Genomic DNA, 114,299 nt, shown 5'->3' with positions numbered 1-114,299 from the left:
CCGAGCGTGATGTTGTCACGCGCGGACATCGGCCAGTGCGCGAAGTCCTGCGGCACGACGGCGGTCTGGCGCCACAGCGCCAGCGGATCGCACCGCTCCACCGCGACCCCGTCCCAGGTCACCGTCCCTTCGTCGGCCAGATAGAGCCCGGTGAGCAGCTTGCTGAGGGTGGTCTTGCCCGACCCGTTCTCGCCGACGAGCGCCAGCACCTCGCCCCTGCGTACCTCAAGGGTCACCTTCTCCAGGGCGGGCCGTTCGCTTCCCGGGTAGCGGTACGTCAGCGCCTCGGCGCGTACGACGCCGGGCGCCGGCGGGACCACCTGCCCGCGCGCCATCCGGTGCCCGCCCGCCTCGTCGATGAACTCCGCCCAGTCGTCCAGGTAGAGCCCCGTCCGAAACAGCCGTGTGCCGTAGCCGACCACGCCGTGCAGCGAGGAGCCGACCGTGCGCAGCGCGAACACCGCGGTGCCCGCCGACGCCACCGACATCCGCCCCGACCCGAGCAGCCAGGCGAGCGCCGCCCACACCGCCCCGGCCGCGAGGCCGCCGGCGAGCGCGCCGAACACCGAGTAACGGGCGCCCTGGTGCATGGCCTTGTCGGTCGCGGCGTCGACCCGCTGCCCGATCGCCCGGTACCGGTCGAGCAGGAAGCGCGCCATCGTGCAGGACCTCAGCTGGTCGGCGGTGTCCTTGTCGATCACGAACCAGCGCAGCAGGTTCAGGGTGCGGCGCTCGGCGCTCATGGCCCGCGACGCCTCGTAGTGCACCCGCGCGGCCTTCACCCCGGCGATGCCCTGCGGCAGCGCGGCCAGCAGGAGCAGGGGGAGCAGCGCGGGATGCAGCACGGTCACGACGCCGGCCGCCGCGACGAGCGAGGCCACGCACGCCATCAGGTCCTGCGAATCGGTCAGCAGCTGCTGCGCGACCTCGGCGCCCCGGTCGGCCGCCTCCCGCTTGTCGTTGAACCCGGGCTGGTCGTACGCCGACAACTCGGCCCGCACGGCGGCCGCGAGCATCTGCATCTCGGCCTCGCGAGAGATCCGGGGCGAGAGCCGGCCGGAGATGTTCACCACCACGATCCCGAGCAGCGCCCGCAGCCCGGCCGCCGCGGCGAGCACCGCGATCGAGGGCACCGCATCGCGCAGCCGGTGCGCGATGTCCCCGCTTGCGATCAGCGCGGTGATCGTACGGGTGGTGGCGAGCAGCCCGAATGCCTCGAAGAACCCCGAAAGGGCCTGGCAGCAGAGCAGGACGAGCACGGCTCGCCGGTCCACCCGCCAGGCCAGCGCCAACGCCTTCCGCACCAGCTCGGGCAGCCGCCGCGCCATCGTCCGCGTCGTCACGGGACGCCGCTGCGCCGCCTCCAACGAGCTTGACCGGTACCGAAGTTGCTCATCGGCCCGCTGATCTTCGACAGCCTCCGCCATGCCGCCCCCTGGGTAGGAATTTGCCTACCCTCCCGCACAGCGACCGTGCGGGGGACCTTCCGCAGGGGGCGCCACCCGATAGGAGGGAGCACAACGGGGGAGCGGGCGGAGCGCTCCGAGCCCCGCCGCTCGGACAGGACGGCGGCGTGCTGTCGCAGCTGACTGCGAGCCGACAGGATCGGAGCCGGTGGCTCTCCTACCGCTGACCTGGCCGACCGGGCGGCGCACCGTGCTCAGGGGTGCGCGCCGCTGCGCAGCGACGAGGCCAGGATTCGCCAGACTTCTACGCGCTGCGTCTCGTGGGTCAAAAAAACTGCGGACCCCTCGCGGACGTGCGAGGGGTCCGCAGCGCGAACCTGGAGGTCAACCAGCTGGTGATCCTTAGAGGTCGAAGTACAGCTCGAACTCGTGGGGGTGCGGGCGCAGCTGGATCGGGGCGATCTCGTGGGTGCGCTTGTAGTCGATCCACGTCTCGATCAGGTCGGAGGTGAAGACACCGCCGGCCTGGAGGTACTCGTTGTCCGCCTCCAGGGCGTCGAGCACGGCCGGGAGCGAGGTCGGGACCTGCTGGACGTTCGCGTGCTCCTCGGGAGCCAGCTCGTACAGGTCCTTGTCGATCGGCTCGGCCGGCTCGATCTTGTTCTTGATGCCGTCGAGGCCCGCGAGCAGCAACGCCGAGAAGGCGAGGTACGGGTTCGAGGACGGGTCCGGGGCGCGGAACTCGACGCGCTTGGCCTTCGGGTTGGAGCCCGTGATCGGGATGCGCATCGCGGCGGAGCGGTTGCGCTGCGAGTAGACCATGTTGACCGGGGCCTCGAAGCCGGGGACCAGGCGGTGGTAGGAGTTCACCGTCGGGTTGGTGAACGCGAGCAGCGACGGGGCGTGCTTGAGGATGCCGCCGATGTAGTAGCGCGCCATGTCCGAGAGGCCCGCGTAGCCCTGCTCGTCGTAGAACAGCGGGTCGCCGCCAGCCCACAGGGACTGGTGGACGTGCATGCCCGAGCCGTTGTCACCGAAGATCGGCTTCGGCATGAAGGTCGCGGTCTTGCCGTTGCGCCAGGCGACGTTCTTCACGATGTACTTGAAGAGCATCAGGTCGTCGGCCGCGGCGAGCAGCGTGTTGAACTTGTAGTTGATCTCCGCCTGGCCGGCCGTGCCGACCTCGTGGTGCTGGCGCTCGACCTGGAGGCCGGAGTTCTCCAGCTCAAGGGAGATCTCGGCACGCAGGTCGGCGAAGTGGTCGACCGGCGGGGCCGGGAAGTAGCCGCCCTTGTAGCGGACCTTGTAGCCGCGGTTGTTCTCCTCCGAGCCGGTGTTCCAGGCGCCGGCCTCGGAGTCGATGTGGTAGAACGCCTGGTTCGCGGAGGTCTCGAACCGTACCGAGTCGAAGACGTAGAACTCGGCCTCGGGGCCGAAGTACGCGGTGTCCGCGATGCCGGTCGAGGCGAGGTAGGCCTCGGCCTTCTTGGCGATGTTGCGCGGGTCGCGGCTGTACTGCTCGCCCGTGATCGGGTCGTGGATGAAGAAGTTGATGTTGACCGTCTTGTCCCGGCGGAACGGGTCGACGCGCGCCGTCGACAGGTCCGCGCGGAGCGCCATGTCGGACTCGTGGATGGCCTGGAAGCCGCGGATCGACGAACCGTCGAAGGCCAGCTCCTCGGCGGGGTCGAACGCCTTCGCGGGGATCGTGAAGTGCTGCATCACGCCCGGCAGGTCGCAGAACCGGACGTCGACGAACTTCACGTCGTTGTCCGCGATGAACTTCTTCGCGTCGTCGGCGTTCTGGAACATCCAACTCCTCCTACTCCCACCCGGGGAGGGGCGGGGTTGCAGCTCGTTCGTGCGGCCAGTGCGGGGGCACACGCTGGACCCGACCATAGGCAGCCGGGATTTCTCAAGCGTGACCCGTTTGTTTCACCCAAGTTAACCGGCCTGGTGACGACCGCGCCAAGACTGACCCGGACCGAAGTGATCGAAAACGGGCGCAGTACCGTGGGAGCCGTGGACAACAGGCAAGCAATGGGATCGTGGCTGTCGGGGCCCCGCGCGGCCGCCGAAGACATGGGCGTCGACTTCGGCTACCGGGGCGAACGGCTCGGTCTGCCCAAGGACGGGCCCGGCTCGGTGGCCCCGCTCGGCCGCCGCTTCGGCGCCATCTTCATCGACTGGGCCCTGTGCGCCCTGATCGCCTACCAGCTGATCGCCCACGGCAACACGCAGGCCGCGAACAACTGGACGCTGCTCGTGTTCCTGGTGCTCGGTGTGCTGACGGTCGGCACCGTCGGGTTCACGCCCGGCAAGCGGCTGCTCGGCCTGCGCGTGGTCGCCGAGGAGGGCGGCCGGCTCGGCATCGTGCGGGTCGTCGTGCGCACCGTACTGCTGTGTCTGGCGATCCCCGCCCTGATCTGGGACCGCGACGGCCGCGGCCTGCACGACCGCCTCGCCCGCGCGGTCCAGGTCAGGATCTGACCCTCCTCGCGCCGCGCACGACGTCAGAAAGCGGCCCGGACCATGTCGGTCCGGGCCGCTTCCGTATGCGTACGAGGTGAGGGTCAGCGCATCTTTCCGCCGCGCGGCATCCGCATGCCCTTGGGCATCGGACCCTTCGGCAGCGGCATGTTGCTCATCAGGTCGCCCATGGCGCGCAGCCGGTCGTTGGCCGCGGTGACCTGGGGGCCCGACAGCACGCGGGGCAGCTTCAGGAGCGTGGTGCGCACCTTCTTCAGCGGCACCTGGCCCTCGCCGTCGCCGACGATCACATCGTGGACCGGAACGTCCACCACGATGCGGGCCATCTTCTTCTTCTCGGCGGCCAGCAGGGACTTCACCCGGTTCGGGTTGCCCTCGGCCACCAGAACGACGCCGGCCCGGCCGACCGCCCGGTGGACGACGTCCTGGCTGCGGTTCATCGCCACGGCCGGGGTGGTGGTCCAGCCCCGCCCGATGTTCTGGAGCACGGCCGCGGCCGCACCCGGCTGGCCCTCCATCTGACCGAAGGCCGCCCGCTCGGCGCGCCGCCCGAAGACGATCGCCATCGCGAGCACGGCCACGAGCAGACCGAGAATGCCCAGGTAGATCGGGTGCCCGAGCAGGAAACCGATCGCGAGGAAGACGCCGAGAACGACGATTCCCACGCCGGCGATGACAAGCCCGATCTTTGAATCGGCCTTCCGGGTCATCTTGTAGGTCAGGGCGATCTGCTTCAGTCGCCCCGCATTCGCATCGTTCGCAGCGCTCTCTGCGGTTGCCTTCCTCGCCATACAGGGAAGTTTACGTGGCCTAGGAGCGGTGGGTGGCCACGGCCTCCAGTACGTGCTGCGCCTCGACCCGGTCCTTGGCCCGACGACGGTCCTCCAGGACCGCGGTCCAGGCGTTGCGGCGGGCGGTCCGCTGGCCGGAGCCCATGATCAGCGACTCCATGGCGCGCAGGGCGCCGGTGACGGACTCAAGCGTGGTGGCTCGCACGGTCTGCGGAGCGGTAGCGGCCTGCATCGTCGAGGTCCCCCCTCGGGACGGGAAGTCGGAACGGGCGGGTGGCTGTGGGGGCATGCGCGGTGCGTGAAGCCATCGTCACTGATTGGTGTTACCAGGGCGTGTCCGAGCGGTCAAACCCCAATGAAACATTGACGCGGGCCCGGAAAACGCCGACGCGGCCCGTACGCGCGCCCCGACCTGCGGGGACGGTACGAGCCGCGTCGTCGAGGCCGTTACCGATCAGTAGCTGCTGGTGAGCGGATTCACGTGCCGACCGCCCGGGGTCAGGCGGTGGCGGCGGCGCTCCGCGCTTCCATCGCCTGCTGGTACAGGCGTCCGGCCCGGTAGGAGGAACGGACCAGCGGGCCCGACATCACACCGGAGAAGCCGATCTCGTCGGCCTCCTCCTTGAGCTCCACGAACTCCTGCGGCTTCACCCAGCGCTCCACAGGGTGATGGCGCACGGAGGGCCGCAGGTACTGGGTGATCGTGATGAGTTCGCAACCCGCGTCGTGCAGGTGCTGCAACGCCTCGCTGACCTCTTCGCGGGTCTCGCCCATGCCGAGGATCAGGTTCGACTTGGTGATCAGGCCGTAGTCGCGGGCCTTGGTGATCACGTCGAGGGAGCGCTCGTAGCGGAAGCCGGGGCGGATCCGCTTGAAGATCCGCGGCACCGTCTCGACGTTGTGCGCGAAGACCTCGGGGCGGGAGGAGAAGACCTCCTCCAGCTGCGCGGGGACCGCGTTGAAGTCGGGGGCCAGGAGCTCGACCTTGGTGCGGCCCTCGGCGCGCTCCGCGGTCTGCGCGTGGATCTGGCGCACGGTCTCCGCGTACAGCCAGGCACCGCCGTCGGCCAGGTCGTCGCGGGCGACGCCGGTGATGGTGGCGTAGTTCAGATCCATCGTGACGACGGACTCGCCGACGCGGCGGGGCTCGTCACGGTCCAGCGCCTCGGGCTTGCCCGTGTCGATCTGGCAGAAGTCGCAGCGCCGGGTGCACTGGTCGCCGCCGATGAGGAAGGTCGCCTCGCGGTCCTCCCAGCACTCGAAGATGTTGGGACAGCCCGCCTCCTGGCAGACCGTGTGCAGCCCCTCGCTCTTCACCAGCTTCTGGAGCTGGTTGTACTCGGGGCCCATCTTCGCCCGAGTCTTGATCCACTCGGGCTTGCGCTCGATGGGGGTCTGGCTGTTCCGGACCTCCAGGCGCAGCATCTTGCGTCCGTCGGGTGCGACTGCGGACACGTCCGGCTCCCTGTGACTTCGATTCTTCGGCGGACCCTAGGGTACGCCCGTTGATTGAACGGGTGGGGTGCGGGCCCACTGCCCTGAGGGCAACCTCATGGGGCGGGCCGGCATTCCCGGGGCCGGAGGTGACCCGCACGGCGGGCGCGGGGGCCTCGGCCGGGCCTGGCGGGCCGGGCCTCAGGCGGAGGCCCGCTCGATCTCCCTGGGGGCCAGTTCCGCGTGCTCCAGGATGTCCTTGAGGTGGCGCTCCACCACGGGAAGCACCTCGTCGATCGTCACCTCGCGGCCCAGCTCGTACGAGAGCGACGTCACACCCGCGTCGCGGATGCCGCACGGCACGATCCGGTCGAACCAGGTGTTGTCCGGGTTTACGTTGAACGAGAAGCCGTGCATCGTGACGCCCTTGGCGACGCGGATGCCGATCGCCGCCAGCTTGCGGTCCTCGCGGCGCTGGCCCGCGTTGGACGGCGCGTACTCCGGGCCGTTGAGGCGGGCGTCGAACTCGTCGTCGCTCAGGCGCGGATCGAAGTCGAGGGAGAGGCCGCCGAGCCTGGGGCGCTGCTCGACCGGGTCGCCGAGCACCCAGACGCCGCTGCGGCCCTCGATCCGGGTGGTCGCCAGAGCGAAGTCGGCGGCGGTGCGGATCAGGGCCTCTTCGAGCCGGCGCACATGCGCGACGACGTCGACCGGGCGCGGCAGCTTCTGGATCGGGTAGCCGACGAGCTGGCCCGGGCCGTGCCAGGTGATCTTGCCGCCGCGGTCCACGTCGATCACCGGGGTGCCGTCCAGGGGGCGCTCGCTGTCCTCGGTGCGCCGGCCGGCCGTGTAGACCGGCTGGTGCTCCAGGAGCAGACAGGTGTCGGTGATCTCGTCGGCGAACCGGGCCGCGTGCACCCGGCGCTGCTCGTCCCAGGCCTCCTGGTACTCGACCGCGTCCTCGCCGAATCCCAGCCGGACAAATCGCAGCTCGTTCACGCCAGTTCCCCTGTCGAACGTCTCGGATGCTCTCGGATGTTCCCGGATGCGATGGATGCGCGTCCTCATTCACTGTACGACCGTGTTCGAGGCCCTTCGTACGCCCCCTGGAGCCGGCAGAAACGGCACGTCACCACACGATCGGATGAATGCGGGGCGAAGGCGACGGCACCGGCCGTATTGACCGCTAAATTCTCGCCGTTCCATGAGGGCTGCACACTCGGCCCGGAAGGCAGGAGAACGCAGAGCTGATGACGGAACGACCCTCGCAGCGCACCCCCAACCGCCAGCTCGCCGCACTCATCGCAGAAGCCGGGTTCTCCAATGCCGGCCTCGCCCGACGCGTTGACCAGCTCGGACTTGAGCACGGCCTGGACCTGCGCTACGACAAGACCTCGGTCACGCGGTGGCTGCGCGGCCAGCAACCGCGTGGCACCACACCCGCACTGATCGCCGAGGTGTTCACCCGGCGGCTCGGCCGCCGGCTCTCCGCACAGGACCTCGGGCTCGACGCCTGTGCGCCGGTGTACGCCGGCCTCGAATTCGCGGCGACACCCGAGGAGGCCGTCGACATCGTCAGCGGCCTCTGGCGCAAGGACTCGGGCAGCCACGCCGAACTCCGCAAGATCGCGTTCACCCCGGCGGGCCTGGTGGTCCCGAGCCGGGACTGGCTGATCGGGCGCGCGGACGACCGGGTGGGACGGGGCGAACCGAACCCCTCGGCCAACGTCACCCGCATCCCCGTCCAGGGCCGCGCATCGGTGCCCCGCCAGCGCACCACCGACCGGGGCCCGGGACAGCGGGTCACCAGCGGCGACATCGCGGCGCTCCGCTCGGTCGGCGAACTGTTCCGCACCCTCGACCACGCCTACGGCGGGGGCCACGCACGCCAGGCCCTGGTGCGCTATCTGGAACACGAGGCCGAGCCGATGCTGCGCGGCACCTACGGCGAGAACGTGGGGCGCCGCCTGTTCGCGGCCGCGGCGGACCTGACGAGACTGGCCGGCTGGACCTCGTACGACATCGCCGCTCACGGGCTCGCCCAGCGGTACTTCGTGCAGGCACTGCGGCTGTCCCAGGCCGCGGGAGACCGGGCGTACGGCTCGTACGTGCTGGTCACGATGAGCCGCCAGGCCGTCTACCTCGGGCACGGCCGCGAGGCGGTGCAGCTGGCCCGGGTCGCCCAGCAGGGCGTGGGAGCCGCGGCGCCGCCCGTCGTGCAGTCGCTGCTCAACGCGGTGGAGGCGCGCGGGCACGGCGTGCTCGGGGAGGTCAGGGCGTGCACCGCCTCACTCGTGCGGGCCGAACGGGCCCTGGAGAGCGCGCGGCCAGGCGACGACGTGCCGCACTGGGCGCGGTTCTTCGACGAGGCGCAGCTCGCCGACGAGTTCGGCCACTGCCACCGCGACCTCCAGCAGTACCGCGCCTGCGCCCAGCACGCGGAGCGCTCCCTGCAACTGCGCGCCCCCGGCTACGCCCGCTCGCGCCTGTTCTGCCGGGTCGTGCTCGCCACGGCCCGGCTCGGCCTCGGCGAACTCGACCAGGCGTGCGCGCTGGGCGCGGAGGCGGCCCAGCAGGCGAGCGAGATGCGCTCGGCCCGCGCGGTCGAGTACGTACGCGACTTCGAGCGGCGCCTTGAGCCGTACCGGGACGCGGCCGCGGTACGCACCTACCGGGACCGGGTGGCCGCGCTGGGGTGAGGAGGGGGCCATGCGGCACTGGTCGAGGCGGCCGCCCCGGAATCAGGCCGCCTTGCGGATCACCTCCGGGGCCGCCTGCCAGGACCGGACGCCCAGGTCGGTGAGGATCGCCCGGGCGGCGCGGCGGCCCGAGTACAGGGCGCCCTGGACGGTGCTGGTGTCGCGGTGGTCGCCGCACACGTACAGCCCGGCGAGGAGCCGGACCGGGCGGCGCAGGTCGTGCGGGGCGGGCATCGAGGGCACGGCCTGCGGGGTGTGGTGCAGGGCGAGCAGGTCCCAGTCGGACGTGGACGTGGCGTACAGGGACGCCAGTTGGCGGCGTACGGCGCGCTCCACGTCCCGGGGCGGAGTGCCGAGCACGGTCGAGGTGATGAGCGCCCGGCCGTGCGGCGCCCGGCTCGGGTCGACCTCGCTCATGACCGACGTGTACGCCACCGGGCCGCTGCGGTCCGCGTCCAGGAGCAGGGCCGGGTCGGCGAGCGGGGAGCGCGGAGCGGCGTGGTGCAGCACGGTCAGCGGATGGAAGGCGGGCACCCGCAGGCCCGGCAGCAGCTCGGCGGCGGCGAGGGCGTCGGTGGCCAGGAGCAGGGAGCGGCAGCCCAGGACGCCGTGGTCCGCGGTGGTGACGGAGGTCGTCGCGACGGAGGTCACCTTCACGTCCGTACGCACCGTGCCGGGCGGCAGGGCGGCCGCCAGCAGCTCCGGCAGGGTGGCCGCGCCGCCCGCCGGCACGCACAGCCGGCCGCGCGCGAAGCCCCGCAGCGCGACGTCGGCGCAGCGGCTCGACGTGGTCAGGTCCGGGTCGCAGAGCAGGGCGGAGAGCAGCGGGCGTACGAAGCCGTCCAGGGTGCGGGCGGGCAGACCCCGGCCGGACAGCGCCTGGCCGATGGGCAGTTCGGGCCGGGCCGCGATCCGCTCCAGGGAGGTCGCGGCCAGCTTGGCGAGTGCCTTGCCCAGGCGGGCCTGGTCCAGTGCGCCGCCGAGCGGGGTGGCGGTGCCGCGCGGGGCGCTCGCGCGGGCGCGTGCCGCAGCCAGTGCGCCCCTCGCGCTTCCTGTCGCGCCCGCGCGGTAGTGCCGGCCCTCGCTGTGCACGAGGACGCCGGGCGAGAAGGGGCGCAGTGGCAGCTCCTCAAGGCCCGGGGTGCGGGCGAGTTCCGGGTACGAGGTCGACAGCAGCTGCCCGATCCGGTCCAGCCGGAACCCGTCGACCGAGGCGGTCGACATGCGGCCGCCCACGCAGGGGGCCGCCTCCAGGACGCTGACCGTGACTCCCGCGCCGGTCAGCTGATGAGCGGCCGACAGGCCCGCGAGCCCGGCCCCCACGATGAGTACGTCCGCATGGTGTGCGGTGCTGAGCACGTGGCCCTCCCCGAGGTAGGCGCGGTAGGTGGAGGCCTCATGCCCCCAACTGGCCCACGGAATGCCGGAGTTCGAGGAGAGAGTAGGGAGGTTCTGGGGGGTGGCGCTGCGCGCGTGCGGGTGGGTGTGGGTGCACGGTGGGGCGCACGGCCGTTCGGGGGTGGGGTGCGTGTGCGCAGTTCCTCGCGCCCCTTGATCCGCTTTCGGGTGCGGGCCGTGGTCGCTTTTCGCGCAGTTCCTCGCGCCCCTGACCCCCTTTCGGCTGCGGGCCGTGGTCGCTTTTTGCGCCGTTCCCCGCGCCCCTTAACCCCGTTTTCGGGTGCGGGTCGTGCGCGGTTGCTCGCGCAGTTCCTCGCGCCCCTAACCCCCTTTCGGCTGCGGGTCGTGGTCGCTTCTCGCGCTGTTCCCCGCGCCCCTTAGCCCACCTTCGGGTGCGGGTCGTGCGTGGTTCCTCGCGCAGTTCCTCGCGCCCCTTGAGGGCGTCTTCAGGCTCCTGCTCCTCGCGAGGGAGTGCTCTGGCCTCCTAGTGCGTCGCCGACCCAACCGCGTCCTCGATGCTCGGGAAGGCGAAACTGAAGCCTGCCGACAGCAGGCGCCGCGGCAGGACGCGTTGTCCGGCCAGTACGTCCCCCGCTGCCTCGCCCAGAGCCGCGCGTAGCGCCACGGCGGGCACCGGGAGCAGGGCCGGGCGCCGCAGGACCCGGGACATCGCCGCCGTCACCTCCCGGTTCGTGACCGGCTCAGGCGCCGTCAGGTTCACCGCCCCGGACAGCGAATCCGTATCCACCAGGAACCGCAGCGCCGCGACCTCGTCGTGCAGGGAGATGAAGGACCAGTACTGGCGCCCGCTGCCGAGCCGGCCCCCCAGGCCCGCCCGGAACAGCGGGATGAGCTTCGCCCAGGCGCCGCCGTGGCGGGCCACCACCAGGCCCGTCCGCGCGAACACCGTGCGGATGCCCGCCTCCTGGGCCGGGGCCGCCGCCTCCTCCCACGCCACGCACACCGAGGGCAGAAAACCGTCGCCCGGCGGCGCGGACTCGTCGACCGGACGGCCGCCCGTGTCCCCGTAGTAGCCGATCGCCGACCCGCTCACCAGCACCTTCGGCGGAGTGTCGAGGGAGGCCAGCGCCTCGGCGAGCGCCGCCGTGCCCAGCACCCTGCTGTCGCGGATCTCCTTCTTGTACGCGGCCGTCCAGCGACGGCCGGCCACCGCCGCCCCGGCCAGATGCACCACCGCCTCACAGCCGGCAAGCCCCGCCGCGTCCACGTACTGGCGCTGGGGATCCCATTCCACCTCGTCGGGCGCGTCCGGGAGGCGCCGTACCAGACGCAGCACCTCGTGCCCGTCCGCCCGCAGCGAGCGCACCAGCTCCGCACCGATCAGTCCCGTCGAACCCGTCACCGCGATCTTCATGAAAATCATCCTCGCGCTTCTGAGCCCGCATGGCACAGTGACGGTATGCCCGAGCCGTACACCGAGCCCAGTGCGTCCAGTACGCCCCGTGTCTCTGCGCCGCCGCCGTTCATACGCCCCGCCCGTCGCTCCGACGAGGACCGGCTCGGCGTGCTCACCCGGGACGCCTGGTCGCCGCTGCACGCCGTGGCGCCGCGCCCGGCCGCTCCGTACGAGCCCTTCTTCGACGACCGGCACGAACCCTCCCACTACCTCGTCGCCGAGGTGGACGGTGACGTCATGGGGTTCATCCGGGTGGTCCCGCCCACCCCGCTCGCCAGCAACCGGCACGTCCGGCAGATCCAGGGGCTCGAAATCGACGAGGCCGCGCGCCGTCGCGGTGTCGGCCGTGCGCTGCTGCGCGCCGCGTACGAGACCTCCCGCCGGCAGGGCGCCACCCGGCTCACCCTGCGCGTCCTCGGCCACAACGCCCCGGCCCGCGCGCTGTACGAGGCGGAGGGCTTCGTCGTCGAGGGCATACAGCCGGGCGAATTCCTCATCGAAGGCGAGTACGTGGACGACGTCCTCATGGGGCGCTCCCTGCTCGACAGCTGACCCACGACACCGGACTTCGAGAGCAGGGCAGGCACCGTGTCCCCTTCCACCCACTCCGCCGCGGCCGCGGCCGACACCGCCCGCACCGCCCTGCGAGGGCTCGACGCGATCCGCGCCGAGCTCGCCGCGATCTACCGCGACCTGCACGCGCACCCCGAGCTGTCCTTCGCCGAACACCGCACCGCGGCCGAAGTCGCGCGCCGGGCGCGGGAGTACGGGTGTGAGGTGACCGCGGGGGTCGGCGGCACCGGCGTCGTGGCCGTCCTGGCGAACGGGCCCGGGCCCGTCGTGCTGGTCCGCGCCGACATCGACGCGCTGCCGGTGACCGAGCAAACCGGCCTGGACCACGCCTCCACCACCGAGGGCGTCATGCACGCCTGCGGGCACGACATGCATGTCAGCTGTCTTCTCGGCGCGCTCAAACTGCTCGCGGACGCCCGCGCGTTGTGGAGCGGCACCGTCCTCGGGGTCTTCCAGCCGGCCGAGGAGGTGGGGCGCGGCGCGCGGGCCATGCTCGACGACGGGCTCTACGAGCGGTTCGGGACGCCCGATGTCGTGCTCGGCCAGCACGTGGGGCCGTTCCCGGCCGGGATGGTCGGCGCGCACGCGGGCCCCGCCTTCGCCGGCGCCGACGCGCTCAAGGTCGTCCTGTACGGCAAGGGGGCGCACGGCTCGCGGCCCGAGGCGTCCGTCGACCCGGTGGTGATGGCCGCATCGACCGTGCTGCGGCTCCAGACGATCGTCTCGCGCGAGATCCCGGCCGGTGAGACGGCCGTCGTCACGGTCGGCGCCCTCAACGCGGGGACCAAGGACAACATCATCCCGGAGGAGGCCGAGCTGAAGCTCAACATCCGTACGTACACCAAGGATGTGCGCACGAAGGTGCTCGCCGCCGTCGAGCGGATCGTGCGCGGCGAGGCGGCCGTCGCCGGGGCCGAGCGCGAACCCGACATCACGGAGATCGCCTCGTTCCCCGTGCTCGTCAACGACGGCGCCGCGACGGCCCGCACGATGGCCGCCATCGGCGCGGTCATCGGCGCGCACCAGATGCTCGACCCGGGGCCGGTGACGGGCAGCGAGGACGTCGGCCTGTTCGGTACGCACGCCGAAGTCCCGGTCTGCTACTGGCTGTTCGGGGGCGCCGACCCTGCGGTGTACGGCGCCGCGGCGGCCGCGGGCACCCTCGACGAGGACATTCCGTCCAACCACTCGCCGTTCTTCGCCCCGCTGGTCGAACCCACGCTGACCACCGGTGTCACGGCCCTCACCACGGCCGCGCTCGCCTGGCTCGACGCCCGGTAGCCGCCGCGTCAGCGGCCCAACAGGCGCATCCCGCCCGTGAGTTCGCGCAGGCAGCGCACCGCCAAATCGGCGGGCGAGCCGGGGCCGGACGCCGGGGCGTCGGTGGCGGCCCATGCCTCAAGGGCCACCCGGATCGCGTCGGTGGCCGCGGCCGCCGCCAGGCGTACCTCCAGGGCGTCCGCACCCGGCCCCGCGAGGCGGGCGAGCACGGGCAGCAGGCGTTCCTCGGAGTCCTGGTTCACCCGGTACCAGACCGCGCGCAGCGCCGCGTCCTGCTCGGCCGCGCGCAACAGCCCCCTGGTCCACCGCAGCTGCTCGGCGGCGTGCGGGTCGGGCGCCGCGAGGGCCTGCCGCACCGCGGCCTCCAGGGTCTTCGCCAGCGGCCCCGGCTCGGCGGCTTCGAGCAGGGCGCGCCAGCGTTCGGCGCCGCCCGAGAGCAGCGGGCCGACCGCGTCCTGTTTGGAGCGGAAGTAGCGGTAGAAGGTGCGCAGCGCGACCCCGGCGTGCCGGGCGATGGCCTCGGCGGTGGTGCCGTCGGGCCCGTGCTCGGCGAAGAGCGCGGCCGCGGCGCGGGCGATGTCGAGCTGGGTGGCGGCCTTGCGGCGCTCGGTCAGCGAGGTCTGGGGCGGGGCGGGCTGCGGCACGGGCTGGGTCACCTCGTCAGCGTACGCCCGCCACCACCGCGTATGCATGAAGTGACACGATGGCAAAACGTGCCACCCAGGCGTACGGTGGTGTCGCCCGTCCGGAATGCCGGGCGCCACCTCCAAGAAAGCTGGACCGCGATGAGCACGTCTCCCGTCACCGACCGCTACGAAGGTCGCCGCGCCCTGGTCACCGGCGGCGGCTCCGGCATCGGGCAGGCCACCGTGCTGCGCCTGCTGGCCGAGGGCGCCCACGTGGTCGCGGCGGACATCAGCGAGGCCGGCCTGAAGGACACCGCCGAGAACGCGGGCACCGGCATCGGGCGGCTGACCACGCTCGTCGTCGACATAGCCGACGAGGCCTCGGTGCGCGAGGGCGTCGCCGCCGCCGTGTCGGCGCTCGGCGGGCTCGACGTACTGGTCAACGCGGCCGGCATCCTGCGCTCCTCGCACACCCACGAGACGAGCCTCGCCGACTTCACCCAGGTCGTCACGGTCAACCTGACCGGCACCTTCCTGATGATCCGCGAGGCGATCCCGGCACTGCTCGAAGGCAATGGCGCGGCCGTCGTCAACTTCAGCTCGACCTCGGCGATGTTCGCCCACCCCTACATGGCGGCGTACGCGGCCAGCAAGGGCGGCATCCAGTCGATGACGCACGCGCTGGCCGCCGAGTACGCCAAGCAGGGCATCCGCTTCACCGCCGTGCAGCCCGGCTCGATCTCCTCCGGCATGACCGACGGCAGCGGCGCCTCCCGGTCAAGCGTGGGTCCCGGCCTGCCCGCCGACGCCGACATGTCGCTCTTCGTGAAGCTCGCCCCGGCCATCGGGCAGGGCTTCGCGGGCCCGGAGACGGTGGCGTCCGTGGTCGCGATGCTGGCCAGCGACGACGGTCGTTTCATCACCGGCACCGAGGTCCGTGTCGACGGCGGCACGCACTTCTGAGCCGCCGGGCCGAAGAGCCGCCGGTACCCGAGCGAGGCGAGGGGGCCGGGGCTCATCCCGTCCCGAAGCGTTCCCACAGCCGGGGGAAGCGGGCCGCGAGCGCGGACTCGTCCTCGAAGTCCAGCGGGGTGCCCTCGGGCTCTTCGGGCTGCGGCGTGATGCCGAGGTCGGGCGCCACGACGCCGGTCAGCTGCTCGTACGCCTCGTCCGCCGCATAGCCCAGCTCCTCGCCGTCGCCGTCGACCTCCTCGTCGAACTCGCCGAGCAGGTCGGCCAGCACATCGGGATCGTGCACCGCGCCCTCGAAGATCTCGCGGCCCTGGCCGATGAGCCAGCAGCGGAAGTAGTCGAACGCGTCGTCACTGGCCCCGTCGAGCAGCACGGCCGCGGCGCCCCACACGTCCCAGCGGTAGGCCCGGTTGTAGCGCGCCTCGAAGTGGCGGGCGAAGTCGAGCACGGAGTCGGGGTCCAGCTGCACCAGCCGCTCCACGAGCAGGTCGGCCTGTTCCTCGGGGTCGCCGTCGGCGGCCTCGCGGGTACGGTCGACGATCTCCCAGAACTCCGTCTCGTCCATCACGGAACCAGCATCGTGGGTTGGGGCAGACGGCGCACGCGGAGCGGCACTTTTCGTCCGGTTGGCGCTGCCTGCCACCCCTGGCACATCTGTCGCCATGGGGTCCGCGAGGCGTGCACCCGCAACCCGCCCTGCGGGACCCGTCATTCCTCAAGGGGACGCAGCGGCGTGGCGACCATGTCCCAGCGCGAATCGAACCAGGCCTGCACCTGCTGGAACTCCGCACGTTCGAAGGACCGCGCCCCGTTGCCCTCCGCGGTGGCCGGAAAGAGGGTGTCGCTGTGCAGTTCCAGTACTTCTATGGACGCGGCGTCGACCAGGATGCGGGTCGTGCGCAGGAAGTAGTAGCCGGTCAGCATCTGGGTGCCGTTGATGAGGTAGCGCTTCTCGCCCGGCACCGTCGGCAGGCCCCGGATCTCCACGGACACCGAGCCGACCGTCCCTTCCTCGGCCAGCTGGGTGAGCGAGTGGTGCAGCGCCTCCGCGTACATCCGGATGACCCGGCGCAGCCGGCGCAGGGGGCGAAGATCCAGCGGGTCGTCGAGGTGGCGCGGGTAGGGGTGATGGGTGTCCAGGTCCGGCACCAGGACCCGCACCCGGACCGACCGCGGGGCGGCGCGGTCGCCGAGCCGGATGAGCTCGGCCTGCTGCTGGACGGCGCGGGACAGCTCCTCGGTGTGCAGCGACCAGACGTCGAGCGAGACGTGGGGCGCCTCGAACGCGCGGGAGATGTAGTAGACCAATGGCCGCCCGATGGCAGCCTGGCGGGCCACCCGCGCGCCCCGGCCCGACACCCCGGCCTCCAGGAGCTGGTCCTCGCGCAGCAGCTGCAAGGCCTTCTGCACGGTGCCGCGTCCGCAGCGGAAACGCCGCATGAGCTGCTCCTGTTTGGGCAGCGCGTCGCCGGGCGCCGGGACACCGTTCTGGATGTCCTGGCGCAGCGCGTCGGCCACCAGTCGGTAGCGGGGGATCTCCCCGATGCCGTCCCGGTCGGCCCCTGTGGTCTGGGTCGTCACCCCGAGAGGCTACAACTCGCGGTCAGGACACGACAGATGAGCGCATGAAGCGACCAACTTCCGTACTTGCCCGCCCGGTTGCCCGGTCTGATCGGTCAACTCGCCAATGGCATAGTCGTGTTGCCCAATATGCAGTCGGTTGGCCATAGATGGCAGCCATTCACGCCGGGTAGGAGGAGGGAACACAATCGCCGGCCAGTGAGGGCACCGAATCGTCAGCGTGCGCGGTCCGTGGCGGCGACAACCGGAGGAGGTGTTCCATGGGACTGGAGACGCGCGTGCAGATCGTCCTCGAACTGCTGTCGAACGCGGGTGTGGTGTCCCTGCTCGGCCCGTCGGGGCTGCTGGTGCTGGCCCTGGGCGTACTGCTCACGAAGAGCGGCGGTCGCACGGAGCGCCGGGAGCCGCGGGCCGTTCCGGCCGGGCCACGCACGAACCTGGTGTGCGTGGCGGCCGTCATTCTGGTGCTTCTGCTGATCGCCGCGGTGTGAACCACCGGGCGGGCCGCCGATCCGGCTCGTTCGCCCGGGGCGCCCGCTCCGGATCCGGGTCAGTTCACGTTCGGATCCATGGGGCGGGCGATGGTGTTCCACAGCGAGTCGAACCATTGCTGGGTCTGTTCGACATAGCTGCGGGTCACCTGGTCGTCGTCCACCACGGTGTGCCGGAAGAGCATGCCTTCCACTCCGAGCATGTCGTAGATCTCGATCGGATTCCGGTCGAGATCCACCGTGCGTTCCGTCACCTGGTAGTGGCCGGCCAGGACCTCCCGGCCATTGAGGATGTACACCTTCTGGGTCGGGGTGATCGACACCTTGCGGGCCTCGACGCTCACGTCCGGGACCAGGTCGCGGACCTTGAGCATGCGCAGCGAATGGCGCAGCGAGCCGTAGATGTGGTTGCTGGTGATCCGCAGCCGCTCGCGCGGCCTGATGTTCCGCAGGTCGCCGATCACCTGGGGGAGGGCCAGCGGGGCCTCCGCGTCGGGCAGCAGGATGCGCACGGCCACCCGGCGCGGGCCGGAGCCCTCGGCCTGCACGGCGACCAGCGGGCCGGCGAGCGCGGAGGCCAGCGTCTCGCCATTGAGGCAGTACGCGTCGATGGTCACCTCTTCCTCGCGGAAGCACTGCGCCACCCGCTCGCCGAGGAAGACCCCCGCGGGGCGGGGTGAGTGACGGCGCGGCCCCGGCACCTCGCGCCGGCCGGCGGGCGCGGACGGGGCGGCGGGGCGTGCGACCGTCGGGGGTGTGCCCTGCTGGGCCCGCCTGATCAGGCCCTCGCGCTCAAGGAGCTCGACGGCGCCGCGGACCGCGCCGCGCGGCACGGCGAACCGCGCGCCGAGTTCCGCCTGGGTCGGCAGCCGCTCACCGACCCGCAGTTCCCCACCGGAGATGAGGGCGCGCAGACCATCGGCGACCACATCCCGCGGACGACGCTGTCCTTCGGCGGAAGCACTGTCTCCAGGCACGCCTCAATCCTACAACGCCCTGCCAATGAGGGCGAGTTGCCTGCGGCGGCCTGCCAATGGGTATGCGGGGGTGGGCAGTTGCACCCCGCGGGGCTTTGGGTGCGGGCCGTCCTGGGCTGGTCGCGCAGTTCCCCGCGCCCCTTGGCGGCGTGGGGTGGGCCTGGGTCGGAGGGTGGCCCCGGCCCCTTGGCAGCATGGCGTGAGCCCGGGTTGGAGGGTGGCCCCGGCCCTCTTGGCGGCATGGGGTGGGCCCGGGTCGGAGTTGTGGGCCTTGGCGGTGTGGGGTGGGGCCCGGGTTGGGGGCCGGGTTACTGTGCGAGCGAGATGATGGAGAACACCCCGCCCTGCGGATCCCGCAGCAGCGCGAACCGCCCGGGCGGAATCGTGGTCGGCGGCACATGGACGTCCCCGCCCAGTTCACGCGCCTTCGCCGCCGCCGCGTCGCAGTCCTCGACCTGGACGTACACCATCCAGTGCGGCGGCACCTCCGGCGGGAAATCGCCGTTCATCCGCATCATGCCGCCGAAGCTCTCACCGTTGAGCTTCCACTCGGTGTACTCGGGGGTGCCGTACGGCTCGGCCGCGACGTCGTCCCAGCCGAACACCGCCCGGTAGAACGTCGTCGCCCGGTCCGTGTTCCGGGTCAGGAGCTCGAACCAGACCATGCTGTTCGGCCGCGCCACCACCCCGAAGCCCTTGTGCTCCTTGGGCTGCCAGACGCCGAACACCGCGCCCTCGGGGTCGGCGAACACCGCGAGCCGGCCCGAGTCGAAGACGTCCATGGGGCCGGCCACGACGGAACCCCCGTTCGCGGTCACCGCCTGGGCCGTCGCGTCGGCCGACTCGACCTGGTAGTACGCGAGCCAGGCCACCGGCTGCCCGGGCGCCATGCAGGGCCCGTACCCGCCGACGTAGTCGTCGCCGAGCAGGAACATCCCGTAGCCGCCCGCCTCCTCCATCGGCACGTCCGCGCCCTGCCAGCCGAAGAGCCCGCCGTAGAAGGCCTTGGCTGCGGGCACGTCGGTCGTCGAGAGGTCGGCCCAGGCGGGCGCCGACGGGCGGTTGTAGATCTTCATGCGGTGCTCCCGGAGTGGTGACGCCCCCGGTCGACCATTCACGCACGCGTGCCCCGCCCCGGCAATCGGGACGGGGCACGCGTGCGTACCGGATGCGGCCTACAGGCCGTAGCGCTCGCGCGCTTCCTTCACGGCCGTGACCGGGACCTCGCCGCGCCTGGCGAGCTGAGCGAGCGCCGCGACCACGATCGACTGCGCGTCGACGCCGAAGTGACGACGGGCCGCCTCACGCGTGTCGGAGAGGCCGAAGCCGTCCGCACCGAGCGAGGACCAGTCCTGCTCGACCCACTGCGCGATCTGGTCCGGGACCTGGCGCATGTAGTCGGAGACCGCGAGGACGGGGGAGTCCACGCCGTCGAGCGCCTTGCGGATGTAGGGGATCCGCTCCTCGCCGCGCAGCAGGGCCGCATCGGCTTCGAGGGCGTCGCGCCGCAGCTCGGTCCAGGAGGTGGCGGACCACACGTCGGCGGCCACACCCCACTCCTCGGCGAGCAGTTGCTGGGCCTGAAGGGCCCAGTGGATCGCCGTGCCGGAGCCGAGCAGCTGGATGCGCGAGGCGTTCACTGGGACGGTGACGCCCGCCGACTCCGCCGTGTTGAAGCGGTACAGGCCCTTGACGATGCCCTCGTCGATGCCCGCGGGCTTCGCCGGCTGCGGCATCGGCTCGTTGTAGACGGTGAGGTAGTAGAAGACGTCCCGGTCCTCGCCCGGGGCCGCCTCGCCGTACATCCGGCGCAGACCGTCCTTGACGATGGCCGCGACCTCGTAGGCGAAGGCCGGGTCGTACGACATCGCCGCCGGGTTGGTCGCCGCGATCACCGGGGAGTGGCCGTCGGCGTGCTGAAGGCCCTCACCGGTCAGCGTCGTACGGCCGGCGGTGGCACCCACCAGGAAGCCGCGGCCCAGCTGGTCGCCGAGCTGCCACATCTGGTCGGCCGTGCGCTGCCAGCCGAACATCGAGTAGAAGATGTAGAACGGGATCATCGGCTCGCCGTGCGTGGCGTACGCGGACGACGCGGCGATGAAGTCGGCCATCGAGCCGGCCTCGGTGATGCCCTCGTTGAGGATCTGGCCGTCCTTGGCCTCGCGGTAGTACATCAGCTGGTCGCGGTCGACCGGCTCGTACGTCTGGCCCTTGGGCGAGTAGATGCCGAGCGAGGGGAACAGCGACTCCATGCCGAAGGTGCGGGCCTCGTCCGGGACGATCGGGACCCAGCGCTTGCCGGTCGTCTTGTCGCGGATCAGGTCCTTCATCAGCCGGACGAACGCCATGGTGGTGGCCATGGACTGGTTGCCGGAGCCCTTGTCGAACGCCGCGAACGACTTGTCGGCCGGGGCCGGCAGTGCCTCGATCGCGTGGCTGCGGCGGGCCGGGGCCGGGCCGCCGAGCGCCGCGCGGCGCTCCTGGAGGTAGCGGACCTCGGGGGAGTCGGCGCCGGGGTGGCCGTAGGGGACCTGGCCGTCGACGAACTGGGCGTCGGAGATGGGCAGTTCAAGAAGGTCACGCATGTTCTTGAACTCGTCGTTGGTGAGCTTCTTCATCTGGTGGTTCGCGTTCTTGGACGCGAAGCCCTCACCGAGGGTGAAGCCCTTGACGGTCTGCGCCAGGATGACGGTCGGCGCGCCCTTGTGGGACAGGGCGGCCTTGTAGGCGGCGTACACCTTGCGCGGCTCGTGGCCACCGCGCGAGAGGTGGAAGCACTCCAGGATCTTGTCGTCGGAGAGCAGCTTCGCCATCTCGACGAGCGCCGGGTCCTTGCCGAAGAAGTCCTCGCGGATGTAGGCCGCGTCGCGCGTCTGGTACGTCTGCACCTGGGCGTCGGGCACCTCGCGCAGACGGCGGACGAGGGCGCCGGTGGTGTCGAGCTGGAAGAGCTCGTCCCAGGCGCCGCCCCACAGCGACTTCACGACGTTCCAGCCGGCGCCGCGGAACTGGGCCTCCAGCTCCTGCACGATCTTGAAGTTGGCGCGGACCGGGCCGTCGAGGCGCTGAAGGTTGCAGTTGATGACGAAGGTCAGGTTGTCCAGACCCTCGCGGGCGGCGAGCGCGAGGGCCGCCGTCGACTCGGGCTCGTCCATCTCGCCGTCACCGAGGAACGCCCACACGTGGGAGTTCGAGACGTCCTTGATGTTCCGGTTGGTGAGGTACCGGTTGAAGCGCGCCTGGTAGATGGCGGAGAGCGGGCCCAGACCCATCGAGACGGTCGGGAACTCCCACAGCCAGGGCAGGCGGCGCGGGTGCGGGTAGGAGGGCAGGCCGTCGCCGGCGGACTCCTGGCGGAACTTGTCGAGGTGCGCCTCGGTGAGGCGGCCGTCGAGGAAGGCGCGGGCGTAGATGCCGGGCGATGCGTGGCCCTGGATGTAGAGCTGGTCGCCGGATCCGTCGCCCTCCTTCCCGCGGAAGAAGTGGTTGAAGCCGGTCTCGTACAGCCAGGCCGCGGACGCGAAGGTCGCGATGTGGCCGCCGACGCCGTACTTCGAGCCACGGGTCACCATGGCGGCCGCGTTCCAGCGGTTCCATGCGGTGATCCGGCGCTCCATCTCCTCGTCGCCGTCGATGACGGGCTCCGAGGAGGAGGGAATGGTGTTGACGTAGTCCGTCTCCAGCAGCTTCGGCAGGGCGAGGCCCGCGCCTTCGGCATGCTGGAGCGTGCGGCGCATCAGATACGCGGCCCTATGCGGGCCGGCGGCCTTGGCGACGGCATCGAGGGAGGCCGCCCATTCGGCGGTCTCCTCGGTGTCACGGTCCGGGAGCTGGTCGAGCTCACTCGGAAACTTGGCTACGGGGTCGATCACGATCGCCGCCTTCCGGACAGGAGGGGGGTGGAGAAATAGGGGCCTTTGTCTGGCAGGACGGGGCCTTGGACCGGTGAGTCCGCCGTTGACTGTATGCCGACGATCGATGATCGATCAAAGTATGAGCCCAAAAACTTGCTCGAATCGCGAAAGTCGGCACAGGGTGCCGCTGATCCGGGCACCCGGTGCCTTGTTTTGGAAGGGGCAGACGCCCGGCCCCGAGTCCGTCAGGCGCTGCGCGGCGCGCACCCGAGGACATGCGCCTTCACCAGCGGGCCGATGGCCGGATCCCGCCGCCGAAAGGCCGCGACCAGGTCCTCGTGCTCCTCCGCGTACGACTTCTGCACGGTGCCGAGCCAGCGGATCGAGAGCGCCGTGAACACCTCGATGCCCAGGCCCTCCCACGTGTGCAGCAGCACGCTGTTGTCGGCGGCCCGCACCAGCTCCCGGTGGAAGCCGACGGTGTGCCGCACCTGCGCGGTGCCGTCGGCCGCCCGGTCCGCCTCGTACAGGGCCGCCACGTGCGGCTCAAGGGCCGAGCAGTCCTCAGCAAGACGCTCGGCCGCGAGCTCGGCCGCGATCTGTTCGAGACCGGCCCGCACCGGATAGCTCTCCTCCAGGTCGGCGGCGCTCAGACTCCGTACCCGTACGCCCTTGTTGGGGGCCGACTCGATCAGGCGCAGGCTCTCCAGCTCCCGCAGGGCCTCGCGCACGGGCGTCTGGCTGACCTGGAGCTCCACCGCGATGCGCCGCTCCACGATCCGCTCACCCGGCTTCCAGCGCCCGCTCACGATCCCCTCCACGATGTGCTCGCGGATCTGCTCGCGCAGCGAGTGGACGACGGGCACGGTCATGGGGGGCTCCTTAGGGTCTGCCCGGCGGATCGTGTCTGGACGCGGGGCCCTGGCAGGCGAGCGGTGACCTGCCAAACAATACGGCCGCGTCCCCGTCCGGAAGTGCCCGGACGGGGACGCGGCCGCTGGTGAGACGAGTCTTACAGCCGTCCCACGGTGCCTTGGAGAGCCTTACAGGCCGAGCTCGACCTCGAACTCGCCGGCCTCCAGGATCGCCTTGACGGTCGTCAGGTAGCGGGCGGCGTCGGCGCCGTCCACCAGACGGTGGTCGTAGGAGAGGGCCAGGTACGTCATGTCACGGACACCGATGACGGTGCCCTCGGCGGTCTCGATGACCGCCGGACGCTTGACCGTGGCACCGATGCCCAGGATGGCGACCTGGTTCGGCGGCACGATGACGGTGTCGAACAGCGCGCCGCGCGAACCGGTGTTGCTGATGGTGAAGGTCGCGCCGGACAGCTCGTCCGGAGTGATCTTGTTGCCGCGGACCTTGCCGGCCAGCTCGGCCGTGGCCTTGGAGATGCCGGCCAGGTTGAGGTCGCCCGCACCCTTGATGACCGGGGTCATCAGGCCCTTCTCGGAGTCCACGGCGATGCCGATGTTCTCCGAGTCGAAGTACGTGATGGTGCCCTCGTCCTCGTTGATCCGGGCGTTGACGACCGGGTGGGCCTTCAGCGCCTGGGCCGCCGCCTTCACGAAGAACGGCATCGGGGACAGCTTGACGCCCTCACGGGCGGCGAAGGCGTCCTTCGCCGCGTTGCGCAGCTTCATCAGCTTCGTGATGTCGACCTCGACGACCGTGGTCAGCTGGGCCTGCGAGTGCAGCGCCTTCATCATGTTGTCGCCGATGACCTTGCGCATGCGGGTCATCTTGACCGTCTGACCGCGCAGCGGGGACGCCTCGACGGACGGGGCGGCCTTCTTCGCGGCAGGGGCGGCGGCCGGAGCGGGAGCCTTGGCGGCCTCCGCGGCGGCGATGACGTCCTGCTTGCGGATGCGGCCGCCGACGCCGGTGCCCTTGACCGCGCCCAGGTCCACACCGGACTCGGAGGCGAGCTTGCGGACCAGCGGCGTGACGTACGCGCCGTCGTCACCGGAGGTGGCGGCGGGGGCGGGCGCGGCCGGAGCCTGAGCGGCCGGAGCCGGAGCGGGCGCCGGAGCAGCGGCCGGAGCCTGGGCCTGGGGCGCCGGAGCCTGAGTGGCCGGAGCGGCGGCGGGGGCCGGAGCGGCGGCGGGCGCCTGAGCGGCCGGAGCCGCAGCCGGGGCCGGGGGCTGAGCGGGCGCCGGGGCAGCGGCCGGAGCCGGAGCCGGGGCGGCCGCAGGGGCCGGGGCGGCCGGAGCCTGGGCGGCGGCGGGAGCCGCGCCCGGGGCGCCGATGACGGCGAGCTTGGCGCCGACCTCGGCGGTCTCGTCCTCGCCGACCACGATCTCCAGCAGGACACCGGCGACGGGCGCCGGGATCTCGGTGTCGACCTTGTCGGTGGAGACCTCGAGCAGCGGCTCGTCCTCGGCCACCTCCTCGCCGACCTCCTTGAGCCAGCGGGTGACGGTGCCCTCGGTCACGCTCTCGCCGAGCGCGGGAAGGACGACGTCGGTGCCCTCGGCGGAGCCGCCGCCGGTGGCGGCCTCGGCCGTCGGGGCCGGGGCGGGGGTCTCGGTCTCGGTGGACGGCGCGGCCTGCGGAGCGGGAGCCTCCTGAGCGGGGGCCTCCTGCGCCGGAGCCTGCTGCGCCGGGGCGGCCTCGGCCGCCGGGGCGCCCGAGCCGTCGTCGATGATGGCGAGCTCGGCGCCGACCTCGACGGTCTCGTCCTCGGCCACCTTGATGGAGGCCAGGATGCCGGAGGCGGGGGCGGGGATCTCGGTGTCGACCTTGTCGGTCGAGACTTCGAGCAGCGGCTCGTCGGCCTCGACGCGCTCGCCCTCGGCCTTCAGCCAACGGGTGACGGTGCCCTCGGTGACGCTCTCGCCGAGCGCCGGAAGGGTTACGGAAACCGACATGGTTTCGGTTGCTCCTTACGAATTGCGGGAAGTGGTCGTCGCGCCCGGGGGCTGTCAGTCGTGGGAGTGCAGCGGCTTGCCGGCCAGGGCCAGGTGGGCCTCGCCCAGCGCCTCGTTCTGCGTCGGGTGCGCGTGGATGAGCTGCGCGACCTCGGCCGGCAGCGCCTCCCAGTTGTAGATCAGCTGGGCTTCGCCGACCTGCTCGCCCATACGGTCACCGACCATGTGGACGCCGACCACGGCGCCGTCCTTGACCTGGACGAGCTTGATCTCGCCCGCGGTCTTGAGGATCTTGCTCTTGCCGTTGCCCGCGAGGTTGTACTTCAGAGCGACGACCTTGTCCGCACCGTAGATCTCCTTGGCCTTGGCCTCGGTGATGCCCACGGAGGCGACCTCGGGGTGGCAGTACGTCACCCGGGGCACGCCGTCGTAGTCGATCGGGACGGTCTTGAGACCGGCCAGACGCTCCGCCACCAGGATGCCCTCGGCGAAGCCGACGTGCGCGAGCTGGAGCGTCGGGACCAGGTCGCCGACGGCGGAAATGGTGGGCACGTTGGTGCGCATGTACTCGTCGACCAGGACGTAGCCGCGGTCCATCGCGACGCCCTGCTCCTCGTAGCCGAGGCCCTGGGAGACCGGGCCGCGGCCGATGGCGACGAGCAGGACCTCGGCCTCGAACTCCTTGCCGTCCGCCAGCGTGACCTTCACACCGTTGGCGGTGTACTCGGCCTTCTGGAAGAAGGTGCCCAGGTTGAACTTGATGCCGCGCTTGCGGAACGCGCGCTCCAGGATCTTGGAGCTGTTCTCGTCCTCGACCGGCACGAGGTGCTTCAGGCCCTCGATGACGGTGACGTCGGTGCCGAAGGACTTCCACGCCGAGGCGAACTCGACGCCGATGACGCCGCCGCCCAGGATGATCGCGGACTGCGGGACGCGGTCCAGGGTCAGCGCGTGGTCCGAGGAGATGATCCGGTTGCCGTCGATCTCAAGACCCGGCAGCGACTTCGGCACGGAGCCGGTCGCCAGCAGGATGTGACGGCCCTGGACACGCCGGCCGCCCACGTCCACCGAGGTCGGGGAGGACAGGCGCCCCTCGCCCTCGATGTAGGTCACCTTGCGGGAGGCGACCAGGCCCTGAAGGCCCTTGTACAGGCCCGAGATGACCTCGTCCTTGTACGCGTGGACCGCGTTGATGTCGATGCCCTCGAAGGTGGCCTTGACGCCGAACTGGCCGGCCTCGCGCGCCTGGTCGGCGATCTCGCCGGCGTGCAGCAGGGCCTTCGTGGGGATGCAGCCGTTGTGCAGGCAGGTGCCGCCGAGCTTGTTCTTCTCGATCAGTGCGACGTCCAGGCCCAGCTGCGCTCCGCGCAGGGCCGCGGCGTAGCCGCCACTGCCACCGCCGAGGATCACTAGGTCGAAAACGGTGCTGGCGTCGTTCGCCACGTCACGTCCTCCATGCATGTGCGCCGTGCGCGGTCGTCGACGACCGGCGGCGGCTGGTATTCGGCCGCTTGTCTTCGGCCCTGTGGTGGGGGCCCTGTCCTGCCGAGAACCCATCTTCGCACTTGTTGACGGAAGGCGGGACGCGGGGCCGGGGTCTGAGACCGCCGATCGTCGGACGCGGCGGTCTCAGGAGGTGGCTCCACCGCCCCGCCGCGGCCACGGATTTCATCAACAGCGAAATCCGGCCGAAGCGAGACGGTACGGAGCGTGAACACGGGCGGCCCCGGCGCATATGCCCGGAGCCGCCCTGTGTGTCGGCTGTGCGCGGCCTGTCAGCCGAGCTCGCCCGCGGCGGTGCGCTCCGCCAGACGCACCAGGGTGCGCACCGAGGAGCCGGTGCCGCCCTTGGGGGTGTAGCCGTGCGGGGCGCCTTCGTTGTAGGCGGGGCCCGCGATGTCGAGGTGGGCCCAGGTGATGCCCTCGCCGACGAACTCCTTCAGGAAGAGACCGGCCACCAGGCCGCCGCCCATCCGCACGCCCATGTTGGCGAGGTCGGCGGTGGGGGAGTCCATGGTCTTGCGCAGGTTCGCCGGGAGCGGCATCGGCCAGGACTGCTCGCCGGCCTCCTCCGCGGTCTCGTGGATCGCGGTGCGGAAGGCGTCATCGTTGGCCATGACGCCGAAGGTGTGGTCGCCGAGCGCCAGCACCATCGCGCCGGTCAGCGTCGCCACGTCCACGATCGCGTCCGGCTTCTCCTCGGAGGCCTTCCACAGCGCGTCGGCCAGGACGAGCCGGCCCTCCGCGTCGGTGTTCAGGACCTCGACGGTCTTGCCGCTGTACATGCGAAGGACGTCACCGGGGCGGGTGGCGGAGCCCGACGGCATGTTCTCGGCCAGCGCGAGCCAGCCGGTGACGTTGGCCTCGACACCCAGACGGGCGGCCGTGACGACGGCGGCGAACACGGCGGCGGCGCCGGCCATGTCGCACTTCATCGTCTCGTTGTGGCCGGCCGGCTTGAGCGAGATGCCGCCCGAGTCGTAGGTGATGCCCTTGCCGACGAAGGCCAGGTGCTTGGCGTTCTTGGCGTGCGTGTACGAGATCTTCACCAGGCGCGGCGGGTTCTCGGAGCCGACGCCGACGCCGAGGATGCCGCCGAAGCCGCCCTTCTCCAGCGCCTTCTCGTCGAGCACCTGCACCTTGAGGCCGTGCTCCTTGCCCGCGGCGGAGACGACCGCGGCGAAGGCCTCGGGAGTCAGGTCGTTCGGCGGGGTGTTGACGAGGTCGCGGGCGCGGTTGATCTCCTCGCTCAGCGCGAGGGAGCGCTCGACGGCGGCCTTGTGGGCCTTGTCGCGCGGCTTGGCGCCGAGCAGCGTCACCTCGGCGAGCGGGCCCTTGGCGTCGGCGCCGCGATCCTGGTATGCGGTGAAGGCGTAGGCGCCGAGCAGGGCGCCCTCGCCGATCGCCTCGATGTCCTCGGCGGCCTCGATGGGCAGCGCGAACGCGGCCTTCTTGATGCCGTGCAGGGCGCGGGCGGCGTTGCCCGCGGCGGTGCGCAGCACCTCGGAGGCGTACGCCTCGTCCGCCGCGGGGACGGCGCCGAGGCCGACCGCGAGGACGAAGGGCGCCTTGAGGCCGGAAGGCGAAGCGGCCTTGGTCACCTCACCCTCGGCACCACTGGCGCCAAGGGTCTCCAGGACAGCGGCGAGCTTCCCGTCGAACGCCTTGTCCACGGCCTCGGCGCCCGGCGCGACGACCAGCCCACCCTTGGGGCCTGCGGCCTTGGCGACGCCGACGACGAGGGCGTCGGCGCGCAGCGTCGCCGCACCGGCAGTGCTGAGAGTCAGAGCAGTCACGGTGGTGAGATCTCTCTTCCTTGAGAATCCTGTGGAGTGTTCGACCGTCGTGTGGGCCGGCCGAGGCCCGGTCCATCGTATTTGGGGCGGGTCGACCACCAGCCACGAGCCTACGCGCGGTGACGGCGTTCGATAGCGGTGGCCTTAATTCACTCATCCGTGGTGTCTCTTTCACGTTTGGCCCACACACTCCGTGAGAGCTCCGTCACACTCACCTCGATCGGGCACAGGGGGCCACGTGCCCCTTTGCATCATCACCACAGGTCCTCCGCGCAACACCGTGCGCGGAGGCTCTATGAGGGGGGACACATGAAGGCGAAGGCCTTGAACACGGGCAGAACCAGGCTGGCGCTCACCGCGCTGATGGCTGCCGGACTTCTCACCACGGCCATCCCGGCCGCCGACGCGGCCGGCACGATAGCGCCGCGCATCGACCTGAAAGTGCTGGTCCTCGACGACGGCGGAAGCGCGGTCGGGGCCCTCGTGGCCGAGCTGAAGAACACCGGAGTGCCGTACCAGACGGTCGCGTTGGGGGCGGCGGGGCGGCCGACGATCAACGCGGCCTTCCTCAGTGACGCGGTGAGCGGGCGCCCGCGGGCCAAGTTCCAGGGCGTGGTCGCGCCCAACGAGATCCCGTTCGGCTCCGCCGACTCGGCCGAGCAGACCGCTCTCGCCACGTACGAGAAGACCTTCGGGATCCGCCAGGTCGACGCCTACACCTGGGCGCACCCCGAGGTCGGGCTCGACTACACCGACCAGCCCGGCGGCTTCTCCGGGCCCCTGGACGGCGTCACGACGCAGGTCAGCGCGGCCGGCAAGGCGGGGCCCTTCGGCTACCTCGACGGGCCGCTCACCTTCGAGGACAACGACCCGGCCGTCCCCGAGAGCTACGGCTACGCCGCCCACCCCAGGGACGGCTTCACCAGCTATCTCGACGCGCCGTCCGGCGGCTCCATGCTCGGCCAGTACGCCCACGACGGCCGCAACGAGCTGGTCGTCACCTTCGCGTACAACCAGTACCAGGAGCAGTTCCAGGCGCTGTCCAAGGGCATGGTGGAGTGGCTGACCCAGGGCATCCACCTCGGCCAGAGCCGCAACTACTTCTCGGTGCACGTGGATGACGTGTTCGCCCCCGACTCCCGCTGGGACAGCGTCAACAACTGCACCCCGGGCGACCTCGACTGCCCCGAGGGCGGCGCGAACAACCCGGACATCCGCATGACGGCCGCCGACGCGCAGTACGCGGCGCAGTGGGAGGCCACCAGCGGCTTCACGCTCGACATGGTGTTCAACGGCGGCGCGGGCGAGGAGTGGAAGTCCGAGAACGGCGGCACCGACGCGATGGCCGCCCAGCTCATCGCCGACAAGGCCAAGTTCCGCTGGGTGAACCACACCTACACCCACGAGTTCCTTGGCTGTGTGCAGGACACCACCGTCGTGCCGTGGGTGTGCAAGAAGAACACCGACGGCTCCACCCAGTGGATGAGCCGTGCGGACATCTCGGCACAGATCGCGCAGAACTACACCTGGGCGACGCAGAAGGGCCTGCCGGTCGACAAGAGCGAGCTCGTCACCGGTGAGCACTCCGGCATGAAGGTCCTGCCGCAGCAGCCCGACGACAACCCCAACCTCGCGGGCGCCTTCGCCGACAACGGGATCAAGTGGGCCGGCAGCGACGCCTCGCGCGAGCCGGACCAGCGCGCGGTGGGGGCCGCGCTCACCGTGCCCAGGCACCCGATGAACGTGTACTACAACGTCGGCAAGGCCGCCGAGATGACCGACGAGTACAACTGGCTCTACACCTCCAAGGCCAGCGGCGGAAGCGGCATCTGCGAGGACAACCCGGCCTCCACCTGCATGACGGCGCCGCTCGACACCGCCACCGGCTACCAGTCGTACATCGTGCCCCGCGAGGCCAAGACCGCGCTGTCGCACGTCCTGTGGAACGACCCGCGGCCGACGTACGTCCACCAGTCCAACCTGGCCGAGGAGCGCATCCTCTACCCCGTCCTCGACAAGATCCTCGGCGACTACAAGGCGCTGTACGCCGACAACGCGCCCGTCGTGAACCTGCGCGAAAAGGACGCGGGAACCGAATTCTCCCGCCGGGCGTCCTGGGACAAGGCACTGGCCGCCGGCACGGTGACCGCCTACCGGATCGGGGACGCCGTCACCGTGCAGGCGCCCAAGGGCGTGGTGGCACCCATCACGGCGCCCGAGGGCACCCGCAAGCAACTGTTCATCGGCACCACCGCGTTCGGCACCGCCTACGCGGGACTGCGCTCCGACTGGTCATCGCCCGAGCTGCTTCAGACGTCGATCACGCTGAAGCTGCCGGCCGTACCGACCGTCTGATCGCTCGTCAGCACATCAGCACGACAGCTTGTCCGGGGGGACAACCATGCCGAGCAGTGGCCGTCATGTCACCATGCTCACGGAAGGTACGTATCCACACATTCACGGGGGTGTGAGCACCTGGTGCGACCAGCTCGTACGCGGCATGCCGGAGGTCGACTTCAATGTCGTCGCCCTCACCGGCAGTGGCCGTGAGCCGGTCGCCTGGGAGCTCCCGGCCAACGTCTACCGGCACACGGCCTTCCCCCTGTGGGGGCCGCAGCCCGGCAGGCGCCGGCCGCTCCTCGGCAAGGAAGGGCGCCGGTTCACCGACACCTGGGAGCGCTTCCTGCTCGCCCTGCTCGACCCGGAGTCCGGGTGCGACTTCGCCTCGGCCCTGTACGGCCTCGCGGAGCTCGCCCGGGCCGGGCGGCTCTCGGCGGCGCTGCGCTCCGAGGCGGCCCTGAAGTCGCTGATGTGGATCTGGACGATGCCGCACCTGGCCCTGTCCAGAGCGAAACCCACCGTGTATGACGCCCTGACCGCGACCGACCTCCTGGAACACGCACTGCGCCCGCTGTCCGCCCGCGTTCCGGCGGACAGCGTGGCGCACGCGGTCAGCAGCGGCCTCGCCACGCTGCCCGCGCTCGCCGCGCAGTACTTCGACGGAGTGCCGTTCCTGCTGACCGAGCACGGCATCTATCTGCGCGAGCGCTACCTCGGCCACCGCACCGGCGAGCAGAGCTGGCCGGTCAAGGCGGTACTCCTGAGCTTCTACCGCGAGCTCAACACCCTGGGCTACCGCAAGGCCGACCTCATCACCCCGTGCAACCAGTACAACCGCCGCTGGGAGGAGCGCGGGGGCGCCCCCTCCGAGCGGATCCGCACCGTCTACAACGGGGTCGACCCCGACCTCTTCCCGCACGCCGGACCCGACCCCGACGTGCCCACCCTGAGCTGGTGCGGCCGCATCGACCCCATCAAGGACCTGGAGACCCTGATCCGCTCGTACGCCGTCGTACGGGCCGAACTCCCCGGCACCCGGCTGCGGTTGTACGGGGCCGTGCCGGCCGGCGGCGGGGACTATCTCACCCGGCTGGAGAAGCTGGCCGCCGAACTGGGCGTCAGTGACGGCATCTCCTACGAGGGCCGGGTCAGCGACACGGCGAGCGCGTACGCCTCGGGCAGCGTGGTGATGCTCTCCAGCATCAGCGAGGGCTTCCCGTTCTCGCTGATCGAGGCCATGTCCTGCGGGCGCGCCACCGTGTCCACCGACGTCGGCGGCGTACGCGAGGCGGCGGGGGACGCGGGGATCGTCGTGCCGCCGCGGGAACCCGCCGTCATGGCCGAAGCCGCCATCGGGCTGCTCCGCGACCACGCCCGGCGGACCGAACTGGGCGCCGCCGCCCGGCAGCGCGTGATCGACGAGTTCACCCTGCACCGCTCGGTGGAGTGCTTTCGCCGGATCTACCGGGAACTGGCCGGACTGCCCGAACCGGAACCCGCACGCGCCCCGTTCGGGCCCGAGGACGACTGGACCCTGCGGCTCGTCGACCCCTGGTACCGGGAACTGGCCGACGGGGTCGCGGCCGCCACCCTCGGCGGGGCGCCGCGGTGAGCCGGTCCCCGTGGCCCGGCGGGGACGAAGGGCAGGACACCCTGCCCTTCATCCCGCGCCAGCGGCCACCCGCGCCGGCCGCCGACGACCCGGTCGCCCAGCTCGCCCACCGTCTGGAGGATTCGATAGCCACCGCCGTCCACCCGGACGAGATAGCCGCGCTCATCGAGGCCGACGGCATGAGCGACGACCGGATCAGCACCGACTACGGGCACCCCGACTCCTTCTCGCTGGCCGAGGAGCTGTACGGCCGGGTCGGGCGCCGCTGTCCCGCGGCGCCGGCCCCGCCCGCCCAGCCCTGGCACACCCACCTCGGCTCCTGTCTCCTGCGGGGCCTCGTCTTCGCCCTGCCCGGACTCGCCTACGTCCTGGGCGGGCCCCTCCTGGCCGGCCCGCCGGCCGCACTCGGACTGCCCGCCGGAACCCTGGCGCTGCTCGCCGGGACCGTCACCGGCTGGGTGTGGAACCAGTCGCTCTCGCACCGCGCCCACTCCTGGCTCAGCCTCGCCGACCGCCCGGCCGCGGTGCGGGCCCTGCGCCTGGGCGCCCCGCTCGGCGCCGCCCTGAGCGCGCTGGCCGCGCTCGCCGCGGCCGGGCCCGGCGATCTGCCCGCCGCCGCGTTCGCCGCCGGCCAGTGCTGCTATCTGGCGGCGGCCACCGCCCTGCTGGTGCTCGGCCGTGAACGCGCCCTGCTCTGCGCCCTGTTGCCACTGACCCTGGGAGCCGTGCCGGGCCTGCCGCCCGCCGTCGGACCGGCCCTGCTGCTGATCTCGCTGATCTCGGCGGTGACCCTCGCCGTGCGCACGCTGCGCGCCGAGCCGGCCGGGCCGGGTCCGGGCGGAGCCGTCCAGCCCCCGCTCACGGCCTCCGTCCCGTACGGCCTCTTCGGGCTCGGCGCGGGGGTGCTCGTCCTGTACGCCGCCCTCGGTGACATCTTCCGGCACGGCTCGGCGGGTGCGGTGGCCGGTCCGTCCGCGGTCGCCCTCACCCTCAGCATGGGCCCCGCCGAATGGCTCCTGCACCGCTTCCGCGCCCAGAGCCTGGCCGGGCTGCGCAGCACGTCGGGCGCGCGCGGGTTCCGCGGCTCGGTGACCGGCACCGTGACCCTGTGCCTCGGCGCCTACCTGCTGGTCCTTGCCGCACTCGCCGAGACGGGCACCCGGCTGTGGCCGCACGCACCGACGCTGACCCTCGGGCGCCTGGCCGCGCTGCTCCTGATCGGCGCGGTGCTGTGGACCGGGCTGCTGCTCCAGTCGTTCGGAGCGGCGGTCGGCGCGGCCGTGGTGTGCTGCGCGGCGGCCGTCGCGCAGACCCTGACGCTGGTGCTCGCGGCGCCGCCGTCGACCGCTCTCGTGGTGTCGGGGGCCGCGGCCGCGTTGCTGGCCGCGCTCGCCTGTGTCCTCCTGGGGAGGGCGACCGCGCACCGTCCCTGACCCGGCCGCCCCCCGAGCCCACCGAGCGCCCCTGCGAGGAAGCACATGAGCAAACTCCTTGTGCCCTACTACGAGCACCCGGCCGAGCGCCCCGAAGCCTGGGACGCGCTGATCGCCGCCGCGCCCTCGCTGTACGGGGTCGTCCTCAACCCGGCCGACGGCCCGGGGAGTTCGCCCGACCCCGCCTTCGCGGCGGTGGCCGGGCGGCTGCGCTCGGCGGGCGTACGGGTGCTCGGCTATGTGGACACCGCCTACGGGCGGCGGCCGCCGCAGGACGTGGTGCGCGAGGCGGTGCGCCACCACGACTGGTACGGCGTGCACGGGCTGTTCCTCGACCAGGCGGCCACCAGCGCCGTACAACTGCCGTACTACGCGGACCTGCGGACCGCGCTCGCCGCGACCCACGACACCTACGTCACGCTCGTCCTGAACCACGGCGCCGTCCCGCACCCCGGCTACGCCCGGATCGCCGACCTCCTGGTCACCTTCGAGGGGCCCTGGTCGGCGTACCGGCCGGCCGGTCCTGCCGGACCCGACATCTGCCACCTGGTGTACGAGGCGCCACCGGACGCGGTCGCCCAGGCACCGGTCCACTGCCTCGTCCCGGGCCGACTCCCGCATCCCTGGGGCACGTTGCCGCACCGCTTGGCGCCCGCCCGGTGAAACGCCCGCTCCTGTCGCTCCTGCTCCCGCTGCTCCTGCTCGCGGCGTGCACCGGCTCACCGGACCGCCCCGAGGAACCCGACGAAAGGGACGGCGGGGACACCGCGCCCCCCGGCCCCTCCCGCCCCCACTGGCAGCCGAAGCCCGGCCTGACCTGGCAGTGGCAGCTCAAGGGCACGCTCGATCCGACCGTCGACGCCCAGGTGTACGACATCGACGCCGTCGACCAGGACGCAGCGGCCGTCGCCGACCTGCACCGCAGGGGCCGCAAGGTCATCTGCTACGTCTCGACGGGCGCCTGGGAGGACTGGCGGCCCGACGCGAAGCGGTTCCCCAAGGACGTGCTCGGCAAGGGCAACGGCTGGAGCGGCGAGCGCTGGCTCGACATCCGCCGCACCGACGTCCTTGAACCCCTCGTCGCCCAGCGCCTCGACGGGTGCGTGAAGAAGGGCTTCGACGCGGTCGAGCCCGACAACATGGACGGCTACGCCAACGACACCGGCTTTCCCCTCACGGCCGCCGACCAGATCGCGTACAACGAACTCGTCGCCCGCCTCGCCCACGACCGGGGCCTCGCGGTGGGCCTGAAGAACGACCTCGACCAGATCCCGCGACTGCTGGCCCACTTCGACTTCGCGGTCGACGAGCAATGCGCCCAGTACCACGAGTGCGACAGGCTCACGCCGTTCGTGAAGGCGGGCAAGGCCGTCTTCCACGCCGAGTACGAGCTGACCCCGGACCGCTTCTGCGCCCAGTCCAAGCGGCTCGGCCTCAGCTCCATGCAGAAGAAGTACGACCTGATGGCGTGGCGCCGGGCCTGCTGAGGGGCGCGGGGGTCAGCCGAGGGCCAGCGCGAGCAGCGTCACCGTCGCCGAGGCCTCGGCGACGGCACCGAACACATCGCCCGTCACCCCGCCGAACCTGCGCACACAGCGGTGCAACAGCGCCTGCGCCACGGCGAGTCCGGCCGCGACGGCCAGCGCCCAGTGCAGCGCGGGCCACGGCCCGAACACCCACCCCGCGCCCGCGCAGGCCGCCGTCACCAGGGCGGCCACCGCGAGCGCCCGGCGGATGGGCACCGTGCCCGCCACCACCGCGCCGAGGCCGTCGGGGCGGGCCGCCGGGACCCCGCGCCGCGAGGCCAACGTCAGGGAGGTGCGGGCGGTCAGCGCCGAGACGACGACGGCGGCGGTGCCCCGGGCCCAGCCGTCCTGCTCGAACAGGTGGGCCAGCGCGGCGACCTGGGCCAGCAGGCAGAACAGCAGCGTGACGACGCCGAAGGGGCCGATGTCGCTCCGCTTCATGATGCGCAGCGCGTCATCGGCGGGCTTCGCGCTGCCGAGCCCGTCGGCGACATCGGCGAGGCCGTCCAGATGCAGACCCCGGGTGAGCACCGCGGGCACCGCCGTGGCCACCACCGCCGCGAGCGACGCGCCCGACCCCAGCGCCCAGCACCCCGCGCCCGCGGCCGCCGCGCACAGGCCGACGGCGAGCCCGGCCAGCGGGGCGAGCGTCATGCCGGCGCGGGCGGCGGCGCGGTCCCACCGGGTGATGCGGGCGGGGAAGACGGTGAGGGTGCCGAAGGCGAAACGTGCGCCGTGCAGGGCCTTGCTTGCGTTCACCCGGCGCAGGCTATCTTGCGCGCTCCGCCCGCCCACGGCGGTAAATTGCGCATATCGGCGCAAACAGGAGCGGGTGGGATGGGTCACTGGTTCTACCGGAACATCACCGAGCCGGGCAAGCTCCCCACGCTGCTCGCGCTGACCGCGTTCGTCCTGACGTTCCTCGTCACGCGCTCCATCACCCGGCTGATCCGGGCGGGACGCGGCCCGTTCGGGAACATCAAGCCGGGCGGCCTCCACATCCACCATGTGGTGCCCGGGGTCATCCTCACCATCGTCGGCGGCTTCGGGGCGGTCGGCAGCGGCCGGCACGGGGTCGCCCCGGCCGTCTTCGCCGTGCTCTTCGGGATGGGCGCGGGTCTCGTCCTCGACGAGTTCGCGCTGATCCTGCACCTGGACGACGTGTACTGGAGCGAGAACGGGCGCAAGAGCGTCGAGATCGTGGTCCTGACCGCCGCCCTCATGGCGCTGGTGCTCGCCGGGTTCTCACCGCTCGGCGTCAACGACGTGAGCCCCCAGGAACAGCAGGACCGCGGGTCGTTCATCGCCACCCTCGTGGTCAATTTCTGTTTCGTCCTTATCGCCCTGTTCAAGGGCAAGGTGCGGCTCGCGGTGCTCGGCGCCTTCGTGCCCTTCGTGGCACTCTTCGGCGCGGTCCGGCTCGCCCGCCCCGGCTCCCCGTGGGCCCGGCGGTTCTACCGCGGGCGCCCGCGCGCGCGGGCCAGGTCCGTGCTGCGGGCCTACCACCACGACCGGCGCTGGTCGGCGCCGCGCCGACGGCTTCAGGACTGGATCGGCGGCGCGCCCGACAAGCTCCCGGTCCGCCGCCCCTGATCGCGGCGGCGGCGCCGGTTCTGCCGTGTCCAGGTGATCCAGCAGATCGCGGCGACGGCGATGAGCGCGGCGACGTGCTCCTTGCCCGCCAGGTTGTTCTTGAGCACCACCTCGACGATCATCGAGGCCACCACGACCGCGGCCGTCCAGTACGCCCGGTAGCGCCAGCACACGTACACGGCGAGGGCGACGACGGCAGCCGAAGGCCCCGTGTCGACCATGTCGGCCGCCGACGCGGGGAGGCCGAAGACGCTGTCCGGGCCGATGTGGATGCCGACCCGTGCGTACAGGGTGCCGGCCAGGGTCGCGGCGTACGCGATGAGCAGCATCCGGCCGCGCCCGATGCAGATCTCCGCGATGCCGAACACGAGGAGCACCTGGAGGAGCGCGCCCCACACCGGCAGGTCCAGGGCCGGCACGAAGAGCGAGAAGGGGGTGCGCAGGAGCGACAGCCACAGCGGGTACTCGGCCTTCACCGAACCGATGATCTGGATCGGCCGGAAACCCCAGGACTGGTTCTGGATGATCTGGAAGACCGAGGTGAGGGCGACCGCCGAGAGGGTGAGCCGGACCGCACGCAGGCGCCGGGTGCGCAGCGCGTACGTCACGGTCGCGACCAGGGGCCCCCATTCGCGCTGTGCGAACCGGCGCACCCCTCTTCGTGCCGCACCGCTCATCTCTGCGACTCCAGGTGTCTGCGGTGCAGCCACTTGGGCAGGCCGGGGGCTTCGAGGAACCCCTCGGCGCGCGCGGACGCGATGGCGATGCGCGGCAGGTCCGCACTCTTCTCGAACAAGGTGAACCGTGGCTCCCAGATCGGCCGGTACTTGGCGTTGGACCGGTACAGCGACTCGATCTGCCACCAGCGGGAGAAGAAGCTGAGGAGCGAGCGCCACAGCCTCAGCACGGGTCCCGCCCCGAGCTTCGAGCCGCGCTCGAAGACGGAACGGAACATCGCGAAGTTCAGTGAGACCTGCGTGATCTGGATCTCCTTGGCGCGCTGGAGGAGTTCGATCACCATGAACTCGATCAGGCCGTTCTCGGAGTCGCGGTCACGGCGCATCAGATCGAGCGAGAGTCCGTGGGGGCCCCAGGGCACGAAGCTGAGCAGCGCCCTCAACTCGCCCTCGCCGTCGAAGCATTCGAGCATCATGCACTGGCCGTCGGCGGGGTCGCCGAGCCGGCCGAGCGCCATGGAGAAGCCGCGTTCGGTGGCGCCGTCGCGCCAGTCGTCGGCCTTGCGCAGGAGTTCGTCCATCTCCTCGGCGGGGATGTCCGCGTGGCGCCGGATCCGCACGTCGTAGCCGGCCCGCTTCACCCGGTTGTAGGCCTGGCGCACGGTCCGCATGGCGCGGCCCTCCAGGGTGAAATCGGCGATCTCCACGATCGCCTCGTCGCCCATCTCCAGGGCGTCGAGACCGTGCCGGGCGTAGATCTGTCCGGCTTCCTCGCCGGCGCCGGTGACGGCCGGGATCCAGCCGTGCTCGCGGGCCTCGGCCAGCCACGGCTCGATCGCGCCGGGCCAGGCCTCGGGGTCGCCGATGGGGTCGCCGGAGGCCAGCGAGACGCTGTTGATGACCCGGTAGGTGACGGCGGCCTTGCCGGTCGGCGACCAGATGACGGCCTTCTCGCGGCGCAGCGCGAAGTAGCCCAGCGAGTCGCGCTCGCCCTGCTTGTCGAGCAGCGTCCGCAGCTTCTCCTCGTCCTCGACGGTGAGCGGGTCCACCGCCCTGCGGTTGCGGAAGGCGGCGAAGATGACCGCGATGAGGAGCAGGGTGGCGAGGACGTTGATGGTGACGTTGACCCAGCCCGGGGTGGTGACGCCCTGGGTGTGGCGGTCGTCGGGGACCAGGAACACGAGCCGCATCAGGCCGTAGCGCCAGCGTTGCAGGAACGTCGACTGGTCGGTGCCGTCATAGGTGTTGGTCGCGCTGACCAGGACAGCCGCGATCAGCGAGGTGACGAGCAGCCCGCCGACGGCGGTCACCACGGCCGCCAGCGGGTTGGAGCGGTCGCCCTTGGCGTAGAACTCGCGGCGGCCCGCCACGAGCGCCACGACGAAGGCCGTGGTGAGCCCGAGCGAGATCCAGTTCTGCGCGTAGCGGTGGAAGCCGGGCAGGGCCATGACATAGGCGAAGAGCAGCAGGAAGAGCCCGCCGAGCACCATGTTCAGGATCCAGGCGGCCCGTTTGCGGCGGCGCATCGTGACGGCGAGGAAGAGCGTCACGACGCCGGACGTGAAGCCGGCTTCGAGCAGGTACGGCGTGAAGTAGTCGTCCGTGTTGTGACGCCGAAGCCCCTGGCCGAGGGTGACCCACACGGCACTGAGGAAATTGATGAACGTCACGATGCGCAGGTACCAGACGGCGAACGCCGCGCCGTACCGCGACCCGGGGGTGCTCCGGTCCGTTCCTTCGGTGGTACTCAAGCGGACTTCTCCCATGAAACGCGATGATATGGGGGCAAAGCGTTCCACGGTGACCACGGGCGGAGCCGGGGGGAACCCCCCGATTCTGCCCGTGGCTCACTCGTCGCCGCTCTCCCGTGTGGTCTCCGTGCGCCGGTCGGTGCGCTCGGGCAGTTCCGCGGCCAGTGCGGCCGCGGCGGTCACGAGGGGAAGAGCGAGCAGTGCCCCGGTTCCTTCGCCCACTGTGACGCCATGGTCGAGCAGAGGGTTGAGCGCCATCCGGTCGAGCGCCTTGGCCTGGCCCGGCTCGCCGCTCGACTGACCCGCCAGCCACCACTCCGGAGCCCGGAACGCCGCACGCTGGGCCACCAGCGCACAGGCCGACGCGACGACCCCGTCCAGGATCACCGGCAGCCTGCGCACCGCGCACTGCAACAGGAAACCGGTCAGGGCGGCGAGGTCAGCGCCGCCCACCGCGGCCAGCAGTTCGAGCTGGTCGCCGAGGACCGGCCGCGCCCGGCGCAGCGCGTCGCGGATCGCGGCGCACTTGCGCATCCAGGCCAGGTCGTCGATCCCCGCGCCGCCGCGGCCGGTCACCACCGAGGCGTCCGTGCCGCACAGCGCCGCGATCAGGACCGCGGCGGGGGTGGTGCCGCCCACGCTGAGGTCGCCGAGCACCACGAGGTCCGTGCCGGAGTCGGCCTCCTCGTCGGCGATCCGCACGCCGAGCCGTACGGCCGCCTCCGCCTCCGCGACGGTGAGCGCGTCCTCGACGTCGATGCGGCCACTGCCGCGCCGCACCCGGTGGCGTACGACGTCCTCGGGCAGCAGCGCCGGGTCGCAGTCCAGGCCCGCGTCGACGACACGGACCGGGACGCCCTGGCTGCGGGCCAGTACCGCGACCGGGCTCGCCCCGTCCAGGACGGACCGTACGACGGTGTGCGCCGATGCGGCGGGACGGGCCGAGACACCGAGCGAGGCCACGCCGTGGTCGCCCGCGAAGAGGACCACGCGGGGCCGCTCGACGGCCCGGACCGGGCACGCGCCCTGCGCCGCCGAGAGCCAGGTGGCCAGCTCGTCGAGCCGGCCGAGTGCGCCCGGTGGCACGCTCTGCCGCTCCCGGCGTTCCTCGGCGTCACGCCGCACACCGTTGTCGGGGCGTTCGATCAGATCGGAGAAGTCGTCCAGGTTCAGCCTGCTCATCTGCCGAACAGTACCGCCAGCGGGCGCACTTCAGCCGCGCAGCGTGAGCGCCTGGCCCGCGACGACGAGCAGCACCTGCTCGCACTCGGCCGCGAACACCGCGTTCAGGCGCCCCAGTTCGTCGCGGAAGCGCCGCCCCGACGGCGTCGCGGGCACCACGCCGGAGCCCACCTCGTTGCTCACCGCCACCACCGTCCGCGCGGTGCCGCGCACGGCCGCGACGAGCTCGGCGGTACGTTCCTTCAGGGCCCGCTCGCCGCCCGCCGCCCACTTCTCGTCGTCCCACGCGCCGACCCGGTCCATCGCGTCGGTCAGCCACAGCGCCAGACAGTCGATCAGGAGCGGTGGCCCGGGCTCGGCCAGGAGCGGCGCGAGCTCGCAGGTCTCCTCCGTGCGCCAGGTCGCGGGCCGGCGCTCGCGGTGCAGTCCGACCCGCGCCGCCCACTCCGAGTCGCCCTCGCGGGAGCCGCCCGTCGCGACGTACACGACCCCGGGGAAGGCCGCCAGGCGCCGTTCCGCCTCCACCGACTTGCCGGAGCGCGCGCCGCCGAGCACGAGGGTGCGCCGGGGCAGGTCGGGCACCGCGTGGTACTCGCCGACGACCAGCGTCGTGCCGTCCGGCACCGCACGCGCGCCGAGCGCGGCGAGCCGGCGCTCCAACTCCCGCCCTGGCGGCACCTCGTGGCCGATGTGCACCGCGATCACGTCCGTCGCGGGACCGATGCCGCCGGCCGCCCGAAGCCGCGCCAGCGCGTCGGGCCGCCCGCAGACGTCCGCCACCACCATGTCGTACGGCCGCATCGCCGACGCCCCGGCGGGCGCCCCGCCCGGCGGCAGGTACAGCAGCCGTTCGCCGTCGGGCGAGGTCACCTCGTACCCGGTGCCCGGCGAGTCGAGCGGCACGGCCAGCACCCGGTGGCCGCTGATCAGCGTCAGCGTGCGGCCGTCGGGCACCCGGCCCGCGGCGGGCAGGGCAGCGGGCAGCTCGACCGCGGGGCCGTCGTGCGGATGGGTGAGCAGCACCTGGCGCACGCCGGTGAGCGAGTGCCCGGCGCGCGCGGCGGCGAGCGCCGCGCCCGGGGTGAGGTCGAGCAGCAGCGCGCCGTCGACGAGCAGGGCGGTCGCGGCGCGCGCGTCGCCGCCGCGGGCGACGGCGCACGCGGCGCAGGGACAGTCGGGGCGCGGCAGGCCGGCGGGGGCCCCGGTGCCGAGGAGAGTCAGTTCCACAGCCATGATCCTGCCGCGTCACCGGCCCTCTTGCGCGCCCGGTTACGCTGCGGGCAGCAACGCGACCCAGGAGGCGGACATGGCGTGGACGTGGCGTTTCGAGAAGTCGGACGGTACGGAGGTCGAGCCGGCGGTGACGCCGGAGGAGTTCACGACCCAGGGCGATGCGGAGTCCTGGATCGGTGAGGTGTGGAAGGACCTGCTCGAAGGCGGGGCCGACCAGGTCTTCCTCTTCGAGGACGGCACGAAGATCTACGGCCCGATGAGCCTGCACGCCGAGCAGGTCTGACGGCCGCGGGGCCCGGGTGCGGGGCCGCCCTGAAGGGGCTGGGGGCTCGTGATGCCCCCGGCCCCACCCGAAGGCGGGGTTGCCCGGGGCTCCGCCCCAGACCCCGTGCGCGCGTCCTCAATCGCCGGAGGGGTGGGTATGTCCACGCTGCCCGGCACGGGTACCGCCAGGGGCGCGGGGAACTGCGCGAGGGGCGGTCACGGTCCGCACCCGCAGGCGGGGTTGCCCGGGGCTCCGCCCCGGACCCCGGAACGCGCCTGAACGGCGCTCGTCCTCAATCGCCGGACGGGCTAGGTAGGTCGCCCTGCCCGGCACGGAGTAGCTGGGGGCGCGGGGAACTGCGCGAGACGCGGTCACGGTCCGCACCCGAAGGCGGGGTTGCCCGGGGCTCCGCCCCGGACCCCGTTCGGGCGTCCTCAATCGCCGGAGGGGCTGGGTATGTCCATGCCGCCCGGCACGAGTACCGCCAGGGGCGCGGGGAACTGCGCGAGGGGCGGTCACGGTCCGCACCCGTAGGCGGGGTTGCCTGGGGCTCCGCCCCAGACCCCGGAACGCGCCTGAACGGCGCTCGTCCTCAATCGCCGGACGGGCTAGGTATGTCGCCCTGCCCGGCACGAGCACCGCTGGGGGCGCGGGGAACTGCGCGAGACGCGGGCACCCCGCACCCGCCGCGGCCCCTCAGATCTCGCCCAGCGTGACCTCCGCCGTCTTCTTCGCGCCGTCGCGCGTGTACGTCACTTGGACCTTCTGGCCGGGCTTGTCCGCGGCCAGCGCCTCCGTGAGCGCGGTGATCGACAGGATGTCGGTGGCGCCGAGCCCGGTGATGATGTCGCCCACCTTCAGACCCGCCTTCGCCGCCGCGCCGTTCGCCGCAGTCCGCACGACCGCGACGCCGGCCGGCTGGTAGCCGGAATCGACCACGGTGCGTCCCGTGATGCCGAGCGCGGCCCGGCCGGAGTCGGTGACCTTGCCGTTCTTGATGATCTGGCCGGCGACCGTCTTCACCATCGACACCGGGATCGCGAAGCCGATGCCCGGGGCGGCGCTGCCGCCCATGTCCGGGTCGGTCGCGGCGAGCGTCGGGATGCCGATGACCTCGTCGTCGAGGTTCACCAGGGCGCCGCCGCTGTTGCCGGGGTTGATCGCGGCCGATGTCTGGACCATGTTGGCGATGGTCGCGCCGGTCCCGCCGCCGTCCCTGCCTTCCGACACGGTGCGGCCCGTTGCGGACACGATGCCCTGGGTGACGCTGGAGGAGAGCCCGAGCGGCGAGCCCATCGCAAGGACGATCTGGCCCATCTCGACCTTCGAGGAGTCCCCGAACCTGGCCGGTTTCAGGCCGCCCGGCACCGAGTCCAGCTTGATCACGGCGAGGTCCTGCTCGGGATAGGCGGCGACCAGCTTGGCGGTGATCGCCGAACTGCTTCCGGAGGCCGTCACCTTGAAGGTCCGCTCGTTGCCCACGACATGGGCGTTGGTGACGATGTGGCCCTGACCGTCGTAGACGATGCCCGAGCCGAGACTGTTGGACGCGTCGATCTGCACGACCGAGGGCAGCACGTCCTTGATGACCCGCTGGTAGTCGCTCTGGAGGCTGTCGGTCCCGCCGGAACCGTTGCGCTGGGCGGCCGACATGCTCGCGGACGGACGCGGCGACGCCTTCGGCGCCCCGGAGCCGGTGTCCGAACAGCCGCCGGCAAGAAGGGCGGTGGCGGCGACGACGGCGGCGGTCAACGGCAGCGCCGAACGGCGCACCCGGCCGGGGCGAAGAGATGCATCCATGGCAGGAGTATCCCTTTGGTCCGATATGACGGCCTGTCGGTGGGCCCGATCAGGTACCGGGGCGTCGGACCGGGGTCCACGCGCCGTACACCCCCACCCGGCGTCCCGTACCCCGACATCGCGGACCCGTACGCCAACATCACGGAGTCATCGCGGACCCGTACCCCCGACATCGCGGACCCGTCGCGGACCCGTATGCCGAAACCTCAGTCCCGCACGCCGAAGAGGTGCAGCAGCGCCGCGACCTGGCGGTAGGGGTCGGTGCGCCCGGCCCGGTCCTCGGCGGCGAGCAGCCGTTCCAGTTCCTCGGCGGCCGGCAGTTCCGCCTCGTTGGGCACGTTGTCGGTGAACACCCGCACCCCGTACCAGGTGTGCAGCGGCGCCGCGATCCCGTCGAGCGTGCGGGTCAGCGCGGCGAGCCGGTCTGCGCGGACCGGCAGGCCGATCCGGTTGGTGTACGAGGCGGTGTCGAAGGCCGCAAGGGCGCCCGGCCAGTCACCGGCGAGCCCGGGCCGCAGGGCCAGCGCGTCGGCGTTCCGTACGAGCAGCGAGAGCAGACCGCCGGGGGCGAGCATCCGGGCCAATCCCGCGAGCATCGCATCCGGCTCCTCGACGTACATCAGCACGCCGTGGCAGAGCACCACGTCGAAGGAGCCCGGCAGGAAGTGCACCCCGGTCTCGCGGCCGTCGCCCTCGATCAGGCGGACGCGTTCGCGAATGCCCTCGGGCTCGGTGGCCAGCGCCTCGCGGGCCACCTGGAGCATCGCCGCGTCCGATTCGAGCCCGGTCACCGAATGCCCGGCGCGGGCCAGACGCAGGGCCTGGGTGCCCTGGCCCATGCCGACGTCCAGGACGCGCAGCCGCCGGCCCACGGGGAAACGCCCGGATATCTGCTCGTCGAGATGACGGGCCACGAGCTCTTGACGGACGACATTGCGCAGCCCGACGAGACCCTTCAGCCAGGCGCCGGAGGCGCCGGTGAACCCGGACGGCTTCCCGCTCAGGGCTTCTCTCCGCGCTTGACCTGCGGCTTGGGCAGCCGCAGCCGGCGCATCTGGAGGGTGCGCATCAGGCCGTAGGCGACGGCGCCCTTCTTCGGCTCGTCCGGGAAGCGGGCGGACAGCGCCCTCTTCAGACGGAAGCCGAGCCCGATCGAGTCGAGCACGATGAGCACGATCACCACGAGCCACAGCAGCAGCGACAGGTTCTGGAGGCTGCCGATCCGGATCATCGAGAGCACCAGGATGATCACCGCGAGCGGCAGGAACATCTCGGCCACCGAGAACCGGGAGTCGACGAAGTCGCGGACGAACTTGCGCACCGGGCCCTTGTCACGGGCCGGCAGATAGCGCTGGTCGCCATTGGCGAGCGCTTCGCGCTGCTTGGCCATGTCGACGCGGCGCGCCTCGCGCTGACGCTTGGCGGCCTCCTTGCGGTCGGTCGGCACGGTCGAGGCACGGCGGCGCTGGGTCTGGGCCTCACTCCGCTTGGGAGTGGGGCGCCCCTTGGGGGCCTGCGGGTCGCGGGGCTGGGAGAGGTCCGCCGTCACCTTTTCGGTGGGGGCCTTCTCTGCGTTGGAGCGGCTACGGAACACAATCCCCAAGGGTACGGGGTGCCCGGCATGGACCCCAGGCCGGTGGGGAACGATCCCGCAACGCCTTGCGTCCTTGGAGGCGGGCGGTGCACTGTCCCCGAGGTTCACCTACTCCCTGCGCCGGACCGGCGGCGGGCGTAGTCGTCCTTGGGGATGAGCGCATCGGCGCCCGAACAGTGCGGTAATGGATGCAGGGCCCGTACTGTGGGTTCTGTTGCAGCAGCTGGAGCTGGAGTCGTTAAGAAGGGGGCGCGCGAAGCCCATGAGCGGTGTCATGAAGCGTATGGGGATGATCTTCCGCGCGAAGGCGAACAAGGCCCTTGACCGGGCCGAGGACCCTCGCGAGACCCTCGATTACTCGTACCAGAAGCAGCTGGAGCTGCTTCAGAAGGTACGCCGGGGCGTCGCCGACGTGGCGACCTCCCGCAAGCGTCTGGAGCTACAGCTCAACCAGCTCCAGAGCCAGTCCTCCAAGCTGGAGGACCAGGGCCGCAAGGCCCTCTCGCTCGGCCGTGAGGACCTGGCCCGCGAGGCCCTGTCCCGCCGCGCCTCGCTCCAGCAGCAGGTCACCGACCTGGAGACACAGCACCAGACGTTGCAGGGCGAGGAGGAGAAGCTCACCCTCGCGGCCCAGCGCCTCCAGGCCAAGGTCGACGCCTTCCGCACCAAGAAGGAAACGATCAAGGCGACCTACACGGCGGCCCAGGCGCAGACCCGGATCGCCGAGTCCTTCTCGGGCATCTCCGAGGAGATGAGCGACGTCGGCATGGCCATCCAGCGGGCCGAGGACAAGACCGCGCAGCTCCAGGCGCGGGCCGGCGCGATCGACGAACTGCTCGCGTCGGGCGCCCTCAGCGACCAGTCGGGCCTGGCGAAGGACGACATCCAGAGCGAGCTCGACCGGCTGTCCGGTGGTACGGATGTAGAGCTGGAGCTGCAGCGGATGAAGGCCGAGCTGATGGGCGGCGGGTCCGCAGGCAAGCAGGCCATCGAGGGCGGCACCGCCGCTCCCGAGGACAAGGCGCCGCAGCAGAGCCCGCGCTTCGACAAGCAGTGACGAACGGCAGGAGACGTTCATGATCGTCCGGATCATGGGGGAGGGGCAGGTGAAGCTGGCGGACGGCCACTTCACCGAGCTCAACAAGCTCGACACCGACCTCCTCGAAGAGATGGAGGCCGGTGACGAGGACGGCTTCCGCCGCACCCTCGGCGCGCTCCTGGACGCGGTGCGCCGCCTGGGCGAGCCCCTTCCCGACGACGCGCTCGAACCGTCCGAGCTGATTCTGCCGAGCCCGGACGCGAGTCTGGACGAGGTCAGGCAGATGCTGAGCGACGACGGTCTGATTCCGGGCTGACGCCGCCGGCCCGACCGGGCCCGGCCCCGAGCCGCTTGCGGCGCCCGGCCCCCAGCCGCTTGCCGCGCCCTTGTCCCGGGCCGGGGGAAGCGGATCCGGCCCCGGGCGCCCGGCCGTCACGGGGCCGGGGTACGGCGTCGGGCGGGCCGGGACGGCGTTCCCGCGTTCCGGGACCCTTACGGTAGGTGGCCGTGACCCTCATCGACCGGGCCCTGCCGTGGCTCAGGGCGCACCCGCTTGTCCTGGACGCGGCCCTCGCCCTCGGCGTGCTGATCTCCATGGTCATCGCGTCCTTCGCCGATCCGCACGGGCCGACCGGGCCGACCTTCGGCACCCGGACGCCCGGCGCGCGTTCCCTCGTCCTGATGGTGCTGGCCGCCCTCGCCCTCGTACCGAGGCGGCGCAGGCCCATGGCCGTGCTCGCCTGCACCAGCGCGCTCACCATGGTCGAGCTGTCGCTGGGCGCCCCGCCCGCCCCGGTGGCGATGAGCGCGGTCGTCGCCCTCTACACGGTCGCCGCCCACACCGACCGCCCCACCACCTACCGGGTCGGCGTGCTCACCATCGTCGTGCTCACCGGCACCGCCATGCTGCTCGGCACCCCGCCCTGGTACGCGCAGGAACACCTCGGGATCTTCGCCTGGACCGGCATGGCCGCGGCCGCCGGAGACGCCGTACGCAGCCGGCGGGCCTTCATCGACGCGATCCGTGAGCGCGCCGAGCGGGCCGAGCACGGCCGCGAGGAGGAGGCCAGGCGCCGGGTCGCGGAGGAGCGGCTGCGCATCGCCCGCGAGCTGCACGACGTGGTCGCCCACCACATCGCCCTGGTCAACGTCCAGGCCGGCGTCGCGGCGCACGTCATGGACAAGCGGCCCGACCAGGCCAAGGAGGCCCTGGCCCATGTGCGCGAGGCCAGCCGCTCGGCACTGAACGAACTCCGCTCGACCGTCGGCCTGTTGCGTCAGTCGGGCGACCCCGAAGCGCCCACCGAGCCGGCCCCGGGCCTCGCCGTGCTCGACGATCTGCTCGGCGGCTTCCGGCGCGCGGGGCTGCCCGTGGAGCTCGCCCGCACCGACGAGTCCCCGCTGCCCGCCGCCGTCGACCTCGCCGCCTACCGGATCATCCAGGAGGCGCTGACCAATGTGCGCAAGCACGCAGGCCCGGGCGCCAGGGCGCAGGTGAGCGTCGTACGGGTCGGCCCCCACACCGAGATCACCGTCATCGACGATGGCGCGGGCACCGGCGCGCCGGGAGACGGCGGCGGCCACGGCCTGCTCGGCATGCGCGAGCGCGTCACCGCCCTCGGCGGCAGCTGCACCGCCGGACCCCGCTACGGCGGCGGCTTCCGCGTACAGGCGATACTGCCGGTCAAGGCCCCGGACACCGGGACCCCGGGGGAAGGCACACCATGACGATCACGGTCGTACTCGCCGACGACCAGGCGCTGCTGCGCTCGGCGTTCCGCGTCCTGGTCGACTCGGAGCCGGACATGAAGGTGGTGGGCGAGGCGGCCGACGGCGACGAGGTCGTCTCGGTGGTCCGCGCGACCCTGCCGGACGTCGTCCTGATGGACATCCGGATGCCCGGCACCGACGGCCTCGCCGCCACCCGCGCCATCACCGCCGACCCCGCGCTCGCCGGTGTCCACGTGGTGATGCTGACGACCTTCGAGGTCGACGAGTACGTGGTGCGGTCGTTGCGGGCGGGCGCCTCGGGCTTCCTCGGCAAGGGCGCCGAGCCCGAGGAACTGCTCGGCGCGATCCGCGTCGCCGCGGCGGGCGAGGCGCTGCTTTCCCCGGCCGCGACGAAGGGCCTGATCGCCACCTTCCTTGCGCAGGGCGGCAGTTGGGAGGCCGGCGAGGAGGACCCGCGGCGCCACGGGGAGCGGCTTGCCGCGCTCACGGTGCGCGAGCGCGAGGTCCTGGTCCAGGTCGCGGGCGGCCACTCCAACGACGAGATCGCCGAGCGCCTTGCCGTCAGCCCCCTCACCGTGAAGACCCATGTGAACCGCGCGATGGCCAAACTGGGCGCCCGCGACCGCGCGCAACTGGTGGTCATCGCGTACGAATCGGGTCTTGTCCGCCCGCGCGTGGACTGACCCGGAGTGGACTGGCCGCCCGTGGACTGACCCGGAGTGGACCGACCGCGTGTGAACTGACCGGGAGCCGTACGCCGAAGGCCGCCCCCTGTCGTGGGGGCGGCCTTCGGCGTACGGCGGGGGAGTGGCTACGGCAGCGCCAGCATCCGCTCCAGGGCCAGCTTCGCGAAGCTCTCGGTCTCCCGGTCGACCTGGATCTGGTTGATCAGCTTGCCCTCGACGAGCGATTCCAGGGCCCACACCAGGTGGGGCAGGTCGATGCGGTTCATGGTCGAGCAGAAGCAGACCGTCTTGTCGAGGAAGACGATCTCCTTGTCCTCGGCGGCAAACCGGTTGGCCAGCCGCCGCACCAGGTTCAGCTCGGTGCCGATGGCCCACTTGGAGCCGCGCGGGGCGGCCTCCAGGGCCTTGATGATGTACTCCGTCGAGCCGACGTAGTCCGCCGCGGCCACGACCTCGTGCTTGCACTCGGGGTGCACCAGGACGTTCACGCCCGGGATGCGCTCGCGCACGTCGTTCACCGAGTCGACCGAGAAGCGGCCGTGCACCGAGCAGTGCCCGCGCCACAGGATCATCTTCGCGTTCCGCAGCTCTTCGACGGTGAGCCCGCCGTTCGGCTTGTGCGGGTTGTAGAGCACGCAGTCGTCGAGCGACATGCCGAGGTCACGCACGGCGGTGTTGCGGCCCAGGTGCTGGTCCGGCAGGAACAGCACCTTTGTCGAACCGGGCTCCCCCTGCTCGAACGCCCAGTTCAGGGCGCGCTCGGCGTTGGAGGAGGTGCAGATGGTGCCACCGTGCTTGCCGGTGAACGCCTTGATGTCGGCCGATGAGTTCATGTACGAGACGGGCACGACCTGCTCGGCTATGCCCGCCTCGGTCAGCACGTCCCAGCACTCGGCGACCTGCTCGGCGGTGGCCATGTCGGCCATCGAGCAGCCCGCGGCGAGGTCCGGCAGGACGACCTTCTGGTCGTCGCCGGTCAGGATGTCGGCGGACTCGGCCATGAAGTGCACACCGCAGAACACGATGTACTCGGCCTCGGGCCGTGCGGCGGCGTCCTTGGCCAGCTTGAACGAGTCGCCCGTCACATCGGCGAACTCGATGACCTCGTCGCGCTGGTAGTGGTGCCCGAGGATGAAGACCTTGTCCCCGAGCTTCGCCTTGGCCGCGCGGGCGCGCTCGACCAGGTCCGGGTCGGACGGCGAGGGCAGGTCGCCGGGGCACTCCACGCCGCGCTCGCTCTTGGGGTCGGCCTCCCGGCCGAGCAGCAGCAGGGCGAGCGGCGTCGGCTGTACGTCGAGCTCGACGAGGCCGGCGAGGTCCTGACGGGGCTGGGCGGTGGTCACGTCACGCACCCTTTCTGTTCCAGATCAGCGCGGCGGGGCCGCTCCGGTGAGCCAGTGCTCACACCGAGGTTTTCGTCTAAATGACGCTATCTATCATAACTGCTTCACGTCACTTTGACGATGGCCATAGCGTCGATGTGACGCACCCGGCCCCGGCGCGGGCCGCGCCCCGTCCGGTACGCGGTTGTCCCCAGGCCTTTTCCCGCCTGCCTCCGGGTGTGCGAGCATGAAAGAGAAGCACCCGGAGTCCATGGGAATGGATCCGGGGCCCCGCCGGTTGCAACCGTCGGCAAGCAGTCTCCGTACAACCCGGGAGAGAAGCAGATGTCCGTATCGGACGAGACCACCACCGTGAGCGACGGCATCCTCCTGTCCGACGCCGCCGCCGCCAAGGTCAAGGGCCTCCTTGAGCAGGAGGGCCGGGACGACCTGGCGCTGCGCGTCGCCGTTCAGCCGGGTGGCTGCTCCGGCCTGCGCTACCAGCTGTTCTTCGACGAGCGCTCGCTCGACGGCGACGTCGTCAAGGACTTCGACGGCGTCAAGGTCGTCACCGACCGCATGAGCGCTCCGTACCTGGGCGGCGCCTCGATCGACTTCGTCGACACCATCGAGAAGCAGGGCTTCACGATCGACAACCCGAACGCGACGGGTTCCTGCGCCTGCGGCGACTCCTTCAGCTAGCGGGTTCTGGTCCGCCGGACGCCCCCTGGGCCTCACGGACGGGCCCGCGGGTGGCGCTCGCGAGCGCATGAAACCCCGTGCCGGTCGAAAGGCGGGCGCCCCCGTTCACCGGGGACGCCCGCCTTCGCCATGCCCGCGTACGCCTTCGTCGTCCCCGCGTACGCCTTCGTCGTGCCCGCTTACGCCTTCGTCGTCCCCGCGTACGCCTTCGTCGTGCCCGCGTACGCCTTCGTCGTGCCCGCGCGCACCTTCGTCCTCGCCGGTACGCACGCCCCTCCGTCCGGCCCGGCACCCCCGGCCCGGCACCCCCGCGCGGCCGCGCTACTTCTTCGGCAGCTCCTTGCCGGTGGCCGCGTCGAGCACCTTGCGCGCCCCCAGCGCCTGATGCAGCTCCATCCGCACCGTCTGCTGCTTGGCCAGGGCGACGCACATCTTCTTCGGGTCCGTGACCTGCCCGGTCACCGTGACGCGCACGCCGTCGCCGCTCTCGTCGGCGCTCGCCGTGTACGTACTGCACACCCCGCCCCAGAACGTGACGTCCAGGGCGCGCCCGTCGGACGCGAGCGCGTAGGACTCAAGCGTCTGGCCGTGGGTGCCCGGCGTCGTGGCCGAGCCCGACGGCGTCGGCACGGGAGCGCCACTCGCCGGCGGCTTGGTGATGTACGGCGGGGCCACCGCCGGGGCGGCGATCGTGAATGCCTGCCCGGCGTCCGGCTTCACCTGGAACAGCCACGACGGTACGAGGCTCTGGACGCCGTCCACGGACTGCGCGGAAAGCCCGAACACGGCCCCGTCGACCGTCATGGCCGAAGGCGTGGGCTGCTTGTTGCAGGGCTGCTGGATGTTGCCCTGGGGGTCGCTCGGCAGCCGGCCCTTGGTGGGCTGTCCGTCCAGCGGCACCGGGCCCGTGCAGTCCTTGGCCTTCGGCCGCTGCGTCACGTGGCTGTTGAGCTGCGCCAGTGTCTGGTCGGCGCCGATCACCGGATAGGTGGCGCCCTTGTCCGGCGTCTTCAACTGCCCGCTGCCACCCAGCACATGGCCGTCGGAGCCGATCTGGATGCCGGTCGTCCAGCCGTAGGTGGGAAGGCCGTCGACCACCGGATCGGCGTTCACCACCCGGGCCGAGGCAAGGATCTCCTTGGCGTCCAGCTTGGCGTCGTCCTGGCCGAGTGCCTTGAGGACCGGAGCCGCGGCGGCCTTCGCCGCCTGCTCGCTCACCGGCGCGCCGCCGCCCGGTTCACCACCCGCGTCCGCGCCCGTGGTGTGCATCGGACACATCCGGCCCTTGGGGCAGTTGTCCGTGCCGCCGGTGCCGTACCGCGCGAACGACCAGGTACCCGGCGCCTTCTGACCGACCGTCAGGGTCGGCCCCGAGCCGTCCTTCGTCGCGCCGACCTTCCAGGTGCCGCCCTCGAGGCGCGCCGTGCCCTCGACGCCGAGCGCCCGCGCGAGCCGGTTCACATCGGCCTCGCTCACCGTGCCGTGCGGCTGGTGGACGGCCGCCTTGCCGGGCCCGCCGGGCAGCTTCACCGACGCCCGGTAGACCACCCCGTTGGGGTCCGGCTCACCCGGTGCGATGCCGTTGCCGTGCCCGCCCCCGTCCGCGCCGCCACTCGCGGCCGGGGCGCTGTCGAGTGCGAGGGGCGGCGGCGCGCCGTCCTTGCCGGGCGCGGCGGCCGTACCGCCCGAGGACGCCGTCGTGGCCCAGTACGCCCCGCCGCCACCCGCGGCCAGTACGGCCACGGCGGCCGCGGCGAGGACCAAGGCAGACCGCCGGGAACGCCGCTGCCGGGGCTCGTCCTGCGTGTGCTCGCTGCTCACCAGATCGCTCCTGTCCAGTCGTATGCCGCATCCCCTGTGCGAGGGACGGCGATTGGACGGAGCGGGGGAGCGCACGGTTCCCTCCGTGCGCCGTACCCCGCGCGATCAGGCCGTTTCAGTCCCCGTATTCGGACATGTCGGCGATCAGACGTACCGAGGACTGCGGAATGGTCACACCGTGGATGCGGGACGGCGGCACCGGCGACGGAGCAGTTTTCTCCGGCACGACCCAGTGCGGAGCCATTCGCGCGCAGTCGCCGCGCAGGTCCGCGAGACCCGGATCGACCGCCGGCCCACGCCCACTGTTCACCTTGGTTTCCATGTCTCGCACGGTACGCAGCACACCGTGTGCGCGGTAAGACCTACTATTGGGTAGTTTCCGCCGGTCGGCCCGGCGGGAGCGACCCGGTAGCGTGAACCGTCAACGCCCGCCCCTCAGGATTCCCACCAGGAGCGCCCCCGCCGTGCGTATCGCAGTCACCGGCTCCATCGCCACCGACCACCTCATGACCTTCCCCGGCCGATTCGCCGACCAGCTGGTCGCCGACCAGCTGCACACGGTCTCCCTCTCCTTCCTGGTCGACAACCTCGACGTACGGCGTGGTGGTGTCGGTCCGAACATCTGCTTCGGCATGGGCCAGCTCGGCGGCCGGCCCATCCTGGTCGGCGCGGCCGGCTCCGACTTCGACGAGTACCGCGCCTGGCTCGACCGGCACGGCGTCGACACCGGCTCGGTGCGGATCTCAGAGGTCCTGCACACGGCCCGCTTCGTGTGCACCACCGACGCCGACCACAACCAGATCGGCTCCTTCTACACCGGCGCGATGAGCGAGGCCCGCCAGATCGAGCTGAAGGCCGTCGCCGACCGGGTGGGCGGCCTCGACCTCGTCCTGATCGGCGCGGACGACCCCGAGGCGATGCTGCGCCACACCGAGGAGTGCAAGGCGCGCGGCATCCCCTTCGCGGCCGACTTCTCGCAGCAGATCGCCCGCATGTCGGGCGACGACATCCGCACCCTGCTCGACGGCGCGACGTACCTGTTCTCGAACGAGTACGAGAAGGGGCTCATCGAGTCCAAGACCGGGTGGAGCGACGAGGAGATCCTGGCCAAGGTCGAGCACCGGGTCACCACCCTCGGCTCGCGCGGCGTGCGCATCGAGCGGACCGGCGCCGAGCCCATCGTGGTGGGCGTCCCGGAGGAGGAGGCCAAGGTCGACCCGACCGGCGTCGGCGACGCGTTCCGCGCCGGCTTCCTGACGGGCCTGTCCTGGGGCGTCGGCCACGAGCGCGCCGCACAGCTCGGCTGCATGCTGGCCACCCTGGTCATCGAGACGCTGGGCACCCAGGAGTACACGATGCGCCGGGCCAACTTCATGGACCGCTTCACCAAGGCGTACGGCGACGAGGCCGCCGCCGAGGTGCGGGCCCACCTCCAGTAGGGCCCGCTCCGGCGCGGCTCGGCTCGTACGGCGCACCTCCAGTAGGGCCCGCTCCGGCGCGGCTCAGCTCGTACGGCGCACCCGGTAGGCGGTTCCGCCGCCCGCCGCGTGTTCGCCCAGGTACTCCTGGTCCCGCATCTCGCACCAGGCCGGGATGTCGAGGCGGGCCGCCTCGTCGTCGGCGAGCACCGTCACGACCCCACCGACGGGCACCTTCCCGATCGCCTTGGCCAGTTCGATGACCGGGATCGGGCAGAGCCGGCCGAGCGAGTCCACCGTGACCTGCGCGGGGTCGGCGGTGCCGGCGGTGCCGGCGGTGCCGGCGGTGCCGCCCGTCGCGGCCGGGGCCCCCAGCCTCGTCCGTACGGAGGCGACCACGCCGGGCAGCACCTCCAGGAACCGGTCCACGTCCCCGTCCGTGGTGCCCAGCGGCAGCGACACCCGGACGTTGCCCTCGCTCAGGACCCCCATCGCGCGCAGCACATGGCTGGGCGTCAGCGTGCTGCTCGTGCAGGACGAACCGGATGAAACCGAGAATTCCGCCCGGTCGAGCTCGTGCAGCAGCGTCTCTCCGTCGACATAGAGACACGAGAAGGTGACCAGGTGCGGCAGCCGCCGCACCGGATCGCCGACCACCTCCACATCCGGCACGAGCTCCGCGACCCGGGTGCGGATCCGGTCCACCAGGGCCCGCAGGCGCGCCGATTCGGCGTCCGCCTCGGCCCGTACGGCGCGCAGCGAGGCCGCCGCCGCCACGATCGCCGGAATGTTCTCGAAGCCGGGCGCCCGCCCCGACTCCCGCTCGTCCGCGGGCCCTTGGGGCGCGAACCGGACACCCTTGCGCACCGCGAGCAGTCCGACTCCTGCCGGACCGCCCCATTTGTGGGCGCTCGCCGCGAGGATGGACCAGGCGCCGTCGACCGGCGCCCACGCCAGCGACTGCGCCGCGTCCACCAGGAGCGGCACCCCCGCGGCCCGGCATGCCTCGGCCACCTCGGCGACCGGCTGGACCGTGCCCACCTCGTGGTTGGCGGACTGGAGGCAGGCGAGCGCGGTGCCGGGACGCAGCGCCGCGGCAAAGACCTCGGGGGAGACCCGGCCCGTACGGTCCACGGCGACCTCGGTGACCGAACCGCCGTCCGACTCGTGGGACGCGGCCGAATGGAGGACCGAGGAGTGTTCGACCGCGGACACCACCAGGTGCCGCCCGACACGCCGACGCCCGGACAAGGATCCGTAAATTCCGCAGTGCACCGCGCGCGTCCCCGAACCGGTGAAACTGAGCTCGTCCGGACGGCAGGCGACGGCCTCCGCCGCGGCCTCGCGAGCCGCGTCCAGGAGCAGCCGGGCGCGCCGCCCCTCGCGGTACAGCCGGGCCGGATCGGCCCACCCCTCGTCCAGGGAGGCTTGCAGGGCCTGGCGGGCGACGGGGTGCAGGGGGGCCGATGAGGCCGCGTCGAAGTAGGGCACGGCGTCACGCTAACCCCGGTGTGCCGGGCGCGGGCCGCCGACCGGGGCGAGGGGCCGTCAGATGGCGCCCGGAGGCCGGGATTCCACCGGGCCTCCACCCCTTCGGGCGCTCGGACGGCGCGTTGGGCACCCTCCCCGCGCGACCCCAAATAGCGTCCAGTAGGGTTTGGTCCGCATAAACATCCAAACCCCTGCCCGTGTGCCAGGGCGGCGACCGACCAGCGAGACGGCCGTAGCCGACCACCGCGGGCGAGACTCTCGGGAAGGCGCTACGTGAGTCCCAACGGCTCCGACCTCCCCCGCTGCCTGGAAGGCGCGGGTGGTTCCCCCACGTCGAGGCGCCCGATGCGGCGGAAGCTGCCGCAGGTGCTGACTGCGGGCCTGGTCCTGGCGACGGCATCCGGTTGTTCATACAACTGGAAAGACTTCCCTCGACTTGGTATGCCCACTCCGGTGACGGACGAGGCTCCCAGGATCCTGTCCCTCTGGCAGGGCTCGTGGGCGGCTGCGCTCGCCACGGGCGTGCTGGTCTGGGGCCTGATCCTGTGGAGCGTCATCTTCCACCGGCGCAGCCGTACCAAGGTCGAGGTACCCCCCCAGACCCGGTACAACATGCCCATCGAGGCGCTGTACACCGTGGTCCCCCTCATCATCGTCTCCGTGCTCTTCTACTTCACGGCACGCGACGAGACGAAGCTCCTGGCTCTCTCCCCGAAGCCGGCTCACACGGTCAACGTGGTCGGCTATCAGTGGAGCTGGGGCTTCAACTACGTCGAGGACGTGCCCGGTGTGAAGGGCGACGCCAAGACGGACGGGAATCTGGAAGCGATTCCGGACCGGCTCAAGAAGGACTTCCCCGCGAACGCGGGCGGTGTCTACGACGTCGGCATCCCGGGCACGCGTAACCCGCAGACCCACAACCCGGGTCCGACCCTGTGGCTGCCGAAGGGCGAGAAGGTCCGCTTCGTGCTGACCTCGCGCGACGTCATCCACTCCTTCTGGGTCGTTCCGTTCCTGATGAAGCAGGACGTTTTCCCCGGACGCACCAACACGTTCGAGGTCACGCCGAACCATGAAGGCACCTTCCTGGGCAAGTGCGCCGAACTCTGCGGCGTCGACCACTCGCGCATGCTCTTCAACGTGAAGGTCGTCTCCCCGGAGCGCTATCAGCAGCACCTCAAGGAGCTGGCGGCGAAGGGCCAGTCCGGCTACGTGCCGGCGGGCATCGCTCAGACCGACCCCGCCAAGAACGCGGAGACGAACAAACTGTGAGCATCCTCAACGAACCTCAGGGTGCCGCGGCAGCAGACGACTCGTACGAGAACGAGCTGCCGGTCCGGCGCAAGCAGCCGGGAAACGTCGTCATCAAGTGGCTGACCACCACTGATCACAAGACGATCGGCACGATGTACCTGGTCACGTCGTTCGCGTTCTTCTGCATCGGCGGCATCATGGCGCTCTTCATGCGCGCCGAACTCGCCCGTCCCGGCACGCAGATCATGTCGAACGAGCAGTTCAACCAGGCGTTCACGATGCACGGCACGATCATGCTGCTGATGTTCGCGACGCCGCTGTTCGCCGGATTCGCGAACTGGATCATGCCGCTGCAGATCGGCGCGCCCGACGTGGCGTTCCCGCGGCTGAACATGTTCGCCTACTGGCTCTACCTGTTCGGCTCGACCATCGCGGTCGGTGGCTTCCTCACCCCGCAGGGCGCGGCCGACTTCGGCTGGTTCGCCTACAGCCCGCTGTCGGACGCGGTCCGCTCGCCGGGTGTCGGCGCCGACATGTGGATCATGGGTCTGGCCTTCTCCGGCTTCGGCACGATCCTCGGCTCGGTCAACTTCATCACCACGATCATCTGCATGCGCGCTCCCGGCATGACGATGTTCCGTATGCCGATCTTCGTGTGGAACGTGCTGCTGACCGGTGTGCTGGTCCTGCTCGCCTTCCCGGTCCTCGCGGCCGCGCTGTTCGCCCTGGAGGCGGACCGCAAGTTCGGTGCGCATGTCTTCGACGCCAGTAATGGCGGGCCATTGCTGTGGCAACACCTCTTCTGGTTCTTCGGCCATCCAGAGGTGTACATCATCGCCTTGCCCTTCTTCGGAATCATTTCCGAAGTGATCCCGGTGTTCAGTCGAAAGCCGATGTTCGGCTACAGCGGACTGATCGGCGCCACCATCGCGATCGCAGGCCTGTCCGTGACCGTGTGGGCGCACCACATGTACGTCACCGGTGGCGTGCTCCTGCCGTTCTTCTCCTTCATGACGTTCCTCATCGCCGTGCCAACGGGTGTGAAGTTCTTCAACTGGATCGGCACGATGTGGAAGGGCTCACTGTCCTTCGAGACACCCATGCTGTGGGCCATCGGCTTCTTGATCACCTTCACCTTCGGTGGTCTGACGGGCGTCATCCTGGCCTCGCCGCCGATGGACTTCCACATCTCCGACTCGTACTTCGTGGTGGCGCACTTCCACTACGTGGTGTTCGGCACCGTGGTCTTCGCGATGTTCTCCGGATTCCACTTCTGGTGGCCGAAGTTCACCGGAAAGATGCTGGACGAGCGGCTTGGCAAGATCACCTTCTGGACGCTGTTCGTGGGCTTCCACGGCACGTTCCTGGTGCAGCACTGGCTGGGTGTCGAGGGCATGCCGCGTCGTTACGCGGACTACCTGGCGGCCGACGGCTTCACCGCCCTGAACACGATCTCGACGATCTCCTCCTTCCTGCTCGGTCTGTCGATCCTGCCGTTCCTCTACAACGTCTGGAAGACCGCCAAGTACGGCAAGAAGGTCGAGGTCGACGACCCATGGGGTTACGGCCGTTCGCTGGAGTGGGCCACGTCCTGCCCGCCGCCGCGGCACAACTTCCTCACCATGCCGCGCATTCGCTCCGAATCGCCGGCGTTCGACCTCCACCACCCCGAGATCGCCGCTCTCGACCAGCTCGAGAACCACGGCGATGTCCACGGTGACCACATGCTCACCGGTGGCAAGGAGGCCGGGAAGTGAAGATCCAGGGCAAGATGTTCCTGTGGCTGTCCGCCTTCATCCTGGTCATGGCCATCGTGTATGGCGTGTGGTCCAAGGAGGCGGCCGGAACCACCGCGCTCGTCATGGCCTTCGGCCTGAGCGTCATGATCGGCTTCTACCTGGCCTTCACGGCCCGGCGGGTCGACGTGGGCGCCCAGGACGACAAGGAAGCCGATGTCGCGGACGACGCCGGTGAGGTCGGCTTCTTCTCGCCGCACTCCTGGCAGCCGCTCGCGCTCGGCATCGGCGGCGCCCTGGCCTTCCTCGCGATCGCCATGGGCTGGTGGCTGCTGTACTTCTCGGCTCCGCTGATCCTGGTGGGTCTGTACGGCTGGGTGTTCGAGTACTACCGCGGTGAGAACCAGAACCAGTAGGTCCCGGCACACCGCACCACGCAACGAGGGGCCCTTCGTCTCGGCACGAGACGGGGGGCCCCTCGTTTGCAGTCACCCGGCGCGCCGGAACTGACGAATCTTCATACCGTGTGGTCATGAGCCACGCACCGCGCATCCGCACCGTAGTGAGCTGCACCCTCCTTGTCCTGCCCCTCGGTGTGGCGGCCACGGGGTGCGGAGGGTCCACCGGCAACCCGCTTTCGGCGAAGCCGTACGACGCGGCCGGACAGGTCACGTACAACGGGCCACAGGGCAGTCAGAAGGCCGATCCCGACAAGCCCATCGAGATCACCGCCAAGGGCAAGGACGGCCGTCTCACGGACGTCACGGCCGTCGACGGCAACGGGCGCTACCTGGCGGGCGAGCTCGCCGCCGACGGCACCCGATGGCACTCCACCGCCCCGCTGGTGGCCGGCGCCCACTACACCGTCAAGGTCTCCACGGAGAACGGGGACGGCTCTCCTGGCCTGCGCACGCTCACGTTCGACACCGCGGCGGCCAAGGACGCCGTGGAGGTCGAATTCGGGCCGGACGCGGGCAAGTACGGCGTCGGGCAGCCCATCACCGCTCAGCTCAGCAAGCCGGTCAAGGACAAGGCCGCCCGGGCGATCGTGGAGCGGGCCCTGAAGGTCGAGTCCTCCCCGTCGGTGGAGGGCGCCTGGTACTGGGTGGACGACAAGGTCCTGCACTACCGCCCGAAGGAGTACTGGCCCGCCCACGCCACCATCAACGTCCACTCCAACCTGGAGGGCGTGAAGATCGCCGACAAGCTGTACGGCGGCGCGGGCAAGCCCCTGAATATCACCACGGGCGACCGGGTCGAGGCCATCACGGACGCCGCGAGCCATTCCCTGACGTTCAAGCGGAACGGAGAAGTGATCAATACCATTCCGGTCACCACCGGCAAGCCCGGCTTCGCCACCCGCAACGGCGTCAAGGTGGTCCTGGGCAAGCAGTACTTCGTACGTATGCGCGGGACCACCGTCGGCATCTCGGCCGGCAGCTCGGACGCCTACGACCTGCCCGTCTACTACGCGACCCGGGTCACCTGGAGCGGCGAGTACGTGCACGCCGCGCCCTGGTCGGTGGGATCGCAGGGCGCCGAGAACGTCAGCCACGGCTGCACGGGCATGAGCACCGGCAACGCCGCCTGGTTCTTCGAGAACATCAACGAGGGCGACATCGTCACCGTCGTCAACAGCATCGGCGACGACATGACGCCCTTCGACAACGGGTTCGGCGACTGGAACGTGTCGTGGGACAAGTGGCGCAAGGGCAGCGTCCTGACGGCCGACCTCAAGGCCGGGCAGAGCAAGGTCAACTCCGCCCGGCTGCGGCCGGGAGTGTGAGGTCAGGCACCCACGGCAAGGCGCTTGCGCAGCAGGGAGGCCAGGGCGTCCGCGAACTCGACCGGGTCGACCGGCAGGGTCACCGCGGCGTCCGCACGGCTCCACGTGGCCAGCCAGGCGTCCTGTGGGCGCCCCATGAGGAGCAGCACGGGGGGACACCGGAAGACCTCGTCCTTGAGCTGGCGGCAGACCCCCATGCCGCCCGCGGGGACCGCCTCGCCGTCCAGGACACACACGTCGATGCCGCCTCGGTCCAGCTCCTTGAGGACCGCCGGCAGGGTCGCGCACTCCAGGAACTCCACCGGAGGCACGTCCAGGGCCGGCCTGTGCCCGGCCGCGAGCCGCACCTGCGCGCGGGTGTTCGCGTCGTCGCTGTAGACCAGAACGGTGGCGCTCGACTGCATGGATCCTCCGAAGGTCCGGCGCTTTCGCCGGCGTTGGGTCATGAACCGATGCGCGGATGCTACTCCGTCCGACTGCCCGTCAACACCGGTTCGGACAGCCCTTCGATGGGCCGTTCGGGCCCTGCATACGCCGCTGACACACCGAACGGCACCCCCCGGAGTGAGGGCGGGATAAGCGACCGACATAATGTCGGTCGTGGCGACAGCAACGACAGTAGAAACCGGGCACGCGCACCCGTCGGTCAATCGGCCGAACCTCACCAGCGTCGGAACCATCATCTGGTTGAGTTCCGAGCTGATGTTCTTCGCGGCCCTCTTCGCGATGTACTTCACTCTGCGATCGGTAACGGGTGCCGCGCATTGGAAAGAGATGGCCTCGTCCCTGAACGTTCCGTTCTCGGCGACCAACACCACGATCCTGGTGCTCTCCTCCCTCACCTGCCAGCTCGGCGTCTTCGCCGCGGAGCGGGGCGACGTGAAGAAGCTGCGTACCTGGTTCTCCATCACGTTCGTGATGGGTGCGATCTTCATCGGAGGCCAGATCTTCGAGTACACCGACCTGGTGAAGGAGGACGGCCTCTCGCTGTCCTCGGACCCCTACGGTTCGGTGTTCTACCTGACCACGGGCTTCCACGGACTGCATGTGACGGGCGGTCTGATCGCCTTCCTGCTGGTTCTTGGCAGGACGTACGCGGCGAAGAGGTTCACCCATGAACAGGCGACCGCGGCCATCGTCGTGTCCTATTACTGGCACTTCGTCGATGTCGTGTGGATCGGCCTCTTCGCCACGATCTACCTGATCCAGTAACCGGACCCGTAGGTCCGCACCACATCCAGCATCGACGCAGAAGATCCTGACACCGGGGTAATCCGTGAAAAAGCTCTCCGCACGACGACGCCATCCGCTGGCGGCGGTCGTCGTCCTACTCCTCGCGCTGGCGGCCACCGGGGGGCTGTACGCCGCGTTCGCGCCCGCGGGCAAGGCACAGGCTGACGAAACCGCCCAGTCCCTCGCCATCGACGAGGGCAAGAAGCTCTACTCCGTCGGCTGCGCCAGCTGCCACGGAACCGGCGGTCAGGGAACCTCTGACGGCCCCTCCCTGGTCGGCGTGGGCGCCGCCGCCGTCGACTTCCAGGTCGGCACCGGCCGTATGCCGGCGCAGCAGCCCGGCGCGCAGGTGCCGAAGAAGAAGGTCATCTACACCCAGCCCGAGATCGACCAGCTCCGCGCGTACGTGGCTTCGCTGGGCGCCGGTCCGAGCGTGCCGACCGAATCGCAGTACAACCCGAGCGGTGCCGACGTCGCCAAGGGCGGCGAACTGTTCCGCACCAACTGCGCCCAGTGCCACAACTTCACGGGTGAGGGCGGTGCCCTGACGAACGGCAAGTTCGCCCCCAGCCTGGAGGACGTGGACCCCAAGCACATCTACGAGGCCATGCAGACCGGCCCGCAGAACATGCCGTCCTTCCCGGACACGACGATGCCGCAGAAGCAGAAGCAGGACATCATCGCGTACCTGCACGCCGTGAACAGCGACACGTCCGCGAGCCCCGGCGGCCTCAAGCTCGGCGGGCTCGGCCCGGTCGCCGAGGGCCTGTTCGGCTGGATCTTCGGTCTGGGTGTCCTCATCGCAGTAGCCATCTGGGTCGCGGCCCACACCGCTAAGGCCAAGAAGTCATGAGTAGCCAAGAGAATTCCGAGAGCCTGCCTGAAGCGCAGGCCACCGCGCACGACGCGGTGGAGACCGTGAGCGACCCCTTCGCCGACCCCGGACTGCCGGCCCACAAGCCGCGCGTCCAGGACATCGACGAGCGGGCGGCCAGGCGGTCCGAGCGCGTGGTCGCGTTCCAGTTCTTCCTGTCCATGGTCGCGACGGTCGGCTTCATCGCCTCCTACGTGATCTTCCCGATCGACAAGATCGTCTACATCTTCCCGTTCGGGCACGTCAGCGTGCTGAACTTCGCCCTGGGTCTGACCCTGGGCGTGGCGCTGTTCTGCATCGGATCGGGCGCGGTCCACTGGGCCCGCACCTTGATGTCGGACGTCGAGATGCCGGCCGAGCGACACGAGATCGCGGCCCCGCCGGAGGTCAAGGCGCAGGTCCTGGCCGACTTCAAGCAGGGCGCGGCCGAGTCCGGCTTCGGCCGGCGCAAGCTGATCCGCAACACCATGTTCGGCGCGCTGGCCCTGGTGCCGCTCTCCGGTGTGATGCTGCTGCGCGACCTGGGCACGCTGCCCGAGGAAAAGCTGCGGCACACCATGTGGTCCAAGGGCAAGGCCCTGATCAACATGAACACCAACGAGCCGCTGCGTCCCGAGGACCTGGTGGTCGGTTCCCTCACCTTCGCCAAGCCCGAGGGCCTGGAGGAGGACGCGGAGGACTTCCAGACGCAGATCGCCAAGGCCGCCCTGATGCTCGTCCGGATCAAGCCGGAGGACATCAAGGACAAGCGCGAGCTCGAATGGTCGCACCAGGGCATCGTCGCGTACTCGAAGATCTGCACCCACGTCGGTTGCCCGATCTCCCTGTACGAGCAGCAGACGCACCACGTGCTCTGCCCGTGCCACCAGTCCACCTTCGACCTCTCCGACGGCGCCCGCGTCATCTTCGGCCCGGCCGGACACGCCCTTCCGCAGCTGCGGATCGGCGTGAATGACGAGGGTTACCTCGAAGCGCTCGGCGACTTCGATGAGCCCGTCGGTCCTGCCTTCTGGGAGCGCGGATGAGCACCACGACAGACGCACGGCGCGAAGCGCCCGCCGGCGAGCGGATCGCGGACTGGGCGGACGGCCGGCTCGGGATCTACTCCCTGGCCAAGGCCAACATGCGCAAGATCTTCCCGGACCACTGGTCCTTCATGCTCGGCGAGATCTGCATGTACAGCTTCATCATCATCATCCTCACGGGTGTGTATCTGACGCTGTTCTTCCACCCGAGCATGAACGAGGTCGTCTACGACGGCTCGTACGTGCCGCTCCAGGGCATGCACATGTCCGAGGCGTTCAACTCGACCCTGCACATCAGCTTCGATGTGCGCGGTGGTCTGCTGATCCGGCAGATCCACCACTGGGCGGCGCTGATCTTCCTCGCCGGCATGTTCGTGCACATGATGCGCGTGTTCTTCACGGGCGCCTTCCGCAAGCCGCGCGAGGTCAACTGGCTGTTCGGCTTCCTGCTGTTCGTCCTCGGCATGTTCACCGGCTTCACCGGTTACTCGCTCCCGGACGACCTGCTCTCGGGCACCGGTGTCCGCTTCATCGACGGCGCGATCCTGTCCGTGCCGGTCGTCGGCACGTACCTGTCGTTCTTCCTGTTCGGCGGAGAGTTCCCCGGCGGCGACTTCGTGGCCCGGTTCTACTCGGTGCACATCCTGCTGCTGCCGGGCATCATGCTCGGCCTGATGGTGGCGCACCTGATCCTGGTCTTCTACCACAAGCACACCCAGTTCGCGGGTCCCGGACGGACGAACAAGAACGTCGTCGGCATGCCGCTGCTCCCGGTGTACATGGCGAAGGCGGGCGGCTTCTTCTTCCTGGTGTTCGGCGTGATCGCGGTCATCGCCGCGATCGCCTCGATCAACCCGATCTGGGCGATCGGCCCCTACCGGCCGGACCAGGTCTCCACCGGCGCCCAGCCCGACTGGTACATGGGCTTCCCCGAAGGCCTCATCCGTGTGATGCCGGGCTGGGAGATCAACCTGTGGGGCCACACGCTCGTCCTGGGCGTGTTCATCCCGCTGCTGGTCTTCCCGCTGGTCCTGGCGGCCATCGCGGTGTACCCGTTCATCGAGTCCTGGGTCACCGGCGACAAGCGCGAGCACCACATGGCGGAACGGCCGCGCAACGCGCCGACCCGTACCGCGTTCGGTGTCGCGTGGATCACCTGGTACATGGTGCTGCTGATCGGTGGTGGAAACGACCTCTGGGCGACCCACTTCCACCTCTCGATCAACGTCATCACCTGGTTCGTGCGGATCGCGTTCTTCGTCGCTCCGGTCCTGGCGTTCATCGCCACCAAGCGGGTCTGCCTGGGTCTGCAGCGGCGCGACGCCGAGAAGGTGCTGCACGGACGCGAGTCCGGCATCATCAAGCGGCTGCCGCACGGTGAGTTCGTCGAGATCCACGAGCCGCTGGACGCCGCTGCGCGCTACAAGCTCACCGCGCACGAGCAGTACAAGCCGGCCGAGATCGGCCCGACGGTCGACGAGAACGGTGTCGTCCGCAAGGTCTCCCGGACGCAGAAGCTGCGCGCCAAGCTCAGCAAGGGCTACTACGGCGAGGGCAACCAGATCCCCAAGCCGACGGCCGAGGAGTACAAGGAGATCACGAGCGGCCACGGCCACCACTGATCCCCGCTTGACCTGACGGTCGCCACAACCGAGGCTCCGGCCCGGCCCCTTCACGGGGGCCGGGCCGGAGTCTTTTCACGGCGTCCGCACTGCGGGCACGGGCGCGGACCGCCCGGCGCCTGTCGATAGGCTGACGGGCGGTATCCCGTCCTTTGTGACCACCCCCGTCCCTTGTGACCACCAGGAGCGAGCATGAGCGCTGTTACCCCCACCGGAGGCGACACCGTGGCGGCCTACTCCTGGCCGGGTGTCCTGGACTCACTGCTGAGCGGCGCCGACCAGAGCGAGGACGCGACGGCCTGGGCGATGGACCAGATCATGAGCGGCGAGGCGACCAACGCCCAGATCGCGGGCTTCATGGTCGCCCTGCGCGCCAAGGGCGAGACGATCGCCGAGATCACCGGTCTGGTGCGCACCATGTACGAGCACGCCCACCTGATCGAGGTGCCGGGGCCCAGCGTCGACATCGTCGGCACCGGCGGCGACGGCGCCAAGACCGTCAACATCTCCACCATGTCGGCCATCGTGGTGGCCGGGACCGGCGCCAAGGTCGTCAAGCACGGCAACCGCGCCGCGTCCTCCGCCAGCGGCGCATCCGACGTCCTGGAAAAACTCGGCGTCAATCTGAAACTGTCGCCGAAGCGGGTGGTGGAGGTGGCCGAGGAGGCCGGGATCACCATGTGCTTCGCGGTGACGTTCCACCCCGCCCTGCGGTACGTGGCCGCCGCCCGCAAGGAGCTGGGCATCCGCACCACCTTCAACGTGCTGGGCCCGCTCACCAATCCGGCGAAGGTACGCGCCCAGGCGACCGGGGTCGCCGATGTGAGGATGGCTCCCATCGTGGCGGGCGTGCTCGCCGAGCGCGGTTCGTCCGCGCTGGTCTTCCGCGGCGACGACGGCCTGGACGAGCTCACCACCACCGCCACCTCGCGGGTCTGGGTGGTGCGTGACGGCGCCGTGCGCGAGGAGGCCTTCGACCCGCGCGACGTCGGCATCCAGATCGTGCCCATCCAGGCCCTGCGCGGCGGCGACCCCTCGGAGAACGCGGAGATCGTCCGCCGGCTCCTCGCCGGGGAGCGGGGGCCGGTGCGCGACGCGGTGCTGCTCAACTCGGCGGCCGCGCTGGTCGCCCTGGGACCCGGCGGCGGCCCGCTCGCCGAACAGCTCGGCGCCGCGATGACCCGGGCCGCCGAGGCCATCGACTCCGGGGCGGCCGGGCGGACCCTGGAGCGCTGGGTCGCGGCGAGCAACGCGTGAGCCGTACGCCATCGGCCGGACCCTGATGTGACGTGAGGCGCAGTCCGGATCGCGGACTGCGCCTTGCGCACGCGGCGACGTGTGGCAGGATGCTGTTCAAGGTCATGAGTGACAGCGATTTAGGCCCCGGCTCGCTGTCCGGCAACCCTCCGTCCGTGGCGGGGTGCCCCGGGTGAAGACCAGGTCGTGGGCAGCAAGGCCCACGGCAAGCGCGGACCCCTGGACATCGCGTGATGTCACAGCCCTGGGGTCCTGGTCCTCAAGGGAGCAGTCTCGTGAGCAAGCGAATGCGATAGGGCGTACCGCCCCTTCTTCACCCTCCTCCGCGCAGCCGCCTGAGTGCCGCGTGTCTGAGGACAACCCCCGTGCACAGCACCGCAGTTGAGCCCTCCCCTTCGGGACGGGGCCGCGCTGCCGTACCCGGGGTCCGAAGCCGACTCGCCTTGCCCTGCTGGGAGATACCGCCATGTCCGCACGCCCCGCCGCCCCCGCCGTCGCCGCCCCCACCGTCATCGAGTCCGCCGTCGTCGAGGCCGCTGTCGTCGAAACCGCCGAGCCCTGCTGTGCGGCGCCGCTGCCGGTGCTCGGCCGCGATGTCACCGTGCCGCTGGTCACCGGCGGCGAGGTGACGTACGCCGCCCTCGACTACGCGGCGAGCGCGCCCGCCCTCCAGCGGGTCTGGGACGACGTCGCCGCGTACGCCCCCTACTACGCCAGCGTGCACCGCGGAGCCGGCTACCTCTCGCAGCTCTCCACCGACCTGTTCGAGAGCAGCCGCGTCACGGTCGCGGAATTCCTCGACTGCCGCCCCGGTGACCAGGTCGTCTTCACCCGCTCCACCACCGACTCGCTGAACCTGCTCGCCCAGGCACTCCCCGCCGGCTGCCAGGTCTTCGTCTTCGAGACCGAGCACCACGCCTCGCTGCTGCCCTGGCAGGACGCCCACGTCACGTACCTGGACGCGCCCCGCACCCCGCGGCAGGCCGTCGAGACACTGGAGCGCGCGCTCGCCGACCGTGACCCCTACGGGCCCGCGCTGGTCTGCGTCACCGGCGCGTCCAACGTCACCGGAGAGCTGTGGCCGGTACGCGAACTCGCCGCCGCGGCGCACGCCCACGGCGCTCGCATCGTGCTCGACGCCGCCCAGCTCGCGCCCCACCACCCCGTCTCCGTAAGGGAGTTGGACGTCGACTGGGTCGCCTTCTCCGGGCACAAGCTGTACGCGCCGTTCGGCTCGGGCGTGCTGGCGGGCCGCGCGGACTGGCTCCAGGCGTCCGCTCCGTACCTGGCCGGCGGCGGCGCCTCCAAGAAGGTCGCCCGGCGCGCCGACGGCGGCGTGGACGTCGAGTGGCACACGACGGCCGCGCGCCACGAGGCCGGCTCGCCCAACGTCATCGGTGTCTACGCCATCGCCTCCGCCTGCAAGGCGCTCACCGAGGCGGGCTTCGACGCGCTCGTCGAGCGGGAGCGGCACCTGATCGCGAAGGTCCGCGCGGGGCTTGCCGAGGTCCCCGCGGTGCGGGTCCTGTCGTTGTTCGGGGACGACGCGCCCCGGGTCGGCGTCATCTCGTTCGTCGTCGAGGGCTGGAACAGCTCGCACTTCGCGGCGGCGCTCTCCGCGGAGTACGGGATCGGGGTGCGCGACGGGCTCTTCTGCGCCCACCCGCTGGTACGCACGCTGCTCGGCAGCGACCCGCAGGACCCGGGGGAGTGCGGGGCGCCGGAGGCCGAGCCGGGTGAGCGCTCGCTGAACGCGATCCGGGTCAGCTTCGGGGCGGGCACGCCGGACGAGCACGTGGAGCGTTTTGTGGGGGCGGTGCGGGGGCTCGTGGCCGAGGGCGCGAAGTGGCAGTACCGCACGGAGTCCGGCCGCTGCGTCCCGGCGGCCCAGCCCCGCTGAGCCCCACCGCCCTGCGGCTCCGCCCCAGACCCCGCCGCGCCTGTACGGCGTCCCCCACTGCCCTGGGGCTCCGCCCCAGACCCCGCCCGCGCCTGGCCGGCCCTCGTCCTCCCCCACTGCCCTGGGGCTCTGCCCCAGACCCCGCCGCGCCTGAACGGCGCTCGTCCTCAATCGCCGGACAGGCTGAAGATGCCCATGCTGTCCGGCATCGCGCAGCTCGGGGTGTCCTACAGAGGCGCGGGACTGCGTCATTGCGCGGCTCCGCCGCGGTGGGCGCGAGGGGTGGTTCGGGGTGCCCTACAGGGGCGCGGGACTGTGTCGTTGCGCGGCTCCGCCGCGGTGGGCGCGAGGGGCAATTCCGGGCGCCCTACAGGGGCGCGGGGAACTGCGCGCGAAGCGACCACGGCCCGCGGTCGAGATCGGGTTTCGGGGGCGCGGGGAACTGCGCGAGAAGCGACCACGGCCCGCGGTCGGTATCGGGTTTCAGGGGCGCGGGGAACTGCGCGGCAGCCGCCTGCCGGGCAGGCTGAAGGCGTGGGCCCTGCCCGGCACCGGCGCTGCCAAGGGGCGCGGGGAACTGCGCGAGGAGCGACCGCGGTCGGCGGACGGCGGCGGGTTCAGGGGCGCGGGGAACTGCGCGAGGGGGCTCAGGAGTCCAGGCCGATGGCGAAGGCCGCTTCCAGGTCGTGCTGGGAGTACGTGCGGAACGCCACGTGCGTGTCCGTGCCCCGCACACCGGGAATCTTGCTGATGCTGCCCGGAATGACGTCCGCCAGGTCGTCGTGCCGGGCCACCCTGACCAGCGCGATCAGATCGTACGTGCCGGTCACCGAGTACACCTCGCTCACACTGTCGAGCGCCGCGATGGACTCCGCGATCTCGGGAATCCGGTCCACGCTGGTCTTGATGAGCACGATCGCGGTGATCACGGCTGGCTTTCTCCCTCGGTGGCGGCCGCACCCGCGCGTTCCACGGGCTTTCGGCGTTTCACTCTATCCGTCCCGCGGAAACGGGCCCACGCGTAGAGGAAGCCGAGGCCGAAGCCGACGAGATGGGCGAGATAGGCCACCCCGGGCCCGGACGACGAGCTCTGGATCGCCAGCCATTGCAGGGCGAACCAGAACACGAGCACGATCCAGGCGGGGAAGCGCAGCGGCAGGAAGAGCAGGAACGGGAAGATGCTGGTCACCCGCGCCCTGGGGAAGAGGTGGAGGAAGGCGCCGAGGACCGCCGAGATGGCCCCGGACGCCCCCACCAGGGTCTGGTCCGACTCCGCATGCGCCAGCGCGTACCCGAGCAGCGCCAGATAGCCCGACACGACGTAGAACAGGGCGAACTCGATCCGCCCGACGCGCTCCTCCGTCATCCCCCCGAACACGTACAGGAACAGCATGTTGCCCAGCAGGTGCAGCCAGCTGCCGTGGACGAACAGCGCGGTGAGCGGGGTGAGCAGCGCGTGCGGGCGCCCCGTCATGAGCTCCTTGGGGAGCACGCCCCAGCGCGTGAAGTAGTCGCTCTGGGCGCTCAGGATCGCGTCGCCCGTCCCGTAGGCCGGGTTCAGGCCGGAGACCGGGCTCGCCAGGAAGAGCAGGCAGCACGCGGCGATCAGCCCGTACGTCACGGTCGGGCCCCGTACCGCGCCCCGGACGAATGCCGCTCCCCGCCACCTGATCATGGGGAGAGAATGGCCTAAAGGGAGCTTTCGGTACAGACCGCCTCGCCGTGTCGGCGGCCGACGGGTAGGCCGTAGGGTTGCGGGCAGTACTCCCGCAGTTCGATGGCGCACCGCGAGATCCTGGACCATGGAAGTGGAAAAGAGGGCGGCACCACATGACCACCGTTCCCCAGCCGACCGCCGAGACCCGGTGGCGCTGCACGCTCTGCGGAAACCTCACCCGTTTCGATGTCACCCGCTCGTCGAAAGTGATCGAGTACGTCCATCTGGACCTCGCCGGAGAGCCCAAGGTGGAGGAACGCGAGGTGGTCAGTGAGACCATCGAGTCGGTCCGCTGCCGCTGGTGCAACGCGGTGGACCGGATCGAGCTGGTGGACAGGCCGGGTACCGACTCCGCGACCGCTTCCTGAGAGGCGGCCGCCCACGCGGTACTGATGACAGTTGGGGTGACGGATTGTGGAGCATGCAAGCGGCGCTGAACCGGCCGCTGCGGCCGGCGACGGCCCCGCCGAGGTGCTCGACCGCCCGCTGCCCGAAGGGGTGCGGCGCCGGGTCGTCGCCTTCGTCTCCGAGGCGTTCGGCGGCCTGACCGTCGCCGAACTGCCCGGGCAGCTGCGGCAGTACGCCCGCTTCACCCCCACCCGGCGCACCAAGTTCGCGGGCAACGCGATGGCCACCGCCCTGGAGAGCGACCCGGTCTTTCGCCAGCGCGTCGGCGAGCGGCTGAAGGAGGCGCAGCCGGAGCTTGCCGGGGCCGTCGAGGCGGGCTCGCCGCCCGCGGCCGCCGACCCCGTAGACGTGGCGGCCGCCGCCTATGTGCTGCGCCCCGCCGGCTGGGTCAAGCTGGTCGCGGCCGCGGGCGAGGAGGCACAGCGGGCGTTCGCCGAGCGGGCCGAGGAGGAGGGCCGGCGTGAGGTGGAGCGGCTGCGCGACGAGCTGGCCGAGGCGCGCGCCCTGATCAAGTCCGAGAACGAGACGCTGCGCGCCGAGCTGCTTGCCGCCCGCAAGGAGGCGGAAGCGCTCCAGCGCAAGCTGCGCAGTGCCCAGAGTGATGTGAAGCGGGGCGAGGCCGCCCTGCGCAAGGTCGTCTCCGAGATCGACGGAGCCAAGGCAGAGGCGGCCGCCCAGGTGGCCGCCGCCGAGAGCGAGTCGCGGCGGCTCAAGACGCGGCTGAGCGAGGCCGAGGCGGGCCTTGAGGCCAGCCGGCGCGCGGTGCGCGAGGGGCGTTCGGTGGAGGACATGCGGCTGCGGCTGCTGCTCGACACCGTCCTCGAAGGCGCCCAGGGCCTGCGCCGTGAACTGGCCCTGCCGCCCGCCTCGGTACGCCCCGCCGACACCGTGGACGCGGTCGCGCCGGGCACCATGACACCCAAGGACATCGCGGCCCGCGCCCTGTCGGAGACCGACCCGGCGCTGCTCGACCAGCTGCTCGCGCTGCCCCAGGTGCATCTGCTCGTGGACGGCTACAACGTCACCAAGACCGGCTATCCGACGATGCCGTTGGAGAAGCAGCGCCTGCGCCTGCTCGGCGGGCTCTCCGTGCTGGCCGCGCAGACGGGCGCCGAGGTCACCTGTGTCTTCGACGGCGCGGAGCTGGCGGCTCCGGTGCTGCTCGCGCCGCCCAGGGGCGTGCGGGTGCTGTTCTCCAAGCCCGGAGTGACCGCGGACGAGCTGATCCGTCAGCTGGTGCGGGCCGAGCCCTCGGGGCGGCCCGTGGTGGTCGTCTCGACGGACAAGGAGGTCGCGGACGGTGTGGCGAAGGCGGGCGCGCGACCGGTCGCCTCGCTGCTGCTCCTGAAGCGGCTTTCACGGGTCTGAGGCTTTGCGGGCGTTCTGCAACTCCTGTGTTCAATGCCCGAATTCGGGTGATCGCTGTCGAGCACTCCGTCAAGTGCCAACTACTGCGCGTGGGATGACAGTAAAGAATCCTCTCGGTGACCGGATTTTTCGCCATCAGGATTTGAACTGATCACGGGATGGTCACTAGGGTCGGGCCTCGTACCTTCATGCGGTTGATCACTCGTTCGGGGTGTCCATGGAGGTCCCGCCGATGTGCTCTGTCCGGCGGCCGAGGAAGAAGGAGCTCGCCTTCGTGGGGTCCCACCGTCGTCCCAAGCCCGCGAGCCGCACTCGTGTGACCGTGCTCAGTGCGACCGCCGCCGCGGTCGTCGCCCTCACCTCGCAGGCCGCGCAGGCCGACCCCAAGCCCACCAAGGACGAGGTCAAGAGCAAGGTCGACAAGCTCTACGACGAGGCCGAGCAGGCGACCGAGACGGCCAACGGCGCCAAGGAGAAGCAGGGTCAGCTGGAGAAGCAGATCAGCGAGATCCAGGACCAGGTGGCCCGCGGTCAGCAGGAGCTCAACACCCTGCGCAGCGGCCTCGGTTCGATGGCATCGGCGCAGTACCGCTCCGGTGGCATGGACCCCTCGCTCGCGCTCTTCCTCTCCTCCAACCCCGACGACTTCCTGGACAAGGCCTCCACGCTCGACCAGCTGAGCACCACTCAGGCCCAGGCGCTGGAGAAGATCCAGGCCAAGCAGCGCACCCTCGCGCAGCAGCGCAAGGAAGCCCAGGACAAGCTGAAGGACCTCGCCGACACCAGCAAGGTGCTCGACGACAAGAAGAAGGAAGTCCAGGGCAAGCTCGGCGACGCGCAGAAACTGCTCAACACGCTGACCGCGCAGGAGAAGGCCGCGCTCGCCGCGGACACCGCGCGCGCCAACCGCTCCACCGAGCGCCCGGACCTCGGTAAGGACGTCCCCGCGTCGGGCGTCGGAGGCGCCGCACTCGCCGCGGCCCAGGGCCAGCTCGGCAAGCCGTACAGCTACGGCAAGACCGGCATGGCGTCCTGGGACTGCTCGGGCCTGACGGGCTACGCCTACGCCCAGGCGGGCGTCCAACTGCCGCGCACCTCCCAGGAGCAGGCCACCCGGGGCACCCGGATAGGCCGCAGCGAACTCAAGCCCGGCGACCTCGTGCTCTTCTTCGGCGACCTGCACCACATCGGCCTGTACGCCGGCAACAACATGGTGCTGCACGCCCCGCACACCGGCGCGGTCGTCCGGTACGAGTCGATGAACAACATGCCGTTCCAGTTCGGTGTGCGCATCGGCTGACCCGCCTTTCCCTTCGTCAGCCGCCGACACCGCCCAAACGGGCGAATCACGGCACCGCACGCTGACGCGACGCCCCGCTGGTGACCTGTGCTCTCCGGTGGGGCGTCACTGTGCGTAAGGGGCGCGGTCGTTGGTCCACGGGTGATCGTCCGGTTACTGTCCGGCGTGCGGTTTCCCCGGTGACTCGCCGCCCGCCCGGGCGGCAGGGGCCGCACGCAGTGCAAGGGAGTGCGGCATCCGTGGCGTCCCATCGCCGGCCTTCGCAGTCGGGCCTGACCCAGAGCGCCCGCGTCACCGTCCTTTCGGCCGCGGCGGCGACGGCCGCGGCGGCCCTCGCGGCGCCCGGCGCGAGCGCTGCCCCGCACGACCCGGGCTCGTCGGCGAAGGCCACCGTCGACCGGCTCTTCGAACAGGCCGAACAGGCCACCGAGCAGTACGACAAGGCCGATGAGCACGCCCAGCAGCTGCGCCGGCAGGTCGGGCAGGCACAGGACCGCGTCGCACGCGGCCAGGAGAAGATCAACCGGATGCGGGGCGCGCTGGGCGCGATCGCCGGGGCGCAGTACCGCTCGGGCGGCATCGACCCCACCCTCGACCTGTTCCTGTCCTCCAACCCCGAGACCTATCTCGACCGGGCCGCCACCCTCGACCGGCTGAGCGAGCGCCAGGCGGGCGCGCTCGACGACCTCCAGCACGAGCAGCGCCGCCTGGCACAGCAGCGCGCCGAGGCGAGCCACACACTCGTCGAGCTCGAACACAGCCGGGCCGAGGTGGCCCGGCACAAGCGGAGCGTGGAGTCGAAGCTGGCCGCCGCGCGCCGGCTGCTCAACGCGCTGCCGACCGCCGACCGCGCCGCATTCGACCGCGCCTCCCGCTCGGGACGGACCGAACTGCCGCCCCTGTCCGGCTCCGCGCCGGCCTCCTCGCGCGCCGCGGCAGCCGTGATGGCGGCCCGCTCGGCGATCGGCAAACCGTACATCTGGGGCGCCAGCGGGCCCGCCGGCTTCGACTGCTCGGGCCTGATGCAGTGGTCCTACGCCCGGGCCGGCGTCGGACTGCCGCGCACCTCGCAGGAGCAGCGGTACGCCGGCCACCAGGTGCCGCTCTCCGAGGCGAAGCCCGGGGACCTCATCGCCTACCGGCACGACGCGAGCCACATCGCGATGTACGTCGGCAACGGCCAGGTCGTGCACGCCCCCTACCCGGGCGCCCCCGTGCGGTACGACCCCGTCGGGATGATGCCCATTTCCTCGGTGACGCGGGTGTGACCGTACGATCGGCGCGTGGCAGGTCAGGGACGTGGTCGAAGGGCGGGGCGCGGGCGGGCGGCGGGGTGCCTGCTCGCCGGGCTGCTGCTCCTTGCGGGGTGCTCGGCGCCCCGCCCGGCGCCCGACGCCACCGCCGGTGAGGTGCAGCAGGTGCTCGACCGGCGTGCGAGCGCCGTACTCAGGCATGACGAGAGCGGCTATCTGGCGGCCCTCGCCCCCGCCGCGACAGCTCTGCGGGCGTCCCAGCGGGCGGAGTTGGCCAACCTCGCGCAGGTGCCGCTGACCTCCTGGTCGTACCAGGTCACCGGGCTCGACCGGCACGGCGCGTCGGCCACCGCGAAGGTGGACCTGCGCTACCGGGTCCAGGGCTACGACAGCGCGCCCGTGACGGCGGCGCGCACTCTCACCCTCGACCGTGAGGGCGGGCGGTGGTACGTCCGGGACGACCGGCCCGCACCGGGCGCGGCCCAGATGCTGTGGCAGCAGGGACCGGTCACGGCCGTACGCGGCGCCCACAGTCTGATCCTGGGCGTGGGCCAGGACCCGGCGAAGCTGCGCGAGATCGCGACGACGCAGGACGCGGCGGTGCCCGCGGTGTCCTCCGCCTGGCCGGGCCCATGGGCGGGCCGGGTCGTCGTGCTGGTCCCCGCGTCCCTCGACGCCATGGCCGCGCTGCTCGGCGCGCCCGCCGCCTCCTACCGGGGCATCGCGGCGGTGACCACCGGCGAGGCGGGCGGCGCGGGGGCGGCTCCGGCGGACCGCGTGATCATCAATCCGGATGCCTACGCGATCCTCGGCGACCTGGGCCGCAAGGTCGTCCTCACCCATGAGACCACCCATGTCGCCACCCGCGCCCACACCTCTGCCGCCACCCCGATGTGGCTCTCGGAGGGATACGCGGACTGGGTCGGCTACCGCGGCACGGGCCGCACCGCGCCGCAGGCCGCCCCCGAGCTCCAGCGGGCGGTCCGCGCGGGCGACCTCCCCGCCGCCCTGCCGTCGGACGCCGACTTCGGCTTCGACGGCGGCGCGGACCGGCTCGCCAGGGCGTACGAGGGCGGTTGGCTGGCCTGCCGGATGATCGCGGCCCACTGGGGGGATGCGACCCTGGCCCGCTTCTACACCGAGGTGGGCGACCAGCCCCACCGCGAGGGCGCGACGGAAAAGGCCATGACCGACCAACTGGGCCTGACACCAGGGGAGTTCACGACCCAGTGGCGGCAGTACGTACGCGCGCAGCTGGCTTGACCGCCCCGGCCCGCCTGCCCGGTCCTTCACCTGCCGGGCCGCCCCGTCGCCGGCGGGCCCCCGCCCCGCCGCCGGTCCGGTCCGGCCCGCCAAGTTCCCGGTCGGGGCGGTCTACTTGCGAGCCAACCGGCGCCGAGCTGCCCGTCCGCCCGGCCTGCCACTCCTTGCCCTGCGCGCGGGGTCCTGCCCGATCCGGAGTGCACTCCCCGACGCCGCCGCCCGGGCGTCGTACACGTTCACCTGCCGACCGTGCTGGGCTTGTCGCGCAGTTCCCCGCGCCCCTGGCGGCATGCACACTTTGGCCGCTCGTCACAGCTGAGGAAGCCTCTTCAGGGCGCGGGGACCGCCGAGGTGGCCTGGTGTGTGCGGGGTTGGGTGACGAAGGAGTGCGCGGAACGACACGGGACACTGTGGGCACGCTCCGGTCGGCGCCCGGACGGCGAAGGGGCGCGGGGAACTGCGCGAACGGCCCTGCACGGTCCGCGGCCGTGAACGGGGTTCCAGAGGGCGGCGAACGGCGCGGGTGCCTCGGCGCCGACCGGGTGGCCGTCGTCGCCCTTGCCGGCAACGTCGAGAACGTGCTGCTCGGGGTCGTTCTGATGGCCGGGTCGGGCACGACGGTCCTTCTCGCCCGGGCCCGGGGGGCCGGCGACCCCGACGGGGTGCGGGCGGCGGTGCGTGGCGGCTGGGCGCTGTGGGCGCTGCTCACCCCGGCCGTCGCGGTGGGCGGCTTCCTGGGCCGGGAGCCACTGGCCGAACTGGTACTCGGGGGCCACGGCAACCCGGCCGTCCCGCTCGCCACCGGCTACTTCGCCGTCGCGCTGCCGGGCATCGCCGTCTTCTTCGCCACCAACGTCGTGGACGGCATCCTCAAAGGCACCGGCGACACCCGCACCCCGATGCGCCTCGCGCTGCTCGCCAACGGGCTGATCCTGCTGCTCGACCCGCTGCTCATCCTGGGCTGCGGCCTCGGGGTGCGGGGCGCGGCCCTTGCCACCGTACTCGGGCGGACGGCCGCGCTGGCGTGCGGGCTCGTGGTGCTGCGGCGCCGCGCGCTGCCGCGGACGGCCGGTGTCACCCCACGGCATCTGCTCGCCGATCTGCGCCGTACGCTCCGCACCGGCCTACCCCTGTCGGCCGACTTCGTCGTCCGCATGAGCGGGGCGCTCGCCCTGGTCGCCGTCGTCGCCCGCATCGGCGTCGCCGAGGTCGCCGCGTACGGCATCGCCACCAAGGCCATGTACGGGGCGACCATGGCCTTCTACGCGATACGCCAGGCCGCCGCGATCCACACCGCGCGCCTGCTCGGGGGAGGCCGGGACGAGCGGCGGGCCGTCGGACGGGAGGCGCTGCGGCTCTCGGCGGCGGTCGGCTTCGCCGCGTTCCTCGTCCTGTCGGCCACCGCGCCCTGGATCATGGCAGGGTTCGGCGCGAGCGGAGAGGTGGCCGCCGCCGGAACGCTGTACTTGCGCTGCCTCGGTCCTTACCTGCTGCTCCTGGCCTGCTTCATCGCGCTGGGCGGGGTGTTCGACGGCAGTGGCGCCGGCCCGCTCCTGGCCAGGATCACGGGGTGCGGCGTGGCGCTCCAACTCGCGCTCGCCCACGGCCTTTCGGGGCTGGGGCTGCCCGGCGTCTGCCTCGCCATGGCGCTGGCCGCGGCCGCCCAGTGCACGGCCCTCGCGCGGCTCCACCGGCGAACGGGGCCTCAGCGGGTGGCGGAGGGCGCGGCGGTGCGGGCGGCGCGTACGGCCAGCGGGGCACGGACGGACGACGCCGACCGCCACAGATGACGGCAGGCCAGGACGCACGCCGCCACCAGCAGGCCGTTGCGGACCACCAGCAGGAGCACGCCGAGCCAGTCACTGGCCACCACGTGCGCGAACCAGACCGGGAACTCCAGGCACGTCACGCCCGTCGCCGCCAGGACCAGCTGGGCCGGGCGGAGCATCGGACCGCGGCGGAAGACGAGGCACACCGCGCCGAGCCCCACCAGCCACACCAGATACTGCGGGCTGATGACCCGGCTGGTGGTGGTGAACAGCAGTACCGCCGTGAAGGCCGCGTCCGCCAAGGTGCTCGGGCGCCACGGGCCCGGGGACCTCACCCGCCACAGCACCAGCCAGCCCAGGGCGAGCAGACTCAGCACCAGCGCGAGGGCGGACACCAGCGGCACGTACGGCCCGAGGAACTCCACCGAGCCGTAGGTCAACTGCACCCGGCCCCGCCAGCCGAACTGACGCGCCACGTGGAAGACAAGCGCCCCCAGCGACTCGACCTCCGTACCCCGCTCCCGCTGGAAGGTGAGGAAGGCGAACGCGCCCGGCGCCGCCGCGACACAGGCCGCGAGGAGCATGGTGGCGCACGCCGCCGCGGTGATCAGGGCGCGGCGCGGGGCGCGCAGCAGGAGCAGCGCGGGCCACACCTTCAACAGTGCCCCGAACGCGGCGAGCGCGCCCAGGGTCCGCGGATGGCGGGCGCCCGCGAGCAGCGCCGCCACCGCGACGGCGGTCACCATCAGGTCGTAACGGGCGTACGCGGTGGGGCCGAGCAGGGGCACGCCGAGCGTCCACATCCAGGCGCCGTTCAGGCACTTGCCCGGCCGGCCCGCCGCGTACATCAGGAGCGCGAAGACCAGCGTGTCCGCGAGGAGGGCGAGCACGAAGAACGCCGTCGCGTAGTCCAGGAAGGGCAGCACGGCGGGGGAGAGGATCGCGAGCGCGGCGGCCGGCGGGTACTGCCAGGTCACGTCGTCGAGCGGATACGTGCCGGTGCCGAGCACCTGCGACCAGCCCTGGTAGATGACATGGACGTCGCTGGTGGGGTCGGGGCCGGGCAGCACCAGCACCTTGAAGACGCAGAGCAGCAGCAGACAGCGGGTCGCGGCCCAGGTGGCCGCCACCGCGAGGGTGCGCCGGGTGCGCCGGGGGATGCTCATGATGTCCGTCTCGCCGTCCTGTCGGGGCCCGGAACCAGCCATGATGCCGGGTGCCCGGCACCCCCGGCCGTCAGGCGGGGCCGGGCGCATTCCGCTTCCGCGGCGCCGCCCCGCCGACGGCCCTTCGGGTCCGCGCCCCGGGTTCGGTACTGTCGGCGGCGATGCACAAGACCTTGATCGTGACCAATGACTTCCCGCCGCGCCCCGGCGGGATCCAGGCGTTCCTGCACAACATGGCGCTGCGTCTGGATCCCGAGCGGATCGTCGTCTACGCCTCGACGTGGAAGCGCGGCCGCGAGGGCATCGAGGCGACCGCCGCGTTCGACGCCGAGCAGCCGTTCACCGTCGTACGGGACCGCACCACGATGCTGCTGCCCACCCCCCGGGTCACCCGGCGGGCCGTCTCCCTGCTCCGGGAACACGGCTGCTCCTCGGTGTGGTTCGGGGCGGCCGCGCCGCTCGGCCTCATGGGGCCGGCGCTGCGCAGGGCCGGCGCGGAACGCATCGTCGCGACCACGCACGGGCACGAGGCGGGCTGGGCCCAACTCCCCGCCGCGCGGCAGCTGTTGAGGCGGATCGGCGAGGGCACGGACACCATCACCTACCTCGGCGAGTACACCCGGTCCCGGATCGCCGGGGCCCTGACCCAGCAGGCCGCGGCCCGCATGGTGCAGCTTCCGCCCGGCGTGGACGAGAAGACCTTCCACCCCGGCTCGGGCGGCGACGCGGTGCGCGCGCGGCTGGGTCTGGCCGACCGGCCCGTCGTGGTCTGCGTCTCACGGCTGGTGCCGCGCAAGGGCCAGGACACGCTGATCCGGGCCATGCCGGCGATCCTGGCGCAGGTGCCGGACGCGGTGCTGCTCATCGTGGGCGGCGGGCCGTACGAGGCCGATCTGCGCGCACTGGCCTGCGACACCGGGGTCTCGTCCTCGGTCCGCTTCACCGGCGCGGTGCCGTGGTCGGAGCTGCCCGCGCACTACGGCGCCGGTGACGTCTTCGCGATGCCGTGCCGCACCCGGCGCGGCGGTCTGGACGTCGAAGGCCTCGGCATCGTCTACCTGGAGGCCTCGGCGACGGGCCTGCCGGTGGTCGCGGGCGACTCGGGCGGGGCGCCGGACGCGGTCCTGGAGGGCGAGACGGGCTGGGTGGTCCCGGGCGCCACCCCGGGGCCGGTGGCGGAGCGTGTCGTGACCCTGCTCCAGGATTCCGCGCTGCGGCGGCGGATGGGGGAGCGGGGGCGGGCGTGGGTGGAGGAGAGGTGGCGCTGGGATCTCCTGGCGGAGAAGCTGAGAGCGCTGCTGTGAGCGTGCCCGCGAACTTCGCCGTGGCTCAGCCCCTCCACCCCTGACCGGCCCCGACCCCGACCCTGCGGGCCGCGGCGTCCGCCCGCGCAATCCCCCTGGCGGGGCCGGCTTCTGCATGCGGGCCGTAGGTGTGGGGCTGGTTTTTGCGCGCGGGCCGTGCGTGGCTGGTCGCGCAGTTCCCCGCGCCCCTGGCGGGGTTCGTGCTGGCCCGCACTGGTCGCCTCGGCCCCTGGCGGGGTTGGCGCTGGCATCCTCAGCCTGTCCGGCGTTTGAGGACGAGCGCCTTTCAGGCGCGAACGGGGTCTGGGGCGGAGCCCCAGGGCGTCTGCGGGCCGTGCGTGGCTGGTCGCGCAGTTCCCCGCGCCCCTGGCGGGGTCCGTGCTGGCCCGTACCGGTCGCCTCGGCCCCTGGCGGGGTTGGCGCTGGCATCCTCAGCCTGTCCGGCGTTTGAGGACGAGCGCCTTTCAGGCGCGAACGGGGTCTGGGGCGGAGCCCCAGGGCGTCTGCGGGCCGTGCGTGGCTGGTCGCGCAGTTCCCCGCGCCCCTGGCGGGGTCCGTGCTGGCCCGCACCGGTCACGTCGGCCCCCGGCGGGGTCCGCGCTGGCATCCTCAGCCCGTCCGGCGTTTGAGGACGGGCGGTCTTCAGGCGTGAACGGGGTCTGGGGCGGAGCCCCGGGGTGTTCCGGGTCAGGGGGTGTAGATCGCCTCGATCTCGTCCGCGAAGTCCTTCGCCACAACGTTCCGCTTCAGCTTCAGCGACGGCGTAATATGCCCCGCCTCCTCCGTGAACTGCGCCCCGAGGACGCGGAACTTGCGTACCGACTCCGCCTTGGAGACCGCCGCGTTCCCGTCGTCCACCGCCCGCTGCACCTCCGCAAGGAGCTCCGCGTCGTCGCGCAGCGAGAGCGCCGTGGCCCCCACGGGCTTGCCGTGCTCCTCGGCCCAGCGGCCCAGGAACTCCTCGTCCAGGGTGACGAGCGCGCCCACGAAGGGCCGCCCGTCGCCGACCACCATGCACTCCGCGACCAGCGCATGCGCACGGATGCGGTCCTCGATGACCGCCGGCGCGACGTTCTTGCCGCCCGCCGTCACGATGATCTCCTTCTTGCGCCCGGTGATCGCGAGGTAGCCGTCCTCGTCCAGGGTGCCGATGTCACCGGTGTGGAACCAGCCGTCGGCCAGCGCGTCCGCGGTCGCGGCCTCGTTGTTCCAGTAGCCCTGGAACAGGTGCTCGCCGTGCAGCAGCACCTCGCCGTCGTCCGCGATCCGTACGACCGAACCCGGCAGCGGCTGCCCGACCGTGCCGATCTTCGGCCGGTCCCAGGGGTTGAACGCGGTCGCCGCGCAGGACTCGGTCAGGCCGTAGCCCTCAAGGACCGTGAAGCCGATGCCGCGGAAGAAGTGGCCGAGCCGTTCGCCGAGCGGCGCGCCGCCGGAGATCGCGTACTCGCCGCGTCCGCCCAGCACCGCCCGCAGCTTGCTGTAGACCAGCTTGTCGAAGACCTTGTGCTTGACCTTCAGGCCGATCGAGGGCCCCGCGTCCGTGCTGAGCGCCTTGCTGTAGGCGATCGCGGTGTTCGCGGCCTTGTCGAAGATCGCGCCCTTGCCGTCGGCCTGCGCCTTGGCGCGCGCCGAGTTGTAGACCTTCTCGAAGACGCGCGGCACACCGAGGATCAACGTCGGCCGGAAGGAGGCGAGTTCGTCGGTGAGGTTCTTGATGTCCGGTACGCAGCCGAGCTTGATCGGCGCCATCACGGAGGCGACCTCGACCAGCCGCCCGAAGACGTGGGCAGCCGGCAGGAAGAGCAGCACCGAGCACTCGCCGGTGCGGAAGAGCGGCTTGAGCCGTTCCACCACGTTGCCGCACTCCGCGAAGAACGCGCGGTGGGTCAGCACGCACCCCTTGGGGCGGCCGGTGGTGCCCGAGGTGTAGACGATGGTCGCCGGGTCGTCGGCGTGCGCCGACGACATCCGCTGGTCGAGCAGTTCGTCGGAGACGTCCGCGCCGGCCGCGACGAGCCGGGCCACGGCGTCGGCCTCGACCTGCCAGATGCCCTTGAGGGCGGGCAGGGCCGGCCGGACGGAGGCCACGGAGGCCTCGTGCGCCTCGGACTCGACGATGGCGAGCGTCGCGGCGGAGTCGCTGAGGATCCACTGGATCTGCTCGGCGGAGCTGGTCTCGTACACCGGCACCGTGACGGCGCCCGCGCTCCAGATCGCGAAGTCGAGCAGCACCCACTCGTACCGCGTGCGCGAGAGCAGGGCGACCCGGTCGCCCGCCTCGACGCCGGAGGCGATCAGGCCCTTGGCGACGGCGCGCACCTCGGTGAGGAACTGGCGGGCGGTGACATCGGCCCAGGCACCCGCGATCTTGCGGCCCATCACCGCGACATCGGGGTGCTGCGTGGCATTGCGGCGGATCAGATCCGTCAGGTTGCCGTCCGAAGGGACCTCGTACAGGGCCGGAAGGCTGAACTCGCGCAAGACTGCTGCTCCTCATCGGGCGCCGGTGCCACGGCTCTGTGTGACGCACCGGCTGCGGTCCAAGATCGGGCAGGTGCCCGGAGGATTCCGTGGGGGGCGGAACTCCGAGCACGACTGGACTGCCCGGACGTTACCCATGGGTAGTGGGTTCCCGATAGGGGGTTCTGGCCAGATGTTCGGTGCGTCACACAACTTTGACGCTGCTTCGCGCACAGTAGTCCACACCTGTGACCACCACGAAGTAACCGCAGGTCCGACGGCCTAAGGTGGCTCCTATGCGAGTTCATGTGGTCAGTGACGTGCACGGGAACGCCGAGGGCCTGGCCAAGGCGGGTGACGGGGCGGACGCCCTGGTCTGCCTGGGTGACCTGGTCCTCTTCCTCGACTACGCCGACCACGCGCGCGGCATCTTCCCCGACCTGTTCGGCGTCGAGAACGCCCACCGCATCGTCGCCCTGCGCACCGCCCGCCGCTTCGACGAGGCCCGTGACCTGGGGCGCTCACTGTGGGCCGGGCTCGACCGCGAGGCCGCCATCGAAGCCGCGGTGCGCCGCCAGTACGCCGAGCTGTTCGCGGCCTTCCCCACCCCGACGTACGCCACGTACGGCAACGTCGACATGCCGGACCTCTGGCCGCAGTACGCGCGGCCGGGCACCACCGTCCTGGACGGACAGCGCGTCGAGATAGGCGGGCGCGTCTTCGGCTTCGTCGGCGGCGGACTGCGCACCGCGATGCGCACGCCGTACGAGATCTCCGACGAGGAGTACGCCGCGAAGGTCGAGGCGCTGGGCGAGGTCGACGTGCTCTGCTCGCACATCCCGCCCGAGGTCCCCGAGCTCGTCTACGACACCGTGGCCCGCCGCTTCGAGCGCGGCTCGCGCGCCCTGCTCGCGGCGATCAAAAAGACCCGCCCCCGCTACTCGCTGTTCGGCCACGTCCACCAGCCGCTGGCCCGAAGGATGCGCGTCGGGCGCACCGAGTGCATCAACGTCGGCCACTTCGCGGCCACCTCCCGGCCCTTCGCCCTGCAATGGTGATCCGGCCACTGGACCGGCCACCGGCCCGTACGCGATAGCCTGCACCCACCTCCCCACCGCCGCAGGCCCCGCCGGGCGGGGGAGACCCAAACCCACCGGACCGCGCACTGGAGGAGCCACGACGATGGCGGAACACACCAGCTCGTCTATCACCATCGAGGCGGCCCCCGCCGACGTCATGGGAGTGATCGCGGACTTCGCCCGCTACCCGGAGTGGACCGGCGAGGTGAAGGAGGCCGAGGTCCTGTCCACCGACGCCGAAGGCCACGCCGAGAAGGTGCGGCTGCTGCTCGACGCGGGCGCCATCAAGGACGACCACACCCTCGCCTACACCTGGAACGGCAACCAGGTCGGCTGGACCCTGGTCAAGTCCCAGATGCTGCGCACCCTCGACGGCTCGTACACCCTCGCCGACGCCCCCGGCGGGAACACCGAGGTCACCTACCGGCTGACCGTCGACGTCAAGATCCCGATGCTCGGCATGATCAAGCGCAAGGCGGAGAAGGTCATCATCGACCGCGCGCTCGCCGGTCTGAAGAAGCGCGTCGAGAGCGGCGCGGGCGAAGCCGGGGCCGGGTCCGCCGACGGGGCCAAGAAGCTCTAGACGTGCGTACGGTCCTCGTCACCGGCCCCGGCGGCGCCGGCCGCACCACCGTCGCGGCGGCGACCGCACTCGCCGCCGCCCGCCGAGGCGCCCGGGTCACCCTGCTGACGCCGGACCCGCTCCCCGGCGCCCTGTCCGGTGTCACCGTCCGCCGGGTGGACGCGGCGGCCCACTTCCGCGCCGAACTCCTGTCCTTCCAGGACCGCGCGGGCGCCGCCCTCGATCTGCTCGGCGCCTCCCGCCTGGACGCCGAAGAACTCACCGAACTGCCGGGGGCCGAACAGCTCGCCCTGCTCAGCGCCCTGCGCGAGGCCGCCGCCGACGAGCCGGACCTGCTCGTCGTGGACCTGGCGCCCACCGGCCGCGCGCTCGCCGCCCTCGCCCTGCCCGAGCAGCTGCGCCGCTACCTGCGCCGCCTCCTGCCGCCCGAACGCCAGGCCGCCCGGTCGCTGCGCCCGGTACTCGCGCAGCTCGCCGGGGTGCCCATGCCCGCGCAGTGGCTGTACGAGACCGCCGCGCGCTGGGACCTCGAACTGGCCGCCGTCCAGGCCCTGGTGGAGGACCCGGACACGACCGTACGGCTCGTCGCGGAACCCGGACCCGCGGCGGCCGACGCCCTGCGCACCGCCCGGCTCGGCATCGCCGTGCAGCGGCTCGCCCTGGACGCGGTGATCGCCAACCGGCTGCTGCCCGCCGAGACCCCCGACCCCTGGCTCGCCGGGCTCGTCGCCCAGCAGCGCAAGCACCTGGACGAGCTGACCGGAGAGTTCCCCGTCGTACGCGAAGCAGCACACCTCGGGCGTGATCCCCGCGGCGACGAGGACCTGGCGCTGCTGGACTGCGAGCCCCGCCCGGACGAGCCGACGGCCTCCGTCCCGCGATGGGACGTCGAGGACCGCATCGCCGAGGACGGCGTCCTGGTGTGGCGCCTGCCGCTGCCCGGGGCCGTCAAGGAAGGGCTCTCGCTGGTGCGGCGCGGCGACGAACTGCTGCTCACCGTCGGCCCGTTCCGGCGCATCGTGCCCCTGCCCTCCGTACTGCGCCGCTGCACCGTCACCGGCGCCGGACTGCACGACGGCGTACTGGACATCCGCTTCGCACCCGATCCCGAGCTGTGGCCCCGCGGGCGCTGAACCGGACACGTCCGGTCGGACGACGTCGCGTCCGAGCCGGGGGCCCGCGCGCTCTGAACGGGAGACGTCCGTTCGGGTAACGTCGAGGGAAACGACCTGTAGGAACCCAGCTGCTGGAGTCCGCCATGAGCGAAGCCACCGAGCGCCCCGCACCCGACGCGGATGCCTGGGCCGACGCCTGCGCCGAGGACCTGGCCGCCGAGAAGGAGCGCCGCCGCGCCGAGTACGGCACCCCGCCGGGATCGGCCGCCGAGGAACTGCGCAAGCTGTTCGGCGCCGTCACCGACAAGGTCGCCGGCCTGTTCGACGGGCCGGCCGGCCTGTCCGGGATGGCCGCCCAGGGCGCCGTGCAGCAGCTGATCAGCCAGGCGAGGTCCGCCGTCGAGCCCGTCATCGAGCGCAACCCCGAGGTCTTCGACCATCTCGCCGCGGCCGGCGGCGAGCTGCTCGCGGCCTACCGGTCCGCCGTCGAGGGCCACGAACGCCGCTGGACGTCCGGTGACGACGCCGGGCGTGACAAGGGCCCGGGACCCACCGAGCACATCGACCTCGACTGAACCACCGGCCCGGCCCGGCGCGGGCAGGCGCTCTCACACCCCGGACGAAGGCGGGCTCGGCACGCTGGGTGCCACCCTGCCTCGGGTACGGTTGGCCGTAGCGGGGCTCGACCGAACTGAGGGATTCATGGGACTCACCATCGGTGTCGATATCGGCGGCACGAAGATCGCGGCGGGCGTGGTCGACGAGGAGGGCAACATCCTCTCGACCCACAAGGTGCCGACTCCCGGCACGCCCCATGCCATCGTGGACGCGATCGCCTCGGCCGTCGACGGCGCGCGCGCCGGCCACGAGATCGTGGGCGTGGGCATCGGGGCCGCCGGTTACGTCAACCGCCAGCGGTCCACCGTCTACTTCGCGCCCAACATCGACTGGCGTCAGGAACCGCTGAAGGAGAAGGTCGAGCAGCGGGTGGGCCTCCCGGTCGTCGTCGAGAACGACGCCAACGCGGCCGCCTGGGGCGAGTACCGCTTCGGCGCGGGCAAGGGCCACCGCAACGTCATCTGCATCACCCTCGGCACCGGCCTCGGCGGCGGCATCATCATCGGCAACAAGCTGCGCCGCGGCCACTTCGGCGTGGCCGCCGAGTTCGGCCACATCCGCATGGTGCCGGACGGCCTGCTGTGCGGCTGCGGCAGCCAGGGCTGCTGGGAGCAGTACGCCTCCGGCCGGGCCCTGGTCCGCTACGCCAAGCAGCGCGCCAACGCCACCCCCGAGCGCGCCGAGTTCCTGCTCGGGCTCGGCGACGGCACCCCCGAGGGCATCGAGGGCAAGCACATCTCGATGGCGGCGCGGCAGGGCGACCCGGTCGCGGTGGACTCCTACCGCGAGCTGGCGCGCTGGGCCGGCGCGGGCCTGGCCGACCTGGCCTCGCTCTTCGACCCGTCCGCGTTCATCGTCGGCGGCGGACTCTCGGACGAGGGCGAGCTGGTGCTCGACCCGATCCGCAAGTCCTACAAGCGCTGGCTGGTCGGCGGGAACTGGCGTCCCGTCGCCGACGTCATCGCGGCCCAGCTCGGCAACAAGGCCGGCCTGGTCGGCGCGGCCGACCTCGCGCGGCAGCCCGACCCCATCATGTGAGGGCGTCCGCCCATGACGTCGCCCGCCGAGTCCTGTCCGGACCGGCGGGCGCTGTCATACGTTGTGGACCATGACGACCCCTGCCGACGGACTGCCCGCGTCCGCGACGGAGAACGGCTCGGCCGTGATCCGCGTCCTCAGCTACAACATCCGCTCGATGCGCGACGACAACGCGGCGCTCGCCCGGGTGATCCGCGCCTGCGCGCCCGATCTCGTCCTGATCCAGGAGGCGCCGCGCTTCTTCCGCTGGCGCAAGGCCGCGGCACGCCTCGCGGCGGCGACCGACCTGGTGATCCTCAGCGGCGGCGACACGGCCGCCGGCCCGATGCTGCTGTGCTCGCTGCGCGCCACCGTGGAACGCACCGAGGACATACTGCTCCCGCTCACGCCCGGGCTGCACCGGCGCGGCTTCGCGACGGCGGTGGTACGGATCGGCGGGGCCAGGATCGGTGTCCTGAGCGCCCACCTCAGTCTTCAGGAGGCCGAGCGGTACGAGCAGGCGGGCGCGCTGCTCGACCGGCTCGCCACGATGGGCGTGGACCACGCGATCGCGGGCGGCGACCTCAACGAACGCCCCGGCGGGCGCAGCTTCGCCCGGCTGGCGGGCACGCTCAAGGACTGCTGGGAAGTCGCCCCATGGGGCGGGGAGCCGACCTACGCGCCGCATGACCCGCGTCAGCGCATCGACGCGATCTTCGCCACGCCGGGCATCGAAGTCCTGGGCTGCGGCGTGCCGTTGGGCCTCGCGGACCCGGCCGACCTGCGCGCGGCAACGGACCACCTGCCGGTACTGGCAGCACTGCGCGTGCCCACGGGGTGAGCGCCGGTGTGCGCGGTGTCGGGTGCTGGGTGCCCTACTGGGGGCGCGGGGAACTGCGCGGGTGCCCCAGCACGGTCCGCACCCGAAAGCGGCGGGGTTGCTGGGGCTCCGCCCCAGACCCCGTTCGCGCCTGAACGGCGCTCGTCCTCAAACGCCGGACAGGCTGAGGATGTGCATACAGGGCGGCACCGAGTAGTTCAGGGGCGCGGGGAACTGCGCGAGAAGCGGGCACGGTCCGCAGCCGAAAGGGGGTTAGGGGCGCGGGGAACGGCGCGAGCAACCCCGCTCGGTCCGCGGCCGAAAGGCGGGTCGGGGGCGCGGGGAACTGCGCGAGCAGCCCCGCTCGGTCCGCGGCCAGAGACGAACCCCCCTGCCCCCCACCCCCGCGGAGCGCCCCCGCTCAGACCACCGCGCCACGCCCCGGGTCGTCGTCCTCGTCATCCGGCTGCATGCGCGCAAACAACGTGGCGATCCCGCCAAGGAAGCCGCCCACACCCAGCAGGGTGAGCCACCACGTCATCTCCCAGCCGAAGACCGCCGCGAGGATCAGCAGCAGCGGGCCGCCGACCACGCCGAGCCAGGCGAACTTCGCCGTGGCGTCGGACTCGGGCAGCGGCGGCGGTTCCGGCGGCACGAAGTGACCCTCGTCCGAGGCGTCGAGGTCGTGGTCGGACGGCTCGGCCGGCTCGAAGTCGCGCGGGCCGCGCACCCCGGGGGCGAACACCACCGAGCTGCCGAGCGCGGGTTTGCCGAGCGGGGGCTTGCCGAGCCCCTTGTCGGGCCGCTTGTCGGGCTCCTCGGCTTTGGCCGTCCCGGAGTCCGGCTCGCCACCCTCCGCGTCCCCGGTCCCGTCCGCGTCCCCGTCGCCCCGCTCGCCTTGCCCGTCCGCGCGGCCCACCCCGCCCGCCCCGTCCGGCTCGTCCTCGATCAGCGCGAGGTCTTCCACGGATCTGAACGGTCTGGTGCCCGGCGGGTCGGCCGGCTCCTCGCCGTATCCCGCCACGATCGCCGCCCACGCAGCCTCTTCGTCGATCGGCTGCGGCTCGCGGTCCGCGTCGTGTTCAGCCACCGGTCGTGCTCCCCTTCTGCCCGACGCCAGGAGCGAGGCGGCCGATGAACGAACAGCTCTCCTCGAAGATCCGCTCCGCATCGTGGTCCAACGTCGCCACGTGGTAGCTCTGTTCCAGCAGGATCTCCTCGACGTCCGTGGACGACACCCGGCTGAGGATGCGCGCCGAGTCGGCGGGCGGCACCACATGGTCCTGCGGGCTGTGCAGGACCATCAACGGCTGTGTCACCTGCGGCAGTTCACCGTCGACGATCTTGAAGAAGGTGCGCAGCGAGTGCGCCGCGTGCAGCGGGACCCGGTCGTAGCCGATCTCCTGGGAGCCCTCCTTGGCGATGTCGCTCGCGATGCCCTTCGTGGACGGCACGAAGTGGCGCACCACCGGCAGCGCGTGGGCGGCCACGCCGTGCACCTTGTTGCCCGGGTTGACGAGCACGAGGCCGCTGACCGCGTCGCCGTGCTTGGCGGCGAGGCGCAGCGCGAGGGCGCCGCCCATCGAGAGGCCGAAGACGAAGACGCGGGCGCAGCGCTCAAGGAGCTCGCACAGGGCGCGGTCCACCTCCGCGTACCAGTCCTGCCAGCCCGTGAGCTGCATGTCCTGCCAGCGGGTGCCGTGCCCGGGCAGGAGCGGCAGCGAGACCGTGAGGCCCTGCTTCGCGAGGTGGTCGGCCCAGGGGCGCAGCGACTGCGGGGAACCGGTGAAACCGTGACAGAGGAGGACGCCGACCTCTCCGCCCTCGTGGCGGAACGGCTCGGCTCCAGGGAGGACCGGCACCAGGGGTCTCCTGTTCATGAGCGGGGCGGGGGATGTGCGGGGGAGTCGTACTTCACGGTACGCGACCGGACCGACACCGACCAGAGCCGTCGCGCGGGAGGGCGGGCCCCCACACGGGTTAAGGTCTGTTCGACAAGCAAAGGAAGGCATCCGAGTGATCTACGGCGCTATGAAGTTCTCCATCGGCGGCTCGCTGAAGCTCGCCTTCAGGCCGTGGGTGGAGGGCCTGGAGAACATCCCAGCCGATGGCCCGGCGATCCTCGCGAGCAACCACCTCTCCTTCTCGGACTCCTTCTTCCTTCCGGCCGTTCTCGACCGCAAGGTGACCTTCATCGCCAAGGCCGAGTACTTCACCTCACCCGGGGTCAAGGGCAAGCTGACGGCCGCCTTCTTCAAGGGCGTCGGCCAGCTTCCGGTGGACCGCTCGGGTGCGCGCGGCGCCGGCGAGGCCGCGATCAACGCCGGCATCGACGTCATCAAGAGCGGCGGTCTCTTCGGCATCTACCCCGAGGGCACCCGCTCGCCCGACGGCCGCCTCTACCGGGGCAAGCCGGGCGGTCTGGCCCGGGTCGCGCTCGCCACCGGCGCCCCCGTCATCCCGGTCGCCATGATCGACACCGAGAAGATCCAGCCGCCGGGCAAGGTCGTCCCCAAGCTGATGCGCCCCGGCATCCGCATCGGCAAGCCGCTCGACTTCAGCCGGTACCAGGGCATGGAGGGCGACCGGTTCATCCTGCGCTCGGTGACCGACGAGGTCATGTACGAGATCATGAAGCTCTCCGGCCAGGAGTACGTCGACATCTACGCGACGGCCGCCAAGCGGCAGATCGCCGACGAGGCCAAGCGGATCGCCGACGAGCACAAGGCCGCCGAGAAGGCGGAGCGGACCCGCGAGATCGAGCAGGCCAAGCGGGCGGAGCGACCCGGGGTCTAGGGCCTCCCGCCGCATCGGCCCGGGGGCCGGCCAGGGGTCCGGTAGGGGTCCCGTTCGGGAGGCCGTCCAGAGGCCCGTCCGGGGGGCGGGGGCTGAACAAAGGCGACGTCCAGGGGTGGGGAAAATGGCGAAGCGCGAACGCGTCGTACGGATGTCGGTGGAACTGCCCCTGTGGCGTGCCCTCACCGGCTACCGGGTGCTGACCACGCTCTACGCCCTCGCACTCTTCGTCAACGGATACGAGAAGTTCGAGCGGCCCTGGGTCGGCATCGGGTACCTGGCGGTGCTCACGGTGTGGAACTTCGCGACGCTGCCTCGCGTGGCCAACGCCGCCGCCTGCACCAAGCGCTTCCTCACCGTCGACCTGACGGTGGTGCTCACGGGCATCCTGCTGACCCCGCTCGCCGACCTCGATGCCCAGCACGTCGACGGACCGACGCTGCCGACGATAGCGACGGCCGGCGCGGTGCTCGCCTACGGCATCAAGGGAGGCTGGCGCTGGGCCGCCTTCGCGTCCTCGCTGGTGGCCGTCGCCAACATCGTGGAGCGCGCCCACCCCACCCGGGACACCTTCCACAATGTGCTCCTGGTGTGGATCGCCTCCATCGCGATCGGCTACATCGTCGAGGTGGCACGGGCCAGTGAGGCCACCCTCGCCCGGGCCCTGGAGATCGAGGCGGCCACCCGCGAACGCGAGCGACTGGCCCGCGACATCCATGACAGCGTGCTCCAGGTGCTGGCCATGGTGCAGCGCCGGGGCACCGCCCTTGGCGGCGAGGCCGCCGAGCTCGGCCGGATGGCCGGTGAGCAGGAGGTCGCCCTGCGCACCCTGGTCTCCAGCGGCATGGTGGCCCCCACCCGGGCCTCCGAGGACATCGCGAACGGCGCCGTCGTACGCGCGGTGGAGGTCGACGACGAGCCCGAAGGGCCGGCCGCCGTCGATCTGCGCTCGCTGTTGGCGCGGCACGCCGGATCGAAGGTCTCCTTCGCGGAACCTGGCGCTCCGGTGCTGCTCGCGCCCCCCGCCGCGCGGGAGCTCGCGGCCGCTGTCAGTGCCGCACTGGACAATGTCCGTATGCACGCGGGGGAGTCGGCCCAGGCCTGGATCCTGGTCGAGGACTGGGGGGACGAAGTGATCGTGACGGTACGGGACGACGGGCCCGGAATCCCGGCAGGCCGGCTGGAGAAGGCCGAGGTGGAGGGACGCATGGGCGTCGCCCTCTCGATCCGGGGCCGGCTGCGCGACCTGGGCGGCACGGCCGAGCTGATCTCCGTGCCCGGCCAGGGTACGGAAGTTGAACTGAAGGTCCCACGGGGGAAGGCAGGACGGCACGGATGACCGAGCAGCAGACGGAGCAGACGGAACGGGCGGAGCAGACGGAACGGGCGGACGCCACGGTGCGGGTGATGGTGGTCGACGACCACCCGATGTGGCGCGACGCGGTCGCCCGTGACCTCGCTGCCGCCGGCTTCGACGTGGTCGCCACCGCCGGCGACGGACCGCAGGCGGTGCGCAGGGCCCAGGCGGTGGCGCCCGACGTCCTGGTCCTCGACCTCAACCTGCCGGGCATGCCCGGCGCCCAGGTCTGCAAGGAACTGGTCGCGGCGAGCCCGGCGCTGAGGGTCCTGGTCCTTTCGGCGTCCGGAGAGCACGCGGACGTCCTGGAAGCGGTCAAGTCCGGCGCGCTCGGCTACCTCCTCAAATCGGCCAGCACCGAGGAGCTGACCGACGCGGTGCGCCGCACGGCCGTCGGCGACCCGGTGTTCACGCCGGGCCTGGCCGGCCTCGTCCTCGGTGAGTACCGCAGGCTCGCGTCCGACCCGGCGCCCGTCGCCGCCGACGAGCCGAAGGCACCCCGGCTCACCGAGCGCGAGACCGAGGTGCTGCGCCTGGTGGCCAAGGGCCTGAGCTACAAGCAGATCGCCGAGCGCCTGGTCATCTCGCACCGCACGGTGCAGAACCACGTGCAGAACACCCTGGGCAAGCTCCAGCTGCACAACAGGGTGGAGCTGGTCCGGTACGCGATAGAACGCGGCCTGGACAGCGTGGGCGAGGCCTGACGGCCATCCCTCGTGAGGGTGAACAGCCGGCCGTCAACTCCCCTTCCTGTCCCATGAATTGACCTTTCACCCCATCCCGGAGTGACGTACGTCACCACTAGCGTGGACGGCGTACGTCACTCCCAGGTGAAGGGACCATTCCATGCGGGTCGGAGTACTGACCGGAGGCGGTGACTGCCCCGGACTCAACGCCGTCATCCGGGGCATCGTCCGCAAGGGTGTGCAGGAGTACGGGTACGAGTTCACCGGGTTCAAGGACGGCTGGCGAGGCCCGCTTGAAGGGGACACCGTCAAGCTGGACATCCCGGCGGTGCGCGGCATCCTGCCGCGCGGCGGCACCATCCTCGGCTCGTCGCGCACCAACCCCCTCAAGGCCGAGAACGGGGTGCGCCGCATCAAGGAGAACCTTGCCAAGTGCGAGGTCGACGCGGTGATCGCGATCGGCGGCGAGGACACCCTCGGGGTCGCGGCCCGCCTCAGCGACGAGTACGGCATCAGTTGCGTCGGCGTGCCCAAGACGATCGACAACGACCTGTCCGCCACCGACTACACGTTCGGCTTCGACACCGCCGTCGGCATCGCCACCGAGGCGATCGACCGGCTGCACACCACCGCCGAGTCCCACATGCGGGTCCTCGTCGTCGAGGTCATGGGCCGCCACGCGGGGTGGATCGCCCTGCACTCGGGCCTGGCGGGCGGCGCCAACGTCATCCTCATCCCCGAGCAGCGCTTCGACGTCGACCAGGTCTGCGGCTGGGTCACCTCCCGCTTCAAGGCCTCCTACGCCCCCATCGTCTGCATCGCCGAGGGCGCCATGCCGAAGGACGGCGAGATGGTGCTCAAGGACGGCACGCTCGACTCCTTCGGACACGTACGCCTGTCGGGTGTCGGGGAATGGCTGGCGAAGGAGATCGAGAAGCGCACCGGCAAGGAGGCCAGGACCACCGTCCTCGGCCACGTACAGCGCGGCGGCACCCCGAGCGCGTTCGACCGCTGGCTGGCGACCCGGTTCGGGCTGCACGCCATCGAGGCGGTGCGCGACGGCGACTTCGGCAAGATGGTGGCGCTGCGCGGCACCGACATCGTGCGGGTGCCGATCGCCGAGGCGACCGCGAAGCTGAAGACCGTGGACCCCGCGCTCTACGCCGAGGTGGGTGTCTTCTTCGGCTGACCCGGCCGGGCGGCACTGGCCTGTGGCGGGCGGGCGACGGGCCGGACGTTCGCACGCTCCGGCCCGCCGCCCGCGCCCGCCGCCCGCCCGTCAACCGCCTCGGTACGCCGCCGAGGGGACCCCCGCGGCCCCCTCGCCGACGCGCCCCGCGCGCCCGACGCATCCCGCGCGCCGACGCATCCCGCGCGCCGACGCACCCCGCATGCCCTACGCACCCCGCGCACCCGACGCGCTGAGGCCGCACCCGACGCGTCCCGCGCGGGCTCAGCGTGCCGCCGCCACCCGTTCCAGCAGGTCGCGGACCACCTCGGGACCGCGCAGGGTCAGCACCGACTCCGGGTGGAACTGGATGCCCGCGTATCCCGGGCCGCGCAGCGCGTGCACCTCCTTCGTCGCCGGGTCGAGCGACACCTCCACCCCCGCCGGGGCCTCCTCGCAGCGCGCCGCGAAGCTGTTGTAGAAGCCCACCGTCTCCTCCTGCCCGAACAGGTCGATCCGCACCTGCGCGCCCTGGTACGGCTCCCGCTTGCGCACGATCTCCAGGCCGAGCTCCGCCGCGATCAGCTCGTGGCCGAGGCAGACGCCGAGCAGGCCGTGCCGGTGCTCGCGCAGGAGCTCGGCGGCCAGCGGGCGAAGGAGGCGCATCTTGGGATCGGCCGCGTCCGACGGGTCGCCGGGGCCGGGGCCGAGGATCACCGGGCCCCGGTGGGCGAGCGCCCGTGAGCGCAGCCCGGGGGCGTCGTAAGGGAGCACCGACACAGCGAGGCCCGCGGAGCGCAGGACGTGCGCGAGCATCGCCGTGAAGGTGTCCTCGCCGTCCACCACCAGGGCCGAACCACTCGGCTCGGCCGGCCGGTCCTGCATCCGCAGCCAGAACGGCGCGAGATCGGCCCGCCGCCTGTCGAGCGCCGCTTGCACCCGGGCGTCATCGGCGAGGCGCGGGCGTACGGCATCGGTGGCGGGCCGGCCGGGCCGCACCCCCAGCGCCGCCAGGATCCCCGCCGCCTTCGCGTGGGTCTCGGCGACCTCGCTCGCCGGGTCCGAGTGGCGTACGAGCGTGGCGCCGACCGGCACCCTCAGGTGGCCCTCGGGGGAGATGTCCGCCGTGCGGATCAGGATCGGCGAGTCGAGCGTCTGGGCGCCGCCCGCGTCCAGGCCGAGCAGCGCGAGCGCGCCCGCGTAATAGACCCGGCCGCCGGGCTCGTGGCGCTCGATGACACGGCACGCGTTCTGCACGGGGGACCCGGTGACGGTCGCCGCGAACATCGTCTCGCGCAGCACGTCCCGGACGTCGAGCGAGGAGCGGCCCCTCAACTCGTATTCGGTGTGCGCGAGATGGGCCATTTCCCTCAGCCGGGGGCCGATCACGACGCCGCCCCTGTCGCCGACCGTGCACATCATCTTCAGTTCCTCGTCGACGACCATCGACAGCTCGTCGGTCTCCTTGCGGTCGGCGAGGAAGGCCAGCAGGTCCTCGGGGGTGGGGCCCTGCGCCGGGTAGCGGTAGGTGCCGCTGATCGGGTTCATGACGACCGTGCCGCCGGACATCCGCACGTGCACCTCGGGGCTCGCCCCGACCAGCGTGCGCGCGCCCGTGTGCACCACGTACGTCCAGTACGCGCCCCGCTCGCCCGCGAGCAGCCGGCCGAACAGGGCCAGCGCGTCGGCCCGCCCGAACCCCGGGATCTGGCCCGTGAACGTGCGCCGGATGACGAAGTTGGCGCCCGCGCCCCGGCCGATCTCGTCGTCGATCACCCGCCGGACGATCCCCGCGTACTCCTCGTCGCTGACGTCGAAGCCGCCGTCCTCGACCCGCACCTCGTGCGCGGGCAGTGCGGCGAGCACGTCCGCGAGCGGGAGTTCGTGGCTCTCGTCGGCGACCAGCACCGCGAGCGGGGTCTTGTCGTCCCGCACGTCGAAGCCGCGCTCCCTGATCTGCCGGAACGGCACAAGGGCGAGGGCGGGCCGGTCCCCGACGGGCAGGTCGGCCAGGTACTCGGCCTCGTGGACCTCGCCGATCAGCACCTCGACAGTGTCGTGGTCGCGGCCGGGGGTGCGTCTGCGCAGCAGCGCGAACGGCGGGCAGTTCTCGTCCAACAGCCTCTGGATGAGCATGGGATGGGGTTCCTTCCGGCGGGGTGAGCGGGAGGAACGGCCCGGGAAAACACGGAAGGCCGCCCCTCGGGGCGGCCTTCGTGCGTCTGTGAGTACGCGCGGATCAGTGGGCCGCCGGATGAGCGGTCCACCACCAGTTCTGGGTCGAGTGCGCGAACATGGCGGGCACTCTACCCGACGGCGCCGCCCGGTCGCGGCGCCGTCGAGCGGCGTCCTAGGGGGTGTCTGGTGGATCAGGGTCGGTCAGGGTGCCGTGCCAGGCGCCGCACCCCCGGCCATGATCCACCAGACACCCCCTAGTGCCCGGGTGCGACCGGCTGGACGTCGGCCGCCCTCACCCAGGCGATCCGGTGGTTGTAGCGGATCGGGTAGAACGTCTGGGCGCCCTTGACCAGGGTGCCGAGCGTGGTGCCGCCGTAGTAGTAGTCGCCCGCGACCGCGTCACCGGCGGCGACATAAGCCTGATCGGCCGGGATGGTGTACTTCGTCAGGGACGCGGAGTTGCTGCCCTGCACCGGCACCCCGGTGCCCGCGTACGCCGCGTCCTCCGGGTAGGAGCGCCCGTAGACCTGCACCGGTGCGCTGCCCTTGGCCTTCACGACGACCGGGGCCGCCGAGCGCGCCACGACGGAGGTGTAGCGGCCGCCCGGGTTGTGGAACCAGGCCTTCTGCCCGCCGTACCAGATCGCCGTCCAGTCGCCCGCGCGGTCCGCGACGACGTACCGGCCGCCCGCCACGACCTTGTTGGCCCAGTTCGGGCCCTCGGTCGCGACCTGGTCGCCCAGGTACGGGTCGGTCAGCGCGGCGGCGTCGGCGGACGGGGCCGCGTACAGATAGCCGAAGTTGGCCGGCTGGTCGAAGGTGGTGCGGACCTTGGTCGTCGGGTCGTAGTACGTCGTGGTGCGCGGCGTGAACGGCGGCACGACCTTGACGACCTGCCCGGCCGACGGCATCCGGTTGCCGGCGCAGTCGTCGGCGCCGAGCAGCGACATGTAGTGGTTCCAGTCCCAGAACGGGCCCGGGTCCCAGTGCTGCCCCGCCACATAGCCGTCCAGCGGGCCCGGCACCTCGTCGTGGCCGATGATGTGCTCGCGGTCCAGCGGGATGGAGAACCGGCCGGCCAGGTACTTCACCAGCGTCGCGGACGCGTCGTACAGCGGCTCGCCGTACCAGCTGCCCTGCTTCATCGCGAAGCCCACGTGCTCGATGCCGAGCGCGTGCATGTTCACCGACTTGTTGCCCGCGTGGTACGCCTCGTCCTTCGTCGCCACCACCTGGGTGACCAGGCTTCCGTCGTCCTTGACGATGTAGTGCGTGCTCGCCGAGCTCTTCGGGTCCTGGAAGGTCTTGATGGAGCCGTCGTAGGAGCCCTCGGTGTCGTGGATCACGATCTGGCGGATGTCGTATCCGTTGTCCGGCCGCGTCGCCACGTTGTAGTTGTTCGGGTCGGCCGGCTCGTAGTCGCAGGTGAGCCCGGCCGGGCACTCGGGGGCCGGGGCCGGGGCCGCCGGGTCGGCCGCCAGGGCCTTCCTCACGGGGCCGGCCGGTGCGACGCCGGGGGCGGCGGGCTCGACGCCCGGCTCCGCGGGCAGCGCGAGGGTCTGCCCGTCGGTGGTGACCCGGCGCTCGCCGGAGCGCACCGAGTCGAAGACGCGACCCGCGAACGCGTCGGCGCCCTTGGCGTCGGGGGCCTGGCTGTAGCGGGCCACCGCCGGGTACCAGGCGCCCGGGTCGGCCGGCAGCGAGCCGGTCGCCGCGCGCTGGTAGTGCGCGAGCAGGGCCGCGCCCGCCCGGACGCTCTGGCCCGCGTCGGCGCGCACCGTGTCCACGGGCGCGCCGATGAGCTTCGCGGCCTCGTCCAGGGTGTGCAGGGCGGGCGCCGTGGTGTCGACGGCGGGCTCGGCGGCCGGCGCCTCATGGGCGTCGAACCGCTTCATGACGGCCGGGTCGCCGCTGAGATCGAGGTGCGCCTGCCGGTCCTGGGCGTTGGGCCGCTCGACATCGCCGGGCAGCACCCGGGTCAGCCCCATGACGTTGTACGCGCCCGATGTGCTGGGCTTCCCGTCGTGGTCCTCCCAGCGCGTCTGGCGGAAGGAGACCGCCATCAGGACGCTCTGCGGAACCTTGAACTCCCTTGCGGCGCGGGCGAATTGGCCCTGAAGGGCGGTGCTCCCGGCGCTCCCGGTGCTGCCGGCGCTTCCCGGGGTGCCGCTGCCGCCCGCCGCGGCCGGCGCCGCGAACGCCTGGGGGCCGAGCGCGGTGAGCGCCAGCGCCCCGGCCACCCCGTACCCCACGAACTTCCTCTTCGTGTGTTTCTGCTGCCCGCTGGTCACGCTTCGGCTCACACCCACCCCTGGTCACGTTTGTCCCACAGTCGGTAACTGGCGTGACATTAACAAGGGATGATCATGGTCGGTCACGGTCCGGACCTCCGGGACCGCATCTCTGCCCTCGCGGTCATGACGGGTGTGTCCGGGTGGCCGGTGTCTCACTTGGTGGTCGTGGGAATGGACGGCTTGGCCGACCCCGTAATGTGGGTCCGGTGACCGTGAATGTAAACACCTGGCGTGACCTTCCCGCGGCGCAGCAGCCCGAGTACCCCGATGCCGAGGCCCTGCGCGATGTGATCGCGGACCTCGAATCGTATCCGCCGCTCGTCTTCGCGGGCGAGTGCGACCAGCTGCGCGCCCGTCTGGGAGCCGTCGCCCAGGGCGAGGCGTTCCTGCTCCAGGGGGGTGACTGCGCCGAGGCCTTCGACGCCGTCTCCGCCGATCACATCCGGGCCAAGCTCAAGACGCTCCTCCAGATGAGCGCCGTCCTGACCTATGCGGCCTCCGTGCCCGTGGTGAAGGTCGGCCGCATCGCCGGCCAGTACTCCAAGCCCCGCTCCAAGGGCACCGAGACCCGCGACGGCGTGACGCTGCCGACCTACCGGGGCGACTCGGTGAACGGCTTCGCCTTCACCGAGAAGGACCGCGTCCCCGACCCCGAGCGCCTGAAGCGGATGTACAACGCCTCCGCCTCCACGCTCAACCTGGTGCGTGCCTTCACCACCGGCGGCTACGCCGACCTGCGCCAGGTGCACGCCTGGAACCAGGACTTCGTGAAGTCCTCGCCGTCCGGGCAGCGTTACGAGCAGCTGGCCCGCGAGATCGACAACGCGCTGAACTTCATGAAGGCCTGCGGCACCGACCCCGCCGAGTTCAAGGCCGTCGAGTTCTACGCCTCGCACGAGGCGCTGCTCCTCGACTACGAGTCGGCGCTGACCCGCGTCGACTCGCGCACCGGCCACCTGTACGACACCTCCGGCCACATGGTGTGGATCGGTGAGCGCACCCGGCAGCTGGACGGGGCGCACATCGAGTTCGCCTCCCGGATCCGCAACCCGATCGGCATCAAGCTCGGCCCGACGACCTCCGTCGACGAAGCGCTCACCTACGTGGACCGCCTCGACCCGGACCGTGAGCCCGGCCGGCTGACGTTCGTGGTCCGCATGGGCGCCGACAAGGTGCGCGACAAGTTCCCCGAGCTCGTCGAGAAGGTCACCGCGTCCGGCGCGGTCGTCGCCTGGGTCACCGACCCCATGCACGGCAACACCTTCGAGGCGGCCTCCGGCCACAAGACGCGCCGCTTCGACGACGTCCTGGACGAGGTCAAGGGCTTCTTCGAGGTCCACAAGGCGCTCGGCACCCACCCGGGCGGCATCCACGTCGAGCTCACCGGTGACGACGTCACCGAATGCGTGGGCGGCGGCGACGAGATCTTCGTCGACGATCTCCACCAGCGCTACGAGACGGCCTGCGACCCGCGCCTCAACCGCAGCCAGTCCCTCGACCTGGCGTTCCTGGTCGCCGAGATGTACCGCGACCAGTAGTTTTCGCTCCGTACGGCAGTGGGGCGCGGATCCATGTGATCCGCGCCCCACTGCCGTATCAGGGGCTTTTGCGCGCCGGGGGCTCCAGGTAAGGTTAGGGTTGCCTCACCGATCATCGGGAGGGGCTTTCCTTGTCGATGCCGCGCCGATCGCCCCGGGAGGTGAACCGCGTGTACGTATGCAACTGCTTCGGTGTCACCGAGGAGCAGGTCAAGAAGCACGTGGACGGCGGTGCCTGCACCCCCCGCCAGATAGCTTCCGCCTGCAAGGCCGGCACCGACTGCGGTTCGTGCGTACGCCGCATCCAGGCGCTGCTCGGGCGTGGCTCCTGCCCCCGCCGGGAACTGGTGGACCAGGGGCGCCCCGCGCTGACCTCCGTCACCCCGGAGTTCGCCCCCGCCCTCGACGACGCCGCCTGACGCCGCGGCCCCGGCTTCGCCCCCGGCGGCCTAACTCTCCGGCTGCTCGATGAGCTGCGCGATGTACAGCGCCTCGCCCAGCTTCTCGACGAGTTCGAGCTGGGTGTCGAGATAGTCGATGTGGTGCTCCTCGTCGGCCAGGATCGACTCGAAGATGTTCGCGGACGTGATGTCGCCCTTCGCCCGCATGACCTCGACGCCGCGCTTGAGGCGGTCGATCGCCTCGACCTCGATCTGCCGGTCCGCCTGGAACATCTCGGTGACCGTCTGCCCGATGCGGACATGGAAGAGCCGCTGGAAGTTCGGCAGGCCGTCCAGGAAGAGGATCCGGTCGGTCAGCACCTCCGCGTGCTTCATCTCGTCGATCGACTCGTGACGCGTGTACTTGGCCAGCTTCGTCCAGCCGAAGTTGGCCTGCATCGCGCTGTGCAGCCAGTACTGGTTGATCGCCGTCAGCTCGGCACTCAACTGCTCATTCAGGAATTCGATGACCTCGGGGTCGCCCTGCATCGCAGAGGCTCCTTCCACAACGGTAACCGGGCAGGTTTCGCGCATCCTCGCACCGTGATCAGGGACCGTCCAGTAAGTGCATGCTTAGTAGGAGTTGCCCGAATCGGGACGTCCCTGGTCATCACCACCCCTCGGGGTCTGTCACCATGGAGTCATGGGTCAGCCGGAGAGCCGGGAGCGGCAGGGAGCAGCGCAGTCGGAGCTTCCGCCGGGCCAGCGGCTCCAGCGCGGCTGGCCGGTCACCCACTACGGGCCGGTGCCCAAGTTCAAGCCGGAGCGCTGGGAGTTCCGGGTCTTCGGGGCCACCGCCGACGGCGACAAGCACTGCTGGAACCACGAGGAGTTCTCGGCGCTGCCGTTCGAGAGCGTGATCGCCGACCTGCACTGCGTCACCAAGTTCTCGATGCTCGGGGCCGAATGGGGCGGGGTCATGGCCCGCACGATCGTCGAACTCGCGCCGCCCGCGCCCGATGTCACCCACGTCATGGTCTGGGCCGAGTACGGCTTCAGCTCCAACCTGCGCCTGGCCGACTTCCTCTCCGACCGTACGGTCTTCGCCACCCACAACGGCGGCGAACTGCTCACCGCCGAACACGGCTTCCCGCTGCGCCTCGTCGTCCCGCACCTGTACGCCTGGAAGGGCCCCAAGTGGGTCCGCGGCGTCGAGTACATGACCGCGGACCGGCGGGGGTTCTGGGAGGAGCGGGGCTACCACAACGTCGGCGACCCGTGGCGCGAGCAGCGGTACTCCTACCAGGAGGAGCCCGGGGACGGCCCGGAGCTCTGAACCGCCCGGCACCCTAGAGGCGCAGCGACTTCAGCCTGGCCACGTCCGCGGCGTGCCCCTCCTTGCCGCCCGGGGTCTCGATGACGAGCGGAACGCCCGCGGTCGACGGATGGGCCAGCAGCTCGCGGAACGGCTCCTCGCCGATGTGCCCGGAGCCGATGTTCTCGTGACGGTCCTTGTGTGCGCCGACCACGTCCTTGGAGTCATTGGCGTGGATCAGCTTGAGCCGCCCCTCGCCGACCGTCTCCACCAGCAGGTCCAGGGTCTGCTTCATGCCGCCGGGCCCTGCCAGATCGTGCCCGGCGGCGAAGATGTGACAGGTGTCCAGGCAGACCCCGAGCTTCGGGTGGGCGTCCAGGGCCTCGAAGTACGGCCCGAAGTCCCAGGTGCGCGAGCAGAGCGAGAAGCCCTGCCCGGCGGTCGACTCCAGAAGCAGGAACGGGTCGTCGTCGTGGGTCAGCTCGTCGAGCAGCGGCAGCAGATGCGTACGGACCTGCGCCAGGGCCTGCGCACGCGGACGCCCGCCGGTCGCCGAACCGGTGTGCACGACCACGCCCAGCGCGCCGATCTCCCGGCCCCGGCGCAGCGAGTGCCGCAGCGACTCCACCGACTTCTCCACCGTGGCCCCGGTGCTTGAACCGAAGTTGATGAGGTAGGGCGCGTGGACGTACGCCGGGATCGACGCCGCCGCGCACTCGGCCCTGAACCGCTCGTCCTGGGCCGGATTTCCGGCCGGCGTCGCCCAGCCGCGCGGATTGGCGGCGAAGACCTGCACGGTCTCGGCGCCGATGTCGCGGGCGTAGGCGAGTCCGACCGTGGCGAGGCCACCGGCCACGGGGACGTGGCCGCCGATGGGGTTGCGCATGGGGTGACTACAGTCCCTTGGTGGTGATCGTGACGGTGGAGCCCTCGGGTGCCTGGGCGCCGGCGGCGACGGACTGACCGGAGACCTCGTCGCTGAGGAAGGGGAAGCTGCGGTCGACCTTCACCTTGAATCCGGCCGCCTCCAGGGCCTTCTGGGCGTCGTCGGCGCTCTCGCCGGTCACCTTGGGCACGGTGACCGTCCGAGGGCCCTTGGACACGGTCAGGGTGACGGTGTCGCCCTTGGTGAGCCGGGCGTGCTGCGGGGACGACTGCGCGGCCACCTTGCCCGCGTCCTGCGGGGAGTTGACCTGCTCGGGCGCCACGGCCACCTTCAGGCCGGCGTCCTGGAGGGCGGAGGTGGCGTCGGCCAGCGTGTCACCGACGACCACGGGCATGTCGACGGGGGCGCCCTTGCTGACGACGAGCGCGACCGCCGTGTCCGTGTGCCGCTTGACGCCGGCGGGCGGATCGGTACGGATCACCGCGCCCTGCGCGACGCTGTCGCTGAACTCGCTGGTGGTGTCGCCGGGCGCGAAGCCCGCCTTGTTCAGCTCGTCCTTGGCCCGGTCCAGCGGCATCCCGTCCAGCTTGGGCACCTGAGCCGTCTCGGGACCGCGCGAGACGACCAGCGTGACCGAGCCGTTGCCGCGGATGCGGGCACCGGTGGCCGGGTCGGTCGAGATGACCTGGCCGCGCTCGACGGTGTCGCTGAACTGCCGGTCGACCTTCTTGACGCCGAGCCCGGCGCCCGAGAGCTTCTGCTTCGCCGCGTCCTCGCTGCGCCCGATGAGCGCGGGGACGCGGGTGAACTGGCCGGAGTTGATGTACCAGACGCCCGCGCCGACCCCGAGGACCACCAGGAGCGCGGTCACCAGGGCGATGAGCCCGCGCCGCCCGGCGAACCGGCTCCGGGCCGTCCGCGCGGCCGGCTGCGGCTCCGGGTCCTCCTCGCTGCGCCGCGGGATGATCAGCCGGCTGGTGCGGTTCACCGGCTCCTGCCCGGCGTTCTCCGCGGGCAGCGGTACGCCCGCCGGTGTCACCGGGGTCGTCGCGGCCCGGGGGATCACGCTCGTACGGTCCTCGGCTCCGGCGCCGCCTGCCGCGCCGCTCGCGCCCGGCGGTACGGCGTCCAGCTGCTCGTCGTCGAGCGCGGCGCGGGCCGTGCGGGTCAGCGCGAGCAGGGCCACCGCGTCGTGCGGGCGCACCTCGGGGTTGCGGGCGGTCGCCGATGCGACCAGGTCGTCCAGCTCGATGGCGAGGCCGGGCACGGCCGCGGACGGCGCGGGCATGCCCTCGTGGAGGTGGGCGTAGAGGATCTGGGCGGGGGTGTCCCCGTGGTGCGGCTTGGCGCCGGTCAGCATCTCGTACAGGACCACGCCGCACGCGTACACGTCGGCGCGGGTGTCGGCGGTGCCGTGCTCGATCTGCTCGGGCGCGAGGTAGGAGACGGTCCCAAGGACGGAGCCGGTGGTGCTCGTCACCGAGTCCACGGCCCGCACCAGGCCGAAGTCGGCGACCTTGACCCGGCCGTCGTCGCCGATCAGGACGTTCTCGGGCTTCATGTCCCGGTGGACGAAGCCGGCCCGGTGGGCGGCGCCGAGTGCGGCGAGTACCGGTTCCAGGATGTCGAGGGCCGCACGCGGCTGGAGCGCGCCGCGCTCGCGCAGCACATCACGCAGGGTGCAGCCCGCGATGTACTCCATGGCGAGATAGACGTACTGGTCCTGCGCGCCCTGGTCGAAGACGCCGACCACATTGGGGTGCGCGAGCCTGGCCACCGACTTGGCCTCGCGGATGAAGCGCTCCACGAAGGTGGCGTCGGCGGCGAGGCCGGGGTGCATCACCTTGAGGGCGAGCACCCGGTCGAGGCGGGTGTCGACGGCCCGGTAGACCGTGGCCATACCGCCGACGGCGATGCGCGCGTCGACGCGGTAGCGGCCGTCGAGCACCTGCCCGACGAGGGGGTCATGAAGGGTCGTATCCACGGGGAGAGTTTACGAGCGCCCCGCGACGCCCTTCACGCCGCGTGCGTTGCTGGGCCCGTACTGAAGCCGAGCTGTGACGCGGACCTGCTCCTTCGCCGCCGCGAGTGACGGGGGCCGCTCTGCTGGATCATGCCGGGCCCGCGGGGTCCGACCCGGACGGAACGGCCTGGAACGCCGGGCGCTCGGGGTCGAGCGCGGCCCGCCCCTCCATCGCCGAGGACGCCTCGGCGAAGTGGCGGCGCGGGATGCGGCCCGCGCGGTGGGCCAGCCGGCCCGCCTCCACCGCGTGCCGCATCGCCTCCGCCATCAGGACCGGCTCCTGGGCCCGGGTCACCGCGGAGGCGAGCATCACCGCGGAACAGCCGAGCTCCATCGCGAGCGCCACGTCGGAGGCCGTGCCCGCACCCGCGTCGAGGATCACCGGGACGCCCGCCCGGTCCACGATCAGCTCGAAGTTGTGCGGGTTGCGGATGCCGAGCCCCGAGCCGATGGGGGAGCCGAGCGGCATGATCGCCGCGCAGCCGACGTCCTCCAGCTTGCGCGCGAGGACCGGGTCGTCGTTGGTGTACGGCAGCACCGTGAACCCGTCGTCGACCAGCGTCTCGGCGGCGTCGAGCAGTTCGATCGGGTCGGGCAGCAGGGTGCGCTCGTCGGCCACGACCTCCAGTTTCACCCAGTGCGTGCCCAGCGCCTCCCGGGCCAGGCGCGCGGTGAGCACGGCCTCGCCCGCGGTGAAGCAGCCCGCCGTGTTGGGCAGGACGCTGATGCCGAGCCGTTCGAGGACGGACAGGACCGAGCCCTGCACGGTCGGATCGAGACGGCGCATGGCGACCGTGGTCAGCTCGGTGCCGGACACCGCGAGCGCGCGTTCCAGGGTGGCGAGGCTCGGCGCCCCGCCGGTGCCCATGATGAGCCGGGAGCCGAAGGTGGTGTCGGCGATGGTCAGCACGTCGTCGGCCATGGTTCAGCCCCCCTGCACGGCGGTAAGGACCTCGACGCGGTCACCGTCGCCGAGCGTGGTCGTCGGCCAGGCGCTGCGCGGCACGACCGCCTCGTTGACGGCGGCGGCGACACCGGAGCGGGACGGGGTGAGGGCGGCGACGAGGGCGTCGAGGGTGGTGCCCAAGGCAAGCGCTCGGGGCTCGCCGTTGACGGAGACGGTCATGCGGTCGTCAGCTCCCAGGGTGCGTGGGCGAAGCGGCGGGGGGTGAACGGGCGTGCCTCGTCGGGCAGTTCACCGGTGGCGAGGACGTGCGCCATGACATCGCCGGTCACGGCGGTGAGCAGCACCCCGTTGCGGTAGTGCCCGGTGGCGAGCAGCAGCCCGGGCAGCGCCGTCGGGCCGAGCAGCGGCGCGTTGTCGGGGGAGGCGGGGCGCAGGCCCGCCCGGGTCTCGGTGAGCGGGAGCTCGGTGATGCCCGGCACCAACTCGTGGGCGTCGCGCAGCAGTTGGTAGACCCCGCCCGCGGTGACCGTGGTGTCCCAGCCGAGCTCTTCGCTGGTGGCGCCGAGCACGAGTTCGCCGTTCTCACGCGGTACGAGATAGACGTCGCTGCCCCGCACCACCGCCCGCACCGTCCTGGACAGGAACGGCGCGTACGCGGGCGGCACGGTCAGGCGCAGGACCTGGCCCTTCACGGGACGTACGGGCGGAAGGACTTCTTCCGGTACGCCCTTCAGGCGGCCGCTGAGGCTGCCGGCGGCGAGCACGACCTGGTCGGCTGCAAGCTCGGTGCCGTCCGCCAGGACGACCCCGGCCGCCCGTTCCCGTACGACCACGAGCCGCTCGGCCCAGCCGTACGCGAAGCGCACGCCGGCCTCCGCGCAGGCGGCGACCAGCGCCGCGGCCAGGCGGCGCGGGTCGATCTGGTGGTCGCCGTCGACCCGCAGGCCGCCGCGCACACCCGGCGCGAGCATGGGCTCGAGGCGGCGGCAGTCGCGCCCGGAAAGCCACTCGGACTCCAGACCGCAGCGGACCTGGAGCGCGTGCAGGTCGCGCAGGTGGGCGCGGTCGTCGGAGTCCAGGGCCACGGCCAGGGTGCCGCATGCGCGGTACCCCGTGTCCAGCCCGGTGGTCTCGCTCAGCTCGGCGACGAAGGCCGGGTAGCGGCGGGCGGATTCGACGTTCAGGGCGAGCAGTCTCTGCTCGCCGTAGTGGAGTTCGGTGACGGCGGCGAGCATCCCGGCCGCGACCTGGGCGGCGCCGCCGCCCGGCTCGGGGTCGACGAGCACGACGTCGAGGCCGCGCTGGGCGGCCCGCCAGGCGGTGACGAGCCCGATGACACCGCCCCCGACCACCAGGACGTCGGACCCGTTCCCGGGCCTGTCGTGTGAAGAACGCATGGGCGTCCAGCCCCTCCCTTCGCCGGCATGACCCGGATCAGGTTCGTACGGTCGGAGGCCGCCCAGCCTCCCTCTCAGCCCGGTGCGTCCGGGCTCCCGCGAGTGCTTTACGCCTGCCACCATAGCCCGAGCCGTCGGCCCGCAGTAAGGGAGCGTCCGGGCGGCCAAGGGCGCGTATGCCGACGCTGCGGGGGTGCGCGCGTCGAGGGGGGCGGGGCCTGGGGGTGGGCGCGCCCAGGGGGCCGAGGTGGGCCCGGGTGGTGCGCGCGTCGAGGGGGTCGGGATGGGCCCCGGGGTCTGCGCGCGCCGACACGGCCCCTTACCTGACGAATGGTCAGCTGCTTATGGTGATCGCGTGAGCGAACAGCAGACGCACCAGACGCAATCCGAAGCGCGGCACGTGGTCGTCGTGGGCGCGGGCATGGCCGGCGTGCAGACCGCGGTGGCCCTGCGTGAACAGGGCTTCCCCGGCGCCATCACCCTCATCGGCGCCGAACCCCACCAGCCCTACGACCGGCCCCCGCTGTCCAAGGCGGTCCTGCTCGGCAAGGCCGAGGGCTCGGCCTTCGAGGTCGACTTCGAAGCGCTCGGCGTCGACCTGCGCCTGGGCCTTGAGGTCACCGGGGTGCGCCCGGCCGAGCACCGCGTGGTGACCGAGGCGGGCGAGGTCGGCTACGACACCCTCGTCATCGCGACCGGCGCCGAACCCCTCACCCTGCCCGGCAGCGGGGGAGTGCCCGGCGTCCACCTGCTGCGCACCCTCGACGACGCGCGGCGCCTTCGCCCGGTCCTCGACCAGCGGCACCGGATCGTGGTGGTGGGCGCGGGCTGGATCGGCGCGGAGTTCGCCACCGCCGCCCGCGACGCGGGCTGTGAGGTCACCGTCGTGGAAGCGGCCGACCATCCGCTCGCCGGGGTGCTCCCGACGGAGGTCGCCGCCCCGATGGCCGCCTGGTACGCCGAATCGGGCGCCGAACTCGTCACCGGCGCCCGGGTGGAGGCGGTCGTGCCGGGCGAGGTACGGCTCGCCGACGGCCGGGCCCTGCCCGCCGACGCGGTGGTCATCGGCATCGGCGCCCGCCCCGCGACGGGGTGGCTGGCCGGTTCGGACATCGCGCTCGGCCCCGAGGGAGCGATCACGGCGGACGCCCGCCTGCGCACCTCGCTGCCCGACGTGTACGCGGTGGGCGACTGCGCCTCGTTCCCCTCGGCCCGGTTCGGCGAACGCCTGCTGGTCCACCACTGGGACAACGCGCTCCAGGGCCCGCGCACGGTGGCCGCCGACATCGTGGGCGAGGCCCCCGCCGACTACGACCCGGTGCCGTACTTCTGGTCCGAGCAGTTCGGCCGCTTCGTCCAGTACGCGGGCCACCACCGCGACACCGACGAACTGGTCCGGCGCGGCGACCCGTCGTCGACCCCGTGGTCGGTCTGCTGGCTCAGGGACGGCGCGCTGGTCGCGGTCCTGGCGGTGGGCCGCCCCAGAGACCTGGCCCAGGGCCGCAAACTGATCGAATCCGCGACACCGATGTCCCCGGCCCAGCTGGCGGACCCGTCCGTACCGCTGAAGTCGGCGACGCTGCGTTAGCGCGGTGGCCGCGCGGCGGGTTGGCGCGACGGGTGCGGTGCTGGGTGCCCCACAGGGGCGCGGGGAACTGCGCGACCAGCCACGCACGGTCCGCAGCCGTAAGCCGGCCCTGGGGCTTCGCCCCAGACCCCGCCGCGCCTGAACGGCGCTCGTCCTCAATCGCCGGACAGGCTGAAGATGCCCATGCCGGTCGGCATCGAGCAGCCAAGGGGCGCGGGGCTGTGTCGCCGCGCCGCGGTGGGCACGACCGATGGGCGCAGGTCGCCCTACAGGGGCGCGGGGAACTGCGCGACCGGCCACGCACGGTCCGCAGCCGCAAGGCGGTCCGGGGCTTCGCCCCAGACCCCGCCGCGCCTGAACGGCGCTCGTCCTCAATCGCCGGACAGGCTGAAGATGCCCATGCCGGTCGGCACCGAGCAGCCAAGGGGCAGGGGGCTGTGTCGTCGCGTGGCGGTGGGCGCGGCCGATGGGCGCCGGTTGCCCTACAGGGGCGCGGGGCTGTGTCGTTGCGCGGCGGTGGGCGCGACGGGTTGGCGCCGGTTGCCCTACAGGGGCGCGGGGAACTGCGCGACCAGCCACGCACGGTCCGCAGCCGTAAGCCGGTCCGGGGCTTCGCCCCTTGCCTCACAGGGCCGCGGGGAACCCGCGACCGGCTCAGAACGGCCGGCAACCCCGGCAGCCGCCCCCGCCGGGGCAGCCCGAAGGGGGCCGGGGCGCAGCCCCCGAGGGACCACCCCGGTACCGAGTGTCAGTCGGAGGTGGCACGCTTGTCCCGTGACCGAGATTGACGCAAAGATTGATGCTCTCGTCCCCGCCTGGCTCCACCTCCCCGACATCGCGGAGATGCTGGACGTGGAGGTGACGCGCGTACGGCAGCTGGTCAAGGAGGGCCAGCTCATCGCCGTACGCCGAGGTGAGAACAGGGCCCTGCAGGTGCCGGCCGCCTTCATCGACACCGACAAGGTGGTCAAGGGCCTCACCGGCACCCTGACGCTCCTGAGGGACGACGGTTTCTCCGACGAGGAGATGCTGGAGTGGCTGTTCACTCCCGACCCGAGCCTGCCCGGCACCCCCGCGCAGGCCCTCAGTGAGAACCGCGGCACGGAGGTGAAGCGCCGCGCCCAGGCGCTCGCCCTCTGAGCCGAGCGAGCCCACCCACCAGCGCCGACAACCCGCGGTGTACGGTCCGGTCCAGCCGGCCCGTACACCGCGCGGCCCGGCCGAAGACGAACACAACGGGGGACCTTCCATGCCCACGGCCCGTGAGCAGCTTGCCGACGCCCGGCTCTACCTGTGCACCGACGCACGCAGGCGTCAGGGCGACCTGCCCGAGTTCCTGGACGCCGTCCTGTCGTCCGGCGTGGACATCGTGCAGCTGCGGGACAAGGGCATGGAGGCCGCCGAAGAGCTCGACCACCTGGCCGTCTTCGCCGACGCGTGCCGCCGTCACGGCAAGCTGCTCTCGGTGAACGACCGGGCCGACGTCGCGCACGCGATCGGCGCCGACGTGCTGCACCTGGGCCAGGGCGACCTACCGGTGCCCGCCGCCCGGGCCATCCTGGGCGACGACGTGCTGATCGGCCGCTCCACGCACGCGGAGGCCGAGGCCGCCGCGGCCGCCGCCGAACCGGGCGTGGACTACTTCTGCACCGGCCCCTGCTGGCCCACCCCCACCAAGCCGGGCCGCCAGGCGCCGGGCCTCGGCCTGGTGCGCCACACCGCCTCGCTCGCCACCGCCCGGCCCTGGTTCGCGATCGGCGGCATCGACGCGGGCAACCTGGACGAGGTCCTGGACGCGGGAGCGGACCGCGTCGTGGTCGTACGGGCGATCACCGAGGCCGCCGACCCGGCCGCGGCCGCCGCCGACCTGGCCAAGCGGGTCAGGGAGCGGCAGGTCTAGGGGGTGTCTGGTGGATCATGGCCGGGGGTGCGGCGCCTGGCACGGCACCTCGCGGCGTTGCCGAAACGCCCCGATAGCTCCGCTATCACGACGTTCCGGCGCCTTGCGATGCACCGCACCAGGCGCCGCACCCTGACCGACCCTGATCCACCAGACACCCCCTAGCCCGGGGGCCACCCGCGCCGGGTGGACCGATCATGTCCGAGGGATGGACAGAAGTCCGACAATGTGGACAATTTGCCCCCGTTCTGTTGGGGGACCGACCACCCCTGGCTAACCTGCCCATATGGCCCATGGCACAGCTTCCACCCGGACTGATCGCGCGCGCACCGTGCGCGACATGCTCGCGACCGGCGAGACCACGTACTCCTTCGAGTTCTACGCGCCCAAGACCGAGAAGGGTGAGCGGAACCTCTGGAACGCGCTGCGCCGGGTCGAGGCGGTAGCCCCCGACTTCGTCTCCGTGACGTACGGGGCGGGCGGCACCACCCGTACCGGAACCGTCGAGGCCACCCAGCAGATCACCGAGGACACCACCCTCACCCCGGTCGCCCACCTCACCGCCGTCGGGCACTCCATCGCGGAGCTGCGCCACACGGTGGGCCAGTACGCCGACGCCGGCATCCGCAACATCCTCGCGGTGCGCGGCGACCCGAAGGGCGACCCGATGGGCGAGTGGGTCAAGCACCCCCAGGGCGTGACCTACGCGGCCGAACTGGTCTCGCTCATCCGGGAGTCCGGCGACTTCTGCGTCGGCGTCGCCGCCTTCCCCGAGATGCATCCCCGCTCCACCGACTGGAATGCCGACATCCGGAACTTCGTGGACAAGTGCCGCGCGGGCGCCGACTACGCCATCACGCAGATGTTCTTCGAGCCCGAGAACTACGCGCGGCTGCGCGACCGGGTCGCGGCGGCCGGCTGCGACACCCCGATCATCCCCGAGGTCATGCCCGTGACCAGCGTGAAGCAGCTGGAGCGGTTGCCCCAGCTCAGCACCGCGGTCTTCCCCGCCGACCTCAGGGACCGGATGCTGGCGGTCAAGGACGATCCGGCCGCTGTACGCTCCATTGGCATCGAGTTCGCCACTGAGTTCTGCTCACGGCTGCTCGCCGATGGCGTTCCCGGGTTGCACTTCATTACCCTCAACAACTCCACGGCGACGCTCGAAATCTACGAGAATCTCGGTCTGCACCAGCAGGCGTAGCCGGAAACCGGTACCCGGGTCGGGGGACAGCCGCACCCGGGACAGGAGAAGAGGGGCGTACATGGGCTGGACGGTCCTCTACATCGCGTTCGCGATCGTCGCACTGTGGCTGCTGGGGGAGGTGCTGCTGCAGTACAAGGCGCGACTGCGCTGGCGACTGCTGGCCTTCACGGGGTTCCTGGGCGTGGTCCTCGGTGTTCTGCTCTCGTCGGTCCTCGTGATCGTCCTTGGCGTGATCACCTTCGCCGTCGGCCAGGTGTACGTCACCCTGTCCTTCCGCAAGGGCTTCTCCACCGGCTGGGCGCTGGGCGGAAGGCCGGGCGCGAGCCGCCGCCGCAGGGCCGCCCGCAAGAGTGCCGCCGTGGCGCAGCCGGCCCTTGAGGTCACCGACCTCCAGTACGAGAGCGGAGCCGAAGCCGACGCCTCCCCGGACGCCAACGGCCAGACCCCGCAGGGCGATTCGGTCTACGAACCGCAGCCCATGCCCGACGAGACCGGCCAGTACGGCATCTACAGCCCCGCCCAGCAGGCCGAGGTGCAGGCGACGCAGACGCAGGCGCAGCCCGCCTACGGCGCGTACGACCCGCAGCAGCCCTACGCCGACCCGTACGCCGATCCCTACGCCCCGCAGTACGACGAGAGCGGCGCCGGGCAGCAGCAGTACGCCGCCTACTCCGACCCGTACATCGGCAACGGCGGTCAGGCGTACGGCACTTACCAGGGCTACGACAGCTTCGGCGGCCAGCAGCCCTACGCCGACCCGCTCGCCGCGCAGTACGGCACGGACACCCCGCCCGGCGGCGTCTGGGTGCCGCACCAGCGCGACGGGGAGCAGGCGTACGCCCCCTATGAGCAGCAGCAGGTCCAGCAGCAGGGCCAACAGCCGCCCCACCAGCCGTACGACCCGAACCAGCCCGACCTGCCCTACCACCCGGAGCAGCAGCAGCCCTATCGCTACTGACCGCGCGCCGTCCCCCTTGCCACGGTCCGGGAAGTCCGCACGGGGTGCTCGCGGCCCGCTCCGATGAGTCCGCGCCGGGCGCTCACCGCGGGCCCGCAAGTCCGCGCCGCGGGGTTTTCGAGGCGGGCCGCCACCGGTGCGTCCATGCGGCCCTCACTGCGAGCCCCGGAAGTCCTCCCCCTCGACGATCAGGCCGGCCACCAGCGCGCCGGACATCCCGGCGTGCGCGAGGCCGCCGCCCGGGTGGGACCAGCCGCCCGCCAGGTGAAGCCCCGCCAGCCCGGTGGTGTTGGCGGGGTGCAGGAACGCGGCGCCGGCGCCGGCCAGCGAGGGCGCAGGCACCGAGCCGCCCTGCGCGCCGGTGGCCTCGGCGACCTGCACAGGGGTGCGGACCTCGTGCCACAGCAGGCGCTCGCGCAGCTCGGGCACGGCCCGTGCGGCGGCCCCGATCAACTCGTCCGCGTACCGCCCCACCAGCGCCGCGTCCGTCCAGTCGACCGGGCCGTGCGGGGCGACGGTCGCCGTCAGGGTCACCGCCTCGTGGTCGTCGTCGGGCCGCACCGCCGGGTCGTCGGGCCGCAGGACCGTGACGGTCGGCGGCCCGGTGTGCGGGCCGACGAAGCCGGCGCGGGCCTCGGCGGCGGCGTCGGGGGAGTGCACCACGGTGCGGTGCACGGCGTCCGACGGCCGCGCGCCGCGCAGGGCGAGCAGCACCGTGAACCGGCTCGGCAGCGCCGCGGCTTTGGGTCCGATCGTGTCCGGAGCCCACAACTCGCGCCCGGGCGGCATCAGTTGGAGCCCGCGCGGATCCGCGCCGCACACCACCTGGTCCGCTTCGACGACCGTGCCGTCGGCCAGCTCGACACCGGCGGCCCGGCCGTCCTTCTCGCCGACCAGCGTGACCTCGGCGTCGAAGACGAACGCGACTTTCCTGGCCAGGCACCGCTCGTACAGCGCCCTCGCCAGCTCCCGCATGCCGCCGCGCACGTACCAACTGCCGAAGGTCTGCTCCATGTACGGCAGCACGGCCGCGGCGGCCGGGGCCGTGGCCGGGTCGAGGCCGTACTCCAGGGCGTAGCTCGCCAGGAGCGCGCCGAGCCTGCCGCCGCCGAGCTCCTGCGCGGCGACCTCGCCGAGCGTGGTGGCCCGACGGGGCGAGCGCAGCAGACGGCGCCGCTCGACGGCTGGGTAGGGTTCGCGGGCCAGCACCTGCCAGTTGGGCCACAGGGGCTCTTCGAGGAGGGGCCGGCGCGTGCGGTCCCAGGCCTCGCGGGCCCGGATCAGGAACGCTCCCCAGCGCTCGCCGGCGCCCTCGCCCACAGCGCCGTCCAACGCCGACATCACGCCCGCGCGCGAGGCGTTGGGCAGCGAGACCTCGCTGCCGTCGGCGAAGAGGTGACGCGACGCCGGGTCGACCGGGGCGAGCTCCACGCGGCTCTCCAGCGGCTCCTTGCCGGTCTTCACGAACAGGTCGCGGTAGACGGCGGGCAGCCGCAGCAGAGCGGGGCCGGTGTCGAATGTGAACCCGTCCCGCTCGAACCGCCCAACGGCGCCGCCGTACGTCGACGAGCGCTCGTACACCGTCACCCGGTGGCCCGCCACCGCGAGCCGGGCGGCAGCCGCCATGGCGCCCATGCCGGCGCCGATCACCACAATCCGTGCCATGCCGGCGACTTTATCCGCCGCCACTGACACATCACTCCGGTGGTCGCACCACCCCGGCCGCGGCCAGCCGCTTCTCCTACCGGCGCTGCGCCCTGCGCCGCCGGTAACGGCGGATCTGGCGCCACATCACGACGATGATCACGATGCCGAGCACGAGGAGCGCGCCCGCGATCACGGCCGCCGCGACGGGGTGGAAGATCGCGAACGTCATGATCCCGGCCACGCCCAGATCCTCCGCCACGCTCAGCGCGATGTTGCTGAACGGCTCGGGCGAGGTGTTCACCGCCATCCGCGTCCCGGCCTTGACGAGATGACTCACCAGCGCCGTGGACCCGCCCACCGCGCCCGCCGCGAGATCCGGCAGCGACCCGTTCTGCCCGGCGAGCAGCGCACCGACGACGGCCCCGGCGAGGGGCCGGATCACCGTGTGCACGGCGTCCCAGACGGAGTCGACGTACGGAATCTTGTCCGCGACCGCCTCACAGAGGAAGAGCACTCCGGCCACGATCAGCACGTCGGGCCGCTGAAGCGCCCCCGGCACGTCGTCGCTGAGCCCGGTGGCCCCGAAAATCCCGAGCAGCAGCACCACCGCATAGGCGTTGACACCGCTGGCCCAGCCACTCGTGAAGACGAGAGGGAGTACCTGCATGCGGGCTCCTTGGGCTAGGGGGTGTCTGGTGGATCATGGCCGGGGGTGCGGCGCCTGGCACGGCACCTCGCGGCGTTGCCGAAACGCCCCGATAGCTCCGCTATC

The 114,299-nt window shown here is 71.7% G+C and carries 102 protein-coding genes and 2 riboswitches (1 of these 104 running past the window's edge); of the genes, 54 read left to right on the top strand and 48 right to left on the bottom strand.

Annotated elements, in window-relative coordinates:
• Positions 1 to 1,427, bottom strand: the 5' portion of a protein-coding gene (locus ACGFW5_RS18895) for an ABC transporter ATP-binding protein (RefSeq protein WP_393835372.1). 472 nt of this gene lie to the left of the window's left edge; the window shows 1,427 of its 1,899 coding nt (coding positions 1-1,427); its start codon is at positions 1,425 to 1,427; its stop codon lies beyond the left edge, outside the window.
• Positions 1,428 to 1,808: 381 nt separating this feature from the next.
• Positions 1,809 to 3,218: a type I glutamate--ammonia ligase gene (glnA, locus tag ACGFW5_RS18890; RefSeq protein ID WP_393835371.1), complete on the bottom strand. Its 1,410-nt coding sequence runs from the start codon at positions 3,216 to 3,218 to the stop codon at positions 1,809 to 1,811.
• Between the two features lie 210 nt (positions 3,219 to 3,428).
• Between glnA and ACGFW5_RS18885 the strand changes: the two genes are divergently transcribed.
• The gene (locus tag ACGFW5_RS18885) at positions 3,429 to 3,896 is read left to right on the top strand and encodes an RDD family protein (protein WP_393835370.1); all 468 of its coding nucleotides are present in this window, start codon (positions 3,429 to 3,431) and stop codon (positions 3,894 to 3,896) included.
• Positions 3,897 to 3,979: 83 nt separating this feature from the next.
• Here ACGFW5_RS18885 and ACGFW5_RS18880 read toward each other — a convergent pair whose 3' ends face one another.
• From ACGFW5_RS18880 to lipB, 4 genes are all read right to left on the bottom strand, one after another.
• A complete protein-coding gene (locus ACGFW5_RS18880) occupies positions 3,980 to 4,687 on the bottom strand; it encodes a DUF4191 domain-containing protein (protein WP_393835369.1) in 708 nt (235 codons plus the stop codon).
• Between the two features lie 19 nt (positions 4,688 to 4,706).
• Positions 4,707 to 4,919, bottom strand: a complete 213-nt coding sequence (locus ACGFW5_RS18875) for a hypothetical protein (RefSeq protein WP_393835368.1) — start codon at positions 4,917 to 4,919, stop codon at positions 4,707 to 4,709.
• A 266-nt stretch (positions 4,920 to 5,185) separates the two neighbouring features.
• The gene (gene lipA, locus ACGFW5_RS18870) at positions 5,186 to 6,142 is read right to left on the bottom strand and encodes a lipoyl synthase (protein WP_393835367.1); all 957 of its coding nucleotides are present in this window, start codon (positions 6,140 to 6,142) and stop codon (positions 5,186 to 5,188) included.
• A gap of 180 nt (positions 6,143 to 6,322) precedes the next feature.
• Positions 6,323 to 7,120: a lipoyl(octanoyl) transferase LipB gene (gene lipB / locus ACGFW5_RS18865; RefSeq protein WP_393835366.1), complete on the bottom strand. Its 798-nt coding sequence runs from the start codon at positions 7,118 to 7,120 to the stop codon at positions 6,323 to 6,325.
• A 251-nt stretch (positions 7,121 to 7,371) separates the two neighbouring features.
• Here lipB and ACGFW5_RS18860 point away from each other — a divergent pair, with 251 nt between their 5' ends.
• Positions 7,372 to 8,820, top strand: a complete 1,449-nt coding sequence (locus tag ACGFW5_RS18860) for a regulator (RefSeq protein WP_393835365.1) — start codon at positions 7,372 to 7,374, stop codon at positions 8,818 to 8,820.
• Between the two features lie 42 nt (positions 8,821 to 8,862).
• Here ACGFW5_RS18860 and ACGFW5_RS18855 read toward each other — a convergent pair whose 3' ends face one another.
• Positions 8,863 to 10,179, bottom strand: a complete 1,317-nt coding sequence (locus tag ACGFW5_RS18855; protein ID WP_393835364.1) for an NAD(P)/FAD-dependent oxidoreductase — start codon at positions 10,177 to 10,179, stop codon at positions 8,863 to 8,865.
• A gap of 523 nt (positions 10,180 to 10,702) precedes the next feature.
• Positions 10,703 to 11,602: a TIGR01777 family oxidoreductase gene (locus ACGFW5_RS18850; RefSeq protein ID WP_393835363.1), complete on the bottom strand. Its 900-nt coding sequence runs from the start codon at positions 11,600 to 11,602 to the stop codon at positions 10,703 to 10,705.
• A 36-nt stretch (positions 11,603 to 11,638) separates the two neighbouring features.
• Between ACGFW5_RS18850 and ACGFW5_RS18845 the strand changes: the two genes are divergently transcribed.
• Together ACGFW5_RS18845 and ACGFW5_RS18840 are read left to right on the top strand one after the other, a co-directional pair.
• On the top strand, positions 11,639 to 12,187 hold the full coding sequence (locus ACGFW5_RS18845) for a GNAT family N-acetyltransferase (protein WP_393835362.1): 549 nt from the start codon (positions 11,639 to 11,641) through the stop codon (positions 12,185 to 12,187).
• Between the two features lie 36 nt (positions 12,188 to 12,223).
• Positions 12,224 to 13,489, top strand: coding sequence for an amidohydrolase (locus ACGFW5_RS18840; protein ID WP_393835361.1), 1,266 nt, complete (start codon positions 12,224 to 12,226; stop codon positions 13,487 to 13,489).
• Positions 13,490 to 13,497: 8 nt separating this feature from the next.
• On the opposite strand, the gene ACGFW5_RS18835 is transcribed toward ACGFW5_RS18840, so the two are convergent.
• Entirely contained in the window at positions 13,498 to 14,181 is a 684-nt protein-coding gene (locus ACGFW5_RS18835; RefSeq protein WP_393835360.1) for a TetR/AcrR family transcriptional regulator, read from the bottom strand.
• Between the two features lie 93 nt (positions 14,182 to 14,274).
• Here ACGFW5_RS18835 and ACGFW5_RS18830 point away from each other — a divergent pair, with 93 nt between their 5' ends.
• The gene (locus tag ACGFW5_RS18830; protein ID WP_393835359.1) at positions 14,275 to 15,078 is read left to right on the top strand and encodes an SDR family NAD(P)-dependent oxidoreductase; all 804 of its coding nucleotides are present in this window, start codon (positions 14,275 to 14,277) and stop codon (positions 15,076 to 15,078) included.
• A gap of 52 nt (positions 15,079 to 15,130) precedes the next feature.
• On the opposite strand, the gene ACGFW5_RS18825 is transcribed toward ACGFW5_RS18830, so the two are convergent.
• Both ACGFW5_RS18825 and ACGFW5_RS18820 read right to left on the bottom strand, forming a co-directional pair.
• Positions 15,131 to 15,652, bottom strand: coding sequence for a DUF4240 domain-containing protein (locus ACGFW5_RS18825; RefSeq protein ID WP_393835424.1), 522 nt, complete (start codon positions 15,650 to 15,652; stop codon positions 15,131 to 15,133).
• Positions 15,653 to 15,795: 143 nt separating this feature from the next.
• A complete protein-coding gene (locus tag ACGFW5_RS18820; RefSeq protein WP_393835358.1) occupies positions 15,796 to 16,668 on the bottom strand; it encodes a winged helix-turn-helix domain-containing protein in 873 nt (290 codons plus the stop codon).
• Positions 16,669 to 16,928: 260 nt separating this feature from the next.
• On the opposite strand from ACGFW5_RS18820, the gene ACGFW5_RS18815 reads away from it, so the two are divergent.
• Positions 16,929 to 17,159, top strand: coding sequence for a hypothetical protein (locus ACGFW5_RS18815; RefSeq protein WP_393835357.1), 231 nt, complete (start codon positions 16,929 to 16,931; stop codon positions 17,157 to 17,159).
• A gap of 59 nt (positions 17,160 to 17,218) precedes the next feature.
• Here ACGFW5_RS18815 and ACGFW5_RS18810 read toward each other — a convergent pair whose 3' ends face one another.
• The 7 genes from ACGFW5_RS18810 to ACGFW5_RS18780 form a co-directional block, all read right to left on the bottom strand.
• Positions 17,219 to 18,136, bottom strand: a complete 918-nt coding sequence (locus ACGFW5_RS18810) for a FadR/GntR family transcriptional regulator (protein WP_393835356.1) — start codon at positions 18,134 to 18,136, stop codon at positions 17,219 to 17,221.
• A gap of 308 nt (positions 18,137 to 18,444) precedes the next feature.
• Positions 18,445 to 19,212: a VOC family protein gene (locus ACGFW5_RS18805; RefSeq protein ID WP_393835355.1), complete on the bottom strand. Its 768-nt coding sequence runs from the start codon at positions 19,210 to 19,212 to the stop codon at positions 18,445 to 18,447.
• A 99-nt stretch (positions 19,213 to 19,311) separates the two neighbouring features.
• Complete coding sequence (aceE, locus tag ACGFW5_RS18800) at positions 19,312 to 22,008, bottom strand: pyruvate dehydrogenase (acetyl-transferring), homodimeric type (protein ID WP_393835354.1); 2,697 nt, start codon at positions 22,006 to 22,008, stop codon at positions 19,312 to 19,314.
• A 227-nt stretch (positions 22,009 to 22,235) separates the two neighbouring features.
• Positions 22,236 to 22,862, bottom strand: a complete 627-nt coding sequence (locus ACGFW5_RS18795) for a GntR family transcriptional regulator (protein ID WP_393835353.1) — start codon at positions 22,860 to 22,862, stop codon at positions 22,236 to 22,238.
• A 171-nt stretch (positions 22,863 to 23,033) separates the two neighbouring features.
• Positions 23,034 to 24,860: a 2-oxoglutarate dehydrogenase, E2 component, dihydrolipoamide succinyltransferase gene (gene sucB / locus ACGFW5_RS18790; RefSeq protein ID WP_393835352.1), complete on the bottom strand. Its 1,827-nt coding sequence runs from the start codon at positions 24,858 to 24,860 to the stop codon at positions 23,034 to 23,036.
• A gap of 54 nt (positions 24,861 to 24,914) precedes the next feature.
• Positions 24,915 to 26,303, bottom strand: a complete 1,389-nt coding sequence (gene lpdA, locus ACGFW5_RS18785; RefSeq protein WP_358995531.1) for a dihydrolipoyl dehydrogenase — start codon at positions 26,301 to 26,303, stop codon at positions 24,915 to 24,917.
• 332 nt (positions 26,304 to 26,635) lie between these two features.
• On the bottom strand, positions 26,636 to 28,156 hold the full coding sequence (locus ACGFW5_RS18780; RefSeq protein WP_393835351.1) for a leucyl aminopeptidase: 1,521 nt from the start codon (positions 28,154 to 28,156) through the stop codon (positions 26,636 to 26,638).
• A 309-nt stretch (positions 28,157 to 28,465) separates the two neighbouring features.
• Between ACGFW5_RS18780 and ACGFW5_RS18775 the strand changes: the two genes are divergently transcribed.
• From ACGFW5_RS18775 to ACGFW5_RS18755, 5 genes are read left to right on the top strand one after another with little or no spacing between them, the layout of a single operon-like run.
• Positions 28,466 to 30,511, top strand: a complete 2,046-nt coding sequence (locus ACGFW5_RS18775) for a hypothetical protein (RefSeq protein ID WP_393835350.1) — start codon at positions 28,466 to 28,468, stop codon at positions 30,509 to 30,511.
• A gap of 46 nt (positions 30,512 to 30,557) precedes the next feature.
• Positions 30,558 to 32,108, top strand: coding sequence for a GT4 family glycosyltransferase PelF (gene pelF / locus ACGFW5_RS18770; RefSeq protein ID WP_393835349.1), 1,551 nt, complete (start codon positions 30,558 to 30,560; stop codon positions 32,106 to 32,108).
• Positions 32,105 to 33,541: a hypothetical protein gene (locus ACGFW5_RS18765; RefSeq protein ID WP_393835348.1), complete on the top strand. Its 1,437-nt coding sequence runs from the start codon at positions 32,105 to 32,107 to the stop codon at positions 33,539 to 33,541. Before pelF ends, ACGFW5_RS18765 begins: the two co-directional genes overlap by 4 nt.
• A gap of 45 nt (positions 33,542 to 33,586) precedes the next feature.
• Positions 33,587 to 34,204 (top strand): spherulation-specific family 4 protein, encoded by a 618-nt coding sequence (locus ACGFW5_RS18760; protein WP_393835347.1) that lies wholly within the window; start codon positions 33,587 to 33,589, stop codon positions 34,202 to 34,204.
• Positions 34,201 to 35,028: an endo alpha-1,4 polygalactosaminidase gene (locus tag ACGFW5_RS18755; protein ID WP_393835346.1), complete on the top strand. Its 828-nt coding sequence runs from the start codon at positions 34,201 to 34,203 to the stop codon at positions 35,026 to 35,028. Before ACGFW5_RS18760 ends, ACGFW5_RS18755 begins: the two co-directional genes overlap by 4 nt.
• 12 nt (positions 35,029 to 35,040) lie before the next feature.
• Here the strand turns inward: ACGFW5_RS18755 and ACGFW5_RS18750 are convergent, their stop codons facing one another.
• The gene (locus ACGFW5_RS18750; protein ID WP_393835423.1) at positions 35,041 to 35,835 is read right to left on the bottom strand and encodes an adenosylcobinamide-GDP ribazoletransferase; all 795 of its coding nucleotides are present in this window, start codon (positions 35,833 to 35,835) and stop codon (positions 35,041 to 35,043) included.
• A 69-nt stretch (positions 35,836 to 35,904) separates the two neighbouring features.
• On the opposite strand from ACGFW5_RS18750, the gene ACGFW5_RS18745 reads away from it, so the two are divergent.
• Entirely contained in the window at positions 35,905 to 36,660 is a 756-nt protein-coding gene (locus ACGFW5_RS18745) for a hypothetical protein (RefSeq protein ID WP_393835345.1), read from the top strand.
• Here ACGFW5_RS18745 and ACGFW5_RS18740 read toward each other — a convergent pair.
• From ACGFW5_RS18740 to ACGFW5_RS18725, 4 genes are all read right to left on the bottom strand, one after another.
• A complete protein-coding gene (locus ACGFW5_RS18740; RefSeq protein ID WP_393835344.1) occupies positions 36,609 to 37,337 on the bottom strand; it encodes a hypothetical protein in 729 nt (242 codons plus the stop codon). The two genes, ACGFW5_RS18745 and ACGFW5_RS18740, sit on opposite strands and share 52 nt — an antisense overlap.
• Complete coding sequence (locus ACGFW5_RS18735; protein ID WP_393835343.1) at positions 37,334 to 39,103, bottom strand: phosphatidylglycerol lysyltransferase domain-containing protein; 1,770 nt, start codon at positions 39,101 to 39,103, stop codon at positions 37,334 to 37,336. The genes ACGFW5_RS18740 and ACGFW5_RS18735 overlap by 4 nt, the downstream gene beginning before the upstream one ends.
• Positions 39,104 to 39,184: 81 nt before the next feature.
• Entirely contained in the window at positions 39,185 to 40,270 is a 1,086-nt protein-coding gene (gene cobT, locus ACGFW5_RS18730) for a nicotinate-nucleotide--dimethylbenzimidazole phosphoribosyltransferase (RefSeq protein WP_393835342.1), read from the bottom strand.
• Between the two features lie 30 nt (positions 40,271 to 40,300).
• Positions 40,301 to 41,497, bottom strand: coding sequence for a bifunctional adenosylcobinamide kinase/adenosylcobinamide-phosphate guanylyltransferase (locus ACGFW5_RS18725; protein ID WP_393835341.1), 1,197 nt, complete (start codon positions 41,495 to 41,497; stop codon positions 40,301 to 40,303).
• 79 nt (positions 41,498 to 41,576) lie between these two features.
• Here ACGFW5_RS18725 and ACGFW5_RS18720 point away from each other — a divergent pair, with 79 nt between their 5' ends.
• On the top strand, positions 41,577 to 41,786 hold the full coding sequence (locus ACGFW5_RS18720) for a hypothetical protein (RefSeq protein ID WP_393835340.1): 210 nt from the start codon (positions 41,577 to 41,579) through the stop codon (positions 41,784 to 41,786).
• Between the two features lie 678 nt (positions 41,787 to 42,464).
• Here ACGFW5_RS18720 and ACGFW5_RS18715 read toward each other — a convergent pair.
• From ACGFW5_RS18715 to ACGFW5_RS18705, 3 genes are all read right to left on the bottom strand, one after another.
• Positions 42,465 to 43,568 (bottom strand): S1C family serine protease, encoded by a 1,104-nt coding sequence (locus ACGFW5_RS18715; RefSeq protein WP_393835339.1) that lies wholly within the window; start codon positions 43,566 to 43,568, stop codon positions 42,465 to 42,467.
• A gap of 206 nt (positions 43,569 to 43,774) precedes the next feature.
• Entirely contained in the window at positions 43,775 to 44,509 is a 735-nt protein-coding gene (locus ACGFW5_RS18710) for a class I SAM-dependent methyltransferase (protein ID WP_393835422.1), read from the bottom strand.
• Positions 44,510 to 44,568: 59 nt separating this feature from the next.
• Entirely contained in the window at positions 44,569 to 45,162 is a 594-nt protein-coding gene (locus ACGFW5_RS18705) for a DUF3043 domain-containing protein (protein WP_393835338.1), read from the bottom strand.
• A 262-nt stretch (positions 45,163 to 45,424) separates the two neighbouring features.
• Here ACGFW5_RS18705 and ACGFW5_RS18700 point away from each other — a divergent pair, with 262 nt between their 5' ends.
• From ACGFW5_RS18700 to ACGFW5_RS18685, 4 genes are all read left to right on the top strand, one after another.
• Positions 45,425 to 46,219 (top strand): PspA/IM30 family protein, encoded by a 795-nt coding sequence (locus ACGFW5_RS18700; protein ID WP_393835337.1) that lies wholly within the window; start codon positions 45,425 to 45,427, stop codon positions 46,217 to 46,219.
• 19 nt (positions 46,220 to 46,238) lie between these two features.
• Positions 46,239 to 46,517, top strand: a complete 279-nt coding sequence (locus ACGFW5_RS18695; RefSeq protein ID WP_393835336.1) for a hypothetical protein — start codon at positions 46,239 to 46,241, stop codon at positions 46,515 to 46,517.
• Positions 46,518 to 46,708: 191 nt separating this feature from the next.
• Positions 46,709 to 47,929, top strand: a complete 1,221-nt coding sequence (locus ACGFW5_RS18690) for a sensor histidine kinase (RefSeq protein WP_393835335.1) — start codon at positions 46,709 to 46,711, stop codon at positions 47,927 to 47,929.
• On the top strand, positions 47,926 to 48,615 hold the full coding sequence (locus tag ACGFW5_RS18685; RefSeq protein WP_393835334.1) for a response regulator: 690 nt from the start codon (positions 47,926 to 47,928) through the stop codon (positions 48,613 to 48,615). Before ACGFW5_RS18690 ends, ACGFW5_RS18685 begins: the two co-directional genes overlap by 4 nt.
• A 128-nt stretch (positions 48,616 to 48,743) precedes the next feature.
• Here the strand turns inward: ACGFW5_RS18685 and nadA are convergent, their stop codons facing one another.
• Positions 48,744 to 49,970 (bottom strand): quinolinate synthase NadA, encoded by a 1,227-nt coding sequence (gene nadA, locus ACGFW5_RS18680; protein ID WP_393835333.1) that lies wholly within the window; start codon positions 49,968 to 49,970, stop codon positions 48,744 to 48,746.
• A gap of 315 nt (positions 49,971 to 50,285) precedes the next feature.
• Here nadA and ACGFW5_RS18675 point away from each other — a divergent pair, with 315 nt between their 5' ends.
• Positions 50,286 to 50,642, top strand: coding sequence for an iron-sulfur cluster assembly accessory protein (locus tag ACGFW5_RS18675; RefSeq protein WP_030933606.1), 357 nt, complete (start codon positions 50,286 to 50,288; stop codon positions 50,640 to 50,642).
• Between the two features lie 321 nt (positions 50,643 to 50,963).
• Here ACGFW5_RS18675 and ACGFW5_RS18670 read toward each other — a convergent pair whose 3' ends face one another.
• Complete coding sequence (locus ACGFW5_RS18670) at positions 50,964 to 52,463, bottom strand: hypothetical protein (RefSeq protein WP_393835332.1); 1,500 nt, start codon at positions 52,461 to 52,463, stop codon at positions 50,964 to 50,966.
• A gap of 115 nt (positions 52,464 to 52,578) precedes the next feature.
• On the bottom strand, positions 52,579 to 52,785 hold the full coding sequence (locus tag ACGFW5_RS18665) for a hypothetical protein (RefSeq protein WP_393835331.1): 207 nt from the start codon (positions 52,783 to 52,785) through the stop codon (positions 52,579 to 52,581).
• A 142-nt stretch (positions 52,786 to 52,927) separates the two neighbouring features.
• Between ACGFW5_RS18665 and ACGFW5_RS18660 the strand changes: the two genes are divergently transcribed.
• On the top strand, positions 52,928 to 53,902 hold the full coding sequence (locus ACGFW5_RS18660) for a carbohydrate kinase family protein (RefSeq protein ID WP_393835330.1): 975 nt from the start codon (positions 52,928 to 52,930) through the stop codon (positions 53,900 to 53,902).
• A gap of 63 nt (positions 53,903 to 53,965) precedes the next feature.
• On the opposite strand, the gene ACGFW5_RS18655 is transcribed toward ACGFW5_RS18660, so the two are convergent.
• A complete protein-coding gene (locus ACGFW5_RS18655) occupies positions 53,966 to 55,372 on the bottom strand; it encodes a cysteine desulfurase/sulfurtransferase TusA family protein (protein WP_393835329.1) in 1,407 nt (468 codons plus the stop codon).
• A 273-nt stretch (positions 55,373 to 55,645) separates the two neighbouring features.
• Here ACGFW5_RS18655 and coxB point away from each other — a divergent pair, with 273 nt between their 5' ends.
• The 4 genes from coxB (at position 55,646) to ACGFW5_RS18635 (ending at position 60,148) form a co-directional block, all read left to right on the top strand.
• Positions 55,646 to 56,644, top strand: coding sequence for a cytochrome c oxidase subunit II (gene coxB, locus ACGFW5_RS18650; protein ID WP_393835328.1), 999 nt, complete (start codon positions 55,646 to 55,648; stop codon positions 56,642 to 56,644).
• Positions 56,641 to 58,383, top strand: coding sequence for a cytochrome c oxidase subunit I (gene ctaD / locus ACGFW5_RS18645; RefSeq protein ID WP_393835327.1), 1,743 nt, complete (start codon positions 56,641 to 56,643; stop codon positions 58,381 to 58,383). The genes coxB and ctaD overlap by 4 nt, the downstream gene beginning before the upstream one ends.
• The gene (locus ACGFW5_RS18640) at positions 58,380 to 58,778 is read left to right on the top strand and encodes a cytochrome c oxidase subunit 4 (protein ID WP_393835326.1); all 399 of its coding nucleotides are present in this window, start codon (positions 58,380 to 58,382) and stop codon (positions 58,776 to 58,778) included. Before ctaD ends, ACGFW5_RS18640 begins: the two co-directional genes overlap by 4 nt.
• Before the next feature lie 116 nt (positions 58,779 to 58,894).
• Positions 58,895 to 60,148 carry an Ig-like domain-containing protein gene (locus tag ACGFW5_RS18635; protein WP_393835325.1) on the top strand — a complete coding sequence of 418 codons (1,254 nt, stop codon included), beginning with the start codon at positions 58,895 to 58,897 and terminating at the stop codon, positions 60,146 to 60,148.
• A 2-nt stretch (positions 60,149 to 60,150) separates the two neighbouring features.
• On the opposite strand, the gene ACGFW5_RS18630 is transcribed toward ACGFW5_RS18635, so the two are convergent.
• The gene (locus ACGFW5_RS18630; RefSeq protein WP_393835324.1) at positions 60,151 to 60,552 is read right to left on the bottom strand and encodes a hypothetical protein; all 402 of its coding nucleotides are present in this window, start codon (positions 60,550 to 60,552) and stop codon (positions 60,151 to 60,153) included.
• A 187-nt stretch (positions 60,553 to 60,739) separates the two neighbouring features.
• Between ACGFW5_RS18630 and ACGFW5_RS18625 the strand changes: the two genes are divergently transcribed.
• The 6 genes from ACGFW5_RS18625 to ACGFW5_RS18600 all read left to right on the top strand — a co-directional run bounded on the left by ACGFW5_RS18625 (position 60,740) and on the right by ACGFW5_RS18600 (position 68,059).
• Entirely contained in the window at positions 60,740 to 61,360 is a 621-nt protein-coding gene (locus ACGFW5_RS18625; protein ID WP_393835323.1) for a heme-copper oxidase subunit III, read from the top strand.
• A gap of 64 nt (positions 61,361 to 61,424) precedes the next feature.
• Entirely contained in the window at positions 61,425 to 62,234 is an 810-nt protein-coding gene (locus ACGFW5_RS18620; RefSeq protein ID WP_393835322.1) for a c-type cytochrome, read from the top strand.
• The gene (locus ACGFW5_RS18615; RefSeq protein WP_393835321.1) at positions 62,231 to 63,280 is read left to right on the top strand and encodes a Rieske 2Fe-2S domain-containing protein; all 1,050 of its coding nucleotides are present in this window, start codon (positions 62,231 to 62,233) and stop codon (positions 63,278 to 63,280) included. The genes ACGFW5_RS18620 and ACGFW5_RS18615 overlap by 4 nt, the downstream gene beginning before the upstream one ends.
• Entirely contained in the window at positions 63,277 to 64,902 is a 1,626-nt protein-coding gene (locus ACGFW5_RS18610; protein ID WP_393835320.1) for a cytochrome bc complex cytochrome b subunit, read from the top strand. Before ACGFW5_RS18615 ends, ACGFW5_RS18610 begins: the two co-directional genes overlap by 4 nt.
• A gap of 192 nt (positions 64,903 to 65,094) precedes the next feature.
• A complete protein-coding gene (gene trpD / locus ACGFW5_RS18605) occupies positions 65,095 to 66,159 on the top strand; it encodes an anthranilate phosphoribosyltransferase (protein ID WP_393835319.1) in 1,065 nt (354 codons plus the stop codon).
• Between the two features lie 100 nt (positions 66,160 to 66,259).
• Positions 66,260 to 66,377: riboswitch (SAM riboswitch) on the top strand.
• Positions 66,378 to 66,625: 248 nt separating this feature from the next.
• A complete protein-coding gene (locus tag ACGFW5_RS18600) occupies positions 66,626 to 68,059 on the top strand; it encodes an aminotransferase class V-fold PLP-dependent enzyme (RefSeq protein ID WP_393835318.1) in 1,434 nt (477 codons plus the stop codon).
• A gap of 647 nt (positions 68,060 to 68,706) precedes the next feature.
• Here ACGFW5_RS18600 and ACGFW5_RS18595 read toward each other — a convergent pair.
• Positions 68,707 to 68,988 carry an Lrp/AsnC ligand binding domain-containing protein gene (locus ACGFW5_RS18595; RefSeq protein ID WP_393835317.1) on the bottom strand — a complete coding sequence of 94 codons (282 nt, stop codon included), beginning with the start codon at positions 68,986 to 68,988 and terminating at the stop codon, positions 68,707 to 68,709.
• On the bottom strand, positions 68,985 to 69,734 hold the full coding sequence (locus ACGFW5_RS18590) for a rhomboid family intramembrane serine protease (protein ID WP_393835316.1): 750 nt from the start codon (positions 69,732 to 69,734) through the stop codon (positions 68,985 to 68,987). Before ACGFW5_RS18590 ends, ACGFW5_RS18595 begins: the two co-directional genes overlap by 4 nt.
• Before the next feature lie 155 nt (positions 69,735 to 69,889).
• Between ACGFW5_RS18590 and ACGFW5_RS18585 the strand changes: the two genes are divergently transcribed.
• The 6 genes from ACGFW5_RS18585 (at position 69,890) to ACGFW5_RS18560 (ending at position 77,158) form a co-directional block, all read left to right on the top strand.
• Complete coding sequence (locus tag ACGFW5_RS18585) at positions 69,890 to 70,144, top strand: hypothetical protein (protein WP_393835315.1); 255 nt, start codon at positions 69,890 to 69,892, stop codon at positions 70,142 to 70,144.
• A gap of 46 nt (positions 70,145 to 70,190) precedes the next feature.
• Positions 70,191 to 71,552, top strand: a complete 1,362-nt coding sequence (locus ACGFW5_RS18580) for an NYN domain-containing protein (RefSeq protein WP_393835314.1) — start codon at positions 70,191 to 70,193, stop codon at positions 71,550 to 71,552.
• A 274-nt stretch (positions 71,553 to 71,826) separates the two neighbouring features.
• A complete protein-coding gene (locus ACGFW5_RS18575) occupies positions 71,827 to 72,852 on the top strand; it encodes an NlpC/P60 family protein (RefSeq protein ID WP_393835421.1) in 1,026 nt (341 codons plus the stop codon).
• A 239-nt stretch (positions 72,853 to 73,091) separates the two neighbouring features.
• Positions 73,092 to 74,120, top strand: a complete 1,029-nt coding sequence (locus tag ACGFW5_RS18570) for an NlpC/P60 family protein (protein ID WP_393835313.1) — start codon at positions 73,092 to 73,094, stop codon at positions 74,118 to 74,120.
• Positions 74,121 to 74,135: 15 nt separating this feature from the next.
• The gene (locus ACGFW5_RS18565; RefSeq protein ID WP_393835312.1) at positions 74,136 to 75,368 is read left to right on the top strand and encodes a hypothetical protein; all 1,233 of its coding nucleotides are present in this window, start codon (positions 74,136 to 74,138) and stop codon (positions 75,366 to 75,368) included.
• A 488-nt stretch (positions 75,369 to 75,856) separates the two neighbouring features.
• Entirely contained in the window at positions 75,857 to 77,158 is a 1,302-nt protein-coding gene (locus ACGFW5_RS18560; RefSeq protein ID WP_393835311.1) for an MATE family efflux transporter, read from the top strand.
• Here the strand turns inward: ACGFW5_RS18560 and ACGFW5_RS18555 are convergent.
• The gene (locus ACGFW5_RS18555; protein ID WP_393835310.1) at positions 77,074 to 78,303 is read right to left on the bottom strand and encodes a glycosyltransferase 87 family protein; all 1,230 of its coding nucleotides are present in this window, start codon (positions 78,301 to 78,303) and stop codon (positions 77,074 to 77,076) included. The genes ACGFW5_RS18560 and ACGFW5_RS18555 overlap by 85 nt on opposite strands.
• A gap of 161 nt (positions 78,304 to 78,464) precedes the next feature.
• On the opposite strand from ACGFW5_RS18555, the gene ACGFW5_RS18550 reads away from it, so the two are divergent.
• A complete protein-coding gene (locus ACGFW5_RS18550; RefSeq protein WP_393835309.1) occupies positions 78,465 to 79,607 on the top strand; it encodes a glycosyltransferase family 4 protein in 1,143 nt (380 codons plus the stop codon).
• Between the two features lie 687 nt (positions 79,608 to 80,294).
• On the opposite strand, the gene ACGFW5_RS18545 is transcribed toward ACGFW5_RS18550, so the two are convergent.
• Entirely contained in the window at positions 80,295 to 82,091 is a 1,797-nt protein-coding gene (locus ACGFW5_RS18545; RefSeq protein ID WP_393835308.1) for an AMP-dependent synthetase/ligase, read from the bottom strand.
• A gap of 275 nt (positions 82,092 to 82,366) precedes the next feature.
• On the opposite strand from ACGFW5_RS18545, the gene ACGFW5_RS18540 reads away from it, so the two are divergent.
• From ACGFW5_RS18540 to ACGFW5_RS18515, 6 genes are all read left to right on the top strand, one after another.
• Positions 82,367 to 83,128 carry a metallophosphoesterase gene (locus ACGFW5_RS18540; protein ID WP_393835307.1) on the top strand — a complete coding sequence of 254 codons (762 nt, stop codon included), beginning with the start codon at positions 82,367 to 82,369 and terminating at the stop codon, positions 83,126 to 83,128.
• A gap of 124 nt (positions 83,129 to 83,252) precedes the next feature.
• A complete protein-coding gene (locus tag ACGFW5_RS18535; RefSeq protein WP_393835306.1) occupies positions 83,253 to 83,732 on the top strand; it encodes an SRPBCC family protein in 480 nt (159 codons plus the stop codon).
• 2 nt (positions 83,733 to 83,734) lie between these two features.
• A complete protein-coding gene (locus ACGFW5_RS18530; RefSeq protein WP_393835305.1) occupies positions 83,735 to 84,865 on the top strand; it encodes an ArsA family ATPase in 1,131 nt (376 codons plus the stop codon).
• Between the two features lie 125 nt (positions 84,866 to 84,990).
• On the top strand, positions 84,991 to 85,422 hold the full coding sequence (locus tag ACGFW5_RS18525) for a DUF5304 domain-containing protein (protein ID WP_393835304.1): 432 nt from the start codon (positions 84,991 to 84,993) through the stop codon (positions 85,420 to 85,422).
• 127 nt (positions 85,423 to 85,549) lie between these two features.
• On the top strand, positions 85,550 to 86,503 hold the full coding sequence (locus ACGFW5_RS18520; RefSeq protein WP_393835303.1) for an ROK family glucokinase: 954 nt from the start codon (positions 85,550 to 85,552) through the stop codon (positions 86,501 to 86,503).
• Between the two features lie 70 nt (positions 86,504 to 86,573).
• Positions 86,574 to 87,323 (top strand): endonuclease/exonuclease/phosphatase family protein, encoded by a 750-nt coding sequence (locus tag ACGFW5_RS18515; RefSeq protein WP_393835302.1) that lies wholly within the window; start codon positions 86,574 to 86,576, stop codon positions 87,321 to 87,323.
• 400 nt (positions 87,324 to 87,723) lie between these two features.
• Here the strand turns inward: ACGFW5_RS18515 and ACGFW5_RS18510 are convergent, their stop codons facing one another.
• A complete protein-coding gene (locus ACGFW5_RS18510; RefSeq protein ID WP_393835301.1) occupies positions 87,724 to 88,392 on the bottom strand; it encodes a hypothetical protein in 669 nt (222 codons plus the stop codon).
• Entirely contained in the window at positions 88,385 to 89,164 is a 780-nt protein-coding gene (locus ACGFW5_RS18505; RefSeq protein ID WP_393835300.1) for an alpha/beta hydrolase, read from the bottom strand. Before ACGFW5_RS18505 ends, ACGFW5_RS18510 begins: the two co-directional genes overlap by 8 nt.
• Before the next feature lie 154 nt (positions 89,165 to 89,318).
• Between ACGFW5_RS18505 and ACGFW5_RS18500 the strand changes: the two genes are divergently transcribed.
• From ACGFW5_RS18500 to ACGFW5_RS18485, 4 genes are all read left to right on the top strand, one after another.
• Positions 89,319 to 90,098, top strand: a complete 780-nt coding sequence (locus ACGFW5_RS18500; protein ID WP_393835299.1) for a 1-acyl-sn-glycerol-3-phosphate acyltransferase — start codon at positions 89,319 to 89,321, stop codon at positions 90,096 to 90,098.
• 124 nt (positions 90,099 to 90,222) lie between these two features.
• Positions 90,223 to 91,437: a MacS family sensor histidine kinase gene (gene macS / locus ACGFW5_RS18495; RefSeq protein ID WP_393835298.1), complete on the top strand. Its 1,215-nt coding sequence runs from the start codon at positions 90,223 to 90,225 to the stop codon at positions 91,435 to 91,437.
• Positions 91,434 to 92,159 (top strand): response regulator, encoded by a 726-nt coding sequence (locus tag ACGFW5_RS18490; protein WP_393835297.1) that lies wholly within the window; start codon positions 91,434 to 91,436, stop codon positions 92,157 to 92,159. Before macS ends, ACGFW5_RS18490 begins: the two co-directional genes overlap by 4 nt.
• A gap of 142 nt (positions 92,160 to 92,301) precedes the next feature.
• Positions 92,302 to 93,330 (top strand): 6-phosphofructokinase, encoded by a 1,029-nt coding sequence (locus ACGFW5_RS18485; RefSeq protein ID WP_393835296.1) that lies wholly within the window; start codon positions 92,302 to 92,304, stop codon positions 93,328 to 93,330.
• Positions 93,331 to 93,594: 264 nt separating this feature from the next.
• On the opposite strand, the gene ACGFW5_RS18480 is transcribed toward ACGFW5_RS18485, so the two are convergent.
• The 3 genes from ACGFW5_RS18480 to ACGFW5_RS18470 all read right to left on the bottom strand — a co-directional run bounded on the left by ACGFW5_RS18480 (position 93,595) and on the right by ACGFW5_RS18470 (position 97,790).
• A complete protein-coding gene (locus tag ACGFW5_RS18480) occupies positions 93,595 to 95,445 on the bottom strand; it encodes an anthranilate synthase family protein (RefSeq protein ID WP_393835295.1) in 1,851 nt (616 codons plus the stop codon).
• Between the two features lie 103 nt (positions 95,446 to 95,548).
• Positions 95,549 to 95,605 (bottom strand): trp operon leader peptide, encoded by a 57-nt coding sequence (locus tag ACGFW5_RS18475; protein ID WP_071528813.1) that lies wholly within the window; start codon positions 95,603 to 95,605, stop codon positions 95,549 to 95,551.
• Between the two features lie 136 nt (positions 95,606 to 95,741).
• A complete protein-coding gene (locus ACGFW5_RS18470) occupies positions 95,742 to 97,790 on the bottom strand; it encodes an N-acetylmuramoyl-L-alanine amidase (protein WP_393835294.1) in 2,049 nt (682 codons plus the stop codon).
• A gap of 188 nt (positions 97,791 to 97,978) precedes the next feature.
• Between ACGFW5_RS18470 and ACGFW5_RS18465 the strand changes: the two genes are divergently transcribed.
• Both ACGFW5_RS18465 and ACGFW5_RS18460 read left to right on the top strand, forming a co-directional pair.
• Positions 97,979 to 99,319 carry a class II 3-deoxy-7-phosphoheptulonate synthase gene (locus ACGFW5_RS18465; RefSeq protein ID WP_393835293.1) on the top strand — a complete coding sequence of 447 codons (1,341 nt, stop codon included), beginning with the start codon at positions 97,979 to 97,981 and terminating at the stop codon, positions 99,317 to 99,319.
• A 161-nt stretch (positions 99,320 to 99,480) separates the two neighbouring features.
• The gene (locus ACGFW5_RS18460; RefSeq protein WP_393835292.1) at positions 99,481 to 99,738 is read left to right on the top strand and encodes a bacterioferritin-associated ferredoxin; all 258 of its coding nucleotides are present in this window, start codon (positions 99,481 to 99,483) and stop codon (positions 99,736 to 99,738) included.
• Between the two features lie 30 nt (positions 99,739 to 99,768).
• On the opposite strand, the gene bfr is transcribed toward ACGFW5_RS18460, so the two are convergent.
• The gene (gene bfr, locus ACGFW5_RS18455; RefSeq protein WP_350229846.1) at positions 99,769 to 100,248 is read right to left on the bottom strand and encodes a bacterioferritin; all 480 of its coding nucleotides are present in this window, start codon (positions 100,246 to 100,248) and stop codon (positions 99,769 to 99,771) included.
• A 154-nt stretch (positions 100,249 to 100,402) separates the two neighbouring features.
• Between bfr and ACGFW5_RS18450 the strand changes: the two genes are divergently transcribed.
• A complete protein-coding gene (locus ACGFW5_RS18450) occupies positions 100,403 to 101,035 on the top strand; it encodes a sulfite oxidase-like oxidoreductase (RefSeq protein ID WP_393835291.1) in 633 nt (210 codons plus the stop codon).
• Between the two features lie 13 nt (positions 101,036 to 101,048).
• Here the strand turns inward: ACGFW5_RS18450 and ACGFW5_RS18445 are convergent, their stop codons facing one another.
• The 5 genes from ACGFW5_RS18445 to thiO form a co-directional block, all read right to left on the bottom strand.
• Positions 101,049 to 101,900: a deoxyribonuclease IV gene (locus ACGFW5_RS18445; protein ID WP_393835290.1), complete on the bottom strand. Its 852-nt coding sequence runs from the start codon at positions 101,898 to 101,900 to the stop codon at positions 101,049 to 101,051.
• Positions 101,901 to 101,907: 7 nt separating this feature from the next.
• Positions 101,908 to 103,884, bottom strand: coding sequence for a Stk1 family PASTA domain-containing Ser/Thr kinase (gene pknB / locus ACGFW5_RS18440; RefSeq protein ID WP_393835289.1), 1,977 nt, complete (start codon positions 103,882 to 103,884; stop codon positions 101,908 to 101,910).
• 127 nt (positions 103,885 to 104,011) lie between these two features.
• Positions 104,012 to 104,845, bottom strand: coding sequence for a thiazole synthase (locus tag ACGFW5_RS18435; protein ID WP_393835288.1), 834 nt, complete (start codon positions 104,843 to 104,845; stop codon positions 104,012 to 104,014).
• 3 nt (positions 104,846 to 104,848) lie between these two features.
• On the bottom strand, positions 104,849 to 105,049 hold the full coding sequence (gene thiS / locus ACGFW5_RS18430; protein ID WP_393835287.1) for a sulfur carrier protein ThiS: 201 nt from the start codon (positions 105,047 to 105,049) through the stop codon (positions 104,849 to 104,851).
• Positions 105,046 to 106,227, bottom strand: coding sequence for a glycine oxidase ThiO (gene thiO, locus ACGFW5_RS18425; RefSeq protein WP_393835286.1), 1,182 nt, complete (start codon positions 106,225 to 106,227; stop codon positions 105,046 to 105,048). The genes thiS and thiO overlap by 4 nt, the downstream gene beginning before the upstream one ends.
• A riboswitch (TPP riboswitch) is annotated at positions 106,225 to 106,337 on the bottom strand. Its footprint overlaps the gene before it by 3 nt.
• A gap of 245 nt (positions 106,338 to 106,582) precedes the next feature.
• Here thiO and ACGFW5_RS18420 point away from each other — a divergent pair.
• From ACGFW5_RS18420 to ACGFW5_RS18400, 5 genes are all read left to right on the top strand, one after another.
• Positions 106,583 to 107,815 carry an NAD(P)/FAD-dependent oxidoreductase gene (locus ACGFW5_RS18420; RefSeq protein WP_393835285.1) on the top strand — a complete coding sequence of 411 codons (1,233 nt, stop codon included), beginning with the start codon at positions 106,583 to 106,585 and terminating at the stop codon, positions 107,813 to 107,815.
• A 774-nt stretch (positions 107,816 to 108,589) separates the two neighbouring features.
• On the top strand, positions 108,590 to 108,955 hold the full coding sequence (locus ACGFW5_RS18415; RefSeq protein WP_393835284.1) for an Rv2175c family DNA-binding protein: 366 nt from the start codon (positions 108,590 to 108,592) through the stop codon (positions 108,953 to 108,955).
• 109 nt (positions 108,956 to 109,064) lie between these two features.
• A complete protein-coding gene (gene thiE / locus ACGFW5_RS18410) occupies positions 109,065 to 109,715 on the top strand; it encodes a thiamine phosphate synthase (protein ID WP_393835283.1) in 651 nt (216 codons plus the stop codon).
• 286 nt (positions 109,716 to 110,001) lie between these two features.
• On the top strand, positions 110,002 to 110,919 hold the full coding sequence (metF, locus tag ACGFW5_RS18405) for a methylenetetrahydrofolate reductase [NAD(P)H] (RefSeq protein ID WP_393835282.1): 918 nt from the start codon (positions 110,002 to 110,004) through the stop codon (positions 110,917 to 110,919).
• Positions 110,920 to 110,980: 61 nt separating this feature from the next.
• On the top strand, positions 110,981 to 111,880 hold the full coding sequence (locus ACGFW5_RS18400) for a hypothetical protein (RefSeq protein WP_393835281.1): 900 nt from the start codon (positions 110,981 to 110,983) through the stop codon (positions 111,878 to 111,880).
• A 153-nt stretch (positions 111,881 to 112,033) separates the two neighbouring features.
• On the opposite strand, the gene ACGFW5_RS18395 is transcribed toward ACGFW5_RS18400, so the two are convergent.
• A complete protein-coding gene (locus tag ACGFW5_RS18395; protein WP_393835280.1) occupies positions 112,034 to 113,545 on the bottom strand; it encodes a phytoene desaturase family protein in 1,512 nt (503 codons plus the stop codon).
• A 76-nt stretch (positions 113,546 to 113,621) separates the two neighbouring features.
• A complete protein-coding gene (locus ACGFW5_RS18390) occupies positions 113,622 to 114,194 on the bottom strand; it encodes a DUF4126 domain-containing protein (RefSeq protein WP_393835279.1) in 573 nt (190 codons plus the stop codon).
• Positions 114,195 to 114,299: the final 105 nt, after the last annotated feature.

It is taken from the genome of Streptomyces sp. NPDC048416, assembly GCF_043200435.1.
Classification (GTDB): domain Bacteria; phylum Actinomycetota; class Actinomycetes; order Streptomycetales; family Streptomycetaceae; genus Streptomyces.
Note: the sequence above shows the minus strand (reverse complement) of the source record. Positions and strands in the feature narration are given on the sequence as shown.

Excerpts from the sequence above, each read along its gene's own strand:
- glnA (WP_393835371.1), bottom strand. The coding sequence starts at position 3,218 with ATGTTCCAGAACGCCGACGACGCGAAGAAGTTCATCGCGGACAACGAC.
- ACGFW5_RS18880 (WP_393835369.1), bottom strand. The coding sequence starts at position 4,687 with ATGGCGAGGAAGGCAACCGCAGAGAGCGCTGCGAACGATGCGAATGCG.
- ACGFW5_RS18875 (WP_393835368.1), bottom strand. The coding sequence starts at position 4,919 with ATGCAGGCCGCTACCGCTCCGCAGACCGTGCGAGCCACCACGCTTGAG.
- ACGFW5_RS18860 (WP_393835365.1), top strand. The coding sequence starts at position 7,372 with ATGACGGAACGACCCTCGCAGCGCACCCCCAACCGCCAGCTCGCCGCA.
- ACGFW5_RS18850 (WP_393835363.1), bottom strand. The coding sequence starts at position 11,602 with ATGATTTTCATGAAGATCGCGGTGACGGGTTCGACGGGACTGATCGGT.
- ACGFW5_RS18845 (WP_393835362.1), top strand. The coding sequence starts at position 11,639 with ATGCCCGAGCCGTACACCGAGCCCAGTGCGTCCAGTACGCCCCGTGTC.
- ACGFW5_RS18835 (WP_393835360.1), bottom strand. The coding sequence starts at position 14,181 with ATGCATACGCGGTGGTGGCGGGCGTACGCTGACGAGGTGACCCAGCCC.
- ACGFW5_RS18830 (WP_393835359.1), top strand. The coding sequence starts at position 14,275 with ATGAGCACGTCTCCCGTCACCGACCGCTACGAAGGTCGCCGCGCCCTG.
- ACGFW5_RS18825 (WP_393835424.1), bottom strand. The coding sequence starts at position 15,652 with ATGGACGAGACGGAGTTCTGGGAGATCGTCGACCGTACCCGCGAGGCC.
- ACGFW5_RS18815 (WP_393835357.1), top strand. The coding sequence starts at position 16,929 with ATGGGACTGGAGACGCGCGTGCAGATCGTCCTCGAACTGCTGTCGAAC.
- ACGFW5_RS18805 (WP_393835355.1), bottom strand. The coding sequence starts at position 19,212 with ATGAAGATCTACAACCGCCCGTCGGCGCCCGCCTGGGCCGACCTCTCG.
- ACGFW5_RS18795 (WP_393835353.1), bottom strand. The coding sequence starts at position 22,862 with ATGACCGTGCCCGTCGTCCACTCGCTGCGCGAGCAGATCCGCGAGCAC.
- sucB (WP_393835352.1), bottom strand. The coding sequence starts at position 24,860 with ATGTCGGTTTCCGTAACCCTTCCGGCGCTCGGCGAGAGCGTCACCGAG.
- ACGFW5_RS18775 (WP_393835350.1), top strand. The coding sequence starts at position 28,466 with ATGAAGGCGAAGGCCTTGAACACGGGCAGAACCAGGCTGGCGCTCACC.
- pelF (WP_393835349.1), top strand. The coding sequence starts at position 30,558 with ATGCCGAGCAGTGGCCGTCATGTCACCATGCTCACGGAAGGTACGTAT.
- ACGFW5_RS18760 (WP_393835347.1), top strand. The coding sequence starts at position 33,587 with ATGAGCAAACTCCTTGTGCCCTACTACGAGCACCCGGCCGAGCGCCCC.
- ACGFW5_RS18745 (WP_393835345.1), top strand. The coding sequence starts at position 35,905 with ATGGGTCACTGGTTCTACCGGAACATCACCGAGCCGGGCAAGCTCCCC.
- ACGFW5_RS18740 (WP_393835344.1), bottom strand. The coding sequence starts at position 37,337 with ATGAGCGGTGCGGCACGAAGAGGGGTGCGCCGGTTCGCACAGCGCGAA.
- ACGFW5_RS18735 (WP_393835343.1), bottom strand. The coding sequence starts at position 39,103 with ATGGGAGAAGTCCGCTTGAGTACCACCGAAGGAACGGACCGGAGCACC.
- cobT (WP_393835342.1), bottom strand. The coding sequence starts at position 40,270 with ATGAGCAGGCTGAACCTGGACGACTTCTCCGATCTGATCGAACGCCCC.
- ACGFW5_RS18720 (WP_393835340.1), top strand. The coding sequence starts at position 41,577 with ATGGCGTGGACGTGGCGTTTCGAGAAGTCGGACGGTACGGAGGTCGAG.
- ACGFW5_RS18715 (WP_393835339.1), bottom strand. The coding sequence starts at position 43,568 with ATGGATGCATCTCTTCGCCCCGGCCGGGTGCGCCGTTCGGCGCTGCCG.
- ACGFW5_RS18700 (WP_393835337.1), top strand. The coding sequence starts at position 45,425 with ATGAGCGGTGTCATGAAGCGTATGGGGATGATCTTCCGCGCGAAGGCG.
- ACGFW5_RS18695 (WP_393835336.1), top strand. The coding sequence starts at position 46,239 with ATGATCGTCCGGATCATGGGGGAGGGGCAGGTGAAGCTGGCGGACGGC.
- ACGFW5_RS18685 (WP_393835334.1), top strand. The coding sequence starts at position 47,926 with ATGACGATCACGGTCGTACTCGCCGACGACCAGGCGCTGCTGCGCTCG.
- ACGFW5_RS18675 (WP_030933606.1), top strand. The coding sequence starts at position 50,286 with ATGTCCGTATCGGACGAGACCACCACCGTGAGCGACGGCATCCTCCTG.
- ACGFW5_RS18665 (WP_393835331.1), bottom strand. The coding sequence starts at position 52,785 with ATGGAAACCAAGGTGAACAGTGGGCGTGGGCCGGCGGTCGATCCGGGT.
- ACGFW5_RS18635 (WP_393835325.1), top strand. The coding sequence starts at position 58,895 with ATGAGCCACGCACCGCGCATCCGCACCGTAGTGAGCTGCACCCTCCTT.
- ACGFW5_RS18630 (WP_393835324.1), bottom strand. The coding sequence starts at position 60,552 with ATGCAGTCGAGCGCCACCGTTCTGGTCTACAGCGACGACGCGAACACC.
- ACGFW5_RS18625 (WP_393835323.1), top strand. The coding sequence starts at position 60,740 with ATGTCGGTCGTGGCGACAGCAACGACAGTAGAAACCGGGCACGCGCAC.
- ACGFW5_RS18615 (WP_393835321.1), top strand. The coding sequence starts at position 62,231 with ATGAGTAGCCAAGAGAATTCCGAGAGCCTGCCTGAAGCGCAGGCCACC.
- ACGFW5_RS18610 (WP_393835320.1), top strand. The coding sequence starts at position 63,277 with ATGAGCACCACGACAGACGCACGGCGCGAAGCGCCCGCCGGCGAGCGG.
- trpD (WP_393835319.1), top strand. The coding sequence starts at position 65,095 with ATGAGCGCTGTTACCCCCACCGGAGGCGACACCGTGGCGGCCTACTCC.
- ACGFW5_RS18600 (WP_393835318.1), top strand. The coding sequence starts at position 66,626 with ATGTCCGCACGCCCCGCCGCCCCCGCCGTCGCCGCCCCCACCGTCATC.
- ACGFW5_RS18590 (WP_393835316.1), bottom strand. The coding sequence starts at position 69,734 with ATGATCAGGTGGCGGGGAGCGGCATTCGTCCGGGGCGCGGTACGGGGC.
- ACGFW5_RS18585 (WP_393835315.1), top strand. The coding sequence starts at position 69,890 with ATGACCACCGTTCCCCAGCCGACCGCCGAGACCCGGTGGCGCTGCACG.
- ACGFW5_RS18555 (WP_393835310.1), bottom strand. The coding sequence starts at position 78,303 with ATGAGCATCCCCCGGCGCACCCGGCGCACCCTCGCGGTGGCGGCCACC.
- ACGFW5_RS18550 (WP_393835309.1), top strand. The coding sequence starts at position 78,465 with ATGCACAAGACCTTGATCGTGACCAATGACTTCCCGCCGCGCCCCGGC.
- ACGFW5_RS18540 (WP_393835307.1), top strand. The coding sequence starts at position 82,367 with ATGCGAGTTCATGTGGTCAGTGACGTGCACGGGAACGCCGAGGGCCTG.
- ACGFW5_RS18535 (WP_393835306.1), top strand. The coding sequence starts at position 83,253 with ATGGCGGAACACACCAGCTCGTCTATCACCATCGAGGCGGCCCCCGCC.
- ACGFW5_RS18525 (WP_393835304.1), top strand. The coding sequence starts at position 84,991 with ATGAGCGAAGCCACCGAGCGCCCCGCACCCGACGCGGATGCCTGGGCC.
- ACGFW5_RS18520 (WP_393835303.1), top strand. The coding sequence starts at position 85,550 with ATGGGACTCACCATCGGTGTCGATATCGGCGGCACGAAGATCGCGGCG.
- ACGFW5_RS18515 (WP_393835302.1), top strand. The coding sequence starts at position 86,574 with ATGACGACCCCTGCCGACGGACTGCCCGCGTCCGCGACGGAGAACGGC.
- macS (WP_393835298.1), top strand. The coding sequence starts at position 90,223 with ATGGCGAAGCGCGAACGCGTCGTACGGATGTCGGTGGAACTGCCCCTG.
- ACGFW5_RS18490 (WP_393835297.1), top strand. The coding sequence starts at position 91,434 with ATGACCGAGCAGCAGACGGAGCAGACGGAACGGGCGGAGCAGACGGAA.
- ACGFW5_RS18485 (WP_393835296.1), top strand. The coding sequence starts at position 92,302 with ATGCGGGTCGGAGTACTGACCGGAGGCGGTGACTGCCCCGGACTCAAC.
- ACGFW5_RS18480 (WP_393835295.1), bottom strand. The coding sequence starts at position 95,445 with ATGCTCATCCAGAGGCTGTTGGACGAGAACTGCCCGCCGTTCGCGCTG.
- bfr (WP_350229846.1), bottom strand. The coding sequence starts at position 100,248 with ATGCAGGGCGACCCCGAGGTCATCGAATTCCTGAATGAGCAGTTGAGT.
- ACGFW5_RS18450 (WP_393835291.1), top strand. The coding sequence starts at position 100,403 with ATGGGTCAGCCGGAGAGCCGGGAGCGGCAGGGAGCAGCGCAGTCGGAG.
- ACGFW5_RS18445 (WP_393835290.1), bottom strand. The coding sequence starts at position 101,900 with ATGCGCAACCCCATCGGCGGCCACGTCCCCGTGGCCGGTGGCCTCGCC.
- ACGFW5_RS18435 (WP_393835288.1), bottom strand. The coding sequence starts at position 104,845 with ATGGCCGACGACGTGCTGACCATCGCCGACACCACCTTCGGCTCCCGG.
- thiS (WP_393835287.1), bottom strand. The coding sequence starts at position 105,049 with ATGACCGTCTCCGTCAACGGCGAGCCCCGAGCGCTTGCCTTGGGCACC.
- thiO (WP_393835286.1), bottom strand. The coding sequence starts at position 106,227 with ATGCGTTCTTCACACGACAGGCCCGGGAACGGGTCCGACGTCCTGGTG.
- thiE (WP_393835283.1), top strand. The coding sequence starts at position 109,065 with ATGCCCACGGCCCGTGAGCAGCTTGCCGACGCCCGGCTCTACCTGTGC.
- metF (WP_393835282.1), top strand. The coding sequence starts at position 110,002 with ATGGCCCATGGCACAGCTTCCACCCGGACTGATCGCGCGCGCACCGTG.
- ACGFW5_RS18400 (WP_393835281.1), top strand. The coding sequence starts at position 110,981 with ATGGGCTGGACGGTCCTCTACATCGCGTTCGCGATCGTCGCACTGTGG.
- ACGFW5_RS18395 (WP_393835280.1), bottom strand. The coding sequence starts at position 113,545 with ATGGCACGGATTGTGGTGATCGGCGCCGGCATGGGCGCCATGGCGGCT.
- ACGFW5_RS18390 (WP_393835279.1), bottom strand. The coding sequence starts at position 114,194 with ATGCAGGTACTCCCTCTCGTCTTCACGAGTGGCTGGGCCAGCGGTGTC.